Source organism: Phycisphaeraceae bacterium, assembly GCA_015709595.1.
GTDB lineage: Bacteria > Planctomycetota > Phycisphaerae > Phycisphaerales > SM1A02 > CAADGA01.
In genome coordinates, this window is the sequence record CP054178.1 from 3513793 (window position 1) to 3629135 (window position 115343).

Below are 115343 nucleotides of genomic sequence, written 5' to 3' on the forward strand. Positions count from 1 at the left end.
GCGATCCGGAGATTCAGCGCGACGCCGCCATCGCTCATCAGAAACTGGGGGAGGTTCTGGACGAGGAAGGCGACCTCTCCGAATCCATTCGACAACTCGCGGAAGCACGGGATCGGTTCGAGCTGCTGACGGCGCGGCACCCGGACAACCACCAGTTCCGGCGCGACGTGGCGGTCGTCAGTGGACGGCTCGGCGACGTGCTCGCAAGACAGGCCGCTCTCATTGCCGACGCCGCCGATCGCACCCTTCACTGGCGCCGCGCCCGCGAGGCCTACGCCCGGGCGCAGGCGCTCTGGCGACGTCTCGAGGAGGCCGACCGTCTCAGCGACCACGACCTGGCGATGGCGCCGCGGCTGGCGGAGTCGGTGGCGCGGTGCGACGCCGCCCTGGCCGACCTGGTGCGGGCGTCCGTTGAAGATGATCAATGAGGCGCCGCGTCAGCGGGCGCCGGCCGCCTTCTTGGCCGGCCGGAAGATGCGGAAAAGTTTCTTCACCGGGTCGTAGAACTCGTCGATCACCCGCTCCTTGAGCGGAATGATGGCGTTGTCCGTGATGGTGATGTGCTCCGGGCACACCTTGGTGCAGCACTTGGTGATGTTGCAGTAGCCGAGGTTGCCGTCATCCTTCAGATCCTTCAGCCGGTCTTCGGTGTCCAGCGGGTGCATCTCCAGCGCGGCGGCGTAGACGAAGAACCGCGGTCCCCAGAACTCATCGTGCTTGTGGTGGTCGCGCAGCACGTGGCAGACGTCCTGGCACAGGAAGCACTCGATGCACTTGCGGAACTCCTGCACCCGGTCCACATCCGCCTGGTCCATGCGCCAGGTGCCGTCCGGCGCATCGGGCTTGCGGGGGGTGAAGGGCTTGATCCGCTTCTTGACGCGGTAGTTCCACGACACATCGGTGACGAGGTCGCGGATCGACGGAAAGGCGTGCATCGGCTCGATGGTGACGGGCTGGTCCGTCGGCAGCGTGTCCATGCGCGTCATGCACATGAGTTTGGGCATGCCGTTGATCTCGGCGGAGCACGACCCGCACTTGCCGGCCTTGCAGTTCCAGCGGCAGGCCAGGTCCGGCGCGCTTTCCGCCTGGATCTGATGCACGCAATCAAGCACCACCATGCCTTCGGTGACGTTGGTGGAGTACTCCTTGAACGAGCCGCCGTTCTTGTCGCCGCGCCAGATTCGGAAAGTGACTTGGGGCATGGTGGAGTCCGAAAGTGCTGAGTGCCGATTTCCTGATGCCTGTTACCTGCTGCCTTCCCCACTCACTTCGCCTGCTCCTCGATGATCTGCTTCAGTTCCGGGGGAAGCGGCGTGAGCGGCTGACGCACCACGTTCATCGACCCGCCCGCGCCGGGCCGCAGCACGATGTTGAAGCCGCCGTACTCCTCGCTCTTGCTCGGGTAGTCCTCGCGGAACTGAGCGCCGCGGCTTTCCTTGCGCTCGATGGCCGCCTTGGTCACCGCCTCGGCGACGGTGAGCAGGTTGGCCAGATCGACCGCCGTGTGCCAGCCGGGGTTGTACTCCCGGTTGCCCGGCACGCCCACGTTGGCCGCCCGTTTCTTCAGATGCTCGATCTTGTCGAGCGCTTGCTCCATCTCGCTCTGGATGCGCACGATGCCCACCAGATCCTGCATGAAGCCCTGCAGTTCACTCTGGATCGCGTAGGGGTTCTCCCCCCGCTCACCCCGCTCGAACGGCTCGAGAGCGCGCCGCTCCGCCTCTTCCACCTGCGCCGGGTTGATCGACCCCGCCCCATGCTGCCTGGCGAACGCCGCCGCGTACTCGCCCGCCCGCTTGCCGAAGACCACCAGGTCCGACAGCGAGTTGCCGCCCAGCCGGTTGGCCCCGTGCAGCCCCGCCGCCACCTCGCCCGCCGCGAACAGCCCGGGCACCGTGGACATCTGCGTGTCGCCATCCACCTTCACGCCGCCCATCACGTAGTGGGTGGTCGGGCCGACCTCCATCGACTCCTGCGTGATATCGACGTTGGCCAGCTGCTTGAACTGGTGATACATCGACGGCAGCTTCTTCCTGATGTGCTCCGCCCCGTTGGGAACCTTCTCCTTGATCCACGCGATGTCGAGGAACACCCCGCCGTGCGGCGAGCCGCGACCCGCCTTCACCTCGCGGTTGATGCAGCGCGCCACATGGTCGCGCGTGAGCAGCTCCGGCGGGCGGTTGGCGGACTTGTCGCCCGTCACGTATCGCCAGCCCTCCTCGGCGTCCCTGGCCGTCTGGTTGCGGTAGTTCTCGGGAATGTCATTGAACATGAAGCGCTCGCCCTTGTTGTTGAGCAGGCGCCCGCCCTCGCCGCGCACACCCTCGGTCACGAGAATGCCGCGCACGCTGGGCGGCCAGACCATCCCCGTGGGGTGAAACTGCACGAACTCCATGTCCATCAGGTCCGCCCCGGCGCGGAAGGCCAGGGCGTGCCCGTCGCCGGTGTACTCCCACGAGTTGCTGGTGATGCGGAAGGCCCGCCCGATGCCGCCCGTCGCCAGCACCACCGCACCGGCCTTCCATACGCGGAAGCGACCCAGTTCGCGGTCATACCCGAACACGCCGACGACGCGCCCGCCATCCATCAAAAGCGTGTGGGCCGTCATCTCCATGTAGACATCAATGCCCTGGTGAATCCCATGATCCTGCAGCGTGCGGATCATCTCCAGCCCGGTGCGGTCGCCCACGTGGGCCAGCCGCGGGTAGCGGTGCCCGCCGAAGTTGCGCTGGAGGATGCGGCCGTCCTTCGTGCGGTCGAACACCGCGCCCCATGCTTCCAGTTCGCGCACGCGCTCGGGGGCTTCCTTGGCGTGCAGTTCCGCCATGCGCCAGTTGTTGAGGTACTGCCCGCCACGCATGGTGTCGGCGAAGTGAACCTTCCACGAGTCGCGGTCATCGACGTTGGCCATCGCCGCCGCCATGCCCCCCTCGGCCATCACCGTATGGGCCTTGCCCAGCAGCGACTTGCAGATGACCGCGACGCGGCAGCCGCGCGCTGAGGCCTCGATGGCGGCACGAAGCCCCGCGCCGCCGGCTCCGATGACGATGACGTCGTGTTCGTGAATGATGAAGCGGTCGGAAGACATGCGGCGACTTACTCCTCGGGTTGACGGCGAAGTGCTGAGTGCTGGGTGCTGAGTGCTGAGTTCACCACTCGGTCGCCTGCCGGCCGTTCGGACGGGCGTCGCCGGGCCGGCCCTCCGCGAATTGACGCCCGGAGCACGCCGATCAAACGCCCGGTCTCTTCGGCAATCGACATCATCGTGCGGAACTCGCCGTCGGTCAGCAGTGCGGCGTCGTGCGCGGCATACAGAACCGACCGCACCTCGGCGCATGACGCTTTGGCGGTCGAAAGAAACTGACGGAACTCGGCGGGCCGCGATCGCTCGAATCCTTCGGCGACATTTGACATGATCGAAATGGATGCACTGCGGATCTGATTCACCATCGCGTACTCGCGCGCGAACTGCGGCTCGCGCGTCACGCGGTACACCTGACGCGTCAACTCCCGCGCCCTCTGCCACCCGATGATGTCCTCGAACCGCTCAATCGCCATGGCACACACCGTTCAATGGGTCCTTCACCTTCCGAACTCAGCACTCAGCACTCAGCACCCAGCACCCAGCACTCTCCCACCCCTACACCAACCGGTAATCCACCCACACCCCCGCCGCCGTCAGCCGCACGTACACGTCCGTGAACCCCACCCAGAACAGCGACAGCCACGCCCACAGCATGTGCTTGCGATTCAGGCACGAGACGCAGTCGTACGCCTTCTTGCGGCCGGGGTGCTTTGACATCAGGTCGAACCGCCCCGCCACCAGGTGACGCAGCGAGTGGCAGCCGAACGTGTAGCCGCCCAGCAGGATGGGGTTGATCGTCAGCACCAGCGACCCCACGCCGATGCCGAAGGACTTCGACCCCGTCGCCGGGTCGGTGAAGATATACGACACGATCGCGTCGTACGTCAGGATGAAGATGAACAGAATCGCCAGGTACAGGAAGTAGCGGTGGACGTTCTGCAGCACCAGCGGAAACCACCGCTCGCCCCGGTACTTCGTCCCCCGGAACCCCGGTTCGCCGACGGCGCAGCTCGTCGGATCCTGCCAGAAGGCCTTGTAGTACGCCCCGCGGTAGTAGTAGCAGGTGAAGCGGAAGCCGCCGGGCATCCACAGGATCAGGAACGCGGGCGTGATGGGCATGAAGGCGATGGCCGCGGGAATCCACGAAGGCCACGCGCCGAACCACGAGTGCCCCGTCCGCACCACGTTCCCCGCCCCGTCCACCCAGTGGGGCGAGTCCCACAGCAGGGGCGAGTACATGGGCGAGAGGTAGTGGGCGATGGAGGCCCCGCCCCCGAATACGCCCACCGACGCCGCTCCCGCGTGCGAGCCGTAGTTGTCCCCCTGCCACGCCGCCCACGTGCCGTACACGATGAACGCGAACAGCCCGAGAAACGTCAGCAGCGGCTGAAGCCACCAGCGATCCACCCGCGATGTCTGCGTGAACGCCCGAACCTGGGGCAGCGGAAGATCCGTTCGTGCCATGAAGCAGCGCCTCCATCCGACCGTCTGCCCGGTCGCGGGGCACGGGTCCCGGGCCGGGATCGAACAGGATATCGGGGGCGTGGGATCATTCCAGCCGCCGCGCGGGATTCAGGGGGAGTTCCCTGATCTTCCGCCACGCCGCAGGCCGACTCGCTCCATGCCCCGTGTGAAGACGCGGTCGCTTCGACTGGCCTCCCCCTGCCGCCGGATGCCGATGGCCGCGTGCCCGTGCCGCAGCCGGGAGTCGTGAGAGGGCGGGAGTATCGACGCACTCGCAGCGTGGGGTGAGGGCTCGAACCACACCATCGCCCGAAGCAGACCGAACAACCGCACATCGAACAGGTGGGATTCCCAAGGCGTCATCCCACCCTACTCAACCGGCTCCGCCTCCTCCACGAGCATCCGCTCAAACGCGGGCAGCCGCACGATCACGCACTTGTGCTCCAGCGTCGCGGCGCGATGTGGCAGCGCGCGGTCTTCGCCCCAGCGGGGCGCGGGAATGTAGTCACGGGCGCCAGCCCGTGGGAACGGTAGAGAAAGAATCCCGCCCCGGCAGGGGCGGAGGCGTTGTCTCGTACTTGATGCGCCTTGCGAGATTGATCGTTCCGACGCATGAGATCAACGCGGATCGGTGCCGATGGTCGAGCCGATGGTCGAGCGATTCCTTTGCCCCTCCGGGGCAATATGTAAGGGGGGGACTCGACCCACGGGTTCCGCTCGCCCCCCCCCCCCCCACGGGGGGGGGTCGATCCACCCGTTGCTACATTCCGCCGCCCCGCTGGGGCGGGTTCCTGGGATGAACCCAGCCGCAATAATACTCGCTGCGCCTTGAAACAAACCCCTGTACATGTGCGAACCGCTATCGTTGCCATCGACCCAGCGATAGTTCAACCCACGCGAGGATCTGGCCAACGAAACTTCATGTGTCCTCGGTAGAAACGATCCTTGAGCCACGCGAGGTCAGACGTCCAATCCGCCACAGCAACCGACATGTCTTTGCGAGTCTCAGCGGCGTACTTTCCGACGAGCCATGCAATGTGGTACGCCATTGCTTGGAGGCGTGGTCCTGATCCTGCGGCCCCCCAATCGGCGCAGTGTGGTGGGATCGACGCTCTCTGAAAGGCGAAATCGAGAATGCCGTGCCTCTGCTCGCGCGTCAAGGTCGAAGTCTTCCCGACTTCGTAGCCGCATGCTTTGAGCAACGATTCGTTGTGTGCCCATTCCGTGAACGTGCGCTTACCACTCTTTCCGGATCGCGGCTGCACCCAGATCTTCACCCAGCCGGGCCATCCCTCCGAGACATACTCGAGTCCTGGATGCGTTGTCCGGAAGCGATCCAAGACACCCAGATGGCTGTCACCATCGAACGGATCCTGTCCATTGGCGATCATCGCGACGAGAAGTTCCTGGCTCAACACATGCAGGTTCTTACCCGTCCGCAGTTCAATCTGGCCGTCCACGAAGTCGCGGCTCCAGTCCTCCCTTCCAATGATGATCACGCCCACATCGTCGGACGCACCCTCGCATGGATCAAGGCCATGGCGCTTGAGGAACGCCACGAAGTCCAACGCACTAAACGGCTTGCACCCGGTGACCATGATCGGCCCCGATGTCAACCACTCTGGCATCGTGACATCACCACTCGTCAGCCAATCCCGAAGCACCGAATCATTGAATGGATTGGACCCGGCAACCGCGGTTTTAGCGATCTGTTGATGGAGCAGGAACTCCTCCTCGATCTCAGGCTTGCACTCGTGAAGTAACGATGCATACGGCAATCCCTCAAACCGGTTCTGGGCGACGAGGATCATCAACTCTCGCGCCAGACCCATTGCTCCGACAACTTGGACAGCTCGGGCAAGCTCCTCTCGCGATTCGCACGATGCGACGAACTCCTCAAGGCAGTGCTCGCCAAACAGTTCATTGAGGCGCTGAATCCGCGAATCTGGTGACTCTACCACCTCGTACCGATTGTCAACCCACTCCCACGCACGCCCGACATCCTGAATGTCGTCATCGTGCATCCAACGGTACTCACGACGATCAAGGGAGACCGTGAAGGTGTCCTGCATGGTGCATCCTCGCACTTCGTGAGGTGTACGCGGTTACGACGTGCCCTGCACACAGGATAATCGACTTCGCCGAACTGGTCCCTTCCGGCCTACTCCCGCCCCGCAAACATCCGCAGCATGTCCACGCAGCGGGCGGCGTAGCCCCACTCGTTGTCGTACCACGACACCACCTTGAAGAAGCGGTCGTTCAGTTCAATGCCCGCCTTGGCATCGAAGATGGAGCTGTGCGGGTCGCTGATGAAGTCGCTCGACACCACTTCATCCTCGGTGTACGCCAGCACGCCCTGCATCGGCCCCTGCGCGGCGGCTTTCATCGCCGCGTTGATCTCGGCCAGCTTCGTCGGACGGCTGGTGCGGAAGGTGAGGTCAACCGCCGACACATCCGCCGTGGGCACGCGGAAGGACATGCCCGTGAGCTTGCCCTTCAGCGCGGGGATGCACAGGGCCACGGCCTTGGCGGCGCCGGTAGAGGCGGGGATGATGTTGTGATAGGCGTTGCGCCCGCCGCGCCAGTCCTTCTTGCTGGGGCCATCCTGCGTGGGCTGCGTGGCGGTGACGGCGTGGATCGTCGTCATCAGCCCCTCTTCCAGCCCGAAGGCGTCGTTGATCACCTTGGCCACCGGCGCGAGGCAGTTGGTGGTGCAGGAGGCGTTGGAGACGATGCGGTGCTTCGCCGGGTCGTAGGTCTCGTGGTTGACCTTGTAGGCCATGGTCGGAATGTCTTTGTCCGACTTGGTGGGCGCGGAGATCAGCACGCGCTTGGCCCCGGCGGCCAGGTGCTTGGAGGAGCCCTCCAAGTCGGTGAACAGCCCGGTGGATTCCAGCACGTAATCGACGCCCAGATTCTTCCACGGCAGGGCGGCGGGGTCCTTCTCGGCGAACGTGCGCGTGAGCCGGCCTTCGCAGGAGAAGCCGCCCTCGGCCACCGTCACCGGCTTGCTGAAGCGGCGGTGCATGGTGTCGTAGGTGAGCAGGTAGGCCAGGTTGTCGGCGGGCACGAGGTCGTTGACCGCGACCACCTCGAACCCCCCCTGCTGCATGGCGATGCGGTAGACCAGCCGCCCGATGCGCCCGAACCCGTTGATGGCGATCCTGATGGCCATGAAGAAAGTCCTCCACCCGTGGGAAAGCGGGAGGATATGGAGGCGTCCCCCGGAAGTGAAACGGGGATGGCCCCACGGATGAACACGGATGGAGAGGATGGCGCTGGCGCGAGGGGGTTGCTCAGGGGAAGGTGGAGCGGGTATGCCGCGGATGGGCGAGATGGCGAAGGGTGCGAGTCGTCTGGGCGATGCGGGGGCGCTCCCTCACGGTCGCGGCTCGTGGTGAGGTTCCCCCTGCTCACGACCCGCCGCCCCCTCGTATCATCCCCGCCATGTCTGATTCGGATGACACATGGCGGCTGGTCGAGCGCGGCTTCTCCGCCGCGACGGCCAAGCACTTCGAGGGGCTGTTCACGCTCGGCTGGGACGGGCTGCACCTGCGCGGGTCGCTGGAGGAGCCCCTCGCGGAGGCGCCGCAGAATGATACCTACTGGCGTCTGCCCGCCAACGTGACCAGCGAGCGCATGCGCCACGCGCTCTCGAAGTGGGGCGCCTACGTGCCGGGGGTGTACGGCCAGCATCCGCTGCTCAACAACCAGCTCATTAACCTGCCGTGGATCGCGTGGCTGACGCCGGTCATCGAGGGCGAGCGGCTGGATGCGTCGCGCGCCATGCTCGTCCATCAGGAGCGCGCCCTCGACCTGCGCACGGCGGTGCTGCGGCGCAAGACCGTGTGGCGCACGACGGGCGGCATCGAGGCCACGTGGCGCACGGAGCGATTCGTGGTCGCGGGCGACCGGCCGCGCACACTGGTGCAGCGCGGCGTGCTGACCGTGAACCGAACGGGCGAGGCCGCCGTCGAAGCGGGCATCGATGGAGACGTGCGCACCAACGGCTGGGATCACTTCACGGATGTGGCGTTCAACCCGCCCGGCGACGACCATGCGTCCACCGTTGCAGCCGAGCCGGCGGAACTCGGCTGTCGCGTGACGCTCGATTCGGGCGAAACTGTTTCGGTGCGGACCATCCTGCTGGCGTCGGGCGACTTGGAGCGCGTCGTGGATGGCCGCCGCGGCCTGGTGAGGGCTTCACGCCGGCTCCCGCCCGGTGAATCGTGGGTGGTCGAGAAACGAACGACCATCCATCGAGGCAGCGAGGCGCCGCCCGCCCCGCCGGATGGTCCGTACGAGGAACTGCTGACACGGCATGCCGCCGCGTGGCGCGAGCGATGGAATCGCGCGGACATCCTGATCGAGGGCGATGCGGATTCGCAGCGGGCGATCCGAGCCGCGATCTTTCACCTGCTGCGGTCGCATCCGGGGGACTCGTCCGGGCTGGCCATCGACGCCAAGGGCTACGCGGGCGAGGCGTACTGGGGGCGCTTCTTCTGGGACACGGAAATGTTCCTGCTGCCGTTCTTCGCGCACGTCGATCCGGCACGGGCGCGCACGCTGGCGGACTTCCGCGTCGCTTCATTGGAAGGCGCGAAACGCAACGCCGCCAAGGCGGGGTACCCGGGGGCGAAGTACGCGTGGGAGTCGGACCCCGCTGGCGACGAGTGCTGTCCCAACTGGCAGTACGCCGATCACGAGATTCACGTCACGGCGGACGTGGTGTACGGGCTGGCGTATCTCTCGCGTGCCGCGGGAGACGACGCGTTCCTTCGTCGCCCCGAGGTGTGCCGCGTACTGGCGGAGGCCGCACGGTACTGGATGGCCCGCATGGACCGCCGCCCCGGCGAGGATCACCCGTCGATTCTCGGCGTCATGGGACCGGACGAGTACACGCCCCTCTCTCACAACAACGCCTACACCAACCGGCTGGCGGCCTTCGCCTTGTCCCTGGCGGCGAAGTTCTGCAACGGGCGCGACGGCGTGAGCGACGCGGAGCGCGGGCCGTGGCGGGACGCGGCCCGCTCGCTGCCAATCCCGAGGCATCCCGACAATCCGCGCCTCGTGCTTCAGTGCGAGGATTTTCATCGTCTGGCCCCGCTCGACTTCGATGCCCTGTGGAAGGACCGCTCACGCACGCTCGGCTCGCAGGTGCCGCAGGAGCGGCTGTACCGCAGCCGCGCGCTCAAGCAGGCGGATGTGCTGATGCTGATGCACCTGTTTCCGCGGGAGTTCACCGATGAAGAGGTGCGCGCCGCGTGGGACTTCTATGTACCGCTCACGACGCACGATTCCTCGCTCTCCGCGGCGGTGCATGCCCTGATCGCGCTGCGGCTGGGACTGCATGACGAGGCGTGGCGGTTCTTCACGCGCTCACGCGGCATCGACCTTGATCCATCGCACGGCGGCGGCGCGGCGGAGGGCGTCCACATCGCCAACGCGGGCGGCTTGTGGCAGGTGGTCGTTCACGGCTTCGCGGGGCTGGAGTCGGCCATGCATGCGGACGAGATCACGCTCAACCCGCGCCTGCCGGGCAGGTGGACGCGGCTGGCGTTTCCGCTGGCGTGGCGCGGGTCGCGGGTGTTCGTCGACGCGAGGCCGGGCGAGGTCACGGTTCGCAACGTCGGAGGCACGCCCAGTCCGGTGAACGTGCGGGGAGATCGTCGCGTGATCGCGCCCGGCGCCGCGCAACAATGGGAGGCGGCGACGTGATCCGCGGCGTCATCTTCGATCTCGACGGCGTGCTGGTGCATACCGACGAACTGCACTACCAGTCGTGGAAGCGGATCGCGGACGAGGAAGGTGTCCCGTTCGATCGCACGATCAATGATCGCCTGCGCGGGGTGGACCGGATGACCTCGCTGGCGATTCTGCTGGAACGCGCCGGGCGTCCGTACGACGACGTGGAGCGCCGGCGGCTGGCGGAACGCAAGAACGACCTGTACCGCCAGGCGCTGGCGACTCTCACGCCCCAGGACGCCGCTCCGGGCGCGCACGAGCTGCTGCGTGACCTGCGGGCCCGGGGTGTGAAGACGGCCGTGGCGAGTTCCAGCCGCAATGCGCCGCTGCTGCTGGAGCGGCTCAACCTGCGGCCTCTGCTCGACGCGGTAGCCGACGGCAACGACGCGGCGGCCCCCAAGCCCGCGCCGGACCTGTTCCTGCTGGCGGCCAGGCGCAGCGCCGCGGCGCCGGACGATTGCGTGGTGGTCGAGGATGCCGAATCGGGCGTCGCCGGGGCGCTGGCGGCGGGGATGCGCGTCATCGGGATCGGACCGGCGGGCCGCGATCCTCGCGCCCACCGGCGCGCGGCGGACCTCGCGTCGCTTCGCGTCGAAGATGTCGTGACCTGGCCGGACGCGCGAACGTGACGGGTCGGATGGCTCACGCAGCCGCACTATGATTGCCCCACGCCAGGAGGGCTCGCGTGTCCACGACAGACAAACTGATCCGCGTGCGCGGCGCGCGGGAGCACAATCTCAAGTCGCTCGACGTGGATATCCCGCGCGACCGTCTGGTGGTCATCACGGGCGTCTCCGGGTCGGGCAAGAGTTCGCTGGCCTTCGACACTATCTTCGCCGAGGGCCAGCGCAAGTACATGGAGTCGCTCTCCGCCTACGCACGCCAGTTTCTGCAGCAGATGCAGAAGCCGGACATCGACGACATCGAGGGGCTTCCCCCCACCATCGCCATCGAGCAGCGATCCGGCGGCGCCAGCCCGCGATCCACCGTCGCCACCACCACCGAGATCTACGACTACCTGCGGCTGCTCTTCGCCCGATGCGGCCAGCCGACATGCTGGCACGTGGAGGGGCGTGACGGGCCATCGGCTGTTGGCATTCGGCGGTCGGACAATGGCAAGGCCGCTTCGCGTGCCGAAGGCCGAGTGTCGAGCGTTGACAGGCCTCAACATGCCTGCGGACGCCCCATCACCGCCACGCCCGCCTCGCAGATCATCGACCGGCTCATGCGGGAGCCGGCGGGCACGCGGCTGATGGTCTGCTCGCCGGTGGTGCGCGGCAAGAAGGGCTTTCACCGCGAGGTGCTCGAGTCATTGCAGCAGCAGGGGTTCATCCGGGCGCGGGTCAACGGCGCAATCATCGACCTGCGCGAGGCCCTCAAGGAAGGCGGCGACAACCCGCTGAATCTCGGTCGCTACGAGCAGCACACCATCGAAGCGGTCATCGACCGCATCGTGCTGCGCGAGGACATACGGCAGCGGCTGGCGGAGTCCGTCGAGGTGGCGCTGAAACTGAGCGAGGGGCAGGTGCTGATCCTCTTGCAGCCGGGCGAGCAGCCGGACGCCCCGTGGCGCGAGCAGCGCTTCAGCGACCGCTTCGCCTGTCCGGACCACCCGGAATGCTCGCTGGCGGAGCTGGAGCCGCGGCTGTTCTCCTTCAACTCGCCGCACGGGGCGTGCCCCGGCTGCGATGGTCTGGGCGTGGTGAGCGAGTTCGATGAGGCCCTCATCGTGCCCGACGAGTCGCTGCCCATCGGCGACGGCGCCATCGAGCCGTGGCGGCGCAATGGTCCGCGCATGAACCGGGCCTATGGCCGAATGATCGCCCGCTTCTGCGCCGCGATGGGCATCGACAAGGCCACCGCTTACGCCAAGGTTCCCAAGGCCGCCAGGCGGCTGCTCATGCACGGCACCACGCCCGCGGATGAGGCGAAGCACGGCTTCTCCTTTGAAGGCGTCATCCCCAACCTGCATCGTCGCTATCAGGGCACCGAGAGCGACCTGATCCGCGAGCGGCTGCGGTCGTTCATGTCCAACGCCCCCTGCCCGACGTGCGGGGGTCGGCGGCTGCGCATCGAAGCCCTGCACGTCCTGCTCCGCAGCGGCACGCTGCGCGTGAGCATCGCGGACGTGACCGCGATGACCATCGACCACGCCATCGGCTTCTTCGAGTCGATCGACCTGACGGAGGAGCAGCGGCAGATCGCCGCCCCGATCCTGCGCGAGATCAAGGCCCGGCTGGGGTTCCTGGCGTCGGTCGGACTGAACTACCTCACGCTCGACCGCACCTCGGCCACGCTTTCCGGCGGCGAGGCGCAGCGCATCCGTCTCGCCACGCAGGTCGGCTCCGGGCTGGTGGGCGTGTGCTACGTGCTGGATGAGCCGACCATCGGGCTCCACCAGCGCGACAACGACCGGCTCATCGCCACGCTGCGGCGACTGGCCGACATCGGCAACACCGTCCTCGTGGTGGAGCACGATGAGGACATGATCCGATCGGCGGACCACGTCATCGACATCGGACCCGGCCCCGGGCGGCACGGGGGGCGAGTGGTCGCCCAGGGTACGGTGGCGGACGTGTGCGCCGTGGAGCAGTCGCTGACGGGACGGTTTCTTTCAGGAGCGCGGGGAATTCCCGTGCCGCACCAGCGCCGCCCGCTCGATCCCGGCACGTCCATCGTCATCAAGGGGGCGCGGGCCAACAACCTCAAGTCGATCGACGTGACGATCCCCCTGGGCGGGCTGGTATGCGTGACGGGCGTGTCGGGTTCGGGCAAATCAACGCTCGTGAATGAGATTCTCTACAAGGCCGCCGTTGCCGCGGTGCATGGAGGCCGCGAGAAGCCCGGCGACCACGCCAGGATCAACGGCCTGAACCGGGTGGATCGCGTGATCCAGGTGGATCAATCGCCGATCGGGCGCACGCCCCGTTCCAATCCTGCCACGTACACGGGCGTGTTCGATGAGATTCGTCGCCTGTTCTGCAAGACCAAGGAAGCCCGCATCCGCGGCTACGAGCCAGGCCGGTTCTCCTTCAACGTCAAGGGCGGTCGGTGCGAGGCGTGCCAGGGACAGGGCGTCAAGAAGATCGAGATGCACTTCCTGCCCGACGTCTTCGTAACCTGCGAGGTGTGCAAGGGCACGCGATACAACCGCGAGACGCTGGATGTTCACTACCGGGGCAAGTCGATCGCCGATGTACTTTCACTCACGGTCGAGGACGCACTGCCCTTCTTTGACGCTCACCCCCGCATTCTCCGCATGCTCCAGTGCCTGCACGACGTGGGGCTGGACTACGTGGAGCTGGGTCAGCCCTCCACCACGCTCTCGGGCGGCGAAGCCCAGCGCATCAAGCTCGCCACCGAACTGGGCGGGGCCGCCAATGGTCACACGCTCTACGTGCTGGACGAGCCGACCACCGGGCTGCACTTCGCCGACATCGAGCGCCTGCTGGGCGTGTTGAAGCGGCTGGCGGACATGGGTCACACGCTGGTGGTCATCGAGCACAACCTCGACGTCATCAAGTGCGCCGACTGGATCATCGACCTGGGCCCGGAAGGCGGCGAAAAAGGTGGGCGCGTGGTGGCGGAAGGACCGCCCGAGCGCGTGGCGGCCTCGAAATCGAGCCATACCGGTTTCTACCTGAAATCGCTGCTTCACCGTGCGGGGAACCCCCCGGTCGCGGCGGGATGCTGACGATTCCGCGCGTTTTCAGCCGGTTTCTCTGGCACGACGAGTCAGAATGTGGGACAATCGTTGATAGCCGAGGGCGCCGAGGGGGCGCAGGATCGTGGCTCGCGCTCGCCGACGGCGTTCCAGACATCCATTCTTCAGCCACGCCGGAGGTGCGCCATGCGCATGCTCGCCAATCGTCGTGAGGCGGCGTTGGAACTCGCCGAGGCGCTCGCCTTCCTGGAAGGCGAGGAGGTGGTGGTGATGGCCCTGCCGACGGGGGGCGTGCCCATCGCCATCGAGATCTGCAAGCGGCTTCGAGCGCCGCTGGATGTTCTCCTGCTGGCCAAGCTCCACGCGCCGCGCATGCCCGACCAGGTGGCCGGCGCCGTGGACGAGCATGGCCGCATCTCGCTGATCGAGTCGGCGGCTCGGTGGCATCACCTGACCACGCAGAAGATGATCGCGCCGGCCCGCGCCGCCTTCCGCGACCTGCAGCGTCGCCGGTCGCTGTACCGCGCGCTGGCCCCGGAGCAGGAAGTGCGCGGCCGAACCGTCATCATCGTGGATGAGGGCATCGACGACGAGGCCGCCACCATGCTCGCCGCCGTGGCGTCGGTGCGCGATCGCGGCGCGAAGAAGGTGGTCGTCGCCGCCCCGGCCGGCTCCGAGAAGGGCATCTGGCAGCTGCATGAGACGGCCCACATGGCCGTCATTCCCCACAAGCCGTCGAAGTTCCGAGGCATCGACAAGTTTTACGCGGATTACACCCCGCTCTCTGATTCAGCGGTGCTCGCCATGCTCCGCAGCCACGCGCTGGAGCAGGGCGTCTCGCCCACGCAGGTGCGCTCCGTGGCCATGCGCGTCCTGGCCGACGGCGAGCGATTCATCTACTGCGAGATGGACATTCCCCCTGGCGAGGGACCGTTCCCGGCGGTGGTGTTCGCCCACGGGTTTGAAAGCGACTGCCGCAGCCCCCGCTCCGTTCCCACCAGCATGCGGCTGGCCAAGCGCGGCGTGCTGGGTGTCCGCATGGATTTCATGGGCCACGGCCGCTCGGAAGGCGACCGCGATGCCTGCACCCGCGAGGTGATGCTGCGCGACCTGCAGACCGTCTATGAGAGCGTGCGATGCGACGAGCGCGTTGACCCCGATCACATCGGGCTGTGCGGTTCGGGCGTTGGCGGACTGGTGGCGCTCGAGTTCGCCTCCCGCGAGCCGCGCCTGGGCGCGCTGGTCATCCGCGGACCGATCTGCGGCGGCGAGGTGGACGCGGCGTCGGCCATCAAGGCGCCCACCCTGCTGATTCACGGCGAATCGGACAAGTCGCTCTATCCCGACGTGGCCCGGATCAACGAACTGCTGGGCGCGCGGCACCGGCTGCTTCAGATCCCCGAATCCAACCGGCTGTTCAGCGACCCCATCAGTTTTGAACTCATGGTCAACGCCTCGGTGGACTGGCTGGTGGACTACCTCAAGTACTTCCGACCCGTGGAGCCGCCGAGTGAGATCGTGACCGACCACGCGGCAACCGCCGCCCCGGTGATGGCTGAGGAGCCCCGGACGGTCGATACGCCGACAGAAGCCGCCTCGTCAGAGGTCTGACGCGAACGCCCCGAGAAAGTGCGTCACATTCGGCGCCCCGCCCTCGGGCCAGACGATCGCTATCACGTCGAATCGAAACGGGCGATCGCGATACTCTCTCCGCCGCGCCAGCACCGCCGCCAGCCGGTTCAGACGATGCCGCTTTCGACCATGCACGTTCTCCTCCGGTCGGACGTCGTCGTCGCGCCGGGTCTTCACTTCGACGATGACGACGGTCCGCCCGTCGGGATCAAGCATGACCAGGTCGGCTTCATCCTTGCCCACGCGCAGATTGCGATGGAGCACCCGGTAGCCGCGCGCCGCCAGCCAGCGGGCGGCCTCGTGCTCGCCGCAGTCGCCCAGCGGGTTTCCACCCCTTCGCCAGGCGCCCACCCACCGCCTCAGGAGATCGATCATCGGGCGTATCGCACTTCACCGATGCTGATGAGCCGGCGCCGCATGGCGTCAAGATCAACGTAGATGCTCTCGGCGATGAGTTCGTTGAAGTACCGCTCCTGTTCCACGGCGCGGCGCGATTGCAGCACATGGTTCTGCAGGGCGAGCTGCACCTCGGGGTCGTACAGACTGCGCGAGGTCGCGGGCGTGATCTCCACCACGTGCAGCCAGACCGTTCGCGGGCTGCCGTCGGTCATGGCGATGTCGAACGGACCGACCGTCGTCCCGGGCGTCGCGGAGGCGAGCCGCTCACGAAAGACCGGTGGATTGAGTTCGGCGGCGTCGGCCAATCCGTTGGGACCGAGCGGAATGGGCTTGTCGGCGTAGAGGCCGCCGCGGATCATGCCGATGGACTGGGCCACCTCCATGAACTTCTCGCCGCGCTCCAGGCGCTCCTTCACTTGCTCGATGCGTGCCGCGTCCGACCGGGGGTCGAGCCGGATGATGCCGATGACCGCGCTGGCCGGGGTGTTGAACTCGCTGAAACGGCGTTCGTACTCGCGCTCCACGTCCTTCCACGACACGATGACGCGCGGCGCAATCTCCTGTTGATAGATCATCTGGATCAGCGCCAGGTCGCGTCGCTCGGCGATGGCCTGCTCCATGGTTCGCCCCTGTTCTTCCTGAATGGAGCGTCGGGCGGTTTCCACCGCCCCGCCGCGCCCCTGCACGAGCTGCTCCTGCTGCTGCCGCAGGAAGGCGAACAGCCCCTGCTGCTGCTGCTCGGTGAGGCGCGACTGGGCCTGGGCGAGGATCAACTCGTTCTCCACGATTCCCTTCAACCGCAGTCGCACCACTTCGTCCAGCGCGTTGGCGAACTGACCCGGGGTGAGCCGGCGCTTCTCGGCCCGAAGCCGGTCATCCAGCGGCGCGAAGAAGGCGTCCGCGTAGATCGGACGACCGTTGATCTGTCCCACCAGACTGTCCACCACCACCAGGTCGCCCGGGGCCACCGGTCGCGGCGTGACGGGGGGCGCGGGTGAAGGCGACGCGATGGTCGTGCCGCCAGTTCCCCCCGTGCCACTCGATGTGGGCGAAGGATCAGTCGTCGGCTCGACTGGCGTCGCATCGACTCCCGGCGCCGTGACGCCGGTTGATCCGTCTCCCTCATCCACGGCTCCGGCCCGGGTCATGACGAAGTCGTCAAGTGCGATCACCGCTCCGCCCGGACGGGAGCCCGCGCCCCCGCCGCACGCGCCGAGCAGCCCCGCCGACCCCGCTGTCACAATGCTCAACCACCAGGTGCGCCTCATGCCATTGCTCCCGTAGGCCGCGCCATTGTACCGGATGCGCCGCCTATACTGGCTCTCTTTCAATCGGACTTTTCACTCGGAGCCCAACATGGCCGCCCAGCAGGACTCAGCGCCGCAACTTCACATCGACTCCGACTGGAAGGCGCAGGCCCAGGCGGAAAAGGCCCGGCTGGAGGAGAAGCAGAAGAGCAAGGGCCCCGCTCCGGATGAGTCTGAGCATGGCGGACTGCCTCCCGCCACGTTTGATTCGCTCGTGGACCTGATCGCCTCCCAGGCGGTGATGGGGCTTGGCGCCTACGCCGACCGCAACACCGGACGGGTGATGATCGACCTGCATGGCTCCAAGTTCAGCATCGATCTGCTCCACGTGCTGGAGGAGAAGACCAAGGGGAATCTCACGCCCGAGGAAACCACTCGGCTGCAGCAGATCCTGGTCGAGCTGCGAGGGCGGTTCGTCCAGATCGTCCACCTGCTGGCGGAGCAGGGCAAGGCGCCGGTTGAGGAGACCGTCAGCGGCAAACCCGGCATCGTCACCCCGTGACGATGTCTCGATGACTCAGGAGGCATGACATGGCACGACTCACGGCGGGCGTCGGCGTCATTCTCATCGCGCTGGGGCTGGTCGGCTACTTTGTGATCGCGCAGCCGGACGCCGGGGGGCGCAGCATCACGGCGATGATTCCGGCCTTCTTCGGGCTTCCGCTGGTCATCCTCGGCGTGCTGGGACTCAACATCAGGATGCGGAAGCACGCCATGCATCTGGCCGCGCTGGTGGCGCTGCTGGGCGTGGTCGGCGCCCTGATGCGACCAGCCATGAAAGCGGCTCGCGGCGAAGCCATCGAGTTCAACGCCCCGTTGATCATGCAGATCATCATGGCGGCGGTGTGCCTGCTCTACCTGATCAAGTCGGTGGGCTCATTCGTCGCGGCACGGCGGACGAACCGCGCCTGAACGGCATGACCCCGCCACCTCCGCCGAATTCGCCGGTCATTCTGCGCGAGGAGCCGCAATGGCTTGTTCTGTGCAAGCCGCCCGGCTGGCACACCGTGGCGCCGGGCAAGCGTGCTGCCGCCAAACGAGGCGACGAACCGGGGCCGCCGGACATCGAGACATGGCTGCGCTCGACGTTTCCGTGGGCACGCGACCTGCCCGAGGGCGGCTTGGTCCACCGGCTCGACTTCGACACCTCCGGCTGCCTGCTGATCGCCCGGGACACCGCCAGTCAGGAGCGTCTCCGTGCCGCCATGCGACGCGACGCGATCGAAAAGGACTACCTGGCGCTGGTGCGTCCGGGACTGATCGAGTCAGGCGAATTCACACTCTACTTCTCGTCGCGCCGGACGCGCTCACCCAAGGTGACGGTTCGTGAGCGGGGAGAGCCGCGGGAACTGGGCCGCTGCGTCTGGCGGACGCTCGAACGAACCGCGGGCTGGCAGTTTCTCGAAGTGCGCCTCATCGGCGCCGGTCGCCGACACCAGATTCGCGCCGGCATGGCGCGGCTGGGGCACCCGTTGCTTGGCGATGCCCTGTACGGCGGCGCGCCGTGGGAAGGCGGCCTGGCGCTTCACGCGGCACGTCTGACGGTGGATGGCGTCGTCGTGACCTGTCCTCCACCGCCCGCGTGGCCGAAGGTGACGCAGTCCCCGCGGAGCACCGAAGCACGGGGTTCGTCCACGGTCGCTTCCTCGTTTCATCGTCGAGGTACCCCCCATGACCGCTGAGCCCATCGTCAAGGTCAACCTGGCCGAAGCGTTCGCCTCATTCAGCGACCACTGGAGCCCGCGAGTCGCCGGCACGGTCAACGACTTTCAGGTCAAGGTCGCCAAGGTCCGGGGATCATTCATCTGGCACCGGCACGACGAGGAGGATGAGTTGTTCCTCGTGGTCCGCGGAACTCTTCGCATCCGGCTTCGTGACGGCGAGATCGTGCTTCAGCCGGGCGAGTTCGTCGTCATCCCCCGCGGCGTGGAGCACTGCCCCGTGGCGGAGGAGGAGACGCACATCCTGCTCTTCGAGCGGGCTGGAACGGTCAACACGGGCAACATCCGCAACGAACGGACCGTGGAAGCGCCCGCCGCGCTCAGGCCGACGCCCGCCGCTCAATGACCACCTGCTCATCCAGGGCCATGATGACGCGCTTGATCTCCGGCTCCTTGACGCGTCGGGCCGCCTCGCGCAGCGAACACCATTCGCGTTCGCGGAAGTCATCCTCCGGCCAGCGGCGTCGAATCCTGGTCACCAGCATCAGGAACACGTCCACGACGCAGGTGCCCCCCCACTTGCGGTAGGCGTAACGGCACAGGCGGCGCCGCTCGACCTCGCCGCTGAGCCCGGCTTCCTCCTCCGCCTCGCGCAGGGCGGATTCCGGCGGGCTCTCTCCCGGTTCGACGAGTCCCTTGGGGATGATCCAGCGCGAACCCGACCGATTGGTGATGAGCGCGACCTCCAGCCGCCCGTCACGAACCCGGTAGGGAAGGACCGCGGACTGGGAGTAGACCGTTTCCCGCATCTGGTGGGCGACTCCTTCCGCCTGGCCGGTCGTTGGAACCGGCAATTGCTGCGCCTCATGTCATCGGCACAGCGGATGCAGGTCTTGCAAGTTTCGTCCCCCCTGAAATGAAGAACGGAATCGCCGGACGCCGTGTTCAACCCTCAGCGGCAGGAGCCGACTGCAGCTCCAGCACGTGTCGCGCCGCTGAAGCGATGTCCCGCAGCGATGGCGGCAGCCGATCGTCGGCCTCCACGCCGTGCAAGGCCCTGATGATCGCGGGACGCGACTGCGTCGTGATCAACTCGCCGTGACGCAGCAGGGCGGCGGCGATCGTCACCGCATACAGGCGGGCGGCCAGTTGCCGATCCGCCGGCGTCTCCCCGGCCACGCGCATGGTCTTGAACGCGCTCTTGGCCTGGCGAAGGGTGTCCAGCGACGCCCGGTGATCGGCCAGCAGATCGAACACCCCCGTGCAGCCGGGGTCGATGTCGCGCGCCAGCCAATCCGCGGCGGCCAGCGCGCCGTCTCCGGCGCATTCCATGGCCCAGCGCCAGGCCTCCGCGATGGGTTGAAGAGTTCGATCCGTCATCGAGCACGCTCCAGCGACGCGAGCAGGTCTCGAATCTCGTTCTCCATGGACTCGGCGTCGGAGACGGTGCCGGCGATCTCGGCCCGAAGCGCCCTGGCGAATCGGCGCTTCACGGTCACCAGCAGGTTGGACACCTGGGCGGCATCGCTCAGGTCGTACCGCGCCACCAGCTCCGAGGCGGTCGCGGGCGGCTCGCCCGTGAGCATCGGCCGTCCCACCCGCGCCTCGAATACCGACCAGTGAACCTCCAGCCCGTCCGCTCGACACTCCGACGCCACGCGGTCGAGCACGCGTCGGACAATGGTCACGGCCCAATGGTAGTCGAACGCCTCCTCCGGCGTCCCGAACGTCACGACCGGAGAACTGACCGACGCTCCCGCCGGCGAATCTGATTCCGCCGCCACGCGCCGTCGTCGTCGAACGTCGGACCGTTGCTTCTCACGCAGGTAGTTGCGCAGGCAGGCGACCAGGTACGTCCGGAACCTCCCCCGCGAAGGGTCGGCTCGCTCCGCCAAGCGCCGCTCCAGAAGAACCGTCGTGATGAATCCCTGCGTCAGGTCGCCCGCCTCGTGAACGTCCCGCCCGGTGCGGCGGATGAAGGCGTAGATGGCGTGCCAATAGCGCCGAACCAGCGAATCGAGCGCGGCATCCCGCTCCTCGCCGCTCCGGTTGACGTCGTGGATCATCGACCAGTCTGTCTGTGGAAAAGGCGACATGTCAGCGGCGGAAGGGCTCGGCCCTTGTTATACGCCGATCCGCTGGCCGCATTGCGCGGTCACCATGGAATGCGTCGATCGGCTGAATCTGACGGAACGTGGAGATCTCGATCATCGGGCGCTTGAGGCCACTGTTCATGCGACCCTTGCAGAAAGACCCCCGGCGCCCGGCAAGCCCGCCCGAGCGATCAGCGCCGGGTCACGCCGACCGGCATGCCGGTCCCCGGCACGGCTCTCTTCCCGCACTGGAAACGGCCCGCCGCACCGATAGACTTGCCACTCCCCTCCTTTCCGTCGGAGTTCCGTTGTGGCCAAGACTTTTCGATGCTCCATCGTCACCCCCACCGGGTCGATTCTGGATGAACCGGTGACGTACGCCTCGATTCCGGCGTGGGACGGCCAGATGGGACTTCTGCCCGGCGCCTCTCCCGTGCTGGTTCAACTCGGCGCGGGCTCGCTGCGTCTGGACTTCCCGGAAGGCGGAAGCCGCTGGTTTCTGCTGGACGGGGGCTTCGCCCAGTTCAACGACGATTCGCTCAGTCTGCTCAGCGAGGCGGCGATTCCCGCCGAGACCATCAATCTCGCCGAGGCCCGGGCCGAGCTCGCCGAGGCCAACGCCCGCGTCACCCAGCGTGACGCCGACCAGGCCCTGGTGCAGCGTCAGCAGGCCCGTGCGATGACCAAGATCGCGCTGGCCCAGGCGCAGGGGTCACGCGGCGGGATCTGAGCGCTTGAGGAGTTGAAGTGATATGACGCTCCCATCCGCAACACTCCGGTCTTCCAAGCGACCGGGACCAGTTCAGTTCCGCTCGTACACCTTCATGCGGATCTCCGCGCTGTTGGCCCGGATTTCGGGTACGTACATCGCATGGCCCATGACCGGAAGGGCGTGGAAGTCGCCGGGCGTCTCGGCCCGCAGTTCGTACTGGATTTCCCAGACGCCCTCGGGCAGCCGGTTGAAGAACAGCGCCACGTGGCGGTCGCGCAGCTCCTGGTAGACCCACTCGCTGCGGCCCGTGTAGTCGGAGCCGTCGCGGGCGACCATCGTCGGGTCGATCTCGCCGCCCGCGCCGAAGCGCCGCTCCTGCCCGGCCTTCCTGATCTGGCGGGCGTAGAGCGGCTGGCCGCTCTGCAGCGCCACCGCCTCCAGCCCGGCGGGCTTGAGGTCCTCGAACACGAGGTATTCGAGGTTGTTCTTGGTCTCGATGGTGAGCACCACTTCCACGCGCTCGCCGCTGACGATCGAGTCGCCGTCCTTCATGGGCAGGCGGTCGTACTCGTACCCCTTGAGCAGCGTGGCGTAGGGGACGAGTTTGTAGTAGTCCCGCCGCACGAAGAGTTCGTGACCCGCGGGCTGGATCGGTTCCTCGTGGCTGAAGAACGAGGCGTGGGCGAGGAAATAGATCGGCCCCGCGCCCCCCTTGCGCACGATGCGCACGCTGTTGGCGCCGTCGCGCAGCAGCTGCGGGTCGATGGCGAACGTGCTCGGACCGCTCAGCGCATCCTCCGGCTTCACCGTGCGGGTGGCGACCATCCTGTCGTTCACCAGCACGTCGAAGGCCACATCCGGCTTCAGTTCGCCGCTGACGCGAAGATAGTCGGTCAGCGCCAGCACCACGATGGCGGTGTCGCGGGTGTTGCTCCACTGCGCACCGCGGCGGTTCTTCACCAGCCAGTTGGTCACCGGCTCGATGAGTTCATGCCCCGGCTCGATCGCCAGCAGGGCCCGCAACGCGAAGGCGGTGGCCTCGACGCCGCCATCGGACCAGCGGTAGTAGACGCCGTCATTGCCCCAGTGCGCGGTGGGAATGACGGCCGGGCTGGACTGTTGTCCAGCGCCGAGCAGGATGGAGGTGTCGGGCGTGCGGTCCATGATGACGCCGCTTTCCAGGTTGCGAACGAGAGTCGTGGCCCGCTCCGCATCACCGTAGTAGTGCGCGGCCAGCGCCAGCAGGGCCCGCGTGTAGGCGTTCAGGCGCTCGCGGTTGCTCCACAGGTTGTCGAACGCCTTGTTCTCGAACTCGGATCGGGCGTTGTCATCCTGGGCGTGCTGGTAGGCCGCCAGGGCGTGGAGCATCCACGCCTGCAGGTCGTGGTTGCGCTCCTGCTCGACGAGTTTCACCCGCAGGAAGTCGGCTCCGCGGGTCAGCAGGCCCGGGTCGATCTCCATGCCCGCGCCCTTGGCCAGCGACAGCCCCCACACCACGTAGGCGGACATGAAGTGGTCGCTGGGATACTGCTTCCACCAGCCCCAGCCGCCGTCCGACCCCTGCATGTCGGCGAGCCGGGCCAGCCCCTGCTTGACCATCGCGTCCAGTTCGCTCAGATCGCGCTTGCCGCCCGGGTGTGTGGCGGCCGCGTGCTGTTGCTCAATGCCGCCGAACAGCCGAGACATGGCCACGGCGGGATCGACGTTGAGATCCTTGAGCGTGCGGGCCACGATCGCCGCGGGCACGAAGCGGCTCATCGTCTGCTCCACGCAGCCGTAGGGGTAGTCGATGAGATACGGCAGGGCATCGAGCATCGTGACGGCCATGCTGGGCGTCACCTGCACGCTCAGGGTGGTCGAGCCGCCCTTTCGGGGCGGCAGGTTGATCGCCAGCGTCACATCATCCCCGCGCACTTTGCCGGAGTTGACGAGGTGCTTTTCGATGCCGTGTTCGAAGACGGGGTAGGTTTTCTCCATGCCGTCGGACTCGGCGCCGGCCCGCGCGGTGACGGTGAGGCGCGCCTCGCCCGCGCTGCGCACGGCGACCAGGTAATCCACGCGCGAGGAGCCGTTGGCGGGAATCTCCACTTGGCGCGGGGCGGCCGCATCCAGCGCCTTGCCGCCAAGCCGCGTCTCCAGCACCTCCAGCCCGGCGATGGCCTGATCGAAGCGGGCGGTCACCACCGCGTCGGTGTTGTTGTTGATGACCGCGCTGATGGTGAGTTCGTCGCCCACCACGAAGAATCGCGGCGCCTGCAGGCGCACGATGAGCGGCTGGCGCGTCTGCACCGAGGCACTGCCGAACCCGAAGTCCGCGCCGGACGACGCCGCCCGCGCGGTGGCCTTCCAGCGTGACGTGGTGTCGGGGAATGAGACATCCACGGTGGCGACGCCGTTGGCATCGGTCACCACGCTGGGCACCCAGAGCGCGGTGGAGCGGAAGTCGGAGCGGACGCGCACGGCCGCCTCCGGGTCGCCGCCTTCGGTTCCCGCGTCCATCGGCGCGCCGGCCTTGTCGTCCCTGTTCATCCGACCCAGCGCTTCCATCGGCATGTTGCCCTGGGCCATCTCCATGCCGGCCGCGTCGCGTGCTTCGCGCGCTCCGCCGCCGAGACCACCCCCGCCGCCGCCCGGCATGGCCGCTGAGGCGGGCGGCGCGGCTCCACTTCGACGACGCGCGGCGAATGTCACCGCGCCGTCCGCATCCGCCATCTCTTCCAGGCCTTCGCTGACGACCATGCCCTCGTGCTCGGGGTCCATACCGGCCACCACGATCTCCCCCTTTTCGTTTTTCTTCAGCCGCACGTACGACTTTTCGTTGAACGAGGTGGAGGTGGCGACCGCCTGACCCTGCCGGTCGCGGTAGAAGAACTGCCGGATGTCGCCCGCCAGCTCCGACTGGATGTAGAACACCGACTCATCCACCAGCGCGACCGACACATCCGCGCTCACGGGCTTGCCGTTGTGATCCTTCGTGGTGACTTTGAGCGTGCCCTTGGACCCCGGCTTGTAGGCGGACTGGTCAAGCGCCACGTCCACGTTCAGGAAGTGCTCCACGGGCGGCACGATCACCTGCTCCGAGTCGGTGTGCACCTGGCCGTTCTGCACCATGCTGGCGTTGAGCCAGACGTTGGGGATGTGCTGGTCCGTCACCTCCACGTGGATCAGTTTCACCGTCCCTTCCACGTGCACAACGCGGTGATCGTGCAGGGTGTTGCCCTCCACGGTGAAAAGCACGTAGCGATTGCTCGTCGGCACCGAGATCATCACCGGCGCGACCTGCCCGGCCTTGAAGGTGTCCTTGTCCACGATGATGTCCACGCCGCCGTGGTAGTAGCCGATGGCGCGCGAGGCGTCGGCGCACACCCAGACCCAGGTCTGCGCGCCCACGGGGTACACATCCCGCGTTTCGCTCTGCCAGGTGATGCGGTAGTAGCCGTCCTTCTCGGGCTTGAAGGTCAGTTCGCCCTTGCCTTCGGCGTTGGTCTTCACCTGTTGCGAGAGAATCTTCTCGCTGGTGTATCCACGGTGCTTCAGCCGCCAGCCGATGCGGCCCGGCTCGGGCAGGGGCGGGAAGTACCTGTGCCGCGCCTGCTCAGCGGCCAGTTCAGCGCCGGTCACTTCGCGCCCGTCGGGCGTGATCCAGATCTCGCGCCATTCATCGCGGTAGACCTCCACCGCGCCGGTGGCCTCAACCGGCGTGTTGTTGGCGTCGAGCGCGGTGAACTCGATCTTCACGTTCTCGCCCGGCTTGTACAGGTTGTGCTCGGACCTGGGATAGACGAAATACTTCTGCATGGTGACGCGGATCACGTCCGTGCCGACCACCTCGCGGCGCGAAGAATCCACCACGCGGGCCTCGACCTCGTACTCGTAGTTCTGCCCGTCATGGAGCGGCGTGTCGAAGGAGATGGACGCCAGCCCGGCGTCATCAGTCTTGATCTTCTCGCGGCGGATCTCATTCCCGCGACCGTACCAGTTTCGCCACGGGCGGCCGCCCTGGTCGTCATGGAGCCAGCCGAAGTCGCGCGGCGGCTGCCACGAGTGCCAGTAAGGCCGCTGGTAGATGACCACCTCCACTTCGGCGTTGGCCACGGGCGCTCCGAAGTAGTACTGCGCGCTGATCTGCGCCTCGACGGTGTCGCCGACTTGATAGATGAGCCGCTTGCCGTTCACCCTGGGCGTGCTGACCGTGACCTCGTACTCCGGGAGTTTGTACTCCTCGAGCCGGAAGAGCGCGGCGTTTCCGATCCACTCGCCCCGGTCCTTCGTCCAGAACTGCACGGTGTACTGACCGAGCGGCATCGAGGTGGTGACCTCCAGCGAATCCCACGCCGCGCCGAAGTTGTTGAGCGTGAGCGATCCCTCCTTCACCTTGGCGCCCTGCGGATCGTTGATCTCGAACGCCACCACCTGGTTGGCGGGGGTCTGGTAGGTCGATTCACGGTACAGCCGCGCGATGGCCTTCCACTCCACTTTCTCGCCAGGTCGATAGGCGGGTCGATCAGTGAAGGCGTAGATGCGGTACGCCCGCCCCGGCGAGGGTTGCTGATTCGCCCACGAGTTGTTGAACGCCTGTCGGTCATCCTTGCGGGCGGCGAAGAACAGCCCGCCGTAGCCGGTGGGCGTCGAGAGCGCGAAGGCGGCGATGCCCGAAGCATCGGTCCTGCCCTCGTGACGCCGGGCGGTCCAGAACCGGTTGTCCGAACGCCGCACCTCCCACACGCTGACCACGGCGTCCGCCACGGGCGATCCGTCGACGGCGTCGCAGGCGAAGACCACGGTGCGGTCCGCCACCGTCTTGGTGATGAGCGTCACGTCGGAAATGAGCAGCAGATCGCGGACCTTGCGGTCGCCCGCACGGGCCTCGATCACGTACGCGCCCGGTTCGAGTTTCTCATCCAGCGTGATGGACTCGCCGCCCGGCAGGTGGTCGCCGGCGTCCTTCGTGTCCTTGACGAAGGAGCGTGCCTGCGGGGCCTTGGACAGGTCGATCGTATCGAGCCACGCCCGCTGATTATCCGACCGCGCGGGGAAGGCGACGTCCTTCGTCAGGTCCACCTTGTGGATGGAGATGTCAATGGCACGGATGTTCCGCCACCCCAGCTGGAACTGCTGTTCGGACGAGGGCAGAAACGCGTTGGACGCGGTGAGCGCCAGTTGCGGCTCGGTGATCTCACGGATGCGGTTTCGGGCCTGCTCCACGTAGGCCGAGCGTCCCGCGGGGAACTCCGCGATCAGGCGGCGGTACAGCTCAACCGCGCCGCGATAATCGACGCGCGTGGTCCACTGTCCGTCGTCCAGCCGCGCCGGACGGCCCTGCTGGCTGAGCCACTCGGCGTAGAAGAACAGGGCGTCGTCGTACCACTCGACGGTCCGGCCCGCGGTGAGCACGGACTGGAACAGTTCCTCCACCCGGTTCTGCAGCCGCACCCCGCCCTGGTGTCGCAGCGACATCGCCAGCAGGTACTGCGCGTGTGAGCGGTCCTCATCCGTGGCGGCGATCTTCACCGCGTTGTCGAGAATATTCGAGGGAATGTACGTGTTCTGACGGTACCAGATGTATTCGTTGAACCACGCCGGCTCGGAGGCGCGGAAGACGATGTCGAGGTATCGTGCACGCGCGAGGTCCAGGTCGCGCTGACCCGCCCAGTAGTCCAGCGCCGCGGCGTAGTGCTGCCAGCCGGGATGCCAGTTGCGAGAATCGTTTCGAATCCACCAGTAGTCGCCCAGCGACTCCTGAATCGCCGCCCATGTGTGGTCGCGGCTGACGGAGGTGGGATAGGCGACCCGCAGCAGGTCGTTGAGGATCTGAACCGCGCGCTGATAGTCCGTGTCGTCATTGGAGCGTGAAGCCGCCCGGTTGCGCCACATCGAGTCGCCGATTCGGAAGGTCACCCAGCGCCGCTCCGGCTCGGGCAGGGTCATCTTCTCCGCCTGCTGGTAGAGCGCCAGGGCGCGAGAGAACGACTTCTCGGCATGGTGCTTCTCGGCTTCCTGTTTGAGCCGCGCATAGGCGTCATCGGGCGGCTGCGCCTCGCGAGCGGCCGCGGCGAGTGAAGGCGCCAGCAATGCAAACGCGAGCACCAGCGTGAGCGACGCCGGGAAGGAGCGGTGGGCTGTCATGGGGCGGCTCCGGAGGGGTGCGTGGAGGACACGCGCGGATGGATGATCCTTCCACCCCGGACCTGCCACGGCAAACAGCGCGCGAAGACGAACCGGAACGAGGTCATCCGCTGGTCAGACGGGCCGCCGATCACTTTCTTAGATCGAGCCGGGATGAATCGTCGGGGCCATGTGCGGCATCGGCGACACCCGGCAGAGAGGAAGTCACCCCCTGCCGGCTCGAACGACCACGCGCGTCCCGTCCTGAACGCGATCCCCGGGGTACACGATCACCCGGTCGCCTTCGACCAACCCGCCGAGCACCTGGGCCTGAACGCCGTTGCGGCGGCCGACCTGCACGGTGCGAAGCACGGCGTGATCCTGCTGGATGACAAACACGGCCCAGGCCGTCCCCCGACGGAAGAGTGCGCTGTCCGGGACGACCAGCGCAGCGTCATCGCGCCAGACGACGATGCCCGCCTCGATGCGGAAGCCGTCCCCCAGCCCGATGCGCGCCTCCGGCTCGTCAAGAAAGTCGATGACGACGTTGACGCGCTGTTCATCGACGCCCAGCGCGGAGACCTTGGTGAACGCCGCCGGCTCCACCAGACGCACCGCGCCGCGCAGCGCTGCTCCGCCGCCCCAGCGTTCGATGACCACCGCGTCGCCTGGCCGGATGCCCACGGCATCGACCGACAGCACGTCCACCACGGCTTCAAGATCGGCGGGATCGCCGATCTCGATGATGGGTGCGCCCGCGCTCACCACCGCCGCGCTCTGCTGCATGACGCGCAGCACGCGACCGCTGACAGGCGCGGGGATGACGAACGCGGCGTTCTCTCCGCCGCCCCGGGCCTGGGTGAGCGCGCTTTGCGCGAGTTCAAGTTCGAAGCGGGCGATTTCCCGCGCGTATTCCGCCGAGCGGAGATCCTGCCTGGCGATCGTGACGTTGAACGCCGCCGTCTCCAGTTCGCGGGGTGTGGCGGCCAGCCGTTCCGACGCCTCCACAAGGCGTTTGAGATCCTTCTCGGCGAAGTCCACCCCGGCGACAGCGCGATCAACGGCGGCGCCGGCGCGATCCACCGCCGCCTGCGCCGCGCGCACGCGGGCTTCGGCCTCCGCCTGGGCGCGGGCGTCGAGCAGCGCCGGGTCGGTGGGCTGAATGGTGGCGAGCACCGTCTGACCGGCGATGACTTCATCGCCAGGGTCGAGCGAGACGCGGGCCAGCCGACCGGCGAGCGGTGCGGAGACGATGTACCGCTCGCGGATGCGGGTGACGCCGTCCTCCTCGACCATCACGCGCATGGGTGCGCGCTCGACGACGCCCGTCTCCACTTCAACGGGCCTGGGTCGCAGCGCGTAGACCGCCGCCGCGGCGCCGCCCAGCACCACCACCAGCGTCACGATGCGCCCAAAGGTGAGTTTCATGCACAGACTCCCCGGCTGGCCGTCGCGGATGATACCCGGCGCATCCCTTCCCGATCACTCCTGCGCCTTGAGCACCGACACCAGGTCGAAGCGGTCCACGTTCCGCCGCACCACCAGCCCGGACACCACCACCGCCAGCAGCGTGACGCCCGCGGCGAAGGCGAAGGTCGGCGCCTCCACCACCAGCGGGATGCGCTGCGTCTCCGTCTCCAGCGCGGTCACGACCAGCGCGGCGAAGCCGTACCCGATCACCATGCCCACGGGCAGCGCGATGGCGGTCAGCACGCCCAGTTCGCCCAGCAGAATCGCCGACACCTCGGCCCGCGTGAAGCCGATGACCCGCAGCGTGGCCAGTTCGCGGCTGCGCTCCGCCAGCGTGATGCGGGCGCTGTTGTACACCACGCCGAAGGCGATGATGCAGGCGAAGAACACGTTGAATGTCCGCATGCGGAGCAGGTTCTCCGCGATGGTTTCGCGGAAGGACTTCACCGCCGCCTCGCGCACCACCACGCTGGCCACGCCGGGAGTGAGCTTGAGCCGGGCGTACAGGTCCGCCTGCATCAACGGGTCCACGGCGAGAAAGGCCCCGGAAACGGTGTCGCCCTCGCGCAGCAGTCGGCGCAGGGAGCGGATATCCATGTACGCGCTCGTGCCCGTGAAGTCGGTCACGATCGACGCCACCGGGGCTTCGATGACGGGTCGCCGGCCGTCCAGCACCTCCAGGCGCACGATGTCGCCAACCCCGGCGCGCAGCCGTTCGGCCAGCTTGTCCGAGAGCACCAGCCCCTCATCCGGCAGGACGACGCGCGAACCATCCTCGGCGCGGGGGACGAAGAGATCGTGATCCGACGACAGCCCGATCAGCCCCTGCCGCTCCGAGTAGTGTCCGTGGATGAACCGACCCGCCACCGCGCGAAAGGGCTCCACCCGGCGCACGCCCGGCATGGCCCGCAGCTCGCTCACGGCGCGCGAGGGGACGACTTCGCTGGTGCTGACCATCAGGTGCTGGCGCTGCACGCGCGCGAACTGAAAATCCAGCACGTAGTTGATGGCGTCCAGCGCGAACTGTCCCAGCACCAGCACCCCCACCGCCATGGCGATGCCCAGCATGGTCAGCCCGGCGCGAATCGGCTCGCGCTCCAGCGAACGGACCACCATGCGCGAACCGGCGGTCATCCACCGCTGCAGCCCGAGGCGCTCGAGCGCCGTTGGCCTGTAGACGCCGGGCGCGGGTGGGCGCATGGCTTCGGCTGGGGGGAGCGCCGCCACGCGGCGCAGCGGGCGCAGCGTGCCGACCAGCCCGGCGCCGATGCTCACCAGCGCCGCCATCATCGGCACCTTCGGATCGAAGTCGTACGCCAGCAGCGGAAAGCGGAAGAAGCGGGCGTACATCACCGTCAGCCCCTGGCCCATCCACGCACCGGCCGCCGTGCCGATGGCCACGCCCGTCAGCACGATGGCGAGCATGAATCCCAGGTAATGACGCGCCACCTCGCCCCCGGAGTAGCCGAAGGCGCGCAGAATGGCGATCTGCTCGCGCTGCGTACCGATCAACCGCGAGAGCACCATGTTGAGCAGGAAGGCCGCCACGGACAGGAAGATCGCCGGAGCCATCACCGCCATGGCGCGCAGTTGATCGAGCTCTCCGGCGATGAACTTGGCGGACGTCTGATCGGATCGCCCGTACGAGCCGAGTCCGCCGAATGGTTCGATCAGCGCGTCCAGCCGCTGGATGACTTCCTGCTCCACCGCGCCGGGACCGATCGAGACGACCACGTTGTTGAAGGCCCCCGCCAGGTCGAAGGCGGCGGCCAGATCATCCTCGCCCATCCACAGCACGCCGAAGCGCTTGTTGTCGGGCAGCACTTCACCCTCGCGGATCTCGTACACGAACTCGGGGGACAGGGCGACACCGACGATGCGCAGCCGCTGCATTCGTCCGTTGATGATGGCGCGAAGCGTGTCGCCCGGTTTGAGCGCGTGGGCGGCGGCGAAGGCCTCGCTCACCAGCGCCTCGCCCCGGCGGTCGGGATCGGGGAGGCGACCGGATCGAAGGTGGAGCGCGTGGAGCGCGGGCTCGCCCGATCGGGGCAGCGAGATGAGCCGCCCCACCACCGGCTCGGGAAAGTCGGCCACGTCCAGGTTCACGTCAAACACGATGCGGGGTTCGACGCGCGAGACGCCGGGAATGTCGGCGAGTCGCCTGGCCAGCGAGTCCGGCGCGCGACGAAGATGCGCGAAGACGTGTCCGAATCGGTACGAGGCGAAGTAGCCGTCGCGCGTGTTCCGCAGCGAATCGAGCGCGGTCAGCGACATGGTGAACGTCGCCACGCCCGAGGCCAGCACCAGCGCAATCGCCAGCACCTGCCAGCGCAGGCGCGACAGGTCGCGGGCGAGTTTGCGGTTGAGCGCGGTCATGCGGGTCGGTCGGTCCGCTCCTTCACGGTCGCGGCGTGCGTTCATGGCCTCGTGTCACCACTCCAGGTCGCTCGCCGCTACGCGCATGACGTTCTCATGCACCGAGGCGATGAGGCCGCCTGACAGCGAGATCACACGATCGGCCATGCGGGCGATGGTGGCGTTGTGCGTGATGACGGCGGTCGTGGTGCCGAGTTCACGATTGACGCGCTCAATGGCCTGAAGCACCAGGACGCCGGTGGTCACGTCCAGCGCGCCGGTGGGTTCATCGCAGAGCAGCACCGAGGGTCGCTTGGCCACCGCGCGGGCGATGGCCACGCGCTGCTGCTCGCCGCCCGAGAGCTGCGAGGGGAAGTGGTCCATCCGGTCGCCCAGACCGACCAGTTCCAGCGCATCCTCCGGCTTCATGGGGTCGGCGGCGATCTCGGTCACCAGCGACACGTTCTCACGCGCGGTCAGCGACGGCACCAGGTTGTAGAACTGGAACACGAATCCGACGTGCTCACGCCGGTAGCGAGTGAGCGCGGCGTCGTCATCCCGCGTCAGGTCGTGGTCGAGATACCGCACCGTGCCCGCGGTGGGCACGTCCAGCCCGCCCAGGATGTTGAGCAGCGTGGATTTGCCGCTTCCGGACGGCCCCAGCAGCACCACGAACTCGTGCTCGTACAGGTCCACGTCCACGCCGCGCAGCGCGTGCACGCGCACCTCGCCCATCTGATACACCTTCGTCAGGCCACGGGCCTGAAAGACAGCGGTGCGACGGGGCGCGTCGACGGCGTCGGCGGATGTGCCGGTCATTCACGATGATACGGCGAGCGGTGTTCCGGTGGTCGTGCGGGGTTGCGCCGCCATGCGTCGCCTGGACAGGTTGATGCGCGACTGGAATCGGTGGGCGGGTGAGCCGGCGATTGAGCAGGCCGTGGAGGAAGGAACAGGGAACGGGGAACGGGGAACGGGAAACGGACACGAACCCGTCTCAATCGCCGGGTCACGCACCCACCGGGGCGGCTGGGATTGTGCGGAGCGAATCGGCGGGAGCAGGGCGTCCAACGAAGGAGCGAAACGTCACGAACGGAACGGTGGAACTGGAAGCGCTTCCACCGTTCGGCGAAGCGCAAGGTCCGGGCGCGCGGCGGCGCCGTCAACTCTCGACGGACGGCTGAAACGTCGGAGGAAAGAAATTCGCGGTTGGCGAAGATTCGCACTTCAGGGGCGGCGCCCAGGCGCTGGGCGGTTGCGCATGGCGAGCCGCCGCCGCATGATGTTGATTCGCAAGCGTGAGGCGTGGTCGTCTGGTATGCTGCGCGGATGGTGTGCTCCGTTCTGCTGCTGTCTCTGTGGTTGGCGCCGCTGGCGACGGGAGGAATCCCGCCCGGTGATCCTGTGCCGCCCGATCCCGCGCCGCGATGGTTCAAGGGCAATCTGCATACGCACTCGCTGTGGAGCGATGGCAATGACTTCCCCGAGATGATCGCGGAGTGGTACCGCGCGCACGGCTACGACTTTCTCGCCCTCTCCGATCACAACATCCTCAGCCAGGGGATGCGATGGATGAAAGTGGCGGACATCGAGCGCCGCGGCGGACGGGACGTGCTGGCCAAGTATCGCGCCCGCTTCGGCGACCACTGGGTCGAAACGCGCGGGGGCGAGCCGGGGCCGGACGGCGCTGTGGCGCCGCTCGAAGTGCGCCTCAAGCCGCTCAACGAGTTTCGCGCCCTGGTGGAGGAGCGCGGCCGATTCCTGCTCATCCAGGCGCAGGAGGTGACGGACGCGCTGGGACGCATCCCCATTCACATCAACGCCGCCAACCTGCGTGATCTCATCACGCCGCAGGGCACCGGCGGCGATCCGGACGCCGACGTGGCCGACGTGATGCGCCGCAATCTGCGGGCCATCGAGGAGCAGGCCCGTCGCACCGGCCAGCCGATCCTGGCCCATCTCAATCACCCCAATTACGTCTGGGCGGTCACGGCGGAGGAGATCGCCGAGGTGGTCGAGGAGCGCTTCTTTGAAGTCTTCAACGGTCACACCGGAACCAACAACGCCGGCGACGCGCAGCACGCCTCGACCGAGGTGATCTGGGACGTCGCCAACACCATCCGGCTGGCGCGTCTGAACGCCGCGCCCCTCTACGGGCTGGCCACGGACGACAGCCACAGCTACCACGGCGAGGGCGACAGCGACGTATCGGTCCCCGGACGGGGCTGGATCATGGTGCGCGCGCGTCACCTGACGCCCGAGTCGCTCATCAGGTCAATCGAGGCGGGCGACTTCTACGCCTCCACCGGCGTCGCTCTGCGCGACGTGCGATTCGACGCGACCACGCGCACGCTGACCATCGACATCGAACCGATGATCGACCCTGCCACAGGGGCCTCCGTCGCGTTCACCACGAGGTTCATCGGAACGCGCCGCGTGTTCGATGACTCATCCATCGAAATCCGCGACGCCGCCGGCAACGAACTGCGCACGACGCGGCGCTACTCGGCGGACGTCGGCGCGGTGCTGGCCATCGCCGAGGGGCTGAACCCCTCGTACTCGCTGAAGGGTGATGAGCTGTACGTCCGCGCCGTGGTGACGGCGAGCATCGCGCCGGCGCGTCCCACGAAGGACAGCCCGCTCATGAAAGCGTGGACGCAGCCGGTAGGGTGGGTCGTTGGGAGCGTTCAACCGGAGTAGACGTGAACCGCATCATTCGCCTTCCTTCGCGGATGGCGCTGGCCTGCTTCCTCTCCCCTGAAGAAAGCGGGGGTCAGGTTGGCCTGTTCTCAATGCTACCGGCTCGTTTCCACGATCGGCGCCGTCGTTCCCAGGCGTTGTCCGCATTCCGGGCAGCGCGGCTCGACCAGAAAGCGGATGTCGTAACGACAGTTCGGACACAAGCCGGCGCGCAGCAGTCGTCGCCGTCGTTCCGATTCCGACGCCGCGACGGATCGGGACATGCGCTCCAGGAACAGAATGACCGCCCAAGTCAGTGCCATCGCGGCCCCGGCCCCGATGGCGAGGACCAACTCGGCTGACAGCACACCCGCGATGTACAGCGTGAACGCCGCCGCCGCGATGAGAATGAGCCCGAACTGCGCCGCACGAAGCGTGAACTCCGTCGTGAACCGGACGCCGAATCGCAAGGCGCGGGCGAACATGATCGCCCTCAGTGTATCACGGCTCGAACCCACGAGCCGATGGTCACCGTCACCAGCAGTTGCACGTGGGCAATGTTCTCGACGACTTCCTCCATGTCGCCGTAGACGCCGTCGATGAACCGGTAGATCACGGTATCGCCGGGCACCAGCCGCTGGAGCACCCGGCGGGCGATCATCTGCGAAAGCACGTAGGTGATGGCCGCGGCGATGAGCCAGATGCGCGTGGCGTGGCGATGACGCAGCCAGGGCGTCACCGAATCGCGCCAGAACCACGCCCACACCGCGATGGAGGCCAGCGAGGCGTACACGAACTTCGTCGTCCAGTCCCAGTGAATCTCGCGCAGCAGCACGGTGCAGGCGACGGCGGCGAGAAGGATGTAGAACCGCTCCCTTCCGCAGATGGCCCGCGTCACGCACAGCAGGGCGGCGAGGGCGGTCAACACGATCGCGCCCACTTCATGCACCGGCTTGGCCTGCAGCACCGGGGCGTCCGCCAGCACGGTCATGGCCGACCAGGCCATCCCGATCGGCCCCAGGAGCAGCGGCCACCACGCGCTCCAATGCGGGGCGGGCGGAACGATCGGCAGGACTGTCACACTGGCGGCGGTGGCGGAGGATGGCGCGGTCATGCTGGCCCTCACGAGGATGGCGAACGCTATCCGCGATCCTCACGCGATGCAAACCGTCCGTTCACAATTGACCCGACGCCCACTCCGCGCGCAGCAGGCCGTACTGCACTACGTCGAGCATCTCACCCCACTTGCAGATGTGCTGGCGCCACACGCCTTCACGCCTCATGCCCGCCTTCTCCAGCACCCGGCCTGACGCAGGATTGCTGCCAAAGTGGTGGGCGTGGATGCGGTGCAGCCCCAGGGTCTCGAAGCCGTGTCGCACCACGGACCGAAGCGCCTCGGTGGCGTAGCCCGCCCCCCACCACGGGCGGTAGATGACGTAACCCACCTCGGCCCAGCGATGGTCCGGGTTGAGCCGCAGGTCGATGGCGCCGATCAGTTGCGCCCCTTCGCGGAGCGTGATCGCGAAGATCGGGTTGAGCCCGGTCTCCAGGCCGCGGGCATGCCCGGCGATCCAGGCCGCCGCCGCTCCATCCGGGTACGGATGGGGAATGCTCAGCGTGGTGCGCGCCACCTCCCGATCCGAGGCGTAACGCTGCACCACCGGCGCGTCCTCCGGCGTAAACGGGCGCAGCAGCAGACGATCCGTTTCCAGTACGGTTGGCGTGATGGGCGACATGCGGTCCCTTCCGCCCGGCGGTTGGACGATGCCGTCGGCTGGCCCGGGGGTCCGGGGGCTCGATTCAACCGCGCTTGTCGAAGGTGATCTCGGCGTAGGCGTTATGGCTATGGATTGACTCGAAGTTCTCGCTGCGGATGTGGTACCACAGGATGCGGTCGTCCCGGTTGAGCGCCACCGCCAGATCGCGGACGATGTCCTCGACGAACTTGGGGTTGTTGTACGCCTCTTCGGTGACGAACTTCTCGTCGGGCCGCTTGAGCACCGAGTACACCTCGCAACTGGCGCTGGCTTCGAGCAGCTCCACCAGATCCTCGATCCACATCGACCCGCTGAATCGCACGTCGGCCGTGATGAGGCACCGCTGGTTGTGGGCGCCGAACGTGGAGATTTCCTTCGAGCACGGGCAGAGCGACGTGGCCGGGGCGGTCACACTCATGATGAAGTCGTCCGCCCCGTTGGCCTCGCAGATGAATCGCACCGTGTAATCCATCAGCCCCGGCTGCTGGGTCACGGGGGCCAGCTTGCGGATGAAGTAGGTGAACTCCATCTCCAAGTGCGCGTTGGCCGCATCCAGCCGCTGACGCAATGACCGGCACATCTCCACGATCGAATCCGGGCGGATGCCGTCGGCGTACTCGTTGAGCACTTCGAGGAAGCGGCTCATGTGCGTCCCCTTCCGCTCCGCGGGCAGGGAGACGTACATGTTGATCTTCGCCACCGTGGTCTGCCCCTTGCCGCACGGCGTCTTGAGCGTGACGGGGTAGGTCACGTCCTTCACCCCCACCTTGTCGATGAACACCTGGCGGCGGTCGCTGGCCCCCTGCACGTCGGGCAGGGACACCGGCCCGGCGACGGGCGGCTCATGGGGGGGATACTGGCTGTGCAGCCGGGTTGACATGATGGGACTCTTCCCTCCGGAAAACCGGGAATCCGGCCAAAGCCAAGCATAGGGGCGGGGGTTCGACGGGCCAAACGCGCTTCGACGCGCCGCGTTGATTGGATGCGGAATCGCGGCAGTCGTTACCCCGCGCCGTCGGATGAGGTCGGTCAGGCGGCATGAGAACCGCCCGCGCCTTCCGGGGTCGGCGAAAGCAGCGTGCCTGCCCACGCCAGTCCCAGCGAGCCGCCCAGCATCGCCCCGGCCGCGTAGTCGCCCGGCATCGGTCGAAGCAGGGGGATGAACCATTCCGCTTCGGCGAGATGCGGAATCAGGGCGGCCGCCGCGAACGCCAACCCCCCCGCCGCCGCCGTCCACGCGGCGCCCAACCGGGGGCGCCCCCCCGCCGCGATGCCCGCCGTCACGCCGAACAGTCCACCGATGGTCGTCGCCGCGAGCGTCTGCCCCTTCAGGCCCGTGCGTGCGACGAGCCAGACCATCGCCAGCGACACGGTTATCGTCACCGCTCCTCCGAGGAACAGCCCCACCACCCTGCCCGGTCCGACCGCCCGACTGACCACGCGTCCGGACTCCAGCCGCCGCACCGCCATCGTCCATGCGGCGAGCAGCGCGGCCCACAGCATTCCCTCCGCCGCGACGGCGATCCGCGCCCCCTCCAGTCGCTCCAGGTCCGCCGCCGTACCCGTGCGCGAGGCCCACGCCAGCAAACCCACTCCCGCCAAGACCCAGCCGGCATGTCGCGGTCCGGCACGTCCGACGCCAATGGCGATCGTCCCCAGCAGCCCCATCAGGGCGACCGCAGCCGCACCTGCCGCACCAGGCGAGGTCGCCAGGCCCACCGTTGGCGCCTCTCCGCCCGCCCAGCCCCGCATCCAGCCGCCCGTGAGCATTCCGGTCACGATTGCGCCCAGCGCCAGCAGCATCACCACGATGAAGGTCGACGCCGCTCGCCTCATGCGCCATTGTTGCAGGGCGATGCGCGAACGACCAGAGCCGGAGGGCGGACCGCTCCCTCACGGTCGCGGCTCACTTGGGAGGGTCGCGGCTCACTTGGGAGGGTCGCGTTTCACTTGGGAGGGTCGCGTTTCACTTGGGAGGGTCGCGGCTCACTTGGGATGGTCGCGGCTCACTTGGGAGGGTCGCGGCTCACTTGGGAGGGTCGCGTTTCGCTGAGAATCCGCCCATCGCCTCTCCGCCCGCGATCCATCACTGGTACGCACATCCTTCCGCCCGTCTGCGCGACCCACGCTTCGCCACAACCGCGATATGGTTCCCCCATGCCTGCATCGACTTCCGTCACGTCTTCCCCGCCGCACCTTCCCCCGCTTGTGCTGACCGGGGCGCCGCTCACATTCGACGAGGTTGAGCAGGTGGCGCGACGCGCCCGCCCGGTATCGCTGGATCCCGCCGCCCGTGCGCGGCTGGATGGCGCCCGTCAAGGCGTCGATGCCGCGGCCCGCGGCCCCCAGGCCATCTACGGCCTCAACACCGGCTTCGGATCGCTCTCTCGCCGCCGCATTGAGCCGCACGAGGTCCGTGAGGTGCAGCGCAACCTCATCCGCTCCCACGCGGCGGGAGTGGGCGAACCGCTTCCCGTCGAGGTGGTGCGCGCCATGATGCTCATCCTCGCCGCCGGTCTGGCGCGGGGGCGTTCCGGCGTGCGCACGGAACTGGCCGAGGCGCTCCTGGGCATGCTCAACCGTCACATCACGCCCGTCATCCCCTGCCGCGGCTCCGTCGGCGCTTCCGGCGACCTCGCCCCCCTCGCCCACCTGGCGCTGGTGCTGATCGGCGAAGGCGAAGCGACCATCGCCGATCACCCGGACGGCTCATCGGCCGCCGCGCTGCCCGGCGGTGAGGCGCTTCGTCTCGTCGGGCTCAAGCCGCTCGCATTGGAGGCGAAGGAGGGGCTGGCCCTCATCAACGGCACGCACCTGATGACCGCGCTGGGCGCCCTGGCGATCATCGACACCCGGCGTCTGCTTGACGCCGCCGTCGCCGGGCTGGCCATCGCCATCGACGCCTGCCGCGCCACCGACGCCTTCCTCGATGATCGACTGCACGAAGCGAGGCGGCAGCCCGGCCAGAGAGCCGTCGCCGCCCGCGTGCGCGACATGCTGCGCGGTTCGACGATTCTCGACGCCCACCGCGTGGATGATCCGCGCGTGCAGGATCCGTACTGCCTGCGGGCCGCACCCGTCGTGCTGGGCGCCGCGGTTGACGCCATCGAGCACGTGCGCGGCGTGTTCGAGCGAGAACTGGGCGCGGTGACGGACAATCCGCTTGTCTTCGCCGGAGAGGGCGGCCCACCCGCGTTTCTCTCCGGCGGCAACTTTCACGGCATGCCCCTGGCCATCGCCCTGGACTCGCTCAAGATCGCCCTGTGCCACGTGGCGGGCGTCGCCGAGCGGCGCATCAACTGGCTGCTCACCGCCAGCGACAGCGAGAACCCCGTCAACATCTATCTCAGCCCGCAGCCGGGTCTTCACTCGGGGCTCATGATCGCCCAGTACACGGCCGCGGCCTGCTGCAACGAACTGATGACGCTTGCGTTCCCCGCCAGCGTGGGCAACATTCCCACGTCCGCCGGAATCGAGGATTACAACTCGATGGGCGCCACCTCGGCGCGACAGGCGCGCCTGGCGGTCGATCTGGCCACGCAGGTCATCGCCGTCGAACTGCTGGTGATGACCGAGGCGATGGAGTACCAGCGACCCCTTCGCTCAGGAGCGGGCGTCGAGCGGGTGTACAAGACCGTTCGCGCCCTCGTGCCCCGGCTGACGGCGGACCGCCCCCCTTCGCCCGACATCGCGGCCATCGCGGGACTGATCCGGGGCGGACAGTTCGCAGGCCCCGACCGGTGACAGCGAAACCGCGCGGTCCCGGCGACTCCGCATTCACCAGCACACGCCACTTGCGGACGGCGCTTCACCCCGCCTTCGTCGTCAGCCCCGGCCGCAGCAGATCGACGACGATCAGGAGCATGAGGGCCGCCATCGAAGTCGAGTGCGTCACGCCGCCCGCGACGATTCCATACACGAAGGCCTCATTGCTCCGCGCCGGCCACCACGAACCGACATCCACGGCCAGCCCCAGACCCGCGAGGAGAACCAGCCCCCCCGTCAACCAGCGCGGCCACGAAGTCAGCAGCGCCAGCAGCGCGACGACCAGCCCGATCGCCCCCATCGTGCTGGCATGGGCATGCAGCGAGGCGAGCAGGATCTTTCTGTCGGTGGGAAACACCTCCACCGAGAAGGCGACCTTCTGCACTTCCGGCCAGTTCCGCAGCGACAACCCCGCCCCGCGCTCGGCGGCGCCTGCGTGACACGAAACGCAGTGCGTGTCGAGAAGCTCCTTGGGTGAGAAATCGCCGAAGTCCGGGTTGTCGTAGTTCGCCGCGGCGTTGCCGCCTTCCAGCCAGCGGAGCAGTTCAGCGCGATCCCCGGCGGGCATCTCGGGCGGATGGTTCCGCCTCAGGGCGGTCAGCAGCGGCGAGGGCACGGTGGCGCCGTGATACGCGCTCTTGACATCAGTGAACGACATGCCAGGCCGCCCGTCGCGGTTCTGGTAGTGCTCGACCATGTGCAAATACGAGGCGAGCAGGTACCCGCCCGCCAGGGCCAGCACGAAGCCGATCATCCCCAGCCGGGCGCCAAGGGCGAAGTGACGAAGTTTCAGGTGCGGCATGAGATTCACCACAGAGGGCGCAAAGCGATCACGTTGTCAAGCGGGCCTCATCAATCGCCACCTCGCCGCCGGTGACGATCGCCTGGTTCGCCAGGATGCCGACGGCGGCGGCTCGCATCCCCTCGTCCGCCGTCGTGGGCGGGGTGCGGCCTTCCTCAATGCACTTCAGGAAGTCCGCCAGCGCGTAGTGCAGCGAATCATGCGGGAGACCGACGCCTTCCTTCAGCCGCCCCTGCGAGGCCAGCTGGGTGGCGTCAGCGATGAGCGTGATGCCCTCCTCGTTGTGGAATGTCTGCCGGTTGGCGTAGACCTCCCAGCCCTGGGTGGGCGCGTCGGCCTCCTTGAACAGCCAGCCGTGCGTCCAGGTGAGCTTGACGGTGCCCATGCTGCCGTACATGAGCTCGTGCGTGCCTTCGTACGAGTTGCCGAGCGTAGCGTCATAGTCAAGGAACACGCCATCGCCGTAATCGAGCGTGCAGCGGATGGTGTCGAAGACTTCGCGCCCGTCCTGGTGGATGCGGATGGCGCCGGCCCCGCGGACTGACTTCGGGTAGCGGTTGAAGTACCAGTTGAACACGTCGAACTGCTGCGTGCCGAACTCGCCGGCCAGCCCGATGGAGACGGCCGGATCGAGCTGCCAGTTGGCGGCCTTTTCCCGCGCCGCGTCGGGCGCGGGGTTGCGCCAGGTCGTCTTGCGGTGGTATTGACCCCGCATGCGCACGAAGTCGCGGATCGAACCGGAGCGGACGAATGTCCAGGCGAGTTTGTAGATAGGGTTCGACCGTCCCTGCATGCCGACCATGAACGTGGTCTTGAGCCCCTGCGCCGCCTTGGCGATGGCCTTCGCGTCTTCGATGGTGTGGGCCAGCGGACTTTCGCAGTACACGTGTTTACCCGCCTGGATGGCCGCGAGCGCGATGTCCTTGTGCTGGTGCGTGGGTGTGGCGATGATGACGGCGTCCACGGTCGCCTTGTCAAGCAACGCGCGGTGATCGGCGTACGGCTGAGCCCCCGCGGCGCGGCGCACGGCGGTGCTCAGGCGGCCTTCTTCCGTGTCGCACACGGCCGCGATGGTGACGTTGCCGATCTTCTGCAGTTCGGCGACGATCGCGCGTCCCTGCCGCCCCATGCCGATCACGCCGATCGACCGAGGCGCCCGAAGCGGCGAGGCCAGCAGCGGCTCCACCATCGGCCCGAGCGCCAGGGCGGCCATGCCCCCCGCGGTGGTGGTGAGAAACGTCCGTCGATCGTGTGGTCGCATGGTCACTCCTGAAACCCGCCCGCCGGGTTGGACCCGTGCGAAGCATCAATGATTCCGTGAAAGTCGCCCTGGATGCGGCCTTCGCCGTCCGGGGCGAGGATGATCGAAGCGTAGGAGGGCGGCAGCGAATCAGGCCGCTCGCCCAGCACGATGAGCGCGGTGGACCAGGCGTCGGCATCCGTGGCGGATGGACCAACCACCGCCGCGAGCAGCGCCCCGCCTGTCGGCTCACCCGTGCGAGGGTCGATGATGTGACCGCGAGACGCCCCTTCCGCGTCTCGAATCGTTCGTCCATGCGGCGCGGAGACGCCCAGGGCGGCGTCCCGCAGGAAGACGCGGGCGAGCGCGGATGCATCGTCACCATCGGGGCGGCGCACCGCGATTCTCCAGCCGTCAGCCCCCGGCGGCGCGCCGATGGCGATGGCGCTGCTGGTTCCGCCGTGCAGCAGCGCATGGGCGACGCCGCGATCCCGCAGCAGCGAGGCGGCGCGGTCCAGGGCCCAGCCCTTTCCGACGCCGCCGAGATCGACGGCGACGCCGGGCGAGGTGAATGCAATCGTGCGGGCGGCGGGATTGAGCAGGAGCGGCCGGGCGGGTTCATCTCGGCGCCGAGGGACCGAGTCATCAAGTGACGGAGCCGTCGAGCGACCGAGGGGGGACGCTTCGCGGAATCCCCACCGGGCCATCGCCGCCCCGATGGTGATGTCGAACGCCCCGCCGGTCCGCTCCGTCAGCGCCGCACAGCGGTCCAGCAATTCGAAGGTTTCCGCATCCACGGGCACGGGCTCGTGCGCCGCCCGCGCATTGACGGCCGAGATCGTGCTGGCGCGGTCGAAGATGCTCAGGCGCCGATGCCAGAGCGTGATCTCGTCGAGCGCCTCTTCACCCGCGGCGCGCAGCAGCGCCTCGCGCTCGCCCATCAGGACGAACTCGAAGCGGGCGCCCATGGCGTGCGTCGCCAGGCGGACGGTGATCACGCCGCGTGCGTCGTGTGCGTCTCGGGGTCGAAGGTGAAGGTCTTGTTCTCCCACGCGCTGCGGGTGGCGAGATCGACGATCACCATGACCTGCGTGGCGAACTCGACCGGGCTCTTGACGGGCTCGCGGGTGCGGATGCAGTGCAGCCAGTTGAGCCGCAGTTCATCCTGGTCGTTGCTGATGTTGGGGCAGTTGACGGTCTGCTCCTCGATCTCATCGACGTAGATGCGCTGCGGACGGATGACCACGTTGTTGCCGCCCAGGTACATGGTGGCCTTGTGGCCGCGGATCATGGTCTCCAGCCCCTGATCGTTGCAGGTGGAGCCGGCCACGATCATGGTGTGCTCCTTCTCAAACTGCACGGTCAGGTTGACCTGGTCGTGGTTCTCCATCTTCTTGTCGATGTAGTGCCCGCCGATGCCCTGCACCTTGGTGGGCCAACCGACGTTGAGGGCCATCATCAGCGGCGTGATCTCGTGAACCAGCAGGTCGCCCATGATGCCGGTGGAGAAGTCCTTGTAGCGGCGCCACCGGTGGTAGATCTCGTGGTTCCACGGACGGGGGCCGAGCTGGCCGCACCAGGCGTCCCAGTCGATGGTCTCGCCCGGCTTGATGCGCTTGTCGATGGCGTAGTAGAGCCACTCGCCGTCCTTCGAGTTGCGGCAGTAGGAGGTCTGGCTGAAGGTGGGCTTTCCGATGGCGCCGGCGGCGACCAGCTTCATCGCCTCGTTGTACTTGGGAAGCATCATCTTCTGCGTGCCGATCTGCACCAGCACGTCGGGATTGGCGTTCTGCACCTCGCGCACCTTGAGGGCCTCGGGCAGCCGGAGCGTCATCGGCTTCTCGCAGTACACGTCCTTGCCCGCGTGGATGGCGTCGATCGTCATCTGCGCGTGCCAGTGCTCGGGCGAGGCGATCAGCACCGCGTGAACGTCGTCCCGCTTGAGCACCTCGCGGTAGTCCGCGTAGCCCTGGCACTGAACGCTGGTCTGGTCGCGCTCGACCATCTTCATCGCGTCCGCCACCTGCACCGAGCAGCAGTCGGCCAGCGCCACGATGTGGACGCTCTCGCGCCCGGTCTTGTTGAAGTTCAGGAACGCACCCACGTGACCCTTGCCCATGCCCCCCGGCCCGATCACCGCGATGCGGATCGGATCACCCTTCCCCAGCTTCACGCGCGGCTTGGCGCGCAGCACCGGCATGTTCAGCACCGACGACGACGCCCGCGCTCCCACCAGCGCGGCGGCCCCGGCGAAGGCGGTCTGGGCGAGGAACTGGCGGCGGGAACGACCGCGACGGGATGTCTGATTCGTGGCACGCATCGCAGAACTCCTTTGACGACTGGAACGGCTTCCGTCCAACCCCGTTATACACGATCCGCCCCTGCTTGACGAGGGGGTGCCTCTCGATTCGACGCACCCACGCCGCTCTCCCCGCCCCGGCCCCCGGGGCGTCCGTCAGCGGTCAACCCTGACGGTCATACCGTCTGCGCGGGCCTGGGTTGGCTCATCCCGCACAGTCCGTACTTCTTTCCATGCCCGGAACAACCGATCCAATCCGGCCGCCTCGAGGCATGGCCTTCCCGGGGGAGGCGGCGCGTGGACCCATCGGGAGACACGACCCTGCGTTCGTGGGACCGCACCATCCTGGTGACGGGCGGCGCCGGATTCCTCGGCAGCCACTTCGTGCGCCTGCTCCGACGCGAGCGTCCGCGATGGCGCGTCGTCACCTACGACGCGCTCACCCACGGCGGCATGCTGTCCAACCTGGTCGAACTTGAAGGCGATGAAGGGCACGTCGTCATTCAGGCCGACCTGCGCAATCGAGCCGAACTGACCCGCGTGCTGCGCAAGTGCGACGGGGTGGTCAACTTCGCCTCCGACAACCCGGTGCATGGCGTGGAGCCGGATGTCGGGCACATGACCGCCGTCAATGTCGCGGGCGTGCAGCACCTGCTCGACTGCTGCCGCGAGGCGCCCGGCATCCGCCGCTTCGTACAGGTCTCCACGGAGGAGGTCTACGGGCGCCTTCCGCTCAATGACAGCTCGACCACGTTCACCGAGGACTCCCCGCTGCACCCCCGCACGCCCTGGGCCGCCACCCGCGCCGCCGGCGATCTGCTCGCCCTGTCCTATGCCGCCACGTTCTCACTGCCGGTCGTGGTGACGCGCGGCGCCCGGACCATGGGTCCGAACCAGTCGCCCGGCTGCCTGCTGCCGCGCGTCATCATCGCCCTGCTGGAGCGGGGCCGGGCCGCGGTCCCGGGCGACGGCCGCACGCGCCGCGACTGGCTCCACGTGGCCGACCACTGCGCCGCCATCCTGGCGGCCCTGGAGAAGGGTGAGCCGGGTCAGGTCTACAACGTCACCGCCGGGATGGTGCAGAGCGACCTCGCCCTGCTGGAGGAAACCGTCGCCCTGCTGTGCATCGAGGACGCCCGCATCGACACTGTGCCCGAGAAGTCCAGCGAACCCACCCGCCCGGGGATGGACGGCTCGAAGATCACCCGCGAACTCGGCTGGTCGCCCGAACGCACCGAATGGCCCCGCGCCCTGGCCGAAACCATCAAGTGGTACCAGATGAATGAGTGGTGGTGGAAACCGCTCGTGCATGGTGCCGCCGCCATCAAACGCGGGGCGTGAGCGCCCCCAACACCCCGGGGCCAACCTGACAGTCAATCGTTGAAACGCAGTCGTCAACGGACAGGCCACCGCCGGTCGCCGAGACGGTGAGGGCATTCGGCATCAGCCGAATCGCCGCCAGCCAACAGCAGAAGCGACCGGCGCAGGCCGTGATCGCGGATTCTTCCTCTCACCCGCCGCCGCACGTGATCACCGCGGCCATGCTACCGTCCTGCTGGCCGCATCACAGGTGACCACGCCTTCCAGGCGAGTCGGCGCGGAGAGAGCGTGGCGACGAATGCGGCGACGATCATCCTCATCAGGAGGCCACCCATGCCAAGCGGCAAAGGCAAAGGCAACACCCGCGGCGGACAGGGCAAGATGTCATCCACCGCCAAGGGCGGCACATCCGCTCCGAAGTTCAGCAAGGGCGGACCCGCCGGCGCCCACCAGGGAGGAGCTCCCCGCGGCGCCAGCCGCATGGATCCTTCCCACCGCGAGCAGCGACGCAAGGAAGACCGCCACGGCCACGCCAAGGAGCGGTAGCCGCGGTGGTCAGCGGTCATCGATCAACCAAGACCGCCGGCGGCAGGCCATGAGTCATGCGGTTTCTGACTCCTGTCGTCTGGCCGCTGGCTCAATGGGCGAGGAGGGATTCGAACCCCCGAAGGCGTATGCCAGCAGATTTACAGTCTGCCCCTGTTGGCCACTTAGGTACTCGCCCGAGAGAACCGGAAGGGCCAACTGTATGACCGGCGCTTTCGTCGATCAATCACGCCCGCGCACAGCCGATACGATGCGCCGCGCACGAGCGGACCGACTCCCCGGACTCACCCATGAAGACCCGTGAACTCATCAATCTGGGCGTGCCGAAGGGAGCGGCCATCAAGGCGGCTCAGATCGCCGCGGGGCTGGCGTCTGACGCCGGGCTGAGCACGCCGGAGATCCGGGCGCGGCTGCGCGAGGTGCTGGCCGCCCCGCATGGGTTCGTTGCGGATTCGGTCTTTGGTCCGCTGGCGCGGGCGCTTGTGCCGGGACATGGGCCGCACTCCACCCACACCGCCGAAGCCGGCCGGTTCATCCCGCGTGAAACCCCCGCTCCGTGGAGGCAGTGGGGCGAGAATCTTGACGCCGCGTCGATCGAGCAGATGGTGAACGCCTGTCAGTTGCCTGTGGCGGTGGCCGGGGCGCTGATGCCGGATGCGCACCTGGGCTACGGGTTGCCGATCGGCGGTGTGCTGGCGGTTGACAATGCCGTGATTCCCTACGCCGTGGGCGTGGATATCGCCTGCCGCATGAAGATGACGGTGCTCGATCTGCCTGTCAGCGCGCTGAAGGGTCAGATCGACCGCCTGATCGGCGCCATCGAGACGGAGACGCGCTTCGGCATGGGCGCAACCTTTCGCCAGCCCAACGAGCACGACGTGATGGATGACCCCGACTGGTCGTGCTCTCCGGTGACGTCGCAACACCAGCGCAAGGCGTGGGATCAGCTGGGGACGAGCGGGTCGGGCAACCACTTCGTTGAGTTCGGGCTGCTCACGCTGGACCGTGCGGACGTGGGGTTGGAGCCCGGGCGATACGTCGCACTGCTGTCGCACAGCGGGTCGCGCGGCGTGGGAGCGCAGGTGGCGGCGTATTACTCGAGGATCGCCATGGACGCCCACCCCGAACTGCCCAAGCACCTGAAGCACCTGGCGTGGCTCGATCTCGATTCCCACGCCGGGCAGGAATACTGGCAGGCGATGCACCTGATGGGGCGCTACGCCGCGGCGAATCACGCCGTCATCCACCGCCGGATCGCAAAGCATCTTGGGGCCGACGTTCTGCTGGACGTGGAGAATCACCACAACTTCGCGTGGGAGGCGGAGCGGGGAGGAGTGAGGAGTGAGCCATCAGCCACCAGGGAAGGTGTGAGGGGCGAGCCACCAGCGACCAGCAGTGCGACATCAACTGTCAGAGGGGGATTCGACCCGGCGTCTTGCTTCGATGCCTTGTGCAAGGTGCCTGACGCCTCCAACCCCTTGGTGGCTGGTGGCTCACCTCTCAGTCCTTCCTCCGCCTCCCGCCGAATCATCATCCACCGCAAGGGCGCCACGCCCGCGGGGCGCGGCGTGCTGGGCATCATTCCCGGTTCGATGGCCAGCCCCGGCTACCTCGTTCGCGGGCGGGGCAACGCGGCGTCGCTGTATTCCGCCTCGCATGGCGCGGGGCGGGCGATGTCGCGCACCGCCGCTCGAAACCAGTGCTCGTGGTCAGAGGCGAAGCGGCTTCTGCGCGAGCGTGACGTGCATCTCATCAGCGCGGGGCTGGATGAGGCGCCCTTCGCCTACAAGGACATCGATGAAGTGATGGCCAGCCAGAGCGACCTCGTGGATGTGATCGCTCGCTTCGACCCTCGGATCGTGAAGATGGCGCCCGACGGGGAACGGGCGGAGGACTAGAACCCGGCGCCGAGGCGAGAGGTGCGGGAAACAGGCGTCAGCCCTGCGCCGCGAGCCATCGCTCCGCGTCGAGGGCGGCCATGCAGCCCATGCCGGCGGCGGTGATGGCCTGGCGGTAGACCGAGTCGGCCACGTCGCCGGCGGCGAAGACGCCTTCGATGTTGGTGCGGCTGTCGCGGTGCCTGAGGGCGATGTATCCCTTGTCGTCCAACTCGATGCCGGAGCCCCGGAGGAACCCCGTCGCGGGCGTGTGGCCGATGGCGACGAACAGCCCTTTCACGTCCAGAGTGGATTCCGCGCCGGTCCTGGTGTCCCTGAGCCGCAGCCCCGTGATGCTGGATTCTCCGAGCACGTCGGTGACGACGGTGTTCCAGTGAAACTGGACGTTGGGGAGTTTTCTGACGCGCTCCTGCATGGCCTTGGAGGCCCGCAGTTCATCGCGGCGGTGGATGATGTGGATGCGCGAGCCGAACCTGGCGAGGTAGCTGGCCTCTTCCATGGCGGTGTCGCCGCCGCCCACCACGGCCAGCGGCTGGTTGCGGAAGGCGGGCAGCGCGCCGTCGCACACGGCGCAGGCGCTGACGCCCCCGCCGGAACGGGCGAGTCGCTGCTCGTTCTCCAGGCCGATCCAGTTGGCGGTGGCGCCGGTGGCGATGATGACGGCGTGGGTCTTCACCTCTCCCCCGCCGCTGGTTCGCAGGGTGAAGGGCCGCCTGGAGAAGTCGCAGGACTCGATGTCCTCCCCCACCACGCGGGTGCCGAAGCGCTCCGCCTGCTGCTGGAACTTTTCCATCATCTCGGGACCGGTCACCCCGTGCGGGAAGCCGGGGTAGTTCTCGACCTCGGTGGTCAGCATGAGCTGGCCGCCGGGCAGCACGAGCGAAGGCGTCTGCTTGGGCACGCCGATGTAGCAGAGGGGCTGCATGCCCGCGCGGGCGGCGTAGATGGCGGCGGTCCACCCCGCGGGGCCTGAGCCGATGATGACGACGTGCTCGATATCGGGCATGGAGAGATCGCGGGGAGTGAGATCCGTTCACGCGACGAGGGGACGCCGCATCGGTTGGATGATGTCGATCGCCGGTGGTTACCCGCGGTCGATCATCGCATCAGGCCCTGCTGCCGCGCCAGCACGCGGAGGGGGGGCCAGTAGACGATGTCGCCGGTCAGGCCGTCGCGCGAGTGGCGCTCTCCTCGCTGGCTGGCGAGGTCGTTGCCCTTGGCCCAGAGCAGGCCGCCGGTGACGGTGACGAAGTCATCCAGCGCCTCGGCGTTGACCTGGAGACGTGCGACGCGGCGGTAGCCGAAGCCCTTGCCTTCCTTGTCGAACGGGTCCATGTCGCTGCGGCGCCGGACGTAGGTGGTATACACCTTCTCCAGGTCGTCCGGTTCGTTGCCGAACTGCTTGCGGTAGCCGCAGATGCCCGCGGCGACCGCCGTGGCGTTGGCGGCGGCCGTCAGCTGACGGCGCAGCACGAAGATGTCCGCCAGGTCGCGCAGCGAATAGGTGACGACCGCGAACCGCACGGGATTGGTGCGCTGGTACTGCGGGGTCAGTTCGAGCAGCGGGTGCCACGCCCGGATGCTCCAGCGCCGCCACCAGTCGTCGTAGACGAGCGTCAACTGATCCTGCGAGGCCAGGCGGCTGGCGTGGAAACGGGAAACCAGCTTCCACCGCTTCTGCGATCCGAACATGGTGAAGGGCGCATCGGCGGACTGAATCTTGCCGAACGTGTCGGCGAAGCGATCGGGAATGGCCTCCTGCGTGTTGTGATCGAACACCGAGTCAATCAGCACGCTGGCGGCGACCCGGTCGCCCTCGGGCATCTGCAGCAGATCAAGCCGCAGGAAGGGCAGCTCAAAGGCAATGCCCTTGCGCTCCTTGCCGTCGGCGCTCTTGTACGACTCGGATGAGAACTGCTGGAGCGTGAACTGGTCGAAATAGGTGAACATCTGGTCGCGCAGCAGCTCCAGGCAGTCGGACATCAGCCGCATGGCGTGCATCTTCTCGACGAGGAACTCACGCCGCAGCAGCTGGTTGACGACGTACAGGTGGGCGATGGCGAGATCGAGGGCGCGCTCCGTCTGCTGGGCCTCGAAGAGCCGGTAGGTTTCCGCCGCCACGTAGGCCGCGATGGTGTCCATCACGCGCAGATAGGCGAAGTCCTGGTCGCGCAGATTGCCATCGACGGCGAGATCGGCGTAAATGCCCGCGCTGCGGTAGCGCTGGTCGATGTCGTCGCCGTAGGGCAGGCCGATCTCGACTCGGTCGCGCACGGTGAGAATCGCCTGGGCGAGCGAGGGGCTGGTCTCCGCCCAGCCGCTCACCTGGCTCCAGTTCGACATGCGAGGGTGGATGGTGTTGAGGTTGAAGCCCACATCCGCGCGTCCGCTGGCGGAGGGGGCCTTGGTCAGGTCGAGGAAGGCGTCGAAGAGGATCTTCCAGCTCTTGGCGGCCTCGGTCATGCGCAGAATCGGCTGGTTGACGCGCCGGACCACCTCGTTTTCCTGGTCCTGAGCCATGGCCACGGCGGCGCCGCCCGGCAGTCCGCCAGCCATCATCCCTCCCACCAGCACGCAACGCCACAGGGTCGATCGACTCATGAATCCTTCCTTCACGCCTTCATCCCGTCGCAGGTGACTTGGACAGCCGTCCGGGCGGTCGCCGGACCGGAAGTCCGCATGGTAGCAGAAACAGGCGGACGTGCCATGCCCTCTGCCTGTCTGGCTGACGGCTCGTCTCGCCAGAAACGACCACCCCCGCCCAGCGGTCGCCATTCGGCTGTGTTCGACGCGGCGTCATTCCGCCGGTTCCCCATTCGGGACGACGGGTTCGGGCTGTCTTTTGGCGTCGATGGGGTATCATCCGCCTTCCCTCGCACCCCCGGGCCGGGCTGGTTTCCCCGCCCATCAGGATTCCCAGGCATGATTGTCGGCGTTCCCACCGAAGTGAAGGCGGATGAGTATCGCGTCGGCCTCCGTCCCGTCGGGGCGGAGGTGCTCGTCTCCAAGGGTCACACCGTGCTGGTTCAGAAGGACGCCGGGCTGGGCAGCGGCTTCTCCAACGAGGAGTACGTAAAGGCGGGGGCGAAGATCGTCCCCGACGCCGCCGCCGTCTGGGGCAAGGCCGACATGGTCATCAAGGTCAAGGAGCCCCAGCCGGCGGAAGTGAAGATGATCCGCGAGAACCAGATCGTCTTCACCTACTTCCACTACGCCGCCGACAAGAAGCTCACGACCGGCTGCCTGAAGACGAAGTGCATCTCGTGCGCCTACGAGACGCTGACGGACGATCACGGCCACCTGCCCCTTCTCACCCCCATGAGCGAGGTGGCCGGCAAGCTCTCCGTACAGGAAGGCGCCAAGTACCTCGAGCGCCCCTGGGGCGGGCGAGGGGTGCTGCTGGGGGGCGTCCCGGGCGTCGAGCCGGGCCACGTGCTCATCATCGGCGGCGGCGTGGTCGGCACCTGCGCCGCCAAGGTCGCCAGCGGCATGGGCGCCAAGGTCGTCATCATGGACATCAACATCGAGCGGCTCCGCCAGCTTGATGACATCATGCCCGACAACGTGACGCCCATCTATTCCGACCCCCAGTCGATCCGCGAGCACCTGGCGTGGGCGGATCTGGTCGTCGGCGCGGTGCTGATCCCCGGGGCCAAGGCGCCGCACCTGATCAAGCGTGACGACCTCAAACTCATGAAGCCCGGCTCGGTCATCGTCGATGTCGCCATCGACCAGGGCGGCTGCGTCGAGACCGCCCGCGTGACCACGCACTCCAAGCCGGTCTACACCGTGGATGGTGTGGTTCACTACTGCGTGGGCAACATGCCCGGCGCAGTGGCCCGCACCAGCACCGTGGCCCTCACCAACGCCACGCTGCCGTGGGCCGTGAAGCTCGCCAATCTGGGCGCCGAGGAACTGGCCCGCCGGTCGAAGCATTTCGCCAACGCCATCAACACCTACAAGGGTCTGCTCACCAACGAGCCGGTCGCCGAGGCGCACAACCTGAAGTACACGCCGCTCGCGGTGTGATCGGTGGAAACCGAAGTATGGTTCAGCGGCACAGGCATCTCACCTGTGATCGAGTGCAGCAGCACAGGCGTCCCCGCCTGTGGCGATGTTTCAGCCCACCACCGTCTTTGCTTGCCAGAGTTGCATGGTTCGCGCGATGCCGCCTCCGGCGTCGCGCCACTGCCGGGCGTCGATCACCACCGGCCGCGCGTATCCCGCCACATCGAGCGCCGCTCGATACGACACCACATCCAGCCGCCCGTCCGGCTCGCCAAGCGGCGCGCGCATGGCGCCAGTGGTGAAGTCCACCAGCCGGGCGGTCACCAGCCGTCCGCCCGCGCCGCCTACCGACGCCACGGCCATGGCGGGGTCGTCTCCCGCCGCCAGCACTATCGCCGGATCGATGCCCACGCCGACGCCAGCGCGCAGCGCGGTCGCCGCCGCGTGATCCGCGATCTCCACGCCGAACCGCTCGGCGTGTTGGGCGAGCGTCTGCACCGCCGCCTCCGCCGGTCCCTCGCCTCGCGGTGGCAGCGACACGCTCACCGGCACGCGGCCCAGGTCCGCGGCCAGCTCGATGGCGGCGGTCGCGGCATCCACCGCGCGGTCAACTTCCGCCGGGGAGGCGAAGTGGGCCGCGGGAATCCACAGGTCCAGCCCCGCCAGGAGCAGCTCCATCCGACGCAGCGCGGCCAGCAGGTCGCGCCGGGCCGCCTGGTCCAGATCCCGCGGACGCAGTCCCGGCTGGGTCGCGCTCACCTGCACGGCCCGCACCCCCAGTGAGCGTGCGGCGGCCAACCCCTCCCGAGGCGGCAGCCCCAGCGGGGCGATCGTGGCGGCGAGCGGCAGTCCTTCCGGCATGGCCAAGGGTACTCCCGCTCGCGGATCGGAGTACCATCCCGCGCCATGCCCGTCTCACCCCCGTTCCTCGATATCCGGCTCATCACCGGCCCGGTCCAGCCGATGCCGATCGAGCCATTTCCCCAGCCGGCTGGCGCGGAGTGCATCTTTCTCGGTCGCACACGGGATGAAACCCATCCCACCCACGGCCCGCTGCGACGATTGTCCTACGAGTGCTACCGCCCCATGGCCGAGCGCGTGCTGCGCGACCTCGCCGCGCGGGCGGTGGAACAGTTCGGCTGCCTGGCCGTGCGGGTTCACCACGCCGTCGACGAGGTGCCGGTGGGCGAGGCGAGCGTGCTGGTCCAGGTCGTCACCGGCCACCGGGCCGCGGCGTTCGACGCCTGCCGGTTCCTCATTGACCGACTCAAGGTCGAGGCCCCTATCTGGAAGCGCGAGGAATGGGCGGATGGCTCGACGTGGTCGGAAGGCAAACCCGTTGAGATGGAGGCGCGGTGAAACAGGGCGCCCGCTCGCTCCGGAATCGACCTCGTTCGCCCCGCCATCGATCGATCACAGGCGAGACGCCTGTGCCACTCAACTTCAGGCGGGACGCCCACGCCACCGATCGGTCCACCGGGAGCATGACATGACCAGCCGCATCGCCTCGCTGGCTTCCATGCTGTTCGCGCTCTGTCTCACGCTGTGGATCACCGCCCTCGGGGCGGCGGGCGTCACAGCGGCGTTCGTCTTCGCCACTCTGCCCGATCTGCACATCGCCATCCCGGCGTACGAGGCGTTCCAGCCCGGCGATCCGAAAGCCCATGGGCTGCTGGCGTCGGGAAAGATCCTGGAGCGTGTGTTCACCGCGGCGGACTTTGCGCAATTCGCGCTCGTTCCCCTCACCTTGCTCTGGCTGATCGCCTCGATCGCGGCGCGGCGGGCGGCGGGCGATGATGACTCGCGCTTCCGACGACCGGGAAACATCGTGCGGCTGGCGCTCACGCTGCTCGCCGCGGGCCTGTTCATAATCCACGCGGCCATGCTCGCGCCGCGTTTCAATCGGCACCTGCGAAGTTACTGGGCGGCGGCTCAAGCGGGACAGCATGACAGCGCCGCGGTCAGCAAGGCCGAAATGGACCTGCTCCACCCCCGCATGTCGCTGATCCTTCAGACCAACTTCGTGCTGCTGCTCGTCGTCGCCGGCATGAGCGGCTGGATGAGCGTCAGCCACGCGCCGAGCCGCAGACTCGGTCAGGAGCTCGATGAGCCGCTGCTTGCGCGGCCGTTGAAGCAGCCAACCTCACCCTGACGCCGGGGCGGAAGCGATGGAGGCGGAGATCGACGCCGTGGGCAGATGCTCGGTATCGACCGTGGACCGCCAGCGGTGCAGCTCCCACTGCATCACGAGCGCCAGGGCCGCGTAGAAGCCCGCACCCAGCCAAGCCAGCATCGGCAGCTCGGAGTGGATCGGCTCGGGCAGCAGCGTGATGGCGCCGTCGCCCGCCGGGACCGCCTGCTCGAAGAAGTGGTAGACCGAGAAGAACGCCGCCGCGGGCGGGAAGGGCAGCATCACATAGGCGCCCGTGACCCACAGTTCCGCCGCGGCGAAGAGGATCGTCGATGCGAAGAACGGCAGCATCCACAGCAGAAAGGCGGAAATGAGGAACACGCGCCCGTCGAACCGTTCGCGCACCGCCTGCACGAAGAGAAACACCGAGGCGAAGAGCAGCAGCGGCGGAACCCAAGCGGCCGGTCCCGGCAGGGCGGCGATCACGCCGCCGTCGATGCCCGAACCGCGCGCCAGCCAGACGACCGTCACCCACAGCAGCATGGCGACGGCCAGCATCGACAGCGTGGCCAGCCGCGATGAGGCGGCGTCGCTGTTGAACGGCACGCGCGGGAGGTTGAGCTTGCGGCGGCGGCGGATGCCCTTGAGCGTCGTCTCCCGCGAGGGCGTGATGACGTTGATCAGCAGCAGCAGCACCAGCCCCATGATGAGCATGGCCGTGAAGATGATGGGCGTCACGATGCGGATCGGTTCGATGTCCTCAACGGGACGGCGCATGCCGCGATAGCCGCTGCGCATCATGGGCAGGCGGTTGACGAGGTCCTCGAAGACTTCCGGGTTGGAGAGAATGGGCCAGAGGTTGCCCAGCAGCAGCAGCATGGTGCCGGCGTAGAACGCGACCGCTCCCACCTTGGAGCTGGGATGCAGCCGGTCGTCGCGCCACTTGCGGTGGACGACGATGAACATGGCGGCGAGGAAGAACCCCTGCACCAGCATGGTGTACGTCCACGCTCCCACGGTGCCCGCGAAGAAGGGCACATCGTGGTACCAGGACGGATCGGCCACCATGCCGGCCTGCCCGCGCGCGGAAAGTTCATCCGCCAGCATGCCGAAGAACACAGGTCGGATGGTGAGGAACTCGAAGAACGTCAGTCCCGCCATCGACAGTTGAGGCAGCACGAAGTAGAGCATGACCACCATGCCCTGGGTCATCATGGAGGCGAATCGCGGCTTGCTCGACGCCATGCCCGCCACCATGCCCGTCATGTGGTACATCCACACCGACGTGAAGAACACGCTGTAGAACTTGACCAGTCGGTCAAGCGGAAACTCACCCACCACCACCGCGAAGCCGAGAAACGGAAGCGTGAGGGCGAAGAGGAAGTACTCACGAGCGGGCAGCCCGAAGAGGAAGCCGAGAATCTTGCTCACGGGCGACATCGGCGTCATGCGGTGATAGTCGAGCAGACGCCCCTCGCGCTCGCGGGCCAGCGTGGAGGCGACCGCGCCGGTGCCCACGAGCATGAGCAGGATGCCCTGAATGACGATGATGGGCACCATCATGGCCCGCGCCGCGGTGGCGCGATCGACGATGTTGCGCTCCGTGCCCGTCAGGTACGCCAGCAGGCACACGAATGCCGTCACGCTGAGCGTGATGACGCCCCAGCTGATGATGTGCTTCATCCGCAGCCGCGCCCGGGCGCCCTTGACGGTGATCGGGTTGGCCAGGAGCATGGAAGCATCGAATCCCGCCATGTCAGGAGACCTCCCTGGCGCCGACCTTGAGCAGGATGTCCTCCACGCCCATGCGCTTCTCGAAGAACCCGCGCACTGGCGCGCCCGTGGCGACCAGCAGGCGAAGCAGCTCCACCACGTCGTCATCCGTGCCGGTGAAATCGAACTCCACCCGGCCGTTGATCCGCTCCAGCCCGCTGACCTGTCCGCGGTCGGTCAGCCAGGCGATGGCCGCGTCGGATGGCGGGTGGAGGTCCACGACCAGCCGTTTGCGTTCGGTGAAGCGGGTGATGATCTCGTCGATGCGCCCGCTGATGACCAGGCGTCCTTTCTCCATGATGCCGATGGAGGTGCAGAACTCGCTCAGTTCGGTGAGAATGTGGGAGGAGACGAGGATCGTCCTGCCGCGCTCGCCCTGCCGCCTGAGCAGCTCGCGCAGTTCGATGCGGGCCAGTGGGTCGAGCCCGCTGGCGGGCTCGTCGAGCAGCAGCACCAGCGGATCAGGCAGGAGCGTCTTGGCGAGCACGAGTCGCTGCCGCATGCCGGTGGAGAGCGTGCCGGCCAGCACATGGCGTTTGGACTGCAGATCCACCTGCTCGATGCACTCGTCCACGCGGCGACGGCGCTCGCGGCGCGACACGAAGTACGCCCCGGCGAAGAGATCGAGAAACTCCCAGCAGCGCAGGTCGTCGTAGACGGGCGGGTTATCGGGCATGTAGCCGAGAATGCGGTGAACGTCGCGCGGGCGCTCCAGCAGGTCGATGCCGCCCACCATGACCTCGCCGTACGTGGGCTCCTGCAGCGTCGCCAGCACGCGGATGGTGCTGGTCTTGCCCGCGCCGTTGGGGCCGATCAGCCCGAAGACCTCGCCGGGGTGGATGGTCAGGTTCAGGTCGCGCACGGCGGTGACGCCGTCGTAATCCACCCGCAGGTCTCTGGTGACGATCATGCCTGGCCTCCCGCGCGCACCGCCACGATCCGCGTGCCGCGTTCCGACAGCATTGGGATACGGGCGGCGGTCATTTCGGTTCGCCGCGGCATCCGGAAACGGCCCCTACAGCCAACCGCGACGGCGGAAGTAGAGAAGCATCCCGCCCACCGCACCTGCGCAGCCAAGAACCACTACGCCGAACGACCAGGGATGATCCTGCCACGGCAGTTGAAAGTTCATGCCGAACAGGCCGGTGACGAAGGTGATGGGAATGAAGATGGTGGCGATGAGCGTGAGCAGGCGCATCACCTCGTTGGCGCGGATGGCGACCGCCGAGTTGTAGGAATCCGCCAGCCCCTGGGCGAACTCGCGGTAGGTCTCCAGCAGGTCGATGGTGTGAACCACGTGGTCGTAGACGTCGCGCAGGTAGAGCCGCGTGGTTTCGCTGATGCACTCGTGCGGTTCGCGCTGCATCGACTGCACCACGTCCCGAAGCGGGGCGATCTGACGGCGCAGGAGCAGGAGTTCTCGCTTGATCTCCTGGATCTCCTGCATGACGACGGGCTTCGGACCGCCGCGCAGGGCGTCCTCCAGCCGCTCGATGCGGTCGCAGTACTTGTCAAGGATGGGAAAGCAGTGATCGACGATGGCGTCGATGAGCGCATAGAGCAGAAAGCTGGCGTCGTTGTTGCGCAGTCGAGTACCGGCGGTCGCCAGGCGCTGTCGGATGGGGTCCCACACGTCGCCGTGCGTCTCCTGGAAGGTCAGCACGGTGCGATTCCCCAGGAACATGCTGATCTGCTCGCTCTGGAGATGACCATCCACCAGCTGAAACATGCGCACCACGACGAACAGCCGCGCGTGCTGCGTCTCGTTGCCGGGATAGTTGTCCACCTTGGGGCGCTGCGGCGTGTGCAGCACGTCCTCGATGGCCAGCGGATGCAACTGGTACTTCCGGGCGATGGCCTGGATGAACGACATGTCGCTCAATCCATCGATGTTGATCCACCGCACGGTCGCCCATTCCGGGCGATGATCCTCCGCCAGCGCCTCGGGCGACGCGATGTCATGCACCTGCACCTGGTCGGGTCCGTAGTCGGTGCAGGTGACATAGACCTGACCCGTCGTCGGGAGTCGCGTGAGGTTGGCCAGCTCGATTCCCGGCGCCGCGCCGGGCTTGCGGGCCACGCGCGCCGGCGACGCCCAGCCGCGAATGGCGCGCCGCACGACGCGCCCGAGCCGGGCGATGGTTCGCCCGCCGTTGGAAGCCCCACCCCGCCGAGCCCCGGCGTCGGGCGGGCCGGGGCCCGTCGTGTCACGATCCCTGGTCTGGCTGGTCAAGCGCGCCCTCGCGTGGGTGAAACAGACGCGAGGATTCTACCAGAATCATGAAGCGGCGCGGCTTCACCGGGCTCGTCCATCCCGACGCGATGGCCGGGCGGACGCCGACGATCGACCGTCCCGCCCGCCCACCATGCCCCGCTGCACCGCCCGCGACAGTTTTCGCAGCGCGGACCAGATGTTGGCGACCACGCGGTCAAGACTCCGCAGCGTGCCCCGGTCGTCACGACCGAAGGCCCAGAAACGGATGTGCAGGAGATGACCCAGCCGATCCTGCCGCGTCCGCGCGGGAAGTTCGAGGAACAGCGTGGGAACTCTGGACACGGCCACCGCCCCGGCGCGGAACCCACGATCAATCATCGCCAGATCCTCTGACAGGCGCTCGACCATCCGACGCACCGTGCGCTCGCACACGTTCAATCGCAGGTCGCGCGCCAGCACCATCAGCCGTCCGTAGGTGACGCGCGGATACTTCACTTCCGCCAGCCGGTTGCGGCGGAATGGCGCCAGGCCGCAGTCATTGCTCTCCAGGTGCGACGACGGTCCGTTGAGCCACTCCAGCATCTCGTAGAACCGCTGCACGGCGGGCTCCGCGGACAGCGGCGCGAAATCCTCAAGGGTCGTCCGAATCAGGTGCGGATGGCGACGGAAGTCCACGTACCGCGCCGCGGGGTCATCCACGCTGGCCGACCACGGGTGGGTGCGAACCACCGGGTCAAAGGAAGATTCCACGGCTGCGTCGAGCATCGGCGCGCTCCGAAGGGGATGTGAACACCGACCCCTTCCGACGCGCGCCGCGTGGCCCGTCGAATGACGCCGACGATGCTATTTATCCCCTTCGCTGGCGGGCCGATCAACAGAAAACCGGACGGAATCTCGCTTTCATGGATGTCGCCATTCGATGGCGTCGTCGGCCTCCGATGGGACGCCGCTTCGCGCTCAGCACCACCACGGCTTGCCGGCCTGTTCCGCGATCACCACCTGGCTGAGGTAGGCGACCGCCTTCTCGAAGCCCTCGGTCACGGACATCAGCGGATCTTCATGTTCGATGGAGATGACGCCGTCATAGCCGTATCGGCGAAGCATCGAGATGAACGGCTTCCAGAACTCATCGCCATGTCCGTAGCCGCAGGTGCGGAACGTCCACGACCGAAGTTTCTGTTCACCGTAGGGGCGGGCGTCGTTGTAGCCGTTGACCGGGCCCTGGTGTCGATCGAGTTCGGTATCCTTGGCATGGCAGTAGTACAGAAGTCCGGCCTCGCCGAGTTCGCGGGCCGCCAGCACCGGGTCGATCCCTTGCCAGAAGAAGTGCGAGGGATCAAGGTTCGCGCCGAGCGGCGTGCGTCCCTTGATGCCGGCCGCCTTGCTGGCCCGCTGGGAGAGACGGATGAGGGTGTCGGGGTTGTACACGGCGAAACCGGGGTGGGCCTCCCACGCCACCCTGACGCCGTGTTTTTTCGCCAAGGTCGCCTGGGCGGCCCAGTAGGGCACGAGTACCTCATCCCACTGGTACTTCAGGATGGCCTGATAATCCGGCGGCCAGGCGCAGGTCACCCAGTTGGGGGTGTGGTCGCGGGCCGAACCGCCCGGACAGCCGGAGAACGTGATGACTGTGTCCGTCCCGAGTTTCGGAGCCAGCTTGACGGCGGTCACGAACGCCTCATGATCGCTGCGGGCGTGTTTTTTGTCGGGATGCACCGGGTTTCCATGCACCGCCAGGCCGGAAACCTCGAGGTCGCGCTCCCGCAGCATCGCCAGGATGTCCTTGATCCGCCTGTCGGACGCGAGGACTTCGGCGGGTTTGAAGAACGGGGCGCCGGGATAGGCCCCGACCGGCAGTTCGATGGCGTCCAACCCCACGTCGGCGCAGTAGTCGAGCGCCGCCTCGAACTCCATGCCCGTGAACAACGCCGCCATCACGCCGAGTTTCATGGTGCTTCTCCGCAGTGAACCGCCTGCCGGGCGTCCGATGAACGAGCCAATCCGGTCACTGGAGGATTGACCCGCTCACTCCGACCCGAGACTATACAGCCATGACCGTCATCCCACACCTTGTGCTCACGGGTGTTCTGCTCATCGCCGCCGGATGGGGCGCCGCCTGGTCCGACCCGCCTGGGGGAGACCCGACCCCGCCGCCTCCACCGGAGCGGGTGGTGCTTCAGGTCAGCCGCTTCGAGACGGTTCGCGGCGTGGTGGAGCGGGAGGATCCCGATCAGATCGTCATCCGCACGCCCACGGACGAGATCAAGGCCTTCATGAAGGCCCGGCTGCTGCGCCTGACGCGCCTGGTGCGCCCCGCGCCGGGCCAATCGGGCGTCGTCCACATGGCTGACGGCTCCATGCGCGAAGGAATCATTCTTGAGGACGAGTACGACTTCGTCCTCATGGAGATCGCCGGCGTGCGCACGCGGCTGGACCGGGCGCTGGTCGATCGGGTCGAGCTGCGCCCACCCTTCGAGGAGCAGTATCGGCGCCTCAAGGAAACCATTCCCCCGACCCAGTTCGACCGTCGGCTGGAGCTGTGCAAGTGGCTCATCGACCAGAAGCGGTTCGCGCTGGCGCTTGAAGAACTCGAGGATCTGCAGCGGCTCAACGCCGACCTGAAGGAACTGCCGGGTCTGATCCGCGTGGTGCGGGCGCAACTGGCTCTTGAGTCCGGGGCCGGAGGCACGGGAGACGACGCCACCAGGCCGGACTCCCCGGGCGCCGCCCCGTCCGGGCCATCCGGCCCGGTTGACCAGAAGGATCTCCTGCCGACCCGTCTGCTCACGCCCGAGGAAGTCAACATCATCCGCGTGTTCGAGGTGGACTTCGACCGTCCGCCGTCGCTCCGGATCGAGGCCGAGACGATCCGCAAGCTCATCACGCAGTATGCGTCGCATCCGTCGATTCCCGCCAACAGCGAGGCGCGCAACGCCCTGTTCCGTGCGGATCCGCTGTCGCTGCTGCGCATCATGTTCGAGGTGCGCGCCCGCGAGTTGTATCCCGAAGTGAAGGTCCTCAGCGAGCCCTATTCGCTCAACCTGTTTCGTCAGCGCGTTCACAACACCTGGCTGGTGCCCAACTGCGCCACCAGCCAGTGCCACGGCGGGGTGAAGGCCGGGCGGTTCTTCCTGCACAACCGCAACTACCGGGATGACCGGGTCCGGTACACCAATCTGCTCATCCTTCAGCGGGCAGAGCTTGACCCCCAGAAGCCGCTCATCAACTGGGAAGAACCGCTGATGTCCCGCATCATCCAGCACGCCCTGCCCACTACGGAGGCGCGCGACCCCCACCCCCCGGTCCCCGGGTGGAAGCCCGTCTTCACCAAACTCAACCAGCCCCTTCTGGAGGATGCCGTGGCGTGGATCCGGTCCATGTACCAGCCCCGTCCGGACTATCCCATTGACTACACCCCGCCGGACATCGGACGGAAGGACGACGCTCCGTTCGGAGCCCCCGGCACTCCCGGAAACCCGCGGGTTCCACGATAAATGGCCCTTCGGGGCCGGATTGGCCCTTCCCACGCCGACCGCTTTTCTGATACACTATGCGGTTTGATGGCGGGGGTTGCCCCGCCATTCCCCCGTACCGTGAGGCCCCTGCATGCGCACACGTCAACTTCTCGTCGGTTGCTCCCTGACGCCGGTTCTGGGCGGGATGTTCCTGCTCAGTGGCTGCGAGGATCCCGCCTCGAAGGCCCAGGCCAACGCCTCGGCGCAGATCGAAAAGGCATCGCTCGACCACAGCCGCGCGCTTCCACAGGATGACCGCTCCTCGGCGCTGAACGCCGTGGTCAGCACGCTGGGCCAGGCGGGTGATTCGTCGGCGGCGGCGCTGCTGGAGGCCTCCACGCTGCGCGACGTGGCGGACGTCCACCTGAGCCGGGCCATCGCTGCGGAATCCACCGCCAGGGCGCTGCGCACCACGCTGCATGGTCTGGCGGCCGCGGCGCACGAACTGCACACCGCCGCCGCCCTGCAGGCGGGAACGGATGCATCCGGGGCCCGTCCCGCGGTGCAGGCCGCCCGGACGGCGGTGGAGCAGCAGCTCTCCGCCGCCAGGGCCGACGTGGCCCGGCTGGAAGGTCCGGTCAACGAGCGGAAGACGCTCAACGCCGCTGACGCCGCGGAAGTCGCCAAGCTTCGCGCCCAGGCCCGGACGCTGCGCGAGGAGGCGTTCACGCTGGGCAACATCCAGGGTTTCGACAAGGTTCGCGCCGCGGTTGATGTGGACCGCAGGGCTGACGCCATCGACAAGCGCATCGCCGCGCGAGAGATCGAACTGATCGACCTCGACTCGCAATTGCGGCTGGCGCAGGAGCGTGTGGCGCAGGCGACCAGGCAGTTGAGCGCCACCTCGGCCGCCGAGACGGAGATCGCCGATCTCAGCCGCGCCCGATCGCAGAGCGCCTCGGAACTGCGCGGCAAGGCGGCGGCGGTCAAGTCGGATTTCGATCGAACGCTCAAGCAGCTGCAGGATCTGGTCAAGGGCGAGCTGGCGGACGCCTACGCCCAGTGCGAAGCCGCGCTCCAGCGAGCCGGCGCCAAGGCCCAGCAGGCCGCCTCGGGAGGCGACGCGGCGGCCGCCGGAATGCTCCGCGTTCGAGTGGCCCAGATGACGGGCCAGATGCACGCCACCCGCGCCCAGGGGCTGGAGGATCACGCCCTGCTGCTCGCGGCGCTTGCCGGCACCGGCGACGCGCTGGGCGGAGCGGCCGGCTATCGCTCGGAACTGGACGCCGCCGCCAAGGCGCGCGACGCCGCCCTTGAAGCCGCCAAGAAGGCCTACGCCGACGCGGCCGCCTCCATCGCGGGCATCGCCGGCAACTCGCAGGAAGCCAACATTCTCAAGACCCGCCTCGAAGCGGCCTCGCGAGGCGAGGCGGCGGACCTGAGCGCCTTCACGCCGCGAACGACCTTCGGCGGCTCCGGCGCTTCGACCACCGGCGGCGGCTTCGCCACCCCGGAGGAACTGCTCGCCTACATCGGCGGACTGACCCGGGCGTCCATGGAGGAGCAGGTCGCGGCATCGTCCCGCATCTACCACGCGACGTCCGCGGCGGATCGAACCACGCTGAACACCATGCGTGACGCGAACGCCGCCATGCTGGAACTCGACCGCGCCCTGCGATCCAAGACCGGGCAGGGCCTGATGGACGCCTCGGCGATGCGGAACATGCCGGGGGCCAGCTTCGGCATGCCCAACGCCCGCATCACCAGCAAGGCGGATGACAAGGCGACGATCACCTACGACAGCCCGATGGGCGGCTCGGCGAGCGCCGACCTCGTCAAGGTCGGCAACGGCTGGTTCGTGGACATCGGCTCCATGATCAGCGGCCTTGCCGCCGGCAACCCCCAGGCAGGCCAAGCCATGAACATGATGCTCGGCGCGATGGGACGCGCGGCCCGCACCGTGGCCCAGCGCGTCAACAGCGGCGCCATCACCTCCGTCGACCAGGCCATGGAGGAACTCGGCAGGGCGCTGATGGGCGGCATGGGCGGAGCCGGCGGCTCTCCCAACTGACCGGATCAACCAATCATCAGAATCAGATCTCCAGGGCCCGGTTCGCCGGGCCTTTTCACTGGGGTCGCGCACCAAGCGCCGCGGCAACCCGCCTCGTGGGGTTCGCTGGCGAATGTCGAGCGGCTTGTGGGCGGCGTGATGTCCTCGCGGCGCGCGGTCACCGCAACGTCCGCGTGATGTTCCGGCTGGCCACCGCCGCGTTCCGCTGCATCATCGTCAGCGTGGCCCGCTTCATCGGGCTGTTCTCGAACGCCGCCCGTCGCTGCTCTTCCGTCCACGAGAGAACTTCATTGAGATCGAACCCGTCGCGCTTCGGCGCGTAGGCCGGATGCGTCGGCGCGGCGCCAGCCCGGGACTTCGGCTGATTGTGCGGGCAGACCTCCTGGCAGATGTCGCAGCCGAAGACCCAGTCGCCCATCTTCGACCGCAGCGCCGGGTCGATCTCGCCGCGATGCTCGATCGTCAGGTACGAGATGCACCGCGTGGCGTCCACCGACCACGGAGCAATCGCCCCTGTCGGACAGGCGTCGATGCAGCGTGTGCATGAGCCGCACGGGTCGGGCGCGGCGGGGTCGGTCGGGGCAAGTTCCAGCGTGGTGAGAATCTCACCCAGCAGCAGGTAACTGCCCACGCCCCGGTCGATCAGCAGCGTGTGCTTGCCGACCGCGCCCAGCCCGGCCCGCTGAGCGTGCTCGCGCTCCATGACCGGCCCGGTGTCCACGAACGCACGAAACGTGTGCCCGGGGAACCTCTCGCGCAGTTCATCACACACGCGGTGAAGCCGCCGCTTGATGACGCGGTGGTAGTCGCGCCCCTGCGCGTAGCGGGCGATGCGGCCGAAGTGTCGTTCACCGTCCTTCTCCGAGGTTCTCATCCCCGGCCCTTCTCCAGAGTGGAGAGAGGTGGACGATGCGCCCGTCGCGTACCGGTCCGCCACGCAGATGATCGACTTCGTGCCCGGGATCAACCTGGCCGGATCGATCCGCAGGTCAACGTGCTCGGCCATGTAGTCCATCTGGCCGTGCTTGCCCGCAGCCAGCCACGCCCGCAGCGCCTCGGGCCGGTCGATAGGCCGGGCGTCGCACACCCCCGCCAGCGCGAAGCCCAGTTCGCGGCAGCGGGTCAGCACGAGATGGGTCAGTTGGCCCGGTTCGAGCACGGTTTACTCCGCTCAGCCGCTCAGCCGCTCAGCCGCTCCAGCCGCGCATACTCCAGAATCAACGTCTTCCGCCCCACCGCGGCGAAGGCGATGCGGGCCCGTGTGTGGCTGCTGTGGCGCTCGATCGACTCCACGCGCCCCACGCCGAACTGCGGATGGCGCACCATCGACCCCACCGGGAACGCCCCCCCGGAAAACGCCCCCCCGCGGCCGCCGCTCTTGCTCTCGACCAGCGTCTCGTGGGCGCTCTCGCCCTCATCGCGCACGTAGCGCAGGCCGCCGGGTTCATCGTCGTCCGTTTCGTGCGACGCGTCCAGCATCGTCAGGTGCGTCGGGGGAATCTCGCGCAGGAACATGCTCGGGATCGTCCGCTCGCGCAGCCCGCGGTGCGTGCGCACGTTGGCGCAGGTGAGCAGCAGGTGGCGCTCCGCCCGCGTGATGCCCACGAAGCAGAGCCGCCGCTCCTCCTCCAGCCCGTGCTCTCCGTCCGCCGCGTTGGCGTGGGGCAGCAGCCCCTCCTCCAGCCCGATCATGCACACCGCCTTGAACTCCAGTCCCTTGGCGGCGTGCAGCGTGAGCAGCGTGACCGCGCCGTTGGCCGGGTCCACCATGTCGGCGTCGCTCACCAGCGCGACCGACTCCAGGTAGGCGTGCAGGGTCTGCAGCATCGACGGCTCGGCGCCCAGTTCCAGAGGCGGGACGAAGTCCGCCGCCGACGAGACCAGCTCCGCCAGGTTCTCGAGCCGATCCTGATCCTCTTCCGTGCGCTGTTGTTCGTACATGTGCTCCAGCCCGCTCTCCCTGAGGACCAGTTCGACGACCTGGCGCAGGTCGGTGATCGGCTGGCCGGGAAGGAGCGACGACGGGACGGGGGAAACCCTCGCCCCCGGCCCCTCTCCCAGGGGGAGAGGGGAGAAGATGTCTGAGTCAACGTCCTCTCGATCCGTGTCGATCTGCGGGCTCTCTCGATCGCCCCCATTCATCGGTGGACTCACGCCCTCCAGTCGCGCACGCCAGCCATCCACCATCGCCGCGAAGGATGTGAACCCCTTCACCGCCTTGCTCGACAGTCCTTCGACGCGTTGCGCCTGCCGCGCCGCCTCCAGCAGCGTCAGATTGCGGTTGATGGCGTACAGCCCGAGTTTCTCCAGCCCGGCCTTGCCCGCGCCGCGCGTGGGGGTGTTGACGATGCGGCGGAAAGACACGTCATCCGCCGGGTTGGCCAGCAGCCGCAGGTAGGCCAGGGCATCCTTCACTTCCTGCCGCTCGTAGAAGGCGGTGCCGCGCGCGATGACGTAGGGCACGCCCTCGCGCCGCAGCACGTCCTCCATGACGCGCGACAGCGCGTTGACGCGATACATGACCGCCATGTCCTTCCACGCGATGCCAGACTCGTGACGCCGCTTCAGTTCGTCCGCCACCAGCCGGGCCTCGTGGTGCTCATCGGCGCAGCGAACCAGTCGGGGCTTTTCGCCGGCCTCCAGTTCGGTGTGCAGATCCTTGTGCTTGCGGCGGCGGTTGTGGCGGATCAGGCCGTCCGCCGCGGCCACGATGTGGGCCGTGGAGCGGAAGTTCTGTCCGAGCGGAATCACCCGTGCATCCGGGTAGTGCGTCTCGAAGTCGAGAATGTTGCGGATGTCCGCCCCGCGCCAGCCGTAGATCGACTGGTCCGGGTCGCCGACGACGAAAATGTTGCGCGACCGGGCCGCCAAGGTGTGGGCGATGATGAACTGAACGTGGTTGGTGTCCTGATACTCGTCGATGAGCAGGTACTGGTATCGCTCCTGCAGGTCGTCGCGGACGCGCTCGTCGGCCCTGAGCAGCATCGCCAGGCGCATCAGCAGGTCGTCGAAATCCAGCGCCCCGGCCTTTTTCAGGATCGCCTCGTAGTTCTTGTACGCCTTGGCCACGGCACGGGAGAAGAAGTCGCCCGCGTGCTGCGCGAACGCCGCCGCATCCAGCAGGTTGTTCTTGGCCTGCGAGATGTGGGCATGCACCGCGGCGGGCGCGAAGTTCTTGGTGTCCAGCCCGGCGTCCTTGATGGCCTGCTTGACCGCGTCGCGCTGGTCGCCCGTGTCGTAGATCGTGAACGATTCGGGCAGCCCCGCCGCGCTGGCGTAGCGGCGCAGCAGCCGGGCGCCCAGGGCGTGAAAGGTCGTCACCGTGAGCCCGCGCCGGCCCGGCACGCTGGCGGGCACAATGGCGTCCACGCGAGCGCGCATCTCCCCCGCCGCCTTGTTGGTGAAGGTGAGCGCCAGGATCGACCACGCCGGGACGCCCTGCGCCACCAGGTGCGCGATGCGACGGGTGATGACCCGCGTCTTGCCCGAGCCGGGACCCGCCAGCACCAGCGCGGGACCGTCCAGGTGCGACGCGGCCTCGCGCTGCGCGTCCGTCAGACCTTCGAGCATCCGTGCCGGGTCGGGGATCATGCAGGATCGTAGATCGCGGAGCGTCAAGGCACCATGCGGGATCGCGCCTGAGCGACCGCATCACCGGCCGTGATCGGAACGTTCCTACGACATCCCCTTGCGGAACGCCGTATGGCGGAGACGCCACAGGAAGAAGAGCGTTCCGCCGGCCATGAGCACCGCGCTGACGAGAAAGACATCCTGCGGCTGCGTGCCGAAGAGCGGGCGGATCATCCAGTAGATGAGCGACGCCAGGGTGAAGAACCCGAAGCTGACGCAGTTGGCGGTTCCCAGGAAGCGGCCCCGCTCATCCCGCGGCGACAGCTTCTGCAGGAGCGCCTGCAGCGGGATGATGTAGAACCCGCTGAAGAAGCCGCAGCCGAAGATGAGAAACGACACGTTGCTCAGCAGCACGCGGAAGGTCGGCGACGTGCCGTACACCGCGGGCGGCGCCAGCGCCAGCAACGCACAGAACAGCGTGATGCCCGCCCCACCCACCGGGATCAGCCGGGGCTCGATCCGATGACCGGAGATCAGCCCGGCGGCGGCGCACCCCAGTCCGATGGCCACGGCGAGCACGCCCAGGAGCATCGCCGCCTCTTCACGCGACACGGCCAGCACCGTGGTGTATTCGGGCACAATGAGCAGAGCCAGCCCGGCCAGCAGGTAGAAGTACCCCCAGGCCATCGTCACCATGAACAGCGGGGTCTTGAGCATTTCCCGGAACGCGAAGATGTACGTCGAGAACGGGTTGGGGTCGTACTTCAGCCCGGGGTCGCCTGGTTTGAGCCGGGGAATGGCCAGCGCGGCGGCAAGACCCAGCACCGCCACGCCCACCATCGCCGCGCCGGGAAGCCAGAGCATGGGCTCCCGTGCCGGCCCGCCGGAAGGGTCCGGCTGGGGCGAGTACCGATCGCTGATCATCCCCGACACCAACGTGCCCAGAATGACCGCGATGTTGGTCATCATGTTGATGGCGCCGTTGGCGCGGCTGAGGTCGCCTTCGGCCACAACCTCCGGGATCATGCCGTACTTCGCCGGTCCGAAGAACGCGCTCTGCGACGTGAGCAGCACCAGCGACGCCAGCGTCACCCACAGATTGCCGGTCCAGAACCCCACCAGGGCCACGAAGGCGATGGGAATCTCGATCAACTTGACCAGCATCGTCACCCACTGCTTGCTGTGCCGGTCGGCGAACTGCCCCGCGTAGCCCGAAAGCAGGATGAACGGCAGCGAGAAGCAGATGCCCACGATGCCCTGTCCACCCGTCCCCAGATGGCCCTGCCAGGCGCCGTCGATCACCATGAAGACGAGGATTCCCTTGAGGATGTTGTCGTTGGCCGCCCCGAAGAACTGGGTGACGATGAGCGACAGGAAGCCGCGTTTGAGAAGGTTGCTGCGCATGAACGGCGACAGCATACCGGAGGATGGGCTTCGAGGGCGGACGGCCACGTCCCGGGCGCGGCGACGACCTTCGACTTCGCGGCATGACGTGGTGCGGTGATGAGGCCGCTCGGCTCACGCCGCGGCGTTCTTGGCCATCGACAGCAGTCGATCCATTGAATCGTCGTCGATGGACTGGGGGGTCATGCCCGCCAGCGGGTAGCGTCGGCAGAGGGCTTCCCCCAGCGCCAGCGGGTCGGCCACCACCAGGAACACCGGCACCCCGATGAACTTGGTGGCGAAGCGCAAGGCCCGGCGCAGATGCCGCGCCGTGGTGGCCATCATCAGTTCTTCGCCGTCGAAGCGGATCGGCAGCACCCGGAACTGCCATGCCTGCCGACGCGTCACGAGGTCGAGGGCTCGATCCTCGAATGTCTCCACGCGGGGGTCGAGGCGGCGCGTCAGGTGCAGATACTGCACCTCCCAGGCCTGCTCGATCACCTCCGGCTCGACGTGGAAGTGACGCTCGCAGATCACCCCCAGCGGCTCGTGGGTGACTCGCTGGAGTCGGAGGGCCTCCTCCAGTTGCGATGTCGTGAGCACGCCCCGACCGACCAGCACATCTCCAAGTCGAACCTGCATGGGATGTTCGCCTCCGTGCGCCGCACATGGATGAACGCGGCGATGGGTCATCGGCGGGTTCGCCCGTCCCATGCAGCCGGTGGACGAATCGACCGGCCGCAAGAGCCCGTTTCGCGCGACCATGCCGGTAGGTCAAGCCCGGCGGAGTTGCGCGGCGAACCGCAAGGGTTTCCTCGATGCGCCAGACGGCATTCGTGACGATCAGCGCCAAGCCCGACGCTGATTCGGACTCAAGCGTCCGTCGTCCATGCGGCGTCCGGTCAGAGCCGCTGCCGAGGGCTGGCGACCCGTCCACCCCGCCGTCCGAGAACTGACACCATTCCCCGCCGCGCTACGCTTGGGCCATGCACGAGCGGTTTCGTGATGCGCTGCTGGACCGGTGGGGTCGGGTGATCGCGCGTCGGCCTGGTTGGACCGTGGCGGCATGCCTGGTTCTGGCCGTTCTCGGGTACGGGCTGGCGGCGCTCACCCTGGAGTTCCGATCCGATCGCAGCGACCTCGTCGCCTCGGACCTGCCCTGGAACGCCCGGTATGCGGCGTACAAGCGGAACTTCCCCCGCTGGGATGACATGCTGGTCTGCCTGGAAGGAGCGGCTGACGACGCCGTCGTGGATGAACTCGCCCGGCTTGTCGGAAAACGGCTGCAGGACACGCCGCAGGTGCGCACGGCGGACGCGGGGTTCGACCCGCGAGAGGCCCCCCGCCTCTTCCAGGCCGCCCCGGGCGATGACTTCCGCGAGGCGCTCGATGGCCTGACCACGCTCAAGGCGATCACCGCGGCGGGGCACGTCAACGCGGCATTGGCCGTCGCCCTGCGTGAGCGGCGGACGACCGACGCCGACCAACCCGCCGCCGTTGAGACGATCGAGGAACTGCTCGACCCCTTTCTGAAGGCGATGGCGGGCGAGCAGGCCGACTTCGAGATGCCAGGAGAGAGCCGGGCGACGTGGCAGCCGATGACCACCGGCTCGGGACGAATCCGCCTGATCTTTGTTCAGTTCGACGCGGCTCTCGCCCCGGCGGACGTGGTCGAGCGCGTGGCGTGGCTGCGCGGCCAAGTCCGGGATGCCCTGGCGAGCACCCCGGATGGGCGGCGCGTGTCCTGGGGCGTCACAGGCATCCCGGTGATCGAGGCGGATGAAACGCGGCAGAGCATCCGCGATTCGACCCTCACGTCCATTCTCGCGTTCGCACTGATTCTGATCTACATGTTCATCACACTGCGGGGGATCGTGATCCCCCTGCTGGCGGCGACGGCGCTGGCCCTCGGACTGGGCTGGAGTTTCGGGTGGGTGGTGGCGAGCGTGGGACACCTGCAGATCCTGTCGGTGTTCTTCTGCGTCATGCTGCTGGGACTGGGCGTGGACTTCGCCCTGCACGTGGTCGCCCGGCTGGAGCTGATCCGCAACGACGCCCAGTCGCTGGCGGAACTGGTGCCTCGTGTGATGCGATCCATTGGTCCCGGACTGATCACCGGGGCCTTCACGACCGCGGCCTCGTTCGTCGTCATCGCGCTGACGGACTTCACCGGCGCCGCGGAGATGGGACTGATCGCCGCCGGGGGCATCGTGCTCTGCCTGATCGCCGTGCTGAGCGCCTTCCCCGCCCTGCTGGCTCTGACCGGCAGTCGATGGAAGCGGTACATCCACCCCAGGGAAGGGGGCGAGGAGGCCGATTTCCTGCACACGCACCTGCACTTCGTCCATCGTCGACCCGGCGTCACGGTGTGTGCTGGCGTGGTCGTCCTCGCGGCGCTGGGTCTCGAGGCCTCACGACTGCGGTACGACCCCAATGTCCTGAATCTTCACCCGCCCGGCATCGAGTCGGTCGAATGGGAGAATCGGCTCATCGCGGACGACGCACGTTCGGCCTGGGCGGGGCTGGTGGTGACGACGCCGGACCGGGCCCCGGACCTGGTCGCCCGTCTGCGGGGCTCCGCGGAAGTGTCGGACGTGGGCGGCATGGGCCAGTTCATCCTGACCAATGGCGAGGAACGAACGCGCCTTCTGAATGAGCTGCGTGAGCGGGCGTTCCCGCCCCTGCCCGTCGGCGCCGGACCGGACGCGCTCGCCGCCCTGCTGGGCCAGGTATCGCGCGGCCTGGCGGAAGCGTCGAACAGCGCCCGTCAGCAGGGCCATCGAGACGAGGCCAGGGGGCTTGAACTGACGGCGCGGCGGATCGATGCCGTGCGCGAGCAGGCCGGAGCGCTGGATCGCGCCTCGCGCGAGAATGCCTGGCACGCTCTCAATGATTCGTTTCTCGCCTGGCGGGAGCGACAAGGCGCTTTCCTTGACGCGGCTCTCCGCACGGATCCGCTCGAGGCGAACGACCTGCCGACCGGGCTGCGCGAGCGCTACGTCGGCACGGATGGACGCTGGCTGCTGCTGGTGCAACCCGCGGTGGTGGACCAGTCCATCCTCTCACCGGAGCGGCTGGCGCTGTTTGTCGGTGCTGTTCGCGAGATCGCGCCCGAGGTGCTTGGTCCGCCGGTGCAGATCTACGAATCCAGTCGGCTCATCCAGAACGCCTACATGCAGGCGGCGCTGTACGCCCTTCCGGTCATTCTGCTGATCCTTGTGCTGGACTTCCGTTCGCTGACCGACGCCGTCTGCGCCCTGGTGCCGGTGCTGGTGGGCTTTGTCGGCGCGTTCGGGATGATGGTGGTGGCGGGTTTCCCGCTCAACTTCGCCAACATGATCGTGATGCCCATGATCCTCGGCATCGGGGTGGACGCCGGCGTGCATGTGGTTCACCGCTGGCGCGCGGAGCCGGGCGGGCGACCCGCCGGGCTCAGCGGCGGCACGGGACGCGGCATCACCATGACCATGCTGACCACGATGATCGGCTTCGCGGCGCTGATGATTGCGCGTCATCGCGGCATCCAGTCGCTCGGGTTCGTCATGGTGGCGGGTCTGGCGACGACGCTGCTGGCCTCGTACACCATCCTGCCAGCGCTGCTGCACCTGCGCGGCGGCCCGCGGATGTCGGCCGATCAGCCCGCGCCGCCCCAGAGCTGAGCCATCGCCTCGCGCGGCTCCAGCCCGTTGATGCGCAGCCGTGCGCCCTGCGCCAGCAGTTGACTCACCTGGGGCCGCCCGACGCGGGTGCGGAGCGTCACGCTCGTTCCGTCGTAGGCGCGGTCGAGCACCTCGGTGCGCTTCTCCAGATAGTCGATGGTCCGGCTGTCCGACAGCGGCGCCTCGATGCTCACCTCCACCAGCCCGCCGAGCATCTTATCGCGCACGACCTCGCGCAGCCGATCCAGACCGATCCCCTTGGCGGCGCTGATGGGCAGGGCGTGGGGGTCGCGCTCCAGCCAGCCGGACAGCACGGCCGGGTCGGGCAAGACATCGACCTTGTTGAGCAGCAGCAGACGCGGCTGCGTCGTGGCCTCGATTTCGTCAAGGGTGCCGGAGACGGTCTCGAGCTGCTGTTCGGCCCGCGGGTCCGTCACGTCCAGCACGATCAGCAGAAGGCGCGCGAAACGGGTCTCCTCCAGCGTGGATCGGAACGACGCCACCAGGTGATGGGGCAGATCGCGGATGAAGCCGACGGTGTCGGACACCATGGCCATCATGCCGCCGCCCAGGTTCCATCGCTCCACGCGCGTGGAGAGCGTGGAGAAGAGCCGGTTGTCGGCGTAGGCCCCGCCCGAGGTGAGTCGATTGAAGAGCGTGGACTTGCCGGCGTTGGTGTAGCCCACCAGCCCGACGGTGAAGTGATCCATGTTGCGCGTGGCCACCTCGCGCGTCTTGCGGGCCTCGATTTCCGCCAGTTCACGGCGCAGCTGCGCCTTGCGGCGCTGCACGATGCGGCGGTCGATTTCGAGCTGCTGCTCGCCGGGACCACGTGTCCCGATGCCCACCGGCGCACCGCCCACGATGCGCTCCAGGTGCGACCACATCGCCCGCAGGCGCGGGTAGGTGTATTCAAGCTGGGCGATCTCCACCTGAAGCTTGGCGGCGTGCGTGGTGGCCCGGTTGGCGAAGATGTCGAGGATCAGCTCGCTTCGGTCGATGACCTTGCACTCGGTCTCCTCTTCGATCGCCGCGATCTGGCTCGGCGCCAGGTCATTGTCGAAGATGAGCAGTTCCGCCCCCCGCTCCTTGACGAATGAGGCCAGTTCCTTCACCTTGCCGGTGCCCACGTAGGTGCGTCCGGCGGGCTTGCGCCGGCGCTGCGTCATCTCGCCCACCACCACGGCCCCGGCGGTTTCCGCGAGTGAGCGCAGTTCGCTCAAGTCCTCCTCGCCCTTGTGCCGCGGGTCGGTCAGGATGACCTGCACCAGCACTGCGCGCTCGGCGGCGACCTGTAGTTGTTCCCGCATCGGCTGCGACATCGGGGAGAATCGTAGGCGAACGGGCGGCCATCTCAGGACGCTCCGGGCGCGGGCAGGGCATGGCGATGATGCCGGTGAGCCGATCAGGCGTCGCCGGGCGAATCGGACGCTTCCCTGGCGCGCCGAAGGTGATCCTGAATCAGCGCCCAGGCGGCCTCGTCCGCGGCCTTGTCGCCGCGCTCCGCCTGGTTGCAGCAGACAAGCACCGCCAGGTCGCGAGCGGGCGCAACCCAGACCACGGCGTACCAGAGCGTGTTGCTCCCGGCGTGGGTGAGCACCCAGCGGTGATCCGCCGGACCGGCCCAGTCGCGCTGGGCGCGCACCCATCCCATGGCGTACTCGCCGTCCGCAGGCGTGTGAAGACGACGCAGCGTTTCGGGACGGAGCGTCACGTCGCCGATGCTGACTGCCTCTCCGGCGAAGCCGCGCAGGTGCACGGTCACGTATCTGGCCCAGTCGGCGAGGGACAGGTGAAGGCGCCCGGCGGGAGACAGCACCGGCGGGTTGTCCCCCCCGCGACCATCGGCGGTCGGCTCCTGCGGACGCCCGCGACGGTCGTGGCCTCGCGGCTGGTCCAGTGTTCCCGGTGTGCCCGGAGCGCCGAAGGCGGCCGAGGTCATGCCCAGCGGCTTGAACACCAGTTCCGTCATCAACTCTTCGTAGGGCTTGCCCGCAATCGACTCGCACACATGGCCGGCGACGGCGAATCCCGCGTTGGAGTAAATGAACCTTGTCCCCGGCGCGGCCTGGGGCGGCTTGCGCGCCACCTCTCGAAGCATCAGCCGTCTGGCCTCGACCGGGGCGCCCCGGTGGGACCAGAGCCGCTCCCACAAGCCATCCTGATTGAGGTCGGCGGGGAATCCGCCTCGATTCGTACACAGCTGCTCAACCGTGACGCGGCGAAAGTCTTCGTGCATCTCGTCGGCCAGGTCCGGAAAGGCCTCCGCCAGCGTTGTCTCCCAGCGAAGCCGTCCCTGCTCCACGAGAATGGCGCAGAGCAGCGCGGTCATGGCCTTGGTATTCGAGCCGATGTGCCAGTGATCGTCGATGCTCACGCGCACATCCGATTCAGCCGCCCGCGTGCCCACGGCGCCCGCGGCTTCCAGTCCGCGCGACGTGAGCACCGCCGCCGCCAGGGCAGGAACCTTATTCCGCGCGCGGATGGGCTCCAGAAGGTCATCGAGAAGCCGCACGCCTTCGGGCGGCTGGTCGGTCGCGATGACGACATGCCGCGCCGGGTCGCGCCGAAGGGCGAACGCGGCGGCCTTCGCCGCCCATCCGATCACGATGAGGGCGACCACCGCCACGACGATCTTGAAGATCCATGCCATCATGCCAGACACCTCCCGCGCGTGCTCCCAGGCCGTTCCGCTGATGAACGCCGATGATCCCTATCGGGCTCGTACTCGACTCGACACGTGATCGAACGTGCCGCGTGAAATTCCCCGCCTGTTCTGTCGGCTTTCTATCTTCCGGGAATCGGCTCGTGCATCTCCGGGGCCTGCTTTGAACCGTGCGACGAACCCTGAAGATGATGAATCACGTCATTGTCATCATCCGGTGCGCGGGGCTCAAGCACGTACTCGCGCCCGCCCCAGCGGACGGGACGGCGGGCCTTCAGATCGCGCGCACCCTCGAACATGATGCGGGCCACGTGCCACGCCCCCCACGGCTGAGCCAGCACCGCCCAGCCGGGGGAGCGGCCCAGACGGTACACGATCGACAAGGCCCCCGTCTTGAGCAGCCATCCAAGCCCGGACGCGATTCCAAGGGCCAGCGCCCATCCGACCGCGCCGATCGCCAGGGCATGAATCGCCATCCCGGCCGCCGCCAATCGCAGCACGGGGTCGCACACGGCGTTGACCATCAGCCGCCCGCCCACGCGGCGAAGCCGGTCGGGCTTGCGCTTGCAGGCCTCGATGAAGATGCGCTTCCATCCCTCACGGAAGGCGGGAAATGAGTCATACATGGCGCACACCAGCATGCCGCCATCGAGGAACACGCCGCTGGTTCCGCCCCGTCGCCGCACGTAGCGGGCGAAGGACATGTCCTCCAGCAGGTCGTCCTTCACCGTGACGTGCCCCCCGATGCGCTGGTAGATATCGCGCGAGAAGAGCATGAACTGCCCGTTGGCGAAGCGGCGCTTGGTTTCAGCCCGGTTGACGCGGTCAAGCGGGTACATTCGCAGCAGGGTCATCGAGGCCACCGGCTGCACCAGGCGCTCGAACGGCTCGTGCGATGTGAGCGTGCTGAGCAGGGAGAGGAAATCCAGTCCGCGCCCCAGCGCCATGCCCACCGAGGCCCGCACCAGCGACGGATGAAACTGCGTGTCCGCGTCGGTGAACAGCAGCCAGCCGCCGGCGGCGCGCTCCGCCCCAAGCCGCGCGGCGTTGCACTTGCCCGCCCAGTCCGGGGGACAGGAGTCATTCTCCACGATGGTGATGCGACCATCCCGTTCGGCGAATGGACGCAGCCGTTTCAGCGTGTCATCCGTGCAGCGATCGAGCACGTAGATGATCTCGAGGTTCGGATAGTCCTGCGCCGTCAGTCGCCGGGCGCAGTCCTCGATGACCTGCTGCTCATTGTGCGCCGGCACGATGATGGAGACCTTCGGCCACCCGCCCGGCGGCTGAGGCGTTTCGAGCCCGACGCGCACCGACGGAGCCGCCAGCATGGCGCGGATGACGCGCACCAGGACCACCGCCCAGTACGCCGCCGACACGCTCGCCAGAATCAGGATGAGCCAGCGCAGGATCTCGGTCAACTGTGTCATGCCGTCGCGCTACCCTGCCCGGCCCGTCGCGACCGATCGGGCCACGCCCGATATCCGCGCGATCCGCCGCACGCCGATCGTTGGAATGATAGTCGGGCGGTACGATCCATCCATGCAGGATTCCGCACCTTTGCTCGTGTTCGACCGCGCCGGCTGCCGCGCCGTGGACCGTGAGTCGATCGAGATGTTCGGCATCCCCGGCATGGTCCTGATGGAGAATGCCGCCCGCGCGCTGGCCGAAGCCGCCATGTCGATCCTGCATGCGAGCACTCGGAACGACGCCGGGCCGGCGTCAAGGGGAGTGCTCATCGTGTGCGGCCCCGGCAACAACGGGGGTGACGGATACGCCGCGGCGCGGCATCTGCACAACCGGGGGGTCGCCGTGACGCTGGGGCGCTGGGGAACGCCGCGGCAAGGCACGGACGCGCGGCTCAATCATGATGTCTGCGGTCGCATGGGGCTTCCCTTCCTCGATCTCGACGCCGGGTTTCCCGTGGAATCGTTCGGGCTCGTCCTCGACTGCCTGCTGGGCACCGGACTGGATCGACCCGTGGAAGGACGCGCCTTCGAGATCATCGACTGGATGAACCGTTCAGGCGTTCCAATCGTCGCGGCGGACCTTCCCTCGGGACTGGACTGCGATTCCGGCGAGCCATTGAGAGCCGCCATTCGGGCGGCGACGACCGTGTCGTTTGTCGGATGGAAGCGGGGTTTTCTCAATCCGCGATCGCGCGACTGGACGGGTCGCGTCATCGTCGGCGACATCGGAGCGCCGCGCGAAGTGCTGGCGCGGCATGGGCGGCGGTGGTCGCCCAGTCCGGCAACTGACGAAAAGTCCGGTTGATGCCGCCAATCGTCTTGGCGATCGCAACGCCGATCCCTACGCTGTCCCGCATCCGCGACCCCCGCATCCGCTTCTCGCGCACTCCTGTTCTTCTCCCCATGTACCACGCCCTGCTGAGCAATCGCTACCTGACGACGCGGGTGATTCCGCTGATTGCGGTGGCGGCGGTCGCCCTGTGCACCGCGCTGGTGATCATCGTGGTGAGCGTGATGAGCGGGTTCGTGGACATGATCCGCAACGCGGGCAAGACGCTGATGGGCGACGTCATCGTCAGTCGCCCGATCCACGGCATTCCCAACTACGAGCGGCTCATCGCGGAAATCCGCGCGCTGCCCGCCGCCGCCGAAGCCAGCCCGGTGGTGGATTCGTGGGGGCTGCTCAAGATGCCCTACGAGGACACCGAGGTGGTGCAGGTGTGGGGCGTGGAGCCCAGATCGTTCAGCGCCGTCACGTCGATGGACAAGGCCCTTTACTGGCGTCCGCCCACCGATGCGCAGTGGATGGCGGCTCTGCGCAACGCAACGCGGGAGCTGTGGGAGCTTCCGTCGTTCTTCACCAGGGAGGAGCGCGAGGAAATCGCCAGGTTCACGCGCGACCCGATGCGCTCCGCGTTGATCGGACTGGCCCCGCCCGAGCAGCGCGCCGCCATCCGCGACCTGCCCCTCGATCAGTTCCGCGCCAGCTTGCCGGGTCTGGTCGGCGAGTTCGGCTGGCAGGATCTGTGGCTCCGCGAGCCGCGGCTGCGGCCGGAGAGCGAACGTCATCTTGACCTGCGTCGCCTGCTTGAATGGGGGCGTCAGCTGCGCGCGCCGGACGGCGGACTGGACGCCATCATCACCGGGATTCATGTCTCCAAGGCCAACGAGCGCCGCAGCGACGGCACGTATCGCGTGCTGGCCCAGGGATCGCTGTGGATGCCCGCGCAGCAGGTGACGCTCACCGTGCTGCCGGTCACCGACCGCGGCGCCGTCACCGACCCGCAGAGCCGCATCCTCACCGTGGTCAACGAGGCCCAGTTCGGGGTCTTTCAGATCGACGACAAGCGCGTGCTGGTGCCGGTGGAGCTGCTGCAGCGCATGCTCGAGCTCGACGCCTCGGAGATTGTCGATCCGAACACGCTGGACCCGGAGACGGGCGAGCCAATGGTGATCGGGCGGCGCTCGGCCCGGGTGACGATGATTCTCGTCAGCGCCAAGCCCGGCTTCACGCCTCAGCAGCTCAAGCAGCAGGTGGAGGAGGTGTATGCACGGCTGCAGACCGCCATGCGGGCCGAGCGCGTGCCGGACGCCCTGCCTGACCGCCTGTTCGTGGGCATCAAGACGTGGGAGGAGCAGAACGCCCAGATCATCGGCCCGGTGGAGAAGGAGCGCAATCTCATGCGCATTCTCTTCTCCATCATCTACGTGGTCTGCGCCGGGCTGGTGCTCGTCATCTTCTGGGCCATCGTGTACGAGAAGACCAAGGACATCGGCATTCTCCGCTCGGTTGGCGCCTCGCGCGTGGGGATTCTCTGGGTGTTCGTGCGCTACGGGCTGGTGGTGGGCGTCATCGGCTCGATCATCGGGCTGGGGCTGGCGTACCTGGTGGTGCGGAACATCAATCACATTCACAATGCCCTGGGTGAGCCGTTCCCGGCGTGGATGTGGGGCAGCGTGTACGCCGCGGCGGCCGCCGCGCTCATCATCACCGGCTGGCTGGCCACGCGCGGGAGCATTCTGCCCGTCATCTCGATGCTCCTGGCGACCATCGCGTTGTTGGGCGTCGGGGGGGGCATGATGGTTCATCCTGGGTTCCTCGTGTGGGATCCCAAGGTGTACTACTTCACCGAGATTCCAAGCCGCGTGGACTTCGTCAGCGCCGTCGGCACCATGCTCGGCGCCGTGGTGTTCAGCGTGATCGGGGCGCTGATCCCCGCCGCCCGCGCCGCCGACTTCGATCCCGTCGCCGCACTTCGATACGAATGACCACGCCCAACCCCTCATCCCGACGCTCAAGCAACGGCGCGGCAGCGGCCATCGACGCCTCACCCGTCGTGCTGGAAGCGAAGAACGTCCACAAGACGTACCGGCTGGGGCGCGTTGATGTGCCGGTGCTGCGCGGGGCATCTCTGAGCGTGCGTGAAGGCGAGTGGGTGGCGGTGCTCGGCGCCTCCGGCTCGGGCAAGAGCACGCTGCTGCACCTGCTGGGGGATCTGGACCGACCCGACGCGGGCAAGGGCGCGATTCAGTCCAACGGCACGCCGCTTCACGCCATGACCCACGAGCAGCGCAGCCGCTACCGCAACGACCACGTGGGCTTCGTCTTTCAGTTCTACCACCTGCTTCCGGAACTGTCGGTGCTGGAGAACGCGATGCTGCCGGGCCTGGTGCGGGCGTCGATCCGTTCTCGGAGGTGGTGGGCGATGGTGATCGTAGTCTCCGGCCTGGTCATGCTGGCCGCCTGGATCGGTGCGGCCGGCGCGCTGGGGCTGGCGGAGGCGATCGGGTGGAGGCCGGGCACCGTCCTGGCGCTGGTGGGCGGCATCGGGTTCCTGGCGGGCGCGCTGGTCGGCCCCTCGATCGTCACCGAGGTCGCCACCCTGCTGGGTCGCTTTCGGCCCGGCTACGCGGAAACCAAGCGTCGCACTCGCGACATGCTCGAGGCCTTCGGGCTGGGACACCGGCTCACGCATCGACCGCGCGAACTCTCCGGCGGCGAGCGCCAGCGCGTGGCCATCGCCAGGGCCCTCGTCAACGGACCGCGCATCCTGCTGGCCGACGAACCCACCGGCAACCTGGATGAAAAGACCGGCGGCGAGATTCTCGACCTGCTCGCCGAACAACACCGCCGGGGGCTGACCATCGTCATGGTGACGCACGACCGAACCGTGGCGGCGCGGGCCGACCGCATCGTCGAAATCCACGACGGCCGCGTCGTGTGATCGCCCCGTGCCGTGGGGCTGGTCGTTACAGATTCCCCCGCCGCGCCTGCTCCAGCTCCAGGGCCTCGAACAGGGCCTTGAAGTTGCCCTTGCCGAAGCTCTGGCTGCCGCGGCGGCAGATGATCTCGAAGAACAGCGTGGGCCGGTCCTGGAGCGGCTTGGTGAAGAGCTGCAGCAGATAGCCCTCGTCGTCGGAATCAACCAGGATGCCCAGCTCGCGGATGCGGTCGTGGTCTTCCTTCACCGCTTCGTGCCCGTGCTGCCGCAGCATGGTGTTCACGCGGTCCCATACCTTGTCGTAGTAGGCGTCGGGCAGGGTGAGGAAGTCCACCCCTCGGCTGCGCAGGGCGGCGATCGAGTGCAGCTCGTCATCCGTCCGCAGGGCCAGGTGCTGCACGCCGGGCGTGTTCTGATGCCAGTCGAGGTATTCCTGCACCTGGCTCTTCTTCTTGCCCTCGGCCGGCTCGTTGATGGGCATCTTGATCAGGTTGTTGCCGCTGGCCATGACCTTGGACATCAGGGCGGAATACTCGGTGGAGATGTCCTTGTCGTCAAAGTGCTTGAACATCGAGAAGCCCAGCACGTTCTCGTACCACCGGACCCAGTGATTCATCCGACCGAGTTCGACGTTGCCGACCAGGTGATCCACGTACTTCAGCCCGCAGGGGTGCTTGCGGTTGTAGTCGTTGATCGCCAGCACGGCGGAGTTGCCGCCCCCCTCGAGTTTGCGGAAGCGCGGCTTGAACAGCCCTCCCTGCTTGACGCGGTTGAGGTCATACGCGCCGGTGCGGCTGACGAAGGAATGCACCACCCGGCCGTAGGTCTTGATGCCGGCCATGGTGACGCTGCCGTGTTCATCCTTGAACGTGCGGGGCTCGTAGGCCGACTCGCCGCCGTTGCGGACGGCCTGCTCCCACGCCTTTTCGGCGTCGAACACGGTAAAGGCCACGTCCTTCACGCCGTCGCCGTAGATCGCCACTTCCATCGACGCGGGGTGGCTGGCCGTCAGCCCGCTGGTCAGGATGAACCGGATGTTGCCCTGCGTGAGCAGGTAATGGGCGGCGTCGCGGTACCCGGTGGTCAGGTCGCCCACCTGCTCGATCTGGAAGCCGAAGCAGTGGGCGTAGAAGAACGCCGCCTGCTTGGCGTTGCCGACGTAGAACTGCACGTGATCCACATCGATCAACTGCAGGGGATCAACCTCACGGGTCATTGAGACAACCGGCGACTTGGACTGGGCGGTGGTCATGGCTCACTCCGTTGATGGGGGGATCATCCAATGCTATGCGCCACGGGTCCGTTTCCGGGTGCGTGGAGAGAGGGGAATCGTCCGTGCTTTGACAGCCACCCCATCCGGACGGTAGGGTGTCATCCTTCCGGCGCGGATCGACGCAGCGCGGGATCAGCACGCCGAGAATCTCCAACCATCGCCCGAGGTGCACGATGTCGCAGTACCCGCCCATGCAGCCGCACGGATTCACCCCACGGGAGGCCCCCGGCGCTACCGCCGGGCTGGTGCTGGGCATCTGCTCGCTGGTGTTCAACTTTCCGCTGGTGGGGTTGATCCTGGCCTGGGTCGGGTTCACCAAGTCGAAATACGCCAAACTCCTGTGCGAGTCCAATCCGGGCGTCTATTCCAATGGCGGCGTGGCGACCGCCGGATACGTCGTCAGCATCATCGGACTCATCCTGGGAGGGCTGGGCACGCTCTGCGGCTGCGGCTACATCATCTTCGTCGTTCTGGCCATCGCTGGCGGGGTCGCGGCCGGACCATGAGCCGCACCGCGCGACCTCTCGCTGCAGGTGCGCATGAACTGCTCGAAGATCGCCTGCCCGCCGGCGTGGTCGTCCGTCCGCTCCGGATGCCACTGGACGCCGAGGTAGAACGGTCTCGCGGGGTCGCGTACGGCCTCGATCACGCCGTCATCGGACATGCCGCACACGCTCAGTCGCCCGGCATCGACGATCGCCTGCCGATGATGACTCTGCACCGGCGCCTCGAACGCTCCCCAGCCGAGGTCGCCCGTGACCCGGTGAATCAACCTGCCCCAGTGTCTTGCCGCCCGCGCGGCGTCGGTGTCGGGCATGTGCTGATCCATCCGTCCGCCCGCGTGAAGCGACATCATCTGCATGCCCAGACAGATGCCCAGAACAGGTCGTTCCCGGTGCGCGATGAGCGCCTCCAGCAACGCCAGTTCGAATGCCTGCCGATCGGGATGAACCGGCCTGGCCTTGGGGTGCGTGGGGACGCCCCAGCGCTCCATGATCGGATCATCCCCTCCTGTGAAGACGAAGCCGTCGAGCCGATCCGCGCAGGTCGCCGCGACTGAAGGAAGACACGGCAGGTGCACCGGCAACCCCCCCGCTCGCTCGACGCGCCGGGCCGTGTGGATGGCGACGATGCAGCGTTCGCCGTCAAAGTCGGACGTGATGCCGATGCGGGGTGGTGACATGCGGTCGCGTCATCTCAGGTACAGGCCGGGAATCGAACGGACTGGATTCTACAATCGACCGCCGCATCCTCGAACCATCAGCATCGGAGTACCCGCCACGTGAGCCAGCAGCCCGGCATGATCGACCCGGATCGATTAGACGCCTCATTGCAGGCGGCGATCGACGCGCTCTTCTCGCTTCAGAAGCCCGACGGTCACTGGTGCGCGGAGTTGCAGGGTGACTCAATTCTGGCCAGCGAGTACCTGCTGATGAAGTTCATCCTGGGCCAGGAGAACGCGCCCATGCGCGACGGCAGGACCGCCGCCGAGGTGCTGCCCCGCATCGCCAACTGGATGCGTTCGATGCAACGGGCGGACGGCACGTGGGGACAGTACCCCGGCGCGTCGATGGACGTGAGCGCCACCGTGAAGGCGTACTTCGCACTCAAGCTGCTGGGCGACGACCCGGATGCTCCGCACATGACCGCGGCCCGCGAGGCCGTTCGCAAGGCGGGGGGTGCGGAACTGTGCAACAGCTTCACCAACTTCTATCTGGCCTGCCTGGGGCAGATTTCGTGGAACGCCGTGCCAAGCATTCCGCCGGAGGTCATCTGGCTGCCGCGCTGGTTCCTCTTTCACATGGACAAGGTCAGCGCGTGGACGCGAACCATGATCCTGCCGCTGGCGCTTGTGTCCGCGCTGAAACCCACGCGGCGGCTGCCCAGGCGGCTGGGGATCGACGAACTCTTCATCAGCCAGCGGGATCGGCATCGGCTCACATTCCTGCATCGACCCGAAATCGAGGAGCAGGGGTTCTTCAGCGCCGCCACGCTCTTCCGCATGGCCGACAAGACCATCAAGTGGGCGGAGCGGCTGGGGCTGACGCCACTGCGCCGCATGGCCATGCGTGATGCGCTGGCATGGATCCTGGAGCGCAGCGGCGCGACCACAGGCGCCGCCACCGACGGTCTGGGGGCGATCTTCCCGCCGATGGTCTACATCCAGATCGCCCTCAACGCGCTGGGTTATCCGCGGCACGACCCCATCGTTCGTCACGCCGAGCGGGAGCTGGATGCGTTCTTCATCGAGGCGGGCGAGCACATCCGCATTCAGCCGTGCTTCTCGCCCGTGTGGGACACCGGCATCGCCCTCTACGCCTTGTGCGACGCGGGCCTGGACGCCTCGGACCCGCGCATCGAACAGGCGGCCGCATGGCTCCGCTCCAACCAGTGCGAACACGTCGGCGACTGGGTGCGCAATCTCAAGCCGCAAGATCAGGCCAGGTATCTCGTCGGTTCGGCCTGTCCCAGGTTTCCACGGGAATCCTGGACGCCGGGTGTGGAGGCGGGCTGGACAGCATCGGCGCACGCTCTTGTCACTCCACCGCCGCGCCCCAGGCCGCCCGCGGGCTGGTGCTTCGAGTATCACAATGCGTGGTACCCGGACGTGGACGACACGGCGATGGTCGCCATGGCTCTTCGACGCGCGGGCGGCGCGGCGAACCACGAATCGGCCCGGCGCGGCGTCGAGTGGATTCTTGACATGCAGAATGATGATGGCGGGTGGGCCGCCTTCGACCGCACCGTCGATCGACCCATTCTTGAACTCATCCCGTTCGCCGATCACAACGCCATGCAGGATCCATCCTGCCCGGACATCACGGGACGCGTGCTGGAATGCCTGGCATGGCACGGCTATACGAAGGATCATCCGGCGGTCGCCAAGGCCATTCGCTACATCCGATCGCGTCAGGAGCCGGACGGCTGCTGGTTCGGCCGCTGGGGCGTGAACTACATCTACGGCACGTGGCAGGCGGTGATCGGACCGATCCGCACGGGGGTGCATCGCGACGAACCGTGGGTTCAGCGGGCGGGCAAGTGGATCAAGTCCATTCAGCAGCCGGACGGCTCGTTCGGCGAATCGGCGGACACCTACGAGATGCCCATCGCACGCGGCCAAGGTATTCCCACGGCGTCGCAGACCGCCTGGGCGTCGATGGTGCTCTTCGAGATCTTCGGTCCGCATGACCCGGATCTGTCGCGGGCCATTCAGTGGCTGATGAAGACCCAGATGACCCCGGAGCAGGCCGCCAACCGCGCATGGAACGTGGATGGCGATCGCGCCGGCTCGTGGCGAGAGCTGGAGTACACGGGCACCGGATTCCCGCGGGTGTTCTACCTGCGCTACCACCTGTACCGGCTCTATTTCCCGCTGATGGCGCTGGCGAGATACCGCCGGAGCGTGAAGCCGCTGCCCGGCGGGCTGCCGCACCTTGCCCGGATGCGGGTTCCGGTACCGGCGGCGGGATGACGCACGGCCGGTTCCCCGGCTCGAACAGCCCGACGCCGATTCGCTCACGCCATCAGCCCTTCGGCGGCATGGGAGCACGCCCCGGAGTCGTCGGCGGCTCTCCTGCGGCGAGGTCGTTTCGCGTGGTTCGGCTCCAGAGCGGTACGCCCGCGCGATACGAAGCCCGTCCGATCAGGTGCGAGGCGATCGGCGCGGTGGCGAAGAAGAACAGCACCACCATCATGGCCTCCACGGCGACGGCCGCCGAACCGAAGTGAATCGCCGCCGCCAGCACCACGCAGACGACGCCGAGCGTGCCGGCCTTGGTGGCGGACTGCATGCGGGTGTAGAGATCGGGCATCCGCACCACGCCGACGGCGGCCAGCAGCCCGAAGCCGCAGCCCAGCAGCACCAGCACCACGATGATGACGTCGGCGATGGTCATGGCGCCTCCCGTCGCTCCAGGTAGATGGCGAACGCCGCGGTTCCGAGGAAGAGAATCAGCGCCGCCACCAGCGCCACCGCCAGCAGTGAGAAGTTGCCGGTGACGATCGAGAAGACGCACAGCACACCCACCGCGAGAAAGCCGACGAGATCGAGGGCCACCACCCGATCGGCCAGGGTGGGGCCGGCGACCACGCGCCATAGCGAGGCCAGAATCCCCAGCCCGAAGGCGCCGCCGCCCACCAGGAACAGCCAGTGCGTGGGATCGCCGCCGGGAGGGATCATCGCGTCACCTTGAGAATGCGGCGTTCGAAGCCGTTCTTCACGGCGGCGATCGCCTGGGCGTCGTCCTCCACGTGCATGAAGTGAACGAACATCGCGCTGCGGTCACGCGACACGTCGAGCGTCAGCGTGCCGGGCGTCAGCGTGATCAGCGAGGCCAGCAGCGTGATCTCGGTGTCGGTCAGGTCCGGCTCCAGCGGCACCCGAAGCACCGCCGGACGCAGCGTCCGCAGCCGCGACACCGTGTATCGCGCCACGCGCAGATTGGCCAGCATGAGTTCGTAGAACGTGAAGCCGGCCAGCTCCGCCGCGGCCATGGTCCGTCTCGCGTACGCGGGGCGCCGTCCGCCGGGGCTGCACAGCCAGAGCACGATGTAGCCGATCACGAAACCGATGAGCAGGTTCGACGGCGTGAAGGGGCCGATCAGGGCAGCCCACAGCAGCGCCATCAGCAGGTTGGTCCCCAGCGTCATGGCTCACCTCCACCGACGGGTCCGGCGCCGTCCGACCCGGACGATTCGCCCGGCGGCAGGACCGCGCCGATGTAGATCGAGGAATCGAGCAGTTGTCCGGCCGTCTCACGAGCCAAGCGGTAGACGGGCGAGGCGCCGACGCCGATCATCACGCTCAGCAGCGCCATGGCCGCCACCGGCCCGCGCATTGCCGCCCGACGATGCCCGGTTGGCGCCTCAATTCCATCGGTCCTCGGCCCCGTGGTCGCGGGTTCTCCCCAGAAGGCCTCGGACCAGATCTTGGTCATTGACAGCAGCGTGAGCAGACTCACCGCCAGCGAGACGGCGACGATGACGTACGCGCCGGTTTCCAGCCCGCCCCGCACCAGCGCCAGCTTGGCCCAGAAGCCGGAAAGCACGGGAATGCCCGCCAGGGACAGGGCGGTGACCAGGAACAGTCCCGCCAGGGCGGGATGAGTCCGGATCAGCCCTCCCAGGTGCTTCAGTTCCGTGGTGCCGCGATCCCGCAGCACCACCCCGCTGATGAGGAAGAGGTTGGTCTTCACGATGATGTGGTGCAGGATGTAGAACACCGACCCGGCCAGAGCGATGCCCGCCGCGGCCATCGCCCGCTCCGTATCCTGCGACGCGCCGCCCAGCACGCGGATGGCGAGCCCCAACCCCATCAGCATGTAGCCGATCTGGCTGACGATGTGAAACGAGAGGATGCGGCGCATGTCGTTCTGCGCCACCGCCCCCAGCACGCCGCTGAGCATGGTGAACCCGGCGACGACCAGCAGCGCCTCTCCGAGCAGGGCGTGCTCCTGGTCAAACAGGAGCGTGGCGGATCGGATGATGGCGTACACCCCCACCTTGGTCAGCAGGCCCGCGAAGAGCGCCGACACCGCCGGCGGCGGCGTGTGATACGAAGCCGGCAGCCAGAAGAACACCGGAAACACCGCCGCCTTGATGCCGAACGCCACCAGCAGCAGCGCTCCCAGCGCGGTCGCCAGACGTGGATCGTTCAACCCGTCCAGTCGCTGCGCCAGGTGCGCCATGTTCAGCGTGCCGGTCGTCGCGTAGATCAGCCCCACCGCCGACAGGAAGAGGATCGACGAGACCAGATTGAGCGTCACGTACTTGATGGACCCTTCGAGCTGCGCCCGCTCGCCGCCCAGCGTGAGCAGCACGAAGGATGAGAGGAGCATCAGCTCGAACCAGACGTAGAGGTTGAACAGGTCGCCGCTGAGAAACGCGCCGGAAACGGCCGCCAGAAGCGACAGCACGAGCGGATAATGCCCCTGCGCCGCGCGGCGGTCATCGGTCGCCCCGATCGAATAGACCGTCACCGCCAGCCCCACGATGGCGCCCAGCAGCACCATGATGGCGGCGAACAGATCAGCCACCAGCGCGATGCCGTACGGGGCGGCCCATCCGCCGACCTCGACCACCTGCACGCCCTCGCGGCGCACCATCGCCAGCAGCGCGACCGCCATGCCGGTGACCGCGGTCATGGTGGCCGTCGCCAGGGCGGCCTGCAGGCGCGCCCGCCCCCACGCCGTTACGCACAGGGCGGCGGCCAGCATCGGGAGCAGAATGGGCAGCGTCAGCAGCATTGATCAGCGATCCGTGGTGGTGAACGCCGCCAGGTCGTCGGTGCCCACGTCCTGGTAGGCGCGCTGGATCAGCACAATGGTGTATCCGACGATCCCGAACCCGATCACGATGGCCGTCAGCACCAGCGCGGCCGGCAGGGGATCGCTGTGCGGCTCGGCGGGCAGCATCATGCCCGCCTCCACCAGCGGGGGCCTGCCCCGCACCGGGCGTGCCGAGGCGTAGATGAGCAGGTTGGCGCCGTGACTGATCAGCGCCAGTCCGATCACGAGTTTCACCAGACTGCGCCGCAGCAGCATGTACGAGCCGGCGGCGAAGAGGGCCCCCACGCTAAGCGCCAGCAGCAGGTTCATGTCGCGACTCCTCCAGTGAAAGCACCATCAGCAGCGTCCCGCCCAGAACCACCAGGAACACACCCACGTCGAAGAGCAGCGGTGTGCCGGCCTTGAGCGCCTCAGGGAAGCCCGGCGGACGGAACGACAACCAGAAACCGTGCAGGTACGCCGCCCCGGTCAGCAGACCCGGAACACCGCTGAGCGCCGCCAGCAGCAATCCGGCACCGATCATCCGCTTCGGGTCGAGGCGCAACAGACGGCGCGCCTCCGTCCCGCCGTGAGACAGGGCGTAAAGCGAGTAACCCGCCGCCGCCAGCAGGCCGCCCACGAAGCCGCCTCCAGGTTCGTTGTGCCCCCGAAGCAGCACCACCAGCGACAGCAGCACCATCACGGGCAGCAGCACCTTGGACGCGGTCCTGAAGATCAACGAGTTCACGACGCCCCTCCCTTTCCGTTCGGCGAGCCGGCACGAAGCCGCAGCAGCGTGAATACTCCCACCGCCGCCACGCCGATCACGAAAACCTCGCCCAGCGTGTCAAGCGCGCGGAAGTCCACCAGGATCACGTTCACCACGTTGCGGCCGTACGCTTCCGGCACGGACCGCTCCACGAAGTAGGTCGAGACGGTCTCCGGCTGCGGTCGTGACGCCGCCATCAACGTCAGGGCCGCCATCATCGTGCCGACGGAGCCGGCGATCACGCCGTCCACCAGTCGCTCGCCCCGGCTGGTCAGATTGCGGTACCTGGGCAGATTGAAGATCACCAGCACGAAGATGATGACAACCAGCGTCTCCACCGCGAATTGCGTCATGGCCACGTCGGGCGCGCCCAGCAGGGCGAAGAACAGCGCGATCACGAACCCCACCACCCCGATGACCGCCACCGAGGCCAGCGCGGTTCGCTGCATGGTCGAGGCCGCCGCGGCGCTGACGATCGCCAGCACCATGGCTCCGTCAAGCCATGACTCGGGCCAGTGAGCCGCCGAGGCCAGATCAACCGTGAGGTGGCTGCGAATCAGCGCCGCCACGCCGACCCCCAGCGCGGTCAGGAGCGTCACGCGCAGATAGGCGCGCATGCTGCCGTTCTGCAGCAGTCGAGTCTGCGCCGTCGCCAGCCGGAGCAGCCCCGCGAAGAGACCCTCGTACCACCTCGCCGGACCAAGCCGGGCGACCTCGTCCAAGGGAGCACAGGCCCGCGCATAGACGCCCCGGCCCATGAACAAGCCGGCACCCGCCAGCAAGGCCGCGATGCTCAACCAGGTGGCGGTCGTCGGCGGCCAGAGCAGCCCCACCGCTCCGAGTTTCACCGCCGGGGGAGCGCCGCCCTCGATGGACCCCGCCGTGGCGCTCACCAGCGGTTCGGCGAAGAGCCCCGGCGCCAGCCCGGCCACCACGCCGCCCACCGCGAGGGCGATGGGGCCGAGCAACTGAAGCCAGTCGGGATCGTGTCCAGGCGTTGCGGCCGAGGCGCGGCCCAGGAACGGCATCACGCCCGCCAGCAGCGCCGCCATCACGGTCAATACCGCGCTCAGGACCATGCCGGCCGTCAGGGGCGCCGCCCACATCACGTGCTCCAGCCCCGCCTTGAGCATCAGTTCCTTCCCGACGAAGCCCATCAGCGGGAACATGCCCGCCATGGACAGCGCGCCGCCGATCGCCGCGGCGAAGGTCAGCGGCATCGATGTTCGCAGTCCGGCCAGCCGGTGCGGCTCTTTCTCCCCCGTTTCATGCGTGATCGACCCGGCCACCAGGAACAGGCATCCCTTGAACATGGCGTGGGCCAGCAGGTAGGCCGCCGCCGCCTTGGCCGCCCCCAGTCCGATGAGCATCATCATCGTGCCCAGCGAACTGACGGTGGAATACGCCAGGATGCGCTTGAACTGGGTCTGGCGTGTGGCGAGGAACGCCGCGGCGAGCATGGTCGCTCCGCCCACGATGACGAGCGAGTGATCCCACAGGGCCGTACCGCCAAGCACGGGGTGCAGCCGCGCCACCAGGTACACGCCCGCCTTCACCATGGTGGCGGAATGCAGCAGCGCGCTGACCGGCGTGGGGGCTTCCATCGCGCTGGGAAGCCAGAAGTGAAAGGGTGCCATGGCGCTCTTGGTGAACGCTCCCAGCAGCACCAGGACCACGATCACCGCATAGTGCCCGTGCTCACGAATCGGCGCGTCCAGAACGCGACCGATCTCGAACCCGCCCGCCGACACGCCCAGGAGCACCAGGCCGGCCAGCAGCGCCAGACCGCCCAGCCCCGTCACCAGCAGCGCCTGCAGCGCGGCCTTCCGGGCGGCAAGGCGTTCGTGCTCGAAGCCGATCAGCAGAAAGGACGTGATGCTGGTCAGCTCCCAGAAGATGAAGAGCAGGATCAGGTTGTCCGCGAGCACGAGCCCCAGCATCGCGGCCATGAATCCGATCAGCGTCGCCGCAAATGTGCCCAGCCGAGGATGCTCCCGCAGGTATGAGGAGGCGTAGAACACCACCGCCCCCCCGATGAAACAGATCAGCAGCGCGAAGAGCAGGGAAAGACCATCCAGTCGAAAACTCATGGCCACGCCCAGTTCGGGCAGCCACATCCACGACTCGACCTGCGCCGTTCCCGACGCCACCGCGGGCAGGTGCGCCACGAAGGCGCACCCAAGCAGCACAATGACCGTCGCCATCGCCGGCAGCGCGAACCGGGGCGACCATCGCCACGCCACGGGGGCGATCACCGCCAGCAGCGTCAGGATGCCGATCGAAGCCGTCATCATGAAGTCGCTTCCTCACCCGGGACACCTGTCTCGGGCGCTCCTCGAGGCCCGCAGCCGTCACTTCGCCGCGGCATTCCGCGCCGGATGCACCTGACCACGCACCCGACGACGGACCGCGTGCTAGCGTACGACGCTTGGCGTTCCACGCCAACGCCGCGAGAGCGATCATTGGTCGCGGCGCCGGCCGCCCCGGTCACCAGGCCGATCCGCGTCGTACGATGACGCATGCGCATCACCGTGCTGCTCTTCGCCCACCTGGCAGACGCCTTCGGTGTGCGCTCGTTGTCGCTGGACCTGCCCGAGGGAGCGATGGCGGGCGACGTATTGGAGGCGCTGATCCGCCGCGCGCCCCAGGCGGCGCCTTTCCGTGATCGTCTGGCGGTGGCCGTGGATGAACGCTACGCGCCAGCCGATCAGCCGCTGCGCGAAGGAGCGGTCGTGGCGGTCATTCCGCCGGTCAGCGGAGGATGATCGCGCGTTCTCTCAGATCGCGCGGCGGTCTACGCCACCGTGACGCTTCGTTTCCAGAATCCCAGCCCCGCCGCGTCCTTGGCCATCCGCAGCGTCTCCTCCGCCACGCGGTTGGCGCGCCGCGTGCCTTCGCGCAGCAGGTCGATGACCAGGTCGTCGCGGCCTTCGTACTTCGCCCGTCGTTCCCGCATGGGTTCGAGCAGGGCGTTGATGGCGTCCGCCACCTCGACCTTGATGTGGCCGTCGCCGATGTTGTCCCCCGCGGCGTATCGTCGCTCCAGTTCCTTCACACGTTCGGGGTCGGGAATGAACGTGCGCACATACTGGAACAGCGCGTTGTTGATGTCACCGGGGTCGGTGGGGTTCATGCGGCCGGTGTAGAGCTTGCCCATCTTCTTCTTCACGTCCTTGGGCGAATCGGAAATGAAGATGGCGTTGTTGAGGGACTTGGACATCTTGTTGACGCCATCGGTGCCGATCAGCCGCCCCACGGGACCGACATCCGCGCGGGGGATGGGGAACACCCCGCCCAGCGACGGGTGGTCGTCATCCTCCGCCTGGTCCGAGACCTTGCAGTAGATCTGGTTGAAACGCCGGGCGACCTCGCGCGTCAGTTCCAGGTGCGGCACCTGGTCTTCCCCCACCGGCACGCCCACCGGACGGAACGAGAGAATGTCGGCCGTCTGCCCCACCGCGTACAGGGGAAAGCCGAAGGAATACGCGTCGCCCAGCCCCTTGAGCTCGATCTCCGTCTTGAGCGTGGGATTGCGCATCACGCGGTTGAAGGGCAGCAGCATGGCGAAGAGAAACGTCAGCTCCGCGATGGCGGGCACCTCGCTCTGCAGGAAGATCGTGGCCTTCTCCGGGTCGAGTCCCATGGCCAGATAATCGCGCACGATCTCGAGCGTGTCGGCGCGAATCTCGCCCGGCTTGTCCACCCGCGTGGTAAAGGCGTGCATGTTGGCGATGATGATGTAGCAGTCGTGGCTGTCCTGCAGTTCGACGCGCCGCCTGACGCTGCCCACGTAATGCCCCAGGTGGAGCCGCCCGGTGGGCGTATCGCCGGTGAGGATGCGGGGCTTGCCGCCAACGGGGCGTGATGACGTGGAGAGTTCGGTCGCGGTCATGGGGAGGGCAGTGTATCCGCGGATTGGCGGCGATGAAGCGACGGATCAGGCCGCCCTCCGGCACGCAGCATCCTGATGAACCTGGCGGCTGGGAGAATCATGGCTGCGCGGCGCTACCATCGGAACTCGAACTCACGCCCTGGAGAATCCCATGACCTTTGCTCAGATGACGCTGCCTGAGTTTCAGCACGAGATGGCGACCACCCGGAAGCTGCTGGAGCGCCTTCCTGAGGACAAACTCGGGTGGAAGGCCCACCCGCGCTCCAACACCATCGGCTGGAACGCCTGCCACCTGGCCGAGATCCCCGGCTGGGCGGTCAACATCCTGACCGAGCCGTTCTACGACATGAATCCGACGGGCCGGGAGCCGTACAAGACGCCCAACCTGACCTCACGCAAGGCCATTCTCGATCTCTTCGACGCCAATGTGGCGGCGTCGGCGAAGGCCATTGCGGGGTTCAAGGACTCTGCGCTGATGGAGACGTGGCAATTCAAGGATCACGGCCAGGTGCTGCTTGAAATGCCCCGCGCGGTGGCCTTCCGCACCTGGATCATCAGCCACACCATCCATCACCGCGCCATCCTGAGCGTGTACTTCCGGCTGAACGACATCCCGGTGCCGGCCATCTACGGCCCATCGGGCGATGAGCAGGGATGACGGCCGCCGACGGGCGCGCAACCGTCGCTCCGGAGCGTTGGCCATGACCGGAGTTCGCTGTCGTACGTCCACCTCAGCCCCGACGTGGACGCGAATGAAATCATGGACGACGACCCGCGCTCTGCGAGCCAATCTGGATGGTATGCACCTCGCGGCGAAGGACCGGCTCGCGTCCGTCGGCTGGCTCGAAGCGGCAGATCAGGTCGGCGGGCATGAGCGGAAACGTGTCGCCGCTGGTGGTGAGCAGCGACAGGTTGATGGCGTAGGTCAGCCCGTACAGGGTCTGCCCGACCTTGGCGGACTCGAGTTGCTCGCCCCCGATGCGCCATTCACAGATGGGAATGGCGCCGGGCCGATCAGACTGGCCGGCGATATACAGCGTAAAGACGAAGGCGCCGTCCTCGTAGATGGGCGTCGGATGCGGCTTGGCGAAGAGGTACGCGGCGACTTCGATCAGGTCCGGGTATCCATTCCCATTGGTGTCGCGCGGCTTGGGCGCCACCTGAAGCACGACCGCATTGGCCTTGGCGCCGGCCGGCGCTGGCTCAACGGGGCGCGGCTTGGGCGGCATCGGACCCGACCCCCCGGTGTGCGTGACCTTGACATCCCGCCCGCAACCGCCCGATCCGAGCACGAAAAGGCCGAACACCAGGGCAAAGGCCGTCAAGGCGATGGAAACCGGATGCAATCGTGACACCCGGAACACCGGAAGAATCGCCTTGCCGCTCGGTGAAACGCGACGTTTCAGAGCCGCGATCCGAGGCGTGAAGCGGCTTGCCCACCGCGACAATCGACAACCCACCCACGACACGCATGGCGCCGCTGACGAATGTCGCCTGACGGCTGATGGCTGACGGCTGACGGCTGTCATCCACGTTCTCACGGCAGGTCCACCCTGTGGCTCTTCGTTGACTTCGTCTCCAGCCCGTCAAGCGGACGATCGATCCGCTTGCCGCTGGCGTCGTACAGCCCGCCGGTGCCTTCGAGCACGCCGCGTCGGATCTGCTCCTTCACTTCCTCGGGCACGGAGAGGCGGTCAATCTCATCCTGCGTGGCCTCTTCGACGCTCCGCCGGATGGATCGCGGCATGTCGGTGGGGCTGGTGATGACGTGCGGCGTCAGCACGATCAGCAGTTCCGTCTTGGCTCGCTGTTCGCTGCGGCTGCGGAAGAGCGCCCCGAGAATGGGCAGATCAGAGATCCACGGCACGGCTTCCTCGCGAATCTCGAAGCGATCGGAGATCAGCCCGCCGATGACGATGGTCTGGCCGTCGGCCACGGTGACGGTGGTGTCGGCCCGCCGCTTGGTGATGATGGGGGCCGAGAAGTTCTCGTTGACCTGCGTGGTCCGGGCGGAGAGGTTGGAGATTTCCGGGTTGATCTCCATGCGCACGTAGCCGTCGGGGTTGATGGTGGGCGTGACGTTGAGAATCACGCCGATGTCCTGGGCCTCGACGGTGGAGACGACCTGTCCGCTGGTGATCGACTGTCCCGTGGGAACGCGGATGGTCTCGCCGATCTGGATTTCGGCGCGCTCGTTGTTGGCGGCCATGATGGAGGGGTTGCTGAGCACCTGCAGACGCCCCTGCGACTTGAGGGCGCGGATCAGCAGGTCAAAGTCGGTGCCGGCCACCGACAGGTTGGGAACGCCCATGCCGGAGAGGAACGCGGAGGCCAGTCCGAAGCCGCCCCCCACGTTGACGTCGCCGAACTTGCGGCTGGCGTTGAACTTGACGCCCCACTCGTCGCCGCCGTCGAGGGTGATCTCCGCCAGCAGCACCTGAATGAGCACCTGCGGCGGATCAACGTCGAGCTGCTGGATCATGTCCATGACGCGCGGCATGTAGCGCGGGCTGGCGGAGACCAGCAGCGTGTTGGATTTGCGGTCGCCGATGATGGTGACCTCGCGCTCCAGCAGACGGGTCGCGGCGCCGAGCTGGTCCACCGGAATGGTGTCGAGCAGCTTGCGCTGATCGGCGTCCACGAAGTTGGCGACCACGCGGGCGACCTCCTCGGCGACGGCGTTCTTGAGCGGGTACACCAGCTGGGTGCGCTCGTTGCCCGTCTCGGAATCGAGCTGCTGCACCACCTGCTCCACCAGGTCCAGGTAGCGCGGCGTGCCGGCCACGATGAGCGAGTTGGTGCGGCTGTCCACCGTGATGGCCAGCTGCTTGCGCTCGTCCGGGACGGTGGTGAGCTGCGTCATCGAGAGGGGCATCACCTCCCCTTCCAGCCCCGCCGGGGGCTGCTCGGTGACCGGCGTCAGCACCTCGCGGTTGGGCGTGCGGAACAACTCGGCCAGAATCTTGGCCGTCGCGTCCGCGTCGGCGTTCTGCAGGGTGAAGATGCGCAGATTCTGATTCGACGCGGTGGACTTGTCCCATGAATCAATCAGCTTGCGGATCAGAGTCATGGACTCGCGCGGCGCCGCCACGATGACCGAGTTGGTGCGACGATCGGGCGTGAGCGAAATCGTCTCGCGGATGGCGGTCGAGATTTCAATCTCATCCGTCGCATCCTGACGCACCACGCCGTCCTCCTGCGCCGCCTCGGTGATGAGCTTGAAGATCACCGACTGCTGCGCGTTGCGCCGTCCGGTGGTGCCGGGGCCGCGCAGCACTTCCTCCACCAGCCCGACGATCTCCAGCGGGTCGGCGGCGGTGAGCGTGATGGTCTGAATCTCCACGATGGGGAAATTGCCCCGGCCTTCGAGGCGCTCGACGAGGCCCTTGACCGCCGCCACGTCCTGCTCGCTGGCGCTGACGATCAGGGCGTTGAGCCGGTCGTTGGCGGTCACGCGCACGGTGTTGTCGCCCCGCTTGCGGTTCTGCTCCTGCACGTACAGCTCGTCCACCACGCGGATCAGGTCGGTGGCGCGGCTGCGGGCGAGGTTGATGACCTCGATCACGCCCGCCGGCGAGTCCTGTTCCGCCTTGGCCAAGGCGTCGATCAGACCGCGGATGACCTCCAGGTTCTCATCGCTCGCCGCCACGATGAGCGAGTTGCTCGCCGTATCGGCCTGGATGGAGACACGGTCGGCGTCGGTGCGGGCCGGGCCGAGGGTGGCGATCCGGTCGGCCATCAACTGCTGCAGCTTGGGGGCCAGCTGCTCGGCTCGCTTGTTCTCCACCGGCACCACGGTGATGGCGACCGCCGGGTTCATCGGGATGGCCTCGATGTCGGCCACCATGCGTCTGATGGACTCGAAGTCCTCGGGGTTGGCGGCGATGAGCAGCGAGTTGGTGCGTGGATCGGTGAGCACCAGCGGCTGCTGGGCGTTGCGGATCTCCTGCGGCACGTCGGCATACCGGCGCGTCATCACCTGTCGGACCATCTCCGCCAGCCGTTCCACGTTGCCCTTGGTCACCGGCAGAACCTGCATCCCGCCGCCCGCCAGTTCGGAAGGCGTGTCAAGCTCCGTCACGAGCCGCTGAATGACGCCGAAGGAGTCGTTGCTCGCCGCCACGATGAGCGAGTTGGTGCGGGTGTCTGCGACGATGGTGGCCCGCTCCATCTCGGCGGTTTCGGGCTCGACGCGGCGGAGCCGCTCCAGCCGCGCGTCCATCAGCTGCTGAATGGCCGTGGCCAGCCGCTGGGCCGCCGCGCTGCGCAGTGGAATGCTGCGGATCTCGGCGAACTCGGTGGGAATCTGCGCGTCCAGCTTCTCCAGCAGCGACTCGAGCACCTCGAAGCTGCGCGGGCTGGTGGAGACGATCAGGGCGTTGGTGCGCTCGTCGGCGGTGACGAAGACCCGATCCTCCTCGCGCACACCCTGCCGCTGCTGCTGCTGGTCGAACAGCCGCGAGATAGTGGTCTGCAACCGCGACGCTGAGGCGTGCTTGACCGGGTAGATGCGCACGCGGTTGTCGCGTGAGCGCTGCTCGATGTCGAACATGGCCACCAGTTCCTGGATGGCGTCGAGGTTCGACCGGGTGCCGACGACGACGAGGGCGTTGAGCTGCTCGTCGGCCCGCACCACCAGCCGCGTCATGGGCACGAAGACATCGGACGCCGCGCCGGGAGCGCCCCCCTGGCCCTGGGCGGTGCGAATGCGGGCGATCTGGTTCTGCAGCGGCGTGGACTGGGGCAGGTTCTGCGCCCCATCGACGAGAATGGCCTGAATCGTGGCGGCCAGTTCCGCGGCGTCGGCGTGCTTGAGCGGGATCAGACGCGGCTCCACCCACCCCACCGCCACGTCGGAGTCGAGTCGCTGGCGCATGACCTCGACGAACGCCACCGCCTCCTCGCTGCCCGCCACCATGAGCGTGTTCGTGCGACCATCCACGGTCATGGCGATGGGCCCGGCCAGCGCCCGGCCGGTGGTGGTTGAAGGCACCCCCTGCACCTGGGCCCCCGGACGCGACCCCAGCGACTTGCCCTGCGTGAACAGGTCATTGACGATGCGCTGGAAGTCCTCCGCCCGGATGTTCTCCAGCGGAATGATCTGCACCACCACCGCATCCGTGATCGGCAGAGTGTCGAGCGATGCGACGATCTCCACCAGCGCGTTCAGGTTCGCCTCGGTGGAGCTGACGATCAACGTGTTCGACACGTCGTTGGGAATCAGCCGGATCGGCTTGGTCAGATCAAGCTGCAGGTCGGGCTGATTGGCCCCGTTGCGCCGCAGCGAGAGCCGGCGCACCTGCTCCTGAATCGCCCTGGCCAGCGGCGTGTTCGCCTGCTGGTTGGCCGGTTGCAGCATCTGGGTGAGCACCTGGCTCACGGCGGAGGCCTTGGCGTTGGTCAGCCGCACCATGCGCATCTGCACCTCGGCCATGGCCGGTTCGGAGTCGATGGCCTTGAGAATCGAGACGATGGTGTCCCGATCCGCCGGGTTGGCGATGACGATGAGCGCATTGCGCCCCTGCATGGCCGAAACGCGGATCGGCTCGGTGACGAGGCGCGACACCGAGTCCGGCGGCTGCGGCTTGTCCAGCCCGATGGTCTGGATGATGGAGGTGGCCGACGCCGGGTCGACGTTCTGCAGCTCGATGATGAAGATGCCCTGCCCCGCCGCGGGCTGAAGCGAATCGAGCTGCTTCACGGTCTGCTCAATCTCGGCGAACAGCGCCGCCGTGCAGGCGATGATGAGGGAGTTGCCCGAGGGCTCGGAGCGGATCGAGAGCGGCTGGCGCGTCTGCTGCGCCTTGGCCTGGAAGGCGTCGCGGATGGCGGCCTCCACGCGGGCCGCCGGGGCGGCCGTCAGCGTCAGGACATGGACGTTCAGCCCCTGCTCGCCGGCCCGCTGCTGCAGCGCGTCGGAGAGCGCCACGATCTGCTGGAACTCGTCGTCCTCCGCCCGCACAATGAGCGAACTGCTGGCCTCGTTGGCGATGATCCGCACCGGCTGACGCCCGACCGGCTGGCCGCGCCCCTGCCGGGACTGCTGAAAGACCTCGGTGAGCGACTGGGCGAACTGCGTCGGGCTGCCCACGGTGACGGGAATCACACGCGGCGCGGGGCCCTGGGCGAACTCGGCGTTGTCGATCTGTGCGACGATCGCCTCGATCTTGAGCATGTTGTCCCGGTTGGCGGACACGATGACGGTGTTGGTCTGCGGCTCGGCGCCGGCCCGCACCCAGTCAGCCGCCTCGACGAGCACGAGCGGCGGCTGATTCTGGTCGCGACGCTCGCCGTCACCCTGGTTGGATGGAGGCGTGGGACGCCCCTGCGTGCGGGGATCGTTGCCGCGCCCACCCTGCACCTGGGCCTGGAAGGCGTCATTGATCGCCTGCGCCACGCTCGTGGCGTCCGCCCACTTGAGGGGAATCACGCGCAACTGCAGCGACGGGTCGAACTCCTCGCTGTCGAATTGCTTGATGTAGGTCTGAATGTTCTCCCACTCCGCCTCGGCCGCAGAAATGAGCAGCGACTTGGGCGGATTGGCGACGATGCGGGTGTTGATCTGGTCGGGCGTCTTGGCATGGATGGCGAAGGGGCCGTAAAAGAACGAGAGCGCCTCGCGCACGGATTCGGCGCTGGCGTACTCCAGCTTGACGAAGCGCGTCACGGGGCGGGCCTTGGGCAGGTCGATCTCGGCCAGCAGCGACTCGATCTGCTTGAACTGGTCGGCGGTGGCGGAGATGAAGAGCTGGTTCTCCGGCTCGTTGTAGTCGATGCGCGGCTCGGGCTGGTCGCTGCTCGCCGGTTGCCGCAGGAACTGCCGCAGCGTCAGCGCCACGTCGAACGCCAGGGCGTTCTTGAGCTTGATGATGCGCCACTCGGTTGGGCTCTTCACCGGAACCTCATCCAGCCGCTGGATCAGCATGTCGATCACGGGGAAGGATTCGGGCGTGGCCCGCACGATGAGCGAGTTGCTGCGCCGGTCGGCGATGATCTTGCCCTGCACCACCACCGACTCGCCTTCGAGTTCATCCAGCTTCACCGCCACGCCCTGCGTCTCACCCTGTGCGTTGAGATCGAGCGTGTCGGCAAGCAGTCGCACCGCCTCGGCGGCCTGGGCGCCGGTGAGAGCGTAGATGCGGATGATCATGTTCTCGCTGGGCGGGGGCGAATCGAGCGTGGCGACCATCTCCTCCGCCGCCGCCAGCGCCTGCTGCGGCGCGTTGAGGATGAGCGAGTTGGTGCGCACGTCCGCCGTGGCCACCACGCCCTGCCCGCCGCGCGTACCGAAGACCTGGCCGATGATGCGCGCCACCGCCTGAGCGTCGCCCTTCTTCAGCGCGATGATGCGGATCACCCGCCCGTCGCTGATGGGCTGGTCGATGCGGTCCAGCAGATCGCGGATGGTCGCCAGGTCCGCCTCGTTGGCGGAGATGAGCAGGTTGCCCGCGCCGCCCGCGCCGGCTTCGCTGGGCACGATGACGGCGGGCGGATCGACGCGGTTGGTCGCCTTGGCGCGTTCCACGAGAAACTGGTTGAGAATGCGCGCCGCGTCCGACGCCCGCGCGAACTCCACGGGCAGCACCGTAAGCGTCTGCCCCGGGGTTTCACCCGCCTTGTCGAGCAGGTTGATGATCGAAGCGACTTCCTCGTGCTCCCGCGTCGTGCCGGAGACAATGAGCGTGCGGGTCTGCGCGAAAGGGCGCACGATGATCTGGCCCGGATCGGGCGGATCCCACGGGCGACGGGCGCGGCTGCTTGCGCCCACGCCGACGGTGCGCTCGATCATGTCGGTGACGACCGCCAGGTCGGCGCTGCGCACCGGGTACAGCCGCACCAGGCGCTCGGAACCCTGGGTAAGCGGAGCGTCAAGGGCGCGGATGATCTCCTCCACCACGGTGAACTTGTCGCCCTCGCCGGTGGCGATGATGGCGTTGAGGCGGCTGTCGGAGCGGATGGCCAGCGTCCCCTGCGGCGCACCGCCCCGTCCGCCGGACCGGCCGCCTCCGCCGAACATCGGTCCCCACGGACCCCAGATCATCGGCCCCTGGTTCCACGTGAGATCCTGCACCAGTTCCTGCACCGTCTGCACGATGTCAACCGCTTTGGCGTGCTGCAGCGAGAAGACGCGGAACTGGAGGGTGGGGATGGCGTCCACGGAGTCGAACCGGGAAACCAGGTCGGTGATGACCTGGTAGTCCTCGTCCGACGCGGCTACCACCAGCGTGTTGCTGACGGCGTCGCCGACGATGGAGACTCGCCGCCCCCCGCGCGACTGCTGTCCGCGACCCTGACGGGCCATCTGGGCGCGGTCGTCATAGAGCTGGCGAAGCGTGTCGGCGACCGCTTCAGCGCTGGCCCGCTGGAGCGTGATGGTGCGCACCTCGAAGCCGCGCGTGGCGTCGCGATCAATCTCGGCCAGCACCGCGTCGATCTCGGTGTTGACCTCCGGCGACGCCCGCACGAGCAGCATGCCGGCGTCGTCCGAAGGCAGGATCGTGGTGCTGTTGCGGATCTGCTGATCCGATCCGATCACCGCCTGTTCGAGCACCCGCTGGGCCTGGCTGGGGAGAATGTTCTTCACCTCCACCATGCGCAGGGGATGGCGCGACTCGCCCAGCTCCACGTCCAGCGACGACAGCAGCGTCTCCACCTCGGTCAGGTGCTCGGGCGACGCGGTGACGAGCAGCATGTTCGTCCGCGCGTCGATCGAGATGGCCGGCCGAATGGTCGTTCGCTTGAGAGCGGGATCGAGCGCGTCGTAGCGCACATTCAGGATGTCCTGCAGGGGACGCTGCACGTCCGCCGCGCGGGCGTGGCGCAGGGGGAACATCTTGAGCGACGCCATCGGCCCCGTGGGGCGCTGGTCGATCAGTTCGATGAACTGATCGATGAAGCGGATCGACTCCTCGGCCCCCATCACCAGCACGGAGTTGGTGGCCGGGTCGCTGGTGACGCGGATGAGGGACGGGTCAAAGACGGCGTCGATGGTGCGTCCCTGCGCCCGAAGCTGCAGTTCCAGGTTGCGGCGCATGCGGTCGGTCTGCTGCCCGCGAGGCCGCTGCACCCCCCCTGCTCCAGCGGGCGAGGCGACGCCGATGAGTTCACGCACGCTTTCCGCGGCGCGGTCGGCGGTGATGCGCTCCAGCGGATACACCTTCACCACCACGCGGTCGGTGGCGGCCGGCTGGGTGAGCGCCAGCAACAAATCGGCCACGGTCTGAAAGTCCACCTCGTTGGCGCTCACAATGAGCGCGTTGTTGACGGTGTCGGCCAGAATCGACACGCGCTGCTGCGTCGGCTGTCCGCGCCCCGGACCCGGGGAGCCCGGCTGCATCGGCAGGGGCGGCAGCACCTGCTGGAGCGTCTGCGTGACCAGCTGCGCTACCGCCGAGGCGTCCACCGCGGGCGGCAGGGCGATGTAGCGCACGCGACCCGGCAATTGCGGCATCTCGGCTTGAATCTGACGAGCCAGGTCGCGGATGCGCTCCACGGCGCGGGGCGGGCCGAGAACGATGAGTGAGTTGGTCGCCTCATCGACGGCGATGGTGACATCAGCGTCGCCGCTGTCGGCAGGCGGCTGATGGCCCTCGGTTGCCGGCTTCGGGCTGTTGGCGTCCTGCATCGCCGCGAAAAGCGACAGCACAAGCGCGGAGCGGATGTCAAGCGACGCGGAAGCCGACTGTTCGCCGCTCGAATCGGGTTGATCGCCGGCGGCGGACGGCGCCTGGGCTTCGGCGGCTGATCCCTCACCCGCCGCTCCCTCGCGCTTCGACTCGGAGGCCCCACCCGACCGCGAGCGCATGAGTTCTTCGATGGTAATGACCTCGATCCGCGACCCGCCATTGCCGCCCGCGGCGCCGCGCCGGTCGAGCAGCCGCTTGAGCGTGTCCGCCACCTCGCGCGCCGTGGCGCGTGAGGGGTCGATGGGCACGGCGCCGATCTCGCGCCGGGCCCCGATGGCGGCGCGATCCACCTGCGACGCCACCGCTTCGATCATCTCGTGCTGGCGCGGCGTGGCGCGCACGATAAGCGTCTCGCTGGCCGCGTCCACGCGGATCACCGGGGCCGGCTCGCCGGAATCATCGTCGGCGAAGAGCGTCTCGAGCGTACCCGCCAGCTGCGCCGGGTCGGCATTGTCGATCGTGAGCACTCGCACGGTGCGCGACGGGGCCCGGCCGGTCGGGTCCACGTCCAGCTGGGTCACCAGCGCCTCGGCCACGTCCAGAACCTGCGCCGAGGCCGAGATGACCACGGCGTTGAGGCGCGTGTCCGCCGCCACGCGGATGGCGGCGGGCTGCTCCGAGCCCGCCCGCTGGCGGAGGATCTCGGCGCGCATCCAGTTGGGCACCTGCTGCAGGTCGATCTGATCGTCGCTGGCGAGCAGCTGCTCAACCACGGGCGCCACCGTCTCGGCACGTGCATGCTTGAGGAATACCGCCCGCACCTGGGGCCGGTCCGCGCCGCCCACGCCGCTGTCAAGCGACGCGATGATCGACTCCACCCCGGTCAGCTGCTCCGGGGTGGCGGTGACAATGACCGAGTTGCTCGACGGCTCGGCGGTGATGACCGCCGCCGGTTCGCCGGGGCGCTGCTTGGCCCGCGCCGCGAGCGACTGCTGAACCGCCGTCGCCACGTCCTGCGCCTTGGCGACCTGCAGGTTGAAGATGCGGATATCGGAGACGCCCGACCCGCGCGGGGCGTCGAGTTGCGACACCAGCTCGCTGGCCATCGCCAGCAGTTGAGGCGGTGCGCTCACCAGCAGTCGGTTGGATGCCGGGTCCGGCGTCACCGTCGGCTGGGCCACCGCAATCCCGCGCTCGGAAAGCTCCCTCAGCTCGCGCGGCCAGCGCGCTGGATCGCGCAGCATGGGCGTCACGGCGCCGGCGAGCACGGCGGCGTCGCTGTGCTGCAGCGGGATGATCTTGAGGTCCATGGCCGGGGCGGACAGCGAGTCCGCATCCCACTTGGCGAGCAACTCCGTCGCCTGCTCCGTCTCCGCCTGGGTGCCGATGATGACGATGGCGCCGCTGTTGGGCTCGGCGATGAGTTCGAGCGTGGAGCGCCGGCCCGTGGGGCGCGTGGACTCCATCACCCGGCGCACCGTGTCGATCAGCGTCTGCGGCTTGGCGTTGCCCGGGGTGAAGGTGGCGTACGTGCGATCACTGGCGTCGTCGGCCTTGTCCAGCTCCTTCACCAGCGTGCGAGCCAGCTCCACCGTCTGGCGCGTGCCCGAGACGATGACGCTGTTGGTGCGGGCGTCCGCCTCGACCTGGATCTCCGGCGTCAGGTCAAGCTGACCGCGCGACGTGCGCAGACGCTGCGCCACGATGCGAGGATCGGTCTTCTGCTGGTTCGTCAACAGCCGCTGCAGGATGGGCGCGATGGTGGCGGCGTTGGCGTACGTGAGCGAGATGGATTCCGCATCCATCGACTCGGTATCCTGTTGCTTGTCCAGCCCGGCGATGAGCTCCTCTACCTGCGGCAGATCGCCTTCCAGCCCCACCAGGATGATGGCGTTGGCCCCTCCGGAGGGTATCAGGCGCACGTCCACCGGGTCGCCGGTCTGCTTGCTGATGAGGTTGGGCAGCGCTTGCGAGAGCGCCCCGGTCACCTCCGCCGCGTTGGCGAAGGTGAGCGGTCTCACCCGCACCACCGGGTCGATGGCCGCGGAGCCGCCCTGATCGAGCTGCTGAATCAACAACTCCGCCATGGGCATAACGGCCTCGGGGGCGGAGAGAATGATGGTGTTGGTCTTGCGGTCGGCGGTGACGTTGAGCAGCGCCTCGGCGCTGGCGCCCGAGGCCGCGCCGGGCACGTCGGTCGCCACGCGGGCCACCAGAATGTCGCGCAGCATGGGCGCGACCGTCTCCGCCCGCGCGGATGTGAGCCGGAAGAAGCGCATGGTCGTGGTCGGCCCGGCCGGACGCACGTCAAGCGCCTGCAGCACCTTCTCCAGTTTCGGATAGATTTCAGGAGGTCCGGCGACCACCAGCGTCTGCGACACCGGCTCGGTGGTGATGGTGATGGCGGCGCGTCGATCGCCCGCGGCGCCGAAGGCCCCCGCGTCCTTGAGCTGCCGCATCGACGCCGCCAGGGCGTCGAGGTTGGCATGCACCACGGGATAGGTGCGGATCTCTGACTCATCGTTCAGCTGCTGCCGGTCAAGCTGCTCCACGAGTTGCTCGAACCCGGCCATGCGCTGCGACTGGGCGTCCACGATGAGCGAGTTGGTCTGGGCGTCGGCCCGCACCACGACTTCGCGGGGCTGCTTCGAACCGGGAATCACCCGTCCCCGCGCGTCGTAGAGCGGCTCGGGTTCGGGGTACATCTCGTCAAGCACACGGGCCAGTTCCTCGGCACGGGCCACCTTGAGCGGGAAGATGCGGATCTCGCGTCCGTCCTGCCCTACGCGGTTCATGTCGTTGAGATCATTCACCACCGCCTGAATCTCAGGCAGCAGATCGGGATGCGCCGCGACCATGAGCGAGTTGGTGTTGGGGTCGGCGGCGATGCTCACGGGTCGATCACGCCGCTCGTCGGCCGATCGCTGGTTGTACTGCGTCATGAGCGCGGCGGCGAAGTTCTGCGCGTCCGCCGTGCGCAGCTGCAGGATGCGCAGGGGGGGCATGTCCTGGGCCTCCTGCTTATCCAGCGAATCCACCACCGCCTTGATGATGTTGTGCTGATCGGGCCGCGCCGCCACCAGCACGGCGTTGAGCCGATCCATGGCGAAGTACGTGGGCTGTTTGCCCGCCCCCTCTCCGAAGCGCACGATCTCGTTGCTCGTCAGCTCCTCGAGGAACTGCACGACTCCGCTGGGCTTGGCGTACTGCAGCGTGAGCAGCCGCACGTCCGCCGGTGGACCGATCGAGGCCTGCAACTGATTGATCACGGCGAGGAATCGCACCATCGCCGTGGGCTCCGCCACCGCGACGATGGAGCCGTGATCGGCGTCCACTTCCACCTCGACTTCGCTGGCGGCGGGATCGTCCCGTGTCAGATCCTGGTAGACCGCCAGGGCGCGCTGGGCCAGGTCGGCAGGGTCGGTGCGCGTCACCTCGATCACGCGCATCTCGCGCGGCACGGCGACGGCGGAGAGATCCTTGAGCACCTGCTCCACCTTGCGGAACGTGACCTCGTCGCCGGCCACGATGAGCGTGCGGCTCTGCGGCTCGCCCTCGATGGTCACCTGCACGGGGTTGGAGCCGTCCTCGGGCCGCTTGACAAGCTGGTCGCGGATGCGGTTGAGGGTCTCGACGATCTTGTTCAGGTCGCCGCGCTCCACGCGATAGGTGCGCAGCTCCGCCTGCGGAGGCAGCTGCACGCGGTCAAGCTGCTCCACCAGCGTGACGAACGACTGCATGCGCTCGGCCGGGGCCTCGACGATCAGCGTGTTGGTGTTGGCGTCGGCGGAGACAAAGACCTCCTTGGGTTCGCGCAGGTGCGGCAGGGGCCGGCCGCGCGAATCCAGCGGCATGGGCGGCTCGGGGTAGAGCTTCTCCAGCGCGCTGGCCACGTCCGCCGCCCGCGCCAGCTTGAGCGGGAAGAGCCGCGTCTCGCGCTCGGCGCGGGTGGCGCCGGCGTCATTGACGGTGTCCACGAAGTTGCTGATCTCCTCGTAGAGATCGTTGTGCGCCGTCACGATGAGCGTGTTGGTGGCGGCGTCGGCGTCGATCGTCACCGGGTGCTCGCGCCGCTGCTCCGCGGGTCGCGCATCATATCGCTGCCTGAGCATGGCGGCGATCTGAACCGCGTCCGCGGCGCGCACCTGCATGAGCCGCAGGGGCGGAAGATCGGACGGCTCGATGGTGTCGAGTTCGGCCACGAAACGCCCGATCATGGCGTGCTGCGGCTCCTCGGCGAGCACGTACAGCGAGTTGGTCCGCTCGATGACCTTGATCTCCGGCGCCGGCACCGGGCGCGGACCTTCCGGCGTCGCCGTCTCGATCAGCTCCATCAGCGGAGCGACTACGTCCGCCGCTCTGGCGTTGCGGATGGGAATCATGCGGCCGTCGCGGAGGGGCGGCAGCAGACGGCGCGCCTCGTTCAGCGCCTGTTCGTAGAGCGACACCGAGCCGGTGCGGCCTGAAACCAGCACGCTGCCGGTCAGCTCATCGAACTCAACATCGGGCGCCGGGGTCTCGTCGGGCGGTCGGTTGGCGATGAGCCGCTCGTAGACGAATCCGGCGCGCTCAAGCAGCGCGTTCACGTCGGCTACGCCCGCCACGGAGATCACGCGGAACTGGTGGTCCCCCGGCTGGGGACGATCGAGCGTGGCGACCAGGTTCTCCAGCACGGCGAAATGCGCTGGCGACGCGGTGACGAGCAGCAGATCAAGCGCATCAACCGGCTCGATCTGCGGCTCAACGTATGGCGTACCGTCCGGCGGCTGCAGCAGTTGCCGCGCCATGGCCACCAGCGGCGCTGCAATGGCGGAGGGTTCAGCGCTGGTGACCTGGAACTGACGACGCTCGCGTTCGACAACCGCGTTGGTTTCGACCAGCCGGAGGGCCTCGGCGAAGCGGTCCAGCGCGGGGCGAGCGCCCACCAGCGTCGCGGTGCGCGTCTCGACATCCAGCTCAACGGCCACGCTGGTCGTCGGGTCCGCGGCGTCGGCCCGCTTCTCATAGAGGGCGCGGGCTTTGTCCAGCGCCGCCTGCGGGTCGACGGCCGCGATGCGAATCATCCGCACGTCGCGATCCACCTTGGCCGGTGTATCCAGGATGGGCAGCAGCGACTTCACCATGTCCACGTCGCGCGTCAGCCCACTGATGATGAGCGACCGGCCGTCGGCGCCGGGGATCAGCTTGGTCGTCGCCGCCTGGCGCGGATTGAGGAGCGATTGGACCACGCCGGCGGCCGCCTCGGGCGTGGCGTGCTCCAGCGGCGCGATGACGATCGCCCGTTCGATCGAGACGTCGTCCCGCGGTTCGCCGCCTCCGTCAATCTCGCGAAGCAGGGCGGCGCTCTGGGCGATGTCGGTCTCGGAGCCGATCACCACGACGCGGTTGGTGTCCGCCAGCGGCAGCATGGTGGGCCGCTCCTGACGAGGCGTGCCCTCGAAAAGCACGCCCAGTTTCTGGATCGCATCCGCCGGCGTGAGGACCAGCAGCGCGAACGTGCGGATGAGCCGCTGCTCGCCCGCCCCCGGCACGTCCAGCAGCGCGATGGCCTGCTCCAGCTGATCGATCTTGGCCTGCATGCCCTTGGCGACGATCGAGTTGGTGCGATCATCGTGCGAAATGGTCAGGCCGCGGATGTTCTCCTCCTCGATCTTCTGCTGCTGACCCTGCTGGTTGATGACGAACTTCTGCACTTTTTCGGCCAGCAGCGCGCGCAGAGGCGTCATCAGCGCGCTGGCGCGGGCGTGACGGATCTTGAAGATGCGGATCACGCCCTCCGGATCAGCCCGGTCGAGATTGGAGACGATCTGGAGCAGCTGCCGGATCTTGCCGGCGGTCTCGACGATCACCAGCGAGTTCTGCGCTTCCATCACCGTGACCGACCCGTATGCTCCCACCATTGCGGCGAGCGACGCCCCGAGCGGCTTGGCCATGGCGTTCTGCAGCGGCACCACGCACACGACGATCTGGTCATCCGTGACCGAGTCGGGCACCTCGCCCTGGTAGGTCGGCAGCGTCTCCTTCACCATCGCGTCAAGCTTCTGCAGATACAGCTTCGCCTTGTCGACGCGCAGCATCACGCCCTGCGTCTGCAGCAGGATGTTCAGCACCCGCAGCGCCTCGGCCATCTCGTAGGCCTCCGGCGCGTGATACGTGAACGTCGCCTTGGGAACATCCGTCTCGCGCACCACGGGCAGGCCCGTCTCGCGCGAAAAGAACTCCACCACCTGCTCCAGCGTGGCGCCGTTGAAACTGAAGCGGATCTTCTTCGCCTGGGCGTCGGCGGGCGGAGCCGACGGCGGCGACTCCTGCATCGCCAGGCCCGGCCACCCGACGAACATCGCGAGAAGCATCGTCATCAACGCCGGCAGAAGCGCCCTCTGGCGGCGCGCGTCGGAAATGGTTCCGTTCATGTCACGATCCTTCATCATCGCTCTCTTCTTCACGGACAAGATCATTCGACTCCGTTCATGGCCGCCTCGTCATCGCCCGACGGGCTGACGATCGCGCAGCGTGGTTCCGACGGCGATCAGAAACCGGCTCTCTCCGATGCGAAACTCCGCCTGGTCCCCGCGAACGGCCAGCAGCTCCGCCTCATTCAGCTTTCCCCCCAGCGCCAGCGTCACGCTCTCGCCGGACTCGCGATTGAGCAGCCAGGCCTCCGGCCCGCGACTGCTTTCCGTGACTGCGGTCAGGGCCCATTTGCCGTAGGGGAACGGCGGGGGCTTGACCTCCGCGGGCGGCGTCGGCGGGGGCGGCGGAGGCGTCGCCTCCGTCACGCGCACGGGGGGCGGGGGCACCTGGAACGGCTGCATCGCCGCGAACCGCGCGTAGCGGTCGAACGATGCCGCGTCGTATGACGCCAGCACCGCCGACCCCGCGTTCGGCGAGGGCTGGCGACCCGGCAGGAACATCGTCGTCAGGCGCACCGACACCTTGACGCGCGAACCATCCGCGCTCGGGTTGAGCGACACGGAGTTGACGCGCTTGTGCCAGGGCTCGGCTTCGATGCGATGCACCAGCCGCAGCGCCTGCTCCAGCGAGCCGTCTCCCGTCACGGTTCCGTCCATTTCGAGGAAGTCGGCGGTCCCCCTGGCGGGGTTACGACCCATGCGCCGCGCCGCGGGCGACCCCCTGGTGACCGGCTGGCCGGTGGTGACGCTGGTCGAAGCGAGACCAATCTCCTCAACGATGCGGTTGAGTCGTTCGCGCAGCGCCGCGTCCACCACTTCCGCTGAGCCGCCCAGGGAGCCATCGGCGATCTCCTGCAGACGGGCGCGCATGGCGCGCAGGTCGCGTCGCTCCCTGGAAAACTGCTCCAGCACGCGCTCACGCTGCTGAATCTGCGTCAACAGATCGGTTCGCTCGTTGAAGTAGAGCGAGTTGGCCGCGGTGCGCGCCAGCAGCCCCACCGCGACGGCGGCGACAGCGCCCTTGATGATCAACGCGCGCACGCTCACAGCGACTCTCCTCGTTCGCCGCCGTTCCGCCGCCGGGCCGTCGCGCCCCCGCTTTCCGCGCTGCCCGTCGGTGCGCCGTCGGCCTCTCCCGCCGACGGATCGCCCACGCTGGTCCGCAGCGTGAGCTTGAAGGGAAACGGATAGCGCTTCCCTCCCGAGGTGTCCGGACCCGCCGGACGGGCCTGGTATTCCTGGGTCTGGACAAATTGCTGACGGAACCGATCGACGACCGCCTGCGAGGCGGCCTCTCCCTCCAGCGAAATGATGATCTCGCGCGGCACGCTCCATCGCTTGGCGGCGTCCGTCGCCCGATCGTTGTACTGCACGCCGTTGAACCGCTGCGATCCGGCCCAGCCGTCGAGCACCAGCTGGCTTCGATCGGGCAGGCGTCCCTCGAGCTGCAGCAGGTGCTCCAGCCAGTTGACGCGGGCCTCGCCCCAGCGGTCCAAGTGCTGCAGACGCCAGTACTCACGCTCGTACTCGTAGTGTCCGGGCGTTTCCGCGCGGATCTGCTCGGAAAGCCCGGCCAGCCGGGAGCGCATGTCACTCAGCCCCCGATGCGCCAGTCCGTAGGCGCCCACCGCCAGCAGCAGCAGCGCCCCGGACGCCGCCAGGGCGTACTGACGAACACGGGCGTTCCGATCCGGCGCCCGGCGCGGGTTGAGGAAGTCGAACGAAGGCGCGCCGACGATCGGCTCCAGCAGCAGACCGGCCAGCGACCACGCACCGGCGAGTTCGTGTTCGCCCGCGATGATGCGCGGATGCGTCGTCAGCACCTCCGTCCTGACGTTCATCAGGTCGCCGATCTGCTCATGCGTCAGCCGGGTGACCGTCGAGTCGCCCACCACGAAGGCGCCGCTGATCTCCGGCGCGTCCTCCACCACCCGGTAACTCATCCAGGATCGTCGCGTTTCGGTCACCACCGCGTCGGCGAACTGACGCGCGTCCTCCGCGTGGGGCACCTCCGCCGCGCGGGAGAACCGCACACTGCCATTGGAGAGCACCATCAGCTCCACGCCGTCGCCGGTTACGTCAATGCCCAGCCAGGCGGTCTGATTGTCGTCTGTGGTTTCGTTGAGCGTGCGAACGACCGTCGCCAGCCCCATGCAACGGAGCGACAAGCGCTCGATCCGGAGTCCGGCGGCCCTGGCCACTTCCCGCACGTGTTCGATCGTCCGGCGCTGAATGGCCGCGACCAGCACCACCGTGCCTCCACCGGCGGGCACGGCGACGCCATTGATCGCAGGCGGGACGCCTGCACCACTGACAGCCGCGCCGCTGACGCCCGAGTTGCCGGCGCCGACTTCCATGACGGGCACGAAGTCAATCACCGCTTCCGAGGGATCGAAGGGCAGATCCCGCTGCATGGTCAGACGGACCATGTCGGGCAGCTCATATCGGTCGGTGGTCGGCAACGTCAGCCGCTTCAGCGACACCTGGTCACGTGGGATGGCGAAGACCGCTTTGCCGCGCGGGAATCCGGCCTTGCGCAGCAGATCCCCGGCCCATTCGCCAAGCGACACCGGGTCATCCGGCTGCACCGAGACGGGAATGTCCGCCATGAGCACGCGGCGGACCCGCAGCAGATCCCCTGAACGGGATACCTGCACGGCGCGGAAGCGCCGCTTCGAGTAATCCACCGCGAGATGACCGCTGCCCGCCATACCGATCATGCTCCTGATCCACTCCCCACGCCGCCTCCTCCCGACTTCCATCGCCCGATGCGCGGCGGGGCTCCACCCGGCTTCGGGGGCTGCCCACCGCCCGCCGCCCCCCCGCCACCCATCGCCCCGCCTGATGAACTCCGATCGCTCCCGCCCATTGCGGTCGATCCACCCAGGTCAAGCTCCGTGTCGAGATCGAGATCATCGAGTCCGACACCCTCGTTATCGGCCGTTTTCAGGCCCTCCTTTTCGATTCCTTCGTCCTCTTCCGAATCGTCGGTCTGCCCCCCCTGGGGAACCGCACCGGCGATCTCAACCACCGTGGGCACCATGGTCACATCCCGCATGTAGGCCACGCGAGCACGCGGGCTGGCCAGATCGATGACGACCTCGTAGATGACGGGATCGCGCAGAGGGGCATCCGGCTCGATCGCGTCCACTGTGCCCGCCGCCAGCCGAAGGCGATAGGTGAAGGACCGGGTCGTCACCCGGCCCACAATCTTCTCGAACTGTTCAGGCGTGAGAATCTCGCGCATGGCGGGCCAGGCCACGGTGGCCCGCTCCTCGGCGGAGAGGTCCGCCTGGGCGCGGGCGATCTCCGCCGCCTGATCCGGCGTCAGCCCCTCAAGTCCCAGCAGGGCTTCGTACGACGCGGTGTTCAGATCCAGTCGCCCGCGCCGATAGTCGGATTCCTCGGTCGAGAAGACATCCAGCGCCTCGCGCCAATCGCGCGGCGGCACATTGAAGAACCGCAGAATCTGCACGATCTTGGCGTCGCTCTCGAAAGTCGTCCCCTGGTCGAAGATTGACTTCACCGCGTTGGCGATGCCCTCGCCGAACCGATCCGTCAGCCGTCGTCGCAGTTCATCCGACCACGGCGTGTTCAGGTTGATGCGTTTGCGCCCGTTGAGTTGCAGCGATGGCTCAACCGCGAAGACGGTGACGACATCCGCCAGGCTGCGCGCGGTTCCCTCGGCGCCGATGACCGCCGATCCGGCTCCGGCGGAATCGAGCGCCATTGAACCGCCCTCGACCGACGCGCCGTCGATGAACGGTTCCGCTCCGGAGGCGCTGAAGGCGCCCAGTCCCGCGCCGTAGAGCACCTGGGGCGTCATGCCCGGCACGTCCAGCAGCTCCGCCACGGACTGGAAGGGCCGGCGCAGCGTCGAATCGCGATGCGCAATGATCGCGGCGGCCAGCGCGGGGTCGATGAGCAGCGTCCGTTCGAGCGCCGCGGCATCCACCACGTTCAGGTCGAGCTTGCCCGCCTCCGGCTCCAGCAGGTCGCCGCGGGGACCGACCGGCAGCAGGCGGACCACACCCAGGAACTCGCCATCCTCGTAGATGGTGTACTGCGCTTCGAGTCGCGGCAGGTCGCCGGAGAGAATGCCGCGGCGCTGTTCATCCAGGTCAGCCATGACCGCCTGGAGGCCGGACCACGCCAATCCGCGCGACTGTTCGCCATGCACGGACGCGCCCGCTCCCGCCGCCTCGGCGCGAACCAGGTGGATGAGCGAACCCGCCAGCAGCAACGCCGCGCCGATGAGGATCATGACCGCGAGCAGGACGAAGCCGCGCTCCCCTGCGGGGCGGCGTGACGTTCCCCGGTGGCGCGACGCTCCGCGTCGCGCAGCCATCGCGGGCAGGACGCCCTCGCCGTCAAGACAGCGGATGTTCCTGGCTCGCCTCACTGTTCGCCCCCTTGCTCGGGCATCGACAGTTCCACGCCCGACGAGTCGTCCTCGCCCGCCCGGGCGTCTGGAATTGCGATGATGCGCACGCGGTCAGGTGGTGGAATCGACTCGTCAAACCGCAGCCGTGCGTCCGGCTCCAGCGGGGGGGCATCTTCCGCGGCGTCGTCCGCGATCGGCGCCATCAGGTCGGCGTCATCCGTCGCCTCGGCCTGGGCGTCCGCCAGATCACTCGGCCACGGATCGAACCAGATCGCCACCTCCACCGCCACGGGCAGGCGACCGGCCTGCAGCGAATCGAATGCGTCGCGCCACGACTGGCCATCGTGATAGCGGAATCGAACCTTGGCCACCCGTCCCACGGGCCAGAACGGCTCGGAGCCGCTCGCGCCTCCCGCGCTTCCGCCCCGCACCGCGACTTTGCGGCCCTCGATCATCCCGGCTCCGGAAACCCGGAACTCCGTCCGTTGCAGGTCGCCCAGCACGCGCGAGTCGCCCAGCCCCGCTTCCGCCAGGTGCGACGCCACCGACCGGCTCAGCACGCGGATGGAGCGGTTGTCGCCCGAGACGCCCGCGCCGAACGCCGCGTCTCCCACCAGGCACGTCACAAGATCCTGCTCCAGCCGGTCGATGACCAGCGAACAGGCCCGCTCGCGTTCGGCGTACGCGGCGGCGCGCTGGCGCGCCTCCAGCAGATTGCCGAAGAAGCCGAATGCCGAGCCGAGGAACGCGCCGATCAGCGCGATCGCGACGAGAACTTCGATCAGCGAAAAGGCGCGCCGCCTCATCGTCGCCCTCCCCCGCCGCTTCCGCGGCCCGCGCCGGTCGGTGACGGAGCCGGGAGCCCCTCGATCATCTCGTCTTCCCGATACTCCTCGACCAGCGCGTCGCGCAGGCGAACCAGTCGCCGCAGCGTGGCGGCGGGCGCGGTCGCCTCGCTGCTGGTGTAGATGCGAATCTCGACGAGCGTCAGCCCGCGCCAGGGCGCGACCTCGGTCGAGGCCTCCACGCGCCACGACCCCAGCCCGCTCACCGGCGGACCGGCGTTGAAGTCGTACAGGTCGATCGAACCGATCGACTCGAGCGGGGCATCCAGCAGGTCGTTGATGTTGATCAGCCCGGCCTCGAGTTCCGCCATCTTGGACCGCGCCGCGTCCATCGCCAGCTGACGATCGTGCAGCCGCCCCAGCGCTGCAACCGAGTTGCCCACGACCGAGAGCGTCAGCGCCGCCGCGCCGGCGAAGATGGCCAGCGCCACCAGCAGTTCAAACAGGATCGCGCCACGGCGTGTCATGGCGACGTTCTCCCGGGCGAGCCGTCGCGCGATGACGGCGATCCACCCATGCCCGCCAGCACCGGGTCGCTTTCCGGTTCGATCGCAGGCACGTATCGGTCGAAGCGTGTGAGTCCCGTCCACGGGTTGACGATCAGGCGGACCGCCCGGCCGTCGGCGTCGGTGAACCACAGGTCACGTCCCGCCAGCACCGACCCGTCGCTCAGAAACACCGCCACGCGCAGGGATCGCACCAGGGCCGCATCGGTCAACTCCGCGAATCTCGAATCCGTGCCCGCCGGCTCGCCGGGCGGCTCATCGCGGAAGGCGACGCCGGAAGGCAGGTCAAGGCGGGACCATGACGACGTCGCGGGATCCGCCCCGGGGTCGAAGTCGAACTCCGCCGCACGGTCCTCGTTGGAGCCGCCTGTCAGGCGTCGTCCCCCCGCACTGCGGATTGACTGGCCGGGCGCATCCGGGCCCTCCTCCGCGAGCAATCGATGGCGTGGATCGAAGGGCATGATGACAAGCCGCCCGGGATCGGGCAGAAAGCGAACCTCGCGCGGGGCGCCCGTGGTCATGGCTTCGGCCCTGGCGAGGGCGAGATGCGCCTGCACTTCCGCCTGCGCGGCCTCGAAGGACCGCTCGGCGAAACGCTCCGCGAGCGGAGGGGTCACCAGCGCCAGGATCGCCGCCAGCAAGGCCAGCGCGATCAGCATCTCGATCAGCGACACTCCGCGCCAAGGCATGCGCAGTTTCTCCCGACACGAGTCAGCACGACCCGACGAGGCGTCGCCGTGCCCGCCGACCGGAACAGGGCCAAAGGACGGACGAGCCGCCGCGCTCACCCATCGACGCTGAAGTCGTCCATGGACTCAAACTCGCCGTCGGCGTTCTTGCGGTGCGTGGTGATGTCGTCGTCAGTGTCCTCCTCGCGATCCGGGCCAAGCGAAATCAGGTCGTAGGGCTTGCCATTCACCAGTTCGCTGGGCGCGCGATACACCAGTTCGCTGCCCCACTTGTCGCGCTCGATCTTCTCCTTCAGGTACGGACCCTTCCATCGGGCCTCATCCTCTTCGTTCTCCAGGAGCGTCTTGTCCCAGAGCGCGGCCAGTCCCTCGTCGGTCGTGGGGTAGCGGCCCACGTCGAGCTTGAAGAGCTCGAGTCCCTGCTCCTCGATCATGCGCAGCTGCACGCGCTGCAGGTCCACCTCGGCCTGCTCGCCCCGGCTCATCAGCGTGCCGGCCACGATGCCGAACAGCGCCAGCAGAATCACGATCACGATCAGCAGTTCGATCAGGGTGAAGCCG

General features: G+C 67.7%; 86 protein-coding genes and 1 tRNA gene (2 of these 87 only partly in view). 28 read left to right on the forward strand and 59 right to left on the reverse strand.

The annotated features are described in order from the left end of the window. Window positions 1–428 carry the 3' end of a protein kinase gene (locus HRU76_14925; GenBank protein QOJ18798.1) on the forward strand. It extends 2470 nt beyond the left edge of the window, so the window shows 428 of its 2898 coding nt (coding positions 2471–2898); its start codon lies beyond the left edge, outside the window; the stop codon is at window positions 426–428. Window positions 429–437: 9 nt separating this feature from the next. Here the strand turns inward: HRU76_14925 and HRU76_14930 are convergent, their stop codons facing one another. The 6 genes from HRU76_14930 to gap all read right to left on the reverse strand — a co-directional run bounded on the left by HRU76_14930 (window position 438) and on the right by gap (window position 7724). Then, window positions 438–1202 (reverse strand): succinate dehydrogenase/fumarate reductase iron-sulfur subunit, encoded by a 765-nt coding sequence (locus tag HRU76_14930; GenBank protein ID QOJ18799.1) that lies wholly within the window; start codon window positions 1200–1202, stop codon window positions 438–440. 62 nt (window positions 1203–1264) lie between these two features. Then, entirely contained in the window at window positions 1265–3088 is a 1824-nt protein-coding gene (locus HRU76_14935) for a fumarate reductase/succinate dehydrogenase flavoprotein subunit (GenBank protein ID QOJ18800.1), read from the reverse strand. 8 nt (window positions 3089–3096) lie between these two features. After that, the gene (locus HRU76_14940) at window positions 3097–3558 is read right to left on the reverse strand and encodes a four helix bundle protein (GenBank protein QOJ18801.1); all 462 of its coding nucleotides are present in this window, start codon (window positions 3556–3558) and stop codon (window positions 3097–3099) included. A gap of 82 nt (window positions 3559–3640) precedes the next feature. Then, the gene (locus tag HRU76_14945) at window positions 3641–4549 is read right to left on the reverse strand and encodes a succinate dehydrogenase (protein ID QOJ18802.1); all 909 of its coding nucleotides are present in this window, start codon (window positions 4547–4549) and stop codon (window positions 3641–3643) included. Window positions 4550–5436: 887 nt separating this feature from the next. Continuing rightward, window positions 5437–6621 (reverse strand): hypothetical protein, encoded by a 1185-nt coding sequence (locus tag HRU76_14950; GenBank protein ID QOJ18803.1) that lies wholly within the window; start codon window positions 6619–6621, stop codon window positions 5437–5439. Between the two features lie 89 nt (window positions 6622–6710). After that, window positions 6711–7724, reverse strand: coding sequence for a type I glyceraldehyde-3-phosphate dehydrogenase (gap, locus tag HRU76_14955; protein ID QOJ18804.1), 1014 nt, complete (start codon window positions 7722–7724; stop codon window positions 6711–6713). 272 nt (window positions 7725–7996) lie between these two features. Between gap and HRU76_14960 the strand changes: the two genes are divergently transcribed. From HRU76_14960 to HRU76_14975, 4 genes are all read left to right on the forward strand, one after another. Continuing rightward, window positions 7997–10267: a glycoside hydrolase family 65 protein gene (locus HRU76_14960; GenBank protein QOJ18805.1), complete on the forward strand. Its 2271-nt coding sequence runs from the start codon at window positions 7997–7999 to the stop codon at window positions 10265–10267. Beyond that, window positions 10264–10923, forward strand: coding sequence for a beta-phosphoglucomutase (gene pgmB, locus HRU76_14965; protein QOJ18806.1), 660 nt, complete (start codon window positions 10264–10266; stop codon window positions 10921–10923). The genes HRU76_14960 and pgmB overlap by 4 nt, the downstream gene beginning before the upstream one ends. A gap of 74 nt (window positions 10924–10997) precedes the next feature. Further along, entirely contained in the window at window positions 10998–13988 is a 2991-nt protein-coding gene (gene uvrA, locus HRU76_14970; GenBank protein ID QOJ19208.1) for an excinuclease ABC subunit UvrA, read from the forward strand. 156 nt (window positions 13989–14144) lie between these two features. After that, on the forward strand, window positions 14145–15569 hold the full coding sequence (locus tag HRU76_14975; protein QOJ18807.1) for an alpha/beta hydrolase: 1425 nt from the start codon (window positions 14145–14147) through the stop codon (window positions 15567–15569). Here the strand turns inward: HRU76_14975 and HRU76_14980 are convergent. Both HRU76_14980 and HRU76_14985 read right to left on the reverse strand, forming a co-directional pair. After that, on the reverse strand, window positions 15558–15965 hold the full coding sequence (locus HRU76_14980; GenBank protein QOJ18808.1) for a YraN family protein: 408 nt from the start codon (window positions 15963–15965) through the stop codon (window positions 15558–15560). The genes HRU76_14975 and HRU76_14980 overlap by 12 nt on opposite strands. After that, entirely contained in the window at window positions 15962–17257 is a 1296-nt protein-coding gene (locus HRU76_14985; protein QOJ18809.1) for a peptidyl-prolyl cis-trans isomerase, read from the reverse strand. The genes HRU76_14980 and HRU76_14985 overlap by 4 nt, the downstream gene beginning before the upstream one ends. Before the next feature lie 88 nt (window positions 17258–17345). Here HRU76_14985 and HRU76_14990 point away from each other — a divergent pair, with 88 nt between their 5' ends. From HRU76_14990 to HRU76_15005, 4 genes are read left to right on the forward strand one after another with little or no spacing between them, the layout of a single operon-like run. Continuing rightward, entirely contained in the window at window positions 17346–17798 is a 453-nt protein-coding gene (locus HRU76_14990) for a DUF1844 domain-containing protein (protein ID QOJ18810.1), read from the forward strand. Between the two features lie 29 nt (window positions 17799–17827). Then, complete coding sequence (locus HRU76_14995) at window positions 17828–18208, forward strand: hypothetical protein (protein ID QOJ18811.1); 381 nt, start codon at window positions 17828–17830, stop codon at window positions 18206–18208. 5 nt (window positions 18209–18213) lie between these two features. Then, window positions 18214–18978, forward strand: coding sequence for an RNA pseudouridine synthase (locus HRU76_15000; GenBank protein QOJ18812.1), 765 nt, complete (start codon window positions 18214–18216; stop codon window positions 18976–18978). Beyond that, window positions 18968–19363, forward strand: a complete 396-nt coding sequence (locus tag HRU76_15005) for a cupin domain-containing protein (GenBank protein ID QOJ18813.1) — start codon at window positions 18968–18970, stop codon at window positions 19361–19363. Before HRU76_15000 ends, HRU76_15005 begins: the two co-directional genes overlap by 11 nt. Here the strand turns inward: HRU76_15005 and HRU76_15010 are convergent. The 3 genes from HRU76_15010 to HRU76_15020 all read right to left on the reverse strand — a co-directional run bounded on the left by HRU76_15010 (window position 19338) and on the right by HRU76_15020 (window position 21023). Next, the gene (locus HRU76_15010; protein QOJ19209.1) at window positions 19338–19766 is read right to left on the reverse strand and encodes an NUDIX hydrolase; all 429 of its coding nucleotides are present in this window, start codon (window positions 19764–19766) and stop codon (window positions 19338–19340) included. The genes HRU76_15005 and HRU76_15010 overlap by 26 nt on opposite strands. 136 nt (window positions 19767–19902) lie before the next feature. After that, a complete protein-coding gene (locus tag HRU76_15015) occupies window positions 19903–20337 on the reverse strand; it encodes a hypothetical protein (protein QOJ18814.1) in 435 nt (144 codons plus the stop codon). Further along, window positions 20334–21023 carry a sigma-70 family RNA polymerase sigma factor gene (locus HRU76_15020; GenBank protein QOJ18815.1) on the reverse strand — a complete coding sequence of 230 codons (690 nt, stop codon included), beginning with the start codon at window positions 21021–21023 and terminating at the stop codon, window positions 20334–20336. Before HRU76_15020 ends, HRU76_15015 begins: the two co-directional genes overlap by 4 nt. Before the next feature lie 337 nt (window positions 21024–21360). On the opposite strand from HRU76_15020, the gene HRU76_15025 reads away from it, so the two are divergent. Continuing rightward, window positions 21361–21780 (forward strand): F0F1 ATP synthase subunit epsilon, encoded by a 420-nt coding sequence (locus tag HRU76_15025; GenBank protein QOJ18816.1) that lies wholly within the window; start codon window positions 21361–21363, stop codon window positions 21778–21780. 72 nt (window positions 21781–21852) lie between these two features. On the opposite strand, the gene HRU76_15030 is transcribed toward HRU76_15025, so the two are convergent. From HRU76_15030 to HRU76_15045, 4 genes are all read right to left on the reverse strand, one after another. After that, window positions 21853–27888 carry an alpha-2-macroglobulin gene (locus tag HRU76_15030; protein QOJ18817.1) on the reverse strand — a complete coding sequence of 2012 codons (6036 nt, stop codon included), beginning with the start codon at window positions 27886–27888 and terminating at the stop codon, window positions 21853–21855. Window positions 27889–28092: 204 nt separating this feature from the next. Next, window positions 28093–29295 (reverse strand): HlyD family efflux transporter periplasmic adaptor subunit, encoded by a 1203-nt coding sequence (locus HRU76_15035; GenBank protein QOJ18818.1) that lies wholly within the window; start codon window positions 29293–29295, stop codon window positions 28093–28095. A gap of 54 nt (window positions 29296–29349) precedes the next feature. Next, window positions 29350–31713, reverse strand: a complete 2364-nt coding sequence (locus HRU76_15040) for an FtsX-like permease family protein (protein ID QOJ19210.1) — start codon at window positions 31711–31713, stop codon at window positions 29350–29352. Between the two features lie 54 nt (window positions 31714–31767). Further along, window positions 31768–32511, reverse strand: a complete 744-nt coding sequence (locus tag HRU76_15045; GenBank protein QOJ18819.1) for an ABC transporter ATP-binding protein — start codon at window positions 32509–32511, stop codon at window positions 31768–31770. A gap of 510 nt (window positions 32512–33021) precedes the next feature. On the opposite strand from HRU76_15045, the gene HRU76_15050 reads away from it, so the two are divergent. After that, window positions 33022–34392, forward strand: a complete 1371-nt coding sequence (locus HRU76_15050; GenBank protein QOJ18820.1) for a hypothetical protein — start codon at window positions 33022–33024, stop codon at window positions 34390–34392. Window positions 34393–34487: 95 nt separating this feature from the next. Here HRU76_15050 and HRU76_15055 read toward each other — a convergent pair whose 3' ends face one another. The 5 genes from HRU76_15055 to HRU76_15075 all read right to left on the reverse strand — a co-directional run bounded on the left by HRU76_15055 (window position 34488) and on the right by HRU76_15075 (window position 37964). After that, the gene (locus HRU76_15055; GenBank protein ID QOJ18821.1) at window positions 34488–34856 is read right to left on the reverse strand and encodes a hypothetical protein; all 369 of its coding nucleotides are present in this window, start codon (window positions 34854–34856) and stop codon (window positions 34488–34490) included. 8 nt (window positions 34857–34864) lie between these two features. Next, window positions 34865–35485 (reverse strand): hypothetical protein, encoded by a 621-nt coding sequence (locus HRU76_15060; GenBank protein ID QOJ18822.1) that lies wholly within the window; start codon window positions 35483–35485, stop codon window positions 34865–34867. Window positions 35486–35546: 61 nt separating this feature from the next. Next, entirely contained in the window at window positions 35547–36107 is a 561-nt protein-coding gene (locus HRU76_15065; protein ID QOJ18823.1) for a GNAT family N-acetyltransferase, read from the reverse strand. A 64-nt stretch (window positions 36108–36171) separates the two neighbouring features. Next, entirely contained in the window at window positions 36172–37008 is an 837-nt protein-coding gene (locus HRU76_15070) for a GTP cyclohydrolase I FolE2 (GenBank protein ID QOJ18824.1), read from the reverse strand. 149 nt (window positions 37009–37157) lie between these two features. Further along, complete coding sequence (locus tag HRU76_15075; protein QOJ18825.1) at window positions 37158–37964, reverse strand: hypothetical protein; 807 nt, start codon at window positions 37962–37964, stop codon at window positions 37158–37160. A 321-nt stretch (window positions 37965–38285) separates the two neighbouring features. On the opposite strand from HRU76_15075, the gene hutH reads away from it, so the two are divergent. Beyond that, the gene (gene hutH, locus HRU76_15080) at window positions 38286–39872 is read left to right on the forward strand and encodes a histidine ammonia-lyase (protein QOJ18826.1); all 1587 of its coding nucleotides are present in this window, start codon (window positions 38286–38288) and stop codon (window positions 39870–39872) included. A gap of 64 nt (window positions 39873–39936) precedes the next feature. Here the strand turns inward: hutH and HRU76_15085 are convergent, their stop codons facing one another. Genes HRU76_15085 through HRU76_15100 form a run of 4 tightly spaced genes read right to left on the reverse strand, consistent with a single transcriptional unit; the run spans window position 39937 to window position 44255 of the window. Next, window positions 39937–40695 carry a hypothetical protein gene (locus tag HRU76_15085; GenBank protein QOJ18827.1) on the reverse strand — a complete coding sequence of 253 codons (759 nt, stop codon included), beginning with the start codon at window positions 40693–40695 and terminating at the stop codon, window positions 39937–39939. A gap of 28 nt (window positions 40696–40723) precedes the next feature. Next, complete coding sequence (locus HRU76_15090; GenBank protein QOJ18828.1) at window positions 40724–41956, reverse strand: Gfo/Idh/MocA family oxidoreductase; 1233 nt, start codon at window positions 41954–41956, stop codon at window positions 40724–40726. A 2-nt stretch (window positions 41957–41958) separates the two neighbouring features. After that, window positions 41959–42933 carry an FAD:protein FMN transferase gene (locus HRU76_15095; protein QOJ18829.1) on the reverse strand — a complete coding sequence of 325 codons (975 nt, stop codon included), beginning with the start codon at window positions 42931–42933 and terminating at the stop codon, window positions 41959–41961. Then, window positions 42930–44255, reverse strand: coding sequence for a Gfo/Idh/MocA family oxidoreductase (locus tag HRU76_15100; GenBank protein ID QOJ18830.1), 1326 nt, complete (start codon window positions 44253–44255; stop codon window positions 42930–42932). The genes HRU76_15095 and HRU76_15100 overlap by 4 nt, the downstream gene beginning before the upstream one ends. 276 nt (window positions 44256–44531) lie before the next feature. Between HRU76_15100 and HRU76_15105 the strand changes: the two genes are divergently transcribed. Continuing rightward, window positions 44532–45575, forward strand: a complete 1044-nt coding sequence (locus tag HRU76_15105) for a GDP-mannose 4,6-dehydratase (GenBank protein ID QOJ18831.1) — start codon at window positions 44532–44534, stop codon at window positions 45573–45575. 312 nt (window positions 45576–45887) lie between these two features. Continuing rightward, a complete protein-coding gene (locus HRU76_15110; GenBank protein ID QOJ18832.1) occupies window positions 45888–46100 on the forward strand; it encodes a hypothetical protein in 213 nt (70 codons plus the stop codon). Between the two features lie 95 nt (window positions 46101–46195). Here HRU76_15110 and HRU76_15115 read toward each other — a convergent pair. After that, window positions 46196–46278 (reverse strand) — tRNA-Tyr (locus HRU76_15115). 112 nt (window positions 46279–46390) lie between these two features. On the opposite strand from HRU76_15115, the gene HRU76_15120 reads away from it, so the two are divergent. Further along, window positions 46391–47998 carry an RtcB family protein gene (locus HRU76_15120; protein QOJ18833.1) on the forward strand — a complete coding sequence of 536 codons (1608 nt, stop codon included), beginning with the start codon at window positions 46391–46393 and terminating at the stop codon, window positions 47996–47998. A 37-nt stretch (window positions 47999–48035) separates the two neighbouring features. Here the strand turns inward: HRU76_15120 and trxB are convergent, their stop codons facing one another. After that, window positions 48036–49004 (reverse strand): thioredoxin-disulfide reductase, encoded by a 969-nt coding sequence (gene trxB, locus HRU76_15125; GenBank protein QOJ18834.1) that lies wholly within the window; start codon window positions 49002–49004, stop codon window positions 48036–48038. Between the two features lie 92 nt (window positions 49005–49096). Beyond that, on the reverse strand, window positions 49097–50599 hold the full coding sequence (locus tag HRU76_15130; protein ID QOJ18835.1) for a hypothetical protein: 1503 nt from the start codon (window positions 50597–50599) through the stop codon (window positions 49097–49099). 321 nt (window positions 50600–50920) lie between these two features. On the opposite strand from HRU76_15130, the gene ald reads away from it, so the two are divergent. Continuing rightward, window positions 50921–52027, forward strand: coding sequence for an alanine dehydrogenase (gene ald / locus HRU76_15135; protein ID QOJ18836.1), 1107 nt, complete (start codon window positions 50921–50923; stop codon window positions 52025–52027). Between the two features lie 90 nt (window positions 52028–52117). On the opposite strand, the gene HRU76_15140 is transcribed toward ald, so the two are convergent. Continuing rightward, the gene (locus HRU76_15140) at window positions 52118–52867 is read right to left on the reverse strand and encodes a hypothetical protein (protein QOJ18837.1); all 750 of its coding nucleotides are present in this window, start codon (window positions 52865–52867) and stop codon (window positions 52118–52120) included. Between the two features lie 45 nt (window positions 52868–52912). Between HRU76_15140 and HRU76_15145 the strand changes: the two genes are divergently transcribed. Further along, on the forward strand, window positions 52913–53365 hold the full coding sequence (locus HRU76_15145; protein ID QOJ18838.1) for a molybdenum cofactor biosynthesis protein MoaE: 453 nt from the start codon (window positions 52913–52915) through the stop codon (window positions 53363–53365). 130 nt (window positions 53366–53495) lie between these two features. Further along, window positions 53496–54158 (forward strand): hypothetical protein, encoded by a 663-nt coding sequence (locus HRU76_15150; GenBank protein ID QOJ18839.1) that lies wholly within the window; start codon window positions 53496–53498, stop codon window positions 54156–54158. On the opposite strand, the gene HRU76_15155 is transcribed toward HRU76_15150, so the two are convergent. The 5 genes from HRU76_15155 to HRU76_15175 all read right to left on the reverse strand — a co-directional run bounded on the left by HRU76_15155 (window position 54150) and on the right by HRU76_15175 (window position 60075). After that, complete coding sequence (locus HRU76_15155) at window positions 54150–55871, reverse strand: hypothetical protein (protein QOJ18840.1); 1722 nt, start codon at window positions 55869–55871, stop codon at window positions 54150–54152. The two genes, HRU76_15150 and HRU76_15155, sit on opposite strands and share 9 nt — an antisense overlap. Window positions 55872–55893: 22 nt before the next feature. Further along, entirely contained in the window at window positions 55894–56820 is a 927-nt protein-coding gene (locus tag HRU76_15160) for an ABC transporter ATP-binding protein (protein QOJ18841.1), read from the reverse strand. 105 nt (window positions 56821–56925) lie between these two features. Beyond that, window positions 56926–58143, reverse strand: a complete 1218-nt coding sequence (corA, locus tag HRU76_15165) for a magnesium/cobalt transporter CorA (protein QOJ18842.1) — start codon at window positions 58141–58143, stop codon at window positions 56926–56928. A 63-nt stretch (window positions 58144–58206) separates the two neighbouring features. Further along, window positions 58207–58890 carry a hypothetical protein gene (locus HRU76_15170; GenBank protein ID QOJ18843.1) on the reverse strand — a complete coding sequence of 228 codons (684 nt, stop codon included), beginning with the start codon at window positions 58888–58890 and terminating at the stop codon, window positions 58207–58209. A 192-nt stretch (window positions 58891–59082) separates the two neighbouring features. Then, window positions 59083–60075 carry a sugar phosphate isomerase/epimerase gene (locus HRU76_15175; GenBank protein QOJ18844.1) on the reverse strand — a complete coding sequence of 331 codons (993 nt, stop codon included), beginning with the start codon at window positions 60073–60075 and terminating at the stop codon, window positions 59083–59085. A gap of 101 nt (window positions 60076–60176) precedes the next feature. Between HRU76_15175 and HRU76_15180 the strand changes: the two genes are divergently transcribed. Continuing rightward, window positions 60177–61619 carry a hypothetical protein gene (locus HRU76_15180; protein QOJ18845.1) on the forward strand — a complete coding sequence of 481 codons (1443 nt, stop codon included), beginning with the start codon at window positions 60177–60179 and terminating at the stop codon, window positions 61617–61619. Between the two features lie 112 nt (window positions 61620–61731). Beyond that, window positions 61732–63651, forward strand: a complete 1920-nt coding sequence (locus HRU76_15185) for a hypothetical protein (protein QOJ18846.1) — start codon at window positions 61732–61734, stop codon at window positions 63649–63651. A 157-nt stretch (window positions 63652–63808) separates the two neighbouring features. Here HRU76_15185 and queG read toward each other — a convergent pair whose 3' ends face one another. From queG to HRU76_15205, 4 genes are all read right to left on the reverse strand, one after another. Beyond that, a complete protein-coding gene (gene queG / locus HRU76_15190) occupies window positions 63809–64810 on the reverse strand; it encodes a tRNA epoxyqueuosine(34) reductase QueG (protein ID QOJ18847.1) in 1002 nt (333 codons plus the stop codon). Window positions 64811–64830: 20 nt separating this feature from the next. Beyond that, window positions 64831–67242: a UvrD-helicase domain-containing protein gene (locus HRU76_15195; GenBank protein ID QOJ18848.1), complete on the reverse strand. Its 2412-nt coding sequence runs from the start codon at window positions 67240–67242 to the stop codon at window positions 64831–64833. Window positions 67243–67326: 84 nt separating this feature from the next. Then, complete coding sequence (locus tag HRU76_15200; protein ID QOJ18849.1) at window positions 67327–68625, reverse strand: MFS transporter; 1299 nt, start codon at window positions 68623–68625, stop codon at window positions 67327–67329. Between the two features lie 114 nt (window positions 68626–68739). Next, window positions 68740–69246, reverse strand: a complete 507-nt coding sequence (locus HRU76_15205) for a hypothetical protein (protein QOJ18850.1) — start codon at window positions 69244–69246, stop codon at window positions 68740–68742. A gap of 344 nt (window positions 69247–69590) precedes the next feature. Between HRU76_15205 and HRU76_15210 the strand changes: the two genes are divergently transcribed. Then, window positions 69591–72263 (forward strand): MMPL family transporter, encoded by a 2673-nt coding sequence (locus HRU76_15210; protein QOJ18851.1) that lies wholly within the window; start codon window positions 69591–69593, stop codon window positions 72261–72263. Here HRU76_15210 and hflX read toward each other — a convergent pair. From hflX to HRU76_15225, 3 genes are all read right to left on the reverse strand, one after another. Beyond that, on the reverse strand, window positions 72239–73585 hold the full coding sequence (hflX, locus tag HRU76_15215) for a GTPase HflX (protein QOJ18852.1): 1347 nt from the start codon (window positions 73583–73585) through the stop codon (window positions 72239–72241). The genes HRU76_15210 and hflX overlap by 25 nt on opposite strands. An 83-nt stretch (window positions 73586–73668) precedes the next feature. Further along, window positions 73669–74919 carry a serine hydrolase gene (locus HRU76_15220; protein ID QOJ18853.1) on the reverse strand — a complete coding sequence of 417 codons (1251 nt, stop codon included), beginning with the start codon at window positions 74917–74919 and terminating at the stop codon, window positions 73669–73671. A gap of 131 nt (window positions 74920–75050) precedes the next feature. Further along, complete coding sequence (locus HRU76_15225; protein QOJ18854.1) at window positions 75051–76358, reverse strand: glycosyltransferase; 1308 nt, start codon at window positions 76356–76358, stop codon at window positions 75051–75053. Window positions 76359–76470: 112 nt separating this feature from the next. Here HRU76_15225 and HRU76_15230 point away from each other — a divergent pair, with 112 nt between their 5' ends. Genes HRU76_15230 through HRU76_15240 form a run of 3 tightly spaced genes read left to right on the forward strand, consistent with a single transcriptional unit; the run spans window position 76471 to window position 80122 of the window. Further along, window positions 76471–77202, forward strand: a complete 732-nt coding sequence (locus HRU76_15230; GenBank protein ID QOJ18855.1) for an NAD(P)H-hydrate epimerase — start codon at window positions 76471–76473, stop codon at window positions 77200–77202. Beyond that, on the forward strand, window positions 77202–79166 hold the full coding sequence (locus HRU76_15235; protein ID QOJ18856.1) for an ABC transporter permease: 1965 nt from the start codon (window positions 77202–77204) through the stop codon (window positions 79164–79166). The genes HRU76_15230 and HRU76_15235 overlap by 1 nt, the downstream gene beginning before the upstream one ends. Beyond that, window positions 79163–80122, forward strand: a complete 960-nt coding sequence (locus tag HRU76_15240) for an ABC transporter ATP-binding protein (protein QOJ18857.1) — start codon at window positions 79163–79165, stop codon at window positions 80120–80122. The genes HRU76_15235 and HRU76_15240 overlap by 4 nt, the downstream gene beginning before the upstream one ends. 25 nt (window positions 80123–80147) lie before the next feature. On the opposite strand, the gene hppD is transcribed toward HRU76_15240, so the two are convergent. Further along, window positions 80148–81335, reverse strand: a complete 1188-nt coding sequence (hppD, locus tag HRU76_15245) for a 4-hydroxyphenylpyruvate dioxygenase (protein ID QOJ19211.1) — start codon at window positions 81333–81335, stop codon at window positions 80148–80150. 230 nt (window positions 81336–81565) lie between these two features. On the opposite strand from hppD, the gene HRU76_15250 reads away from it, so the two are divergent. After that, window positions 81566–81898 carry a hypothetical protein gene (locus HRU76_15250; GenBank protein ID QOJ18858.1) on the forward strand — a complete coding sequence of 111 codons (333 nt, stop codon included), beginning with the start codon at window positions 81566–81568 and terminating at the stop codon, window positions 81896–81898. On the opposite strand, the gene HRU76_15255 is transcribed toward HRU76_15250, so the two are convergent. After that, window positions 81844–82575, reverse strand: coding sequence for a gamma-glutamyl-gamma-aminobutyrate hydrolase family protein (locus HRU76_15255; GenBank protein ID QOJ18859.1), 732 nt, complete (start codon window positions 82573–82575; stop codon window positions 81844–81846). The genes HRU76_15250 and HRU76_15255 overlap by 55 nt on opposite strands. A 99-nt stretch (window positions 82576–82674) precedes the next feature. On the opposite strand from HRU76_15255, the gene HRU76_15260 reads away from it, so the two are divergent. Beyond that, entirely contained in the window at window positions 82675–84864 is a 2190-nt protein-coding gene (locus HRU76_15260) for a squalene--hopene cyclase (protein ID QOJ18860.1), read from the forward strand. A gap of 52 nt (window positions 84865–84916) precedes the next feature. Here HRU76_15260 and HRU76_15265 read toward each other — a convergent pair whose 3' ends face one another. Genes HRU76_15265 through HRU76_15295 form a run of 7 tightly spaced genes read right to left on the reverse strand, consistent with a single transcriptional unit; the run spans window position 84917 to window position 90721 of the window. Continuing rightward, window positions 84917–85288: a monovalent cation/H(+) antiporter subunit G gene (locus HRU76_15265; protein QOJ18861.1), complete on the reverse strand. Its 372-nt coding sequence runs from the start codon at window positions 85286–85288 to the stop codon at window positions 84917–84919. Continuing rightward, window positions 85285–85572 carry a hypothetical protein gene (locus tag HRU76_15270; GenBank protein ID QOJ18862.1) on the reverse strand — a complete coding sequence of 96 codons (288 nt, stop codon included), beginning with the start codon at window positions 85570–85572 and terminating at the stop codon, window positions 85285–85287. The genes HRU76_15265 and HRU76_15270 overlap by 4 nt, the downstream gene beginning before the upstream one ends. Beyond that, window positions 85569–86042, reverse strand: a complete 474-nt coding sequence (locus tag HRU76_15275) for a Na+/H+ antiporter subunit E (protein QOJ18863.1) — start codon at window positions 86040–86042, stop codon at window positions 85569–85571. The genes HRU76_15270 and HRU76_15275 overlap by 4 nt, the downstream gene beginning before the upstream one ends. Continuing rightward, window positions 86039–87637, reverse strand: coding sequence for a Na+/H+ antiporter subunit D (locus tag HRU76_15280; protein ID QOJ18864.1), 1599 nt, complete (start codon window positions 87635–87637; stop codon window positions 86039–86041). The genes HRU76_15275 and HRU76_15280 overlap by 4 nt, the downstream gene beginning before the upstream one ends. 3 nt (window positions 87638–87640) lie before the next feature. Further along, window positions 87641–87988 carry an NADH-quinone oxidoreductase subunit K gene (locus tag HRU76_15285; protein QOJ18865.1) on the reverse strand — a complete coding sequence of 116 codons (348 nt, stop codon included), beginning with the start codon at window positions 87986–87988 and terminating at the stop codon, window positions 87641–87643. Continuing rightward, window positions 87966–88406, reverse strand: a complete 441-nt coding sequence (locus tag HRU76_15290; protein QOJ18866.1) for a Na+/H+ antiporter subunit B — start codon at window positions 88404–88406, stop codon at window positions 87966–87968. The genes HRU76_15285 and HRU76_15290 overlap by 23 nt, the downstream gene beginning before the upstream one ends. After that, a complete protein-coding gene (locus HRU76_15295) occupies window positions 88403–90721 on the reverse strand; it encodes a DUF4040 domain-containing protein (GenBank protein ID QOJ18867.1) in 2319 nt (772 codons plus the stop codon). Before HRU76_15295 ends, HRU76_15290 begins: the two co-directional genes overlap by 4 nt. 225 nt (window positions 90722–90946) lie before the next feature. On the opposite strand from HRU76_15295, the gene moaD reads away from it, so the two are divergent. Further along, window positions 90947–91192 (forward strand): molybdopterin converting factor subunit 1, encoded by a 246-nt coding sequence (gene moaD / locus HRU76_15300; GenBank protein ID QOJ18868.1) that lies wholly within the window; start codon window positions 90947–90949, stop codon window positions 91190–91192. A 29-nt stretch (window positions 91193–91221) separates the two neighbouring features. Here the strand turns inward: moaD and trpS are convergent, their stop codons facing one another. Further along, the gene (trpS, locus tag HRU76_15305) at window positions 91222–92319 is read right to left on the reverse strand and encodes a tryptophan--tRNA ligase (protein QOJ18869.1); all 1098 of its coding nucleotides are present in this window, start codon (window positions 92317–92319) and stop codon (window positions 91222–91224) included. 151 nt (window positions 92320–92470) lie between these two features. On the opposite strand from trpS, the gene HRU76_15310 reads away from it, so the two are divergent. Beyond that, complete coding sequence (locus HRU76_15310; GenBank protein ID QOJ18870.1) at window positions 92471–92977, forward strand: DinB family protein; 507 nt, start codon at window positions 92471–92473, stop codon at window positions 92975–92977. A gap of 100 nt (window positions 92978–93077) precedes the next feature. Here HRU76_15310 and HRU76_15315 read toward each other — a convergent pair whose 3' ends face one another. The 9 genes from HRU76_15315 to gspG form a co-directional block, all read right to left on the reverse strand. After that, a complete protein-coding gene (locus HRU76_15315; protein ID QOJ18871.1) occupies window positions 93078–93644 on the reverse strand; it encodes a hypothetical protein in 567 nt (188 codons plus the stop codon). 212 nt (window positions 93645–93856) lie between these two features. After that, a complete protein-coding gene (locus HRU76_15320; GenBank protein ID QOJ18872.1) occupies window positions 93857–108358 on the reverse strand; it encodes a hypothetical protein in 14502 nt (4833 codons plus the stop codon). A gap of 69 nt (window positions 108359–108427) precedes the next feature. After that, window positions 108428–109405, reverse strand: coding sequence for a hypothetical protein (locus HRU76_15325; GenBank protein ID QOJ18873.1), 978 nt, complete (start codon window positions 109403–109405; stop codon window positions 108428–108430). Continuing rightward, window positions 109402–111078: a hypothetical protein gene (locus tag HRU76_15330; protein QOJ18874.1), complete on the reverse strand. Its 1677-nt coding sequence runs from the start codon at window positions 111076–111078 to the stop codon at window positions 109402–109404. Before HRU76_15330 ends, HRU76_15325 begins: the two co-directional genes overlap by 4 nt. After that, the gene (locus HRU76_15335) at window positions 111075–112622 is read right to left on the reverse strand and encodes a helix-hairpin-helix domain-containing protein (protein QOJ18875.1); all 1548 of its coding nucleotides are present in this window, start codon (window positions 112620–112622) and stop codon (window positions 111075–111077) included. Before HRU76_15335 ends, HRU76_15330 begins: the two co-directional genes overlap by 4 nt. Before the next feature lie 134 nt (window positions 112623–112756). Then, on the reverse strand, window positions 112757–113548 hold the full coding sequence (locus HRU76_15340) for a prepilin-type N-terminal cleavage/methylation domain-containing protein (GenBank protein ID QOJ18876.1): 792 nt from the start codon (window positions 113546–113548) through the stop codon (window positions 112757–112759). Beyond that, entirely contained in the window at window positions 113545–114054 is a 510-nt protein-coding gene (locus tag HRU76_15345; GenBank protein ID QOJ18877.1) for a hypothetical protein, read from the reverse strand. Before HRU76_15345 ends, HRU76_15340 begins: the two co-directional genes overlap by 4 nt. Beyond that, a complete protein-coding gene (locus HRU76_15350) occupies window positions 114051–114782 on the reverse strand; it encodes a prepilin-type N-terminal cleavage/methylation domain-containing protein (protein QOJ18878.1) in 732 nt (243 codons plus the stop codon). Before HRU76_15350 ends, HRU76_15345 begins: the two co-directional genes overlap by 4 nt. 95 nt (window positions 114783–114877) lie before the next feature. Next, a protein-coding gene (gene gspG, locus HRU76_15355; protein QOJ18879.1) for a type II secretion system major pseudopilin GspG crosses the window boundary here: on the reverse strand, window positions 114878–115343 show its 3' portion. 32 nt of this gene lie beyond the right edge of the window; 466 of the gene's 498 nt are visible here — the last part of the coding sequence; the start codon falls outside the window, past its right edge — the gene reads right to left on this strand; it ends in the stop codon at window positions 114878–114880.

Bases quoted from the DNA above. Each gene is read 5' to 3' on its own strand.
- HRU76_14930 (QOJ18799.1), bottom strand. From the start codon at position 1,202: ATGCCCCAAGTCACTTTCCGAATCTGGCGCGGCGACAAGAACGGCGGC.
- HRU76_14935 (QOJ18800.1), bottom strand. From the start codon at position 3,088: ATGTCTTCCGACCGCTTCATCATTCACGAACACGACGTCATCGTCATC.
- HRU76_14940 (QOJ18801.1), bottom strand. From the start codon at position 3,558: ATGGCGATTGAGCGGTTCGAGGACATCATCGGGTGGCAGAGGGCGCGG.
- HRU76_14945 (QOJ18802.1), bottom strand. From the start codon at position 4,549: ATGGCACGAACGGATCTTCCGCTGCCCCAGGTTCGGGCGTTCACGCAG.
- HRU76_14950 (QOJ18803.1), bottom strand. From the start codon at position 6,621: ATGCAGGACACCTTCACGGTCTCCCTTGATCGTCGTGAGTACCGTTGG.
- gap (QOJ18804.1), bottom strand. From the start codon at position 7,724: ATGGCCATCAGGATCGCCATCAACGGGTTCGGGCGCATCGGGCGGCTG.
- HRU76_14960 (QOJ18805.1), top strand. From the start codon at position 7,997: ATGTCTGATTCGGATGACACATGGCGGCTGGTCGAGCGCGGCTTCTCC.
- HRU76_14975 (QOJ18807.1), top strand. From the start codon at position 14,145: ATGCGCATGCTCGCCAATCGTCGTGAGGCGGCGTTGGAACTCGCCGAG.
- HRU76_14980 (QOJ18808.1), bottom strand. From the start codon at position 15,965: ATGATCGATCTCCTGAGGCGGTGGGTGGGCGCCTGGCGAAGGGGTGGA.
- HRU76_14985 (QOJ18809.1), bottom strand. From the start codon at position 17,257: ATGAGGCGCACCTGGTGGTTGAGCATTGTGACAGCGGGGTCGGCGGGG.
- HRU76_14990 (QOJ18810.1), top strand. From the start codon at position 17,346: ATGGCCGCCCAGCAGGACTCAGCGCCGCAACTTCACATCGACTCCGAC.
- HRU76_14995 (QOJ18811.1), top strand. From the start codon at position 17,828: ATGGCACGACTCACGGCGGGCGTCGGCGTCATTCTCATCGCGCTGGGG.
- HRU76_15000 (QOJ18812.1), top strand. From the start codon at position 18,214: ATGACCCCGCCACCTCCGCCGAATTCGCCGGTCATTCTGCGCGAGGAG.
- HRU76_15005 (QOJ18813.1), top strand. From the start codon at position 18,968: ATGACCGCTGAGCCCATCGTCAAGGTCAACCTGGCCGAAGCGTTCGCC.
- HRU76_15010 (QOJ19209.1), bottom strand. From the start codon at position 19,766: ATGCGGGAAACGGTCTACTCCCAGTCCGCGGTCCTTCCCTACCGGGTT.
- HRU76_15015 (QOJ18814.1), bottom strand. From the start codon at position 20,337: ATGACGGATCGAACTCTTCAACCCATCGCGGAGGCCTGGCGCTGGGCC.
- HRU76_15020 (QOJ18815.1), bottom strand. From the start codon at position 21,023: ATGATCCACGACGTCAACCGGAGCGGCGAGGAGCGGGATGCCGCGCTC.
- HRU76_15030 (QOJ18817.1), bottom strand. From the start codon at position 27,888: ATGACAGCCCACCGCTCCTTCCCGGCGTCGCTCACGCTGGTGCTCGCG.
- HRU76_15035 (QOJ18818.1), bottom strand. From the start codon at position 29,295: ATGAAACTCACCTTTGGGCGCATCGTGACGCTGGTGGTGGTGCTGGGC.
- HRU76_15040 (QOJ19210.1), bottom strand. From the start codon at position 31,713: ATGACCGCGCTCAACCGCAAACTCGCCCGCGACCTGTCGCGCCTGCGC.
- HRU76_15045 (QOJ18819.1), bottom strand. From the start codon at position 32,511: ATGACCGGCACATCCGCCGACGCCGTCGACGCGCCCCGTCGCACCGCT.
- HRU76_15050 (QOJ18820.1), top strand. From the start codon at position 33,022: ATGGTGTGCTCCGTTCTGCTGCTGTCTCTGTGGTTGGCGCCGCTGGCG.
- HRU76_15055 (QOJ18821.1), bottom strand. From the start codon at position 34,856: ATGTTCGCCCGCGCCTTGCGATTCGGCGTCCGGTTCACGACGGAGTTC.
- HRU76_15060 (QOJ18822.1), bottom strand. From the start codon at position 35,485: ATGACCGCGCCATCCTCCGCCACCGCCGCCAGTGTGACAGTCCTGCCG.
- HRU76_15065 (QOJ18823.1), bottom strand. From the start codon at position 36,107: ATGTCGCCCATCACGCCAACCGTACTGGAAACGGATCGTCTGCTGCTG.
- HRU76_15070 (QOJ18824.1), bottom strand. From the start codon at position 37,008: ATGTCAACCCGGCTGCACAGCCAGTATCCCCCCCATGAGCCGCCCGTC.
- HRU76_15075 (QOJ18825.1), bottom strand. From the start codon at position 37,964: ATGAGGCGAGCGGCGTCGACCTTCATCGTGGTGATGCTGCTGGCGCTG.
- hutH (QOJ18826.1), top strand. From the start codon at position 38,286: ATGCCTGCATCGACTTCCGTCACGTCTTCCCCGCCGCACCTTCCCCCG.
- HRU76_15085 (QOJ18827.1), bottom strand. From the start codon at position 40,695: ATGCCGCACCTGAAACTTCGTCACTTCGCCCTTGGCGCCCGGCTGGGG.
- HRU76_15090 (QOJ18828.1), bottom strand. From the start codon at position 41,956: ATGCGACCACACGATCGACGGACGTTTCTCACCACCACCGCGGGGGGC.
- HRU76_15100 (QOJ18830.1), bottom strand. From the start codon at position 44,255: ATGCGTGCCACGAATCAGACATCCCGTCGCGGTCGTTCCCGCCGCCAG.
- HRU76_15110 (QOJ18832.1), top strand. From the start codon at position 45,888: ATGCCAAGCGGCAAAGGCAAAGGCAACACCCGCGGCGGACAGGGCAAG.
- HRU76_15120 (QOJ18833.1), top strand. From the start codon at position 46,391: ATGAAGACCCGTGAACTCATCAATCTGGGCGTGCCGAAGGGAGCGGCC.
- trxB (QOJ18834.1), bottom strand. From the start codon at position 49,004: ATGCCCGATATCGAGCACGTCGTCATCATCGGCTCAGGCCCCGCGGGG.
- HRU76_15130 (QOJ18835.1), bottom strand. From the start codon at position 50,599: ATGAGTCGATCGACCCTGTGGCGTTGCGTGCTGGTGGGAGGGATGATG.
- ald (QOJ18836.1), top strand. From the start codon at position 50,921: ATGATTGTCGGCGTTCCCACCGAAGTGAAGGCGGATGAGTATCGCGTC.
- HRU76_15140 (QOJ18837.1), bottom strand. From the start codon at position 52,867: ATGCCGGAAGGACTGCCGCTCGCCGCCACGATCGCCCCGCTGGGGCTG.
- HRU76_15145 (QOJ18838.1), top strand. From the start codon at position 52,913: ATGCCCGTCTCACCCCCGTTCCTCGATATCCGGCTCATCACCGGCCCG.
- HRU76_15150 (QOJ18839.1), top strand. From the start codon at position 53,496: ATGACCAGCCGCATCGCCTCGCTGGCTTCCATGCTGTTCGCGCTCTGT.
- HRU76_15155 (QOJ18840.1), bottom strand. From the start codon at position 55,871: ATGCTCCTGGCCAACCCGATCACCGTCAAGGGCGCCCGGGCGCGGCTG.
- HRU76_15160 (QOJ18841.1), bottom strand. From the start codon at position 56,820: ATGATCGTCACCAGAGACCTGCGGGTGGATTACGACGGCGTCACCGCC.
- HRU76_15170 (QOJ18843.1), bottom strand. From the start codon at position 58,890: ATGCTCGACGCAGCCGTGGAATCTTCCTTTGACCCGGTGGTTCGCACC.
- HRU76_15175 (QOJ18844.1), bottom strand. From the start codon at position 60,075: ATGAAACTCGGCGTGATGGCGGCGTTGTTCACGGGCATGGAGTTCGAG.
- HRU76_15180 (QOJ18845.1), top strand. From the start codon at position 60,177: ATGACCGTCATCCCACACCTTGTGCTCACGGGTGTTCTGCTCATCGCC.
- HRU76_15185 (QOJ18846.1), top strand. From the start codon at position 61,732: ATGCGCACACGTCAACTTCTCGTCGGTTGCTCCCTGACGCCGGTTCTG.
- HRU76_15195 (QOJ18848.1), bottom strand. From the start codon at position 67,242: ATGATCCCCGACCCGGCACGGATGCTCGAAGGTCTGACGGACGCGCAG.
- HRU76_15200 (QOJ18849.1), bottom strand. From the start codon at position 68,625: ATGCGCAGCAACCTTCTCAAACGCGGCTTCCTGTCGCTCATCGTCACC.
- HRU76_15205 (QOJ18850.1), bottom strand. From the start codon at position 69,246: ATGCAGGTTCGACTTGGAGATGTGCTGGTCGGTCGGGGCGTGCTCACG.
- HRU76_15210 (QOJ18851.1), top strand. From the start codon at position 69,591: ATGCACGAGCGGTTTCGTGATGCGCTGCTGGACCGGTGGGGTCGGGTG.
- hflX (QOJ18852.1), bottom strand. From the start codon at position 73,585: ATGTCGCAGCCGATGCGGGAACAACTACAGGTCGCCGCCGAGCGCGCA.
- HRU76_15220 (QOJ18853.1), bottom strand. From the start codon at position 74,919: ATGATGGCATGGATCTTCAAGATCGTCGTGGCGGTGGTCGCCCTCATC.
- HRU76_15225 (QOJ18854.1), bottom strand. From the start codon at position 76,358: ATGACACAGTTGACCGAGATCCTGCGCTGGCTCATCCTGATTCTGGCG.
- HRU76_15230 (QOJ18855.1), top strand. From the start codon at position 76,471: ATGCAGGATTCCGCACCTTTGCTCGTGTTCGACCGCGCCGGCTGCCGC.
- HRU76_15235 (QOJ18856.1), top strand. From the start codon at position 77,202: ATGCCGCCAATCGTCTTGGCGATCGCAACGCCGATCCCTACGCTGTCC.
- HRU76_15240 (QOJ18857.1), top strand. From the start codon at position 79,163: ATGACCACGCCCAACCCCTCATCCCGACGCTCAAGCAACGGCGCGGCA.
- hppD (QOJ19211.1), bottom strand. From the start codon at position 81,335: ATGACCCGTGAGGTTGATCCCCTGCAGTTGATCGATGTGGATCACGTG.
- HRU76_15250 (QOJ18858.1), top strand. From the start codon at position 81,566: ATGTCGCAGTACCCGCCCATGCAGCCGCACGGATTCACCCCACGGGAG.
- HRU76_15255 (QOJ18859.1), bottom strand. From the start codon at position 82,575: ATGTCACCACCCCGCATCGGCATCACGTCCGACTTTGACGGCGAACGC.
- HRU76_15265 (QOJ18861.1), bottom strand. From the start codon at position 85,288: ATGACCATCGCCGACGTCATCATCGTGGTGCTGGTGCTGCTGGGCTGC.
- HRU76_15270 (QOJ18862.1), bottom strand. From the start codon at position 85,572: ATGATCCCTCCCGGCGGCGATCCCACGCACTGGCTGTTCCTGGTGGGC.
- HRU76_15275 (QOJ18863.1), bottom strand. From the start codon at position 86,042: ATGACGCTGGGGACCAACCTGCTGATGGCGCTGCTGTGGGCTGCCCTG.
- HRU76_15280 (QOJ18864.1), bottom strand. From the start codon at position 87,637: ATGCTGCTGACGCTGCCCATTCTGCTCCCGATGCTGGCCGCCGCCCTG.
- HRU76_15285 (QOJ18865.1), bottom strand. From the start codon at position 87,988: ATGAACCTGCTGCTGGCGCTTAGCGTGGGGGCCCTCTTCGCCGCCGGC.
- HRU76_15295 (QOJ18867.1), bottom strand. From the start codon at position 90,721: ATGATGACGGCTTCGATCGGCATCCTGACGCTGCTGGCGGTGATCGCC.
- moaD (QOJ18868.1), top strand. From the start codon at position 90,947: ATGCGCATCACCGTGCTGCTCTTCGCCCACCTGGCAGACGCCTTCGGT.
- trpS (QOJ18869.1), bottom strand. From the start codon at position 92,319: ATGACCGCGACCGAACTCTCCACGTCATCACGCCCCGTTGGCGGCAAG.
- HRU76_15310 (QOJ18870.1), top strand. From the start codon at position 92,471: ATGACCTTTGCTCAGATGACGCTGCCTGAGTTTCAGCACGAGATGGCG.
- HRU76_15320 (QOJ18872.1), bottom strand. From the start codon at position 108,358: ATGAACGGAACCATTTCCGACGCGCGCCGCCAGAGGGCGCTTCTGCCG.
- HRU76_15330 (QOJ18874.1), bottom strand. From the start codon at position 111,078: ATGATCGGTATGGCGGGCAGCGGTCATCTCGCGGTGGATTACTCGAAG.
- HRU76_15335 (QOJ18875.1), bottom strand. From the start codon at position 112,622: ATGATCCTCATCGGCGCGGCGTTGCTGCTGGCGGGTTCGCTCATCCAC.
- HRU76_15340 (QOJ18876.1), bottom strand. From the start codon at position 113,548: ATGAGGCGGCGCGCCTTTTCGCTGATCGAAGTTCTCGTCGCGATCGCG.
- HRU76_15345 (QOJ18877.1), bottom strand. From the start codon at position 114,054: ATGACACGCCGTGGCGCGATCCTGTTTGAACTGCTGGTGGCGCTGGCC.
- HRU76_15350 (QOJ18878.1), bottom strand. From the start codon at position 114,782: ATGCCTTGGCGCGGAGTGTCGCTGATCGAGATGCTGATCGCGCTGGCC.